Source organism: Ruegeria sp. HKCCA6837 (assembly GCF_013034475.1).
GTDB lineage: Bacteria > Pseudomonadota > Alphaproteobacteria > Rhodobacterales > Rhodobacteraceae > Ruegeria.
Genome location: NZ_WQGD01000002.1, coordinates 1 through 114,777, shown reverse-complemented (window position 1 = coordinate 114,777; position 114,777 = coordinate 1). Strand labels below are relative to the sequence as shown.

The 114,777-nt window shown below is 55.5% G+C and carries 104 protein-coding genes, 4 tRNA genes and 3 rRNA genes (1 of these 111 only partly in view); 51 read left to right on the top strand and 60 right to left on the bottom strand.

The window, feature by feature from the left end:
- Positions 1-512, bottom strand: the 5' end (the start) of a protein-coding gene (locus tag GOV91_RS04865) for a PP2C family protein-serine/threonine phosphatase (RefSeq protein ID WP_171234650.1). It extends 763 nt beyond the left edge of the window; the window shows 512 of its 1,275 coding nt (coding positions 1-512); it begins with the start codon at positions 510-512; its stop codon lies beyond the left edge, outside the window.
- A 163-nt stretch (positions 513-675) separates the two neighbouring features.
- On the opposite strand from GOV91_RS04865, the gene GOV91_RS04860 reads away from it, so the two are divergent.
- Positions 676-1,005, top strand: coding sequence for an Hpt domain-containing protein (locus GOV91_RS04860; protein WP_171234649.1), 330 nt, complete (start codon positions 676-678; stop codon positions 1,003-1,005).
- Here GOV91_RS04860 and ilvA read toward each other — a convergent pair.
- Positions 1,002-2,228 carry a threonine ammonia-lyase IlvA gene (gene ilvA / locus GOV91_RS04855; RefSeq protein ID WP_171234648.1) on the bottom strand — a complete coding sequence of 409 codons (1,227 nt, stop codon included), beginning with the start codon at positions 2,226-2,228 and terminating at the stop codon, positions 1,002-1,004. The genes GOV91_RS04860 and ilvA overlap by 4 nt on opposite strands.
- Before the next feature lie 57 nt (positions 2,229-2,285).
- Entirely contained in the window at positions 2,286-3,053 is a 768-nt protein-coding gene (locus GOV91_RS04850) for a hypothetical protein (protein WP_171234647.1), read from the bottom strand.
- A gap of 141 nt (positions 3,054-3,194) precedes the next feature.
- On the opposite strand from GOV91_RS04850, the gene GOV91_RS04845 reads away from it, so the two are divergent.
- The 3 genes from GOV91_RS04845 (at position 3,195) to GOV91_RS04835 (ending at position 5,219) form a co-directional block, all read left to right on the top strand.
- Positions 3,195-4,421 (top strand): argininosuccinate synthase, encoded by a 1,227-nt coding sequence (locus GOV91_RS04845; protein WP_171178636.1) that lies wholly within the window; start codon positions 3,195-3,197, stop codon positions 4,419-4,421.
- A 32-nt stretch (positions 4,422-4,453) separates the two neighbouring features.
- Positions 4,454-4,858: a DUF1810 domain-containing protein gene (locus GOV91_RS04840; RefSeq protein ID WP_171178866.1), complete on the top strand. Its 405-nt coding sequence runs from the start codon at positions 4,454-4,456 to the stop codon at positions 4,856-4,858.
- A gap of 79 nt (positions 4,859-4,937) precedes the next feature.
- Positions 4,938-5,219 carry an SCP2 sterol-binding domain-containing protein gene (locus tag GOV91_RS04835; protein WP_171178639.1) on the top strand — a complete coding sequence of 94 codons (282 nt, stop codon included), beginning with the start codon at positions 4,938-4,940 and terminating at the stop codon, positions 5,217-5,219.
- A gap of 2 nt (positions 5,220-5,221) precedes the next feature.
- Here GOV91_RS04835 and GOV91_RS04830 read toward each other — a convergent pair whose 3' ends face one another.
- The 8 genes from GOV91_RS04830 to GOV91_RS04795 all read right to left on the bottom strand — a co-directional run bounded on the left by GOV91_RS04830 (position 5,222) and on the right by GOV91_RS04795 (position 13,864).
- The gene (locus tag GOV91_RS04830) at positions 5,222-6,148 is read right to left on the bottom strand and encodes a 3-hydroxyacyl-CoA dehydrogenase NAD-binding domain-containing protein (RefSeq protein WP_171178641.1); all 927 of its coding nucleotides are present in this window, start codon (positions 6,146-6,148) and stop codon (positions 5,222-5,224) included.
- Positions 6,148-6,888, bottom strand: a complete 741-nt coding sequence (locus GOV91_RS04825) for an SDR family NAD(P)-dependent oxidoreductase (protein WP_171234646.1) — start codon at positions 6,886-6,888, stop codon at positions 6,148-6,150. Before GOV91_RS04825 ends, GOV91_RS04830 begins: the two co-directional genes overlap by 1 nt.
- Positions 6,888-8,306 carry a gamma-aminobutyraldehyde dehydrogenase gene (locus GOV91_RS04820; RefSeq protein ID WP_171234645.1) on the bottom strand — a complete coding sequence of 473 codons (1,419 nt, stop codon included), beginning with the start codon at positions 8,304-8,306 and terminating at the stop codon, positions 6,888-6,890. Before GOV91_RS04820 ends, GOV91_RS04825 begins: the two co-directional genes overlap by 1 nt.
- A gap of 12 nt (positions 8,307-8,318) precedes the next feature.
- Entirely contained in the window at positions 8,319-9,248 is a 930-nt protein-coding gene (locus GOV91_RS04815) for a 3-keto-5-aminohexanoate cleavage protein (RefSeq protein ID WP_171234644.1), read from the bottom strand.
- The gene (locus tag GOV91_RS04810; protein WP_171234643.1) at positions 9,245-10,039 is read right to left on the bottom strand and encodes an SDR family NAD(P)-dependent oxidoreductase; all 795 of its coding nucleotides are present in this window, start codon (positions 10,037-10,039) and stop codon (positions 9,245-9,247) included. The genes GOV91_RS04815 and GOV91_RS04810 overlap by 4 nt, the downstream gene beginning before the upstream one ends.
- The gene (gene betC, locus GOV91_RS04805) at positions 10,036-11,571 is read right to left on the bottom strand and encodes a choline-sulfatase (protein ID WP_171234642.1); all 1,536 of its coding nucleotides are present in this window, start codon (positions 11,569-11,571) and stop codon (positions 10,036-10,038) included. The genes GOV91_RS04810 and betC overlap by 4 nt, the downstream gene beginning before the upstream one ends.
- Entirely contained in the window at positions 11,568-12,707 is a 1,140-nt protein-coding gene (locus GOV91_RS04800; protein WP_171234641.1) for an SRPBCC family protein, read from the bottom strand. The genes betC and GOV91_RS04800 overlap by 4 nt, the downstream gene beginning before the upstream one ends.
- A 140-nt stretch (positions 12,708-12,847) precedes the next feature.
- Positions 12,848-13,864: a GlxA family transcriptional regulator gene (locus tag GOV91_RS04795; protein ID WP_217352014.1), complete on the bottom strand. Its 1,017-nt coding sequence runs from the start codon at positions 13,862-13,864 to the stop codon at positions 12,848-12,850.
- 181 nt (positions 13,865-14,045) lie between these two features.
- On the opposite strand from GOV91_RS04795, the gene msrA (GOV91_RS04790) reads away from it, so the two are divergent.
- Positions 14,046-14,717: a peptide-methionine (S)-S-oxide reductase MsrA gene (gene msrA, locus GOV91_RS04790; RefSeq protein WP_171234640.1), complete on the top strand. Its 672-nt coding sequence runs from the start codon at positions 14,046-14,048 to the stop codon at positions 14,715-14,717.
- On the opposite strand, the gene GOV91_RS04785 is transcribed toward msrA (GOV91_RS04790), so the two are convergent.
- Together GOV91_RS04785 and GOV91_RS04780 are read right to left on the bottom strand one after the other, a co-directional pair.
- Complete coding sequence (locus GOV91_RS04785; RefSeq protein ID WP_171178668.1) at positions 14,714-15,586, bottom strand: ribokinase; 873 nt, start codon at positions 15,584-15,586, stop codon at positions 14,714-14,716. The two genes, msrA (GOV91_RS04790) and GOV91_RS04785, sit on opposite strands and share 4 nt — an antisense overlap.
- 3 nt (positions 15,587-15,589) lie before the next feature.
- Positions 15,590-17,845: an NADP-dependent malic enzyme gene (locus GOV91_RS04780; protein ID WP_171178670.1), complete on the bottom strand. Its 2,256-nt coding sequence runs from the start codon at positions 17,843-17,845 to the stop codon at positions 15,590-15,592.
- A gap of 163 nt (positions 17,846-18,008) precedes the next feature.
- Here GOV91_RS04780 and mutS point away from each other — a divergent pair, with 163 nt between their 5' ends.
- Complete coding sequence (mutS, locus tag GOV91_RS04775; RefSeq protein ID WP_171234835.1) at positions 18,009-20,624, top strand: DNA mismatch repair protein MutS; 2,616 nt, start codon at positions 18,009-18,011, stop codon at positions 20,622-20,624.
- A 59-nt stretch (positions 20,625-20,683) separates the two neighbouring features.
- On the opposite strand, the gene GOV91_RS04770 is transcribed toward mutS, so the two are convergent.
- Both GOV91_RS04770 and hrcA read right to left on the bottom strand, forming a co-directional pair.
- Positions 20,684-21,247, bottom strand: a complete 564-nt coding sequence (locus GOV91_RS04770; RefSeq protein WP_171178672.1) for a nucleotide exchange factor GrpE — start codon at positions 21,245-21,247, stop codon at positions 20,684-20,686.
- Positions 21,248-21,257: 10 nt separating this feature from the next.
- Positions 21,258-22,322, bottom strand: a complete 1,065-nt coding sequence (hrcA, locus tag GOV91_RS04765; protein WP_171234639.1) for a heat-inducible transcriptional repressor HrcA — start codon at positions 22,320-22,322, stop codon at positions 21,258-21,260.
- Positions 22,323-22,434: 112 nt separating this feature from the next.
- Between hrcA and rph the strand changes: the two genes are divergently transcribed.
- The 4 genes from rph to GOV91_RS04745 are packed head-to-tail and all read left to right on the top strand — an operon-like array spanning position 22,435 to position 25,259.
- The gene (rph, locus tag GOV91_RS04760) at positions 22,435-23,148 is read left to right on the top strand and encodes a ribonuclease PH (protein ID WP_171234638.1); all 714 of its coding nucleotides are present in this window, start codon (positions 22,435-22,437) and stop codon (positions 23,146-23,148) included.
- Positions 23,145-23,759 carry an RdgB/HAM1 family non-canonical purine NTP pyrophosphatase gene (gene rdgB / locus GOV91_RS04755; RefSeq protein WP_171234637.1) on the top strand — a complete coding sequence of 205 codons (615 nt, stop codon included), beginning with the start codon at positions 23,145-23,147 and terminating at the stop codon, positions 23,757-23,759. Before rph ends, rdgB begins: the two co-directional genes overlap by 4 nt.
- Complete coding sequence (gene hemW, locus GOV91_RS04750) at positions 23,749-24,903, top strand: radical SAM family heme chaperone HemW (RefSeq protein ID WP_171234636.1); 1,155 nt, start codon at positions 23,749-23,751, stop codon at positions 24,901-24,903. The genes rdgB and hemW overlap by 11 nt, the downstream gene beginning before the upstream one ends.
- A 2-nt stretch (positions 24,904-24,905) precedes the next feature.
- The gene (locus GOV91_RS04745) at positions 24,906-25,259 is read left to right on the top strand and encodes a YbaN family protein (protein WP_171178680.1); all 354 of its coding nucleotides are present in this window, start codon (positions 24,906-24,908) and stop codon (positions 25,257-25,259) included.
- Here the strand turns inward: GOV91_RS04745 and GOV91_RS04740 are convergent.
- The 7 genes from GOV91_RS04740 to GOV91_RS04710 form a co-directional block, all read right to left on the bottom strand.
- Entirely contained in the window at positions 25,249-26,145 is an 897-nt protein-coding gene (locus GOV91_RS04740; protein ID WP_171178682.1) for a ParB/RepB/Spo0J family partition protein, read from the bottom strand. The genes GOV91_RS04745 and GOV91_RS04740 overlap by 11 nt on opposite strands.
- A gap of 20 nt (positions 26,146-26,165) precedes the next feature.
- Complete coding sequence (locus GOV91_RS04735; RefSeq protein WP_171234635.1) at positions 26,166-26,969, bottom strand: AAA family ATPase; 804 nt, start codon at positions 26,967-26,969, stop codon at positions 26,166-26,168.
- Complete coding sequence (gene rsmG / locus GOV91_RS04730) at positions 26,962-27,582, bottom strand: 16S rRNA (guanine(527)-N(7))-methyltransferase RsmG (protein WP_171234634.1); 621 nt, start codon at positions 27,580-27,582, stop codon at positions 26,962-26,964. The genes GOV91_RS04735 and rsmG overlap by 8 nt, the downstream gene beginning before the upstream one ends.
- Entirely contained in the window at positions 27,579-29,447 is a 1,869-nt protein-coding gene (gene mnmG, locus GOV91_RS04725) for a tRNA uridine-5-carboxymethylaminomethyl(34) synthesis enzyme MnmG (protein ID WP_171234633.1), read from the bottom strand. The genes rsmG and mnmG overlap by 4 nt, the downstream gene beginning before the upstream one ends.
- Before the next feature lie 12 nt (positions 29,448-29,459).
- Entirely contained in the window at positions 29,460-30,746 is a 1,287-nt protein-coding gene (mnmE, locus tag GOV91_RS04720) for a tRNA uridine-5-carboxymethylaminomethyl(34) synthesis GTPase MnmE (RefSeq protein WP_171234632.1), read from the bottom strand.
- 31 nt (positions 30,747-30,777) lie between these two features.
- Positions 30,778-32,049 carry a transcription termination factor Rho gene (rho, locus tag GOV91_RS04715; protein WP_171178692.1) on the bottom strand — a complete coding sequence of 424 codons (1,272 nt, stop codon included), beginning with the start codon at positions 32,047-32,049 and terminating at the stop codon, positions 30,778-30,780.
- A gap of 122 nt (positions 32,050-32,171) precedes the next feature.
- Complete coding sequence (locus tag GOV91_RS04710) at positions 32,172-32,621, bottom strand: CopD family protein (protein WP_171178694.1); 450 nt, start codon at positions 32,619-32,621, stop codon at positions 32,172-32,174.
- A 405-nt stretch (positions 32,622-33,026) separates the two neighbouring features.
- Here GOV91_RS04710 and GOV91_RS04705 point away from each other — a divergent pair, with 405 nt between their 5' ends.
- The 4 genes from GOV91_RS04705 to dnaQ are packed head-to-tail and all read left to right on the top strand — an operon-like array spanning position 33,027 to position 35,761.
- Complete coding sequence (locus GOV91_RS04705; protein WP_171234631.1) at positions 33,027-33,626, top strand: nucleoside triphosphate pyrophosphatase; 600 nt, start codon at positions 33,027-33,029, stop codon at positions 33,624-33,626.
- Positions 33,623-34,456 (top strand): shikimate dehydrogenase, encoded by an 834-nt coding sequence (locus GOV91_RS04700; RefSeq protein WP_171234630.1) that lies wholly within the window; start codon positions 33,623-33,625, stop codon positions 34,454-34,456. The genes GOV91_RS04705 and GOV91_RS04700 overlap by 4 nt, the downstream gene beginning before the upstream one ends.
- Positions 34,453-35,046 carry a dephospho-CoA kinase gene (gene coaE, locus GOV91_RS04695; RefSeq protein ID WP_171234629.1) on the top strand — a complete coding sequence of 198 codons (594 nt, stop codon included), beginning with the start codon at positions 34,453-34,455 and terminating at the stop codon, positions 35,044-35,046. The genes GOV91_RS04700 and coaE overlap by 4 nt, the downstream gene beginning before the upstream one ends.
- On the top strand, positions 35,039-35,761 hold the full coding sequence (gene dnaQ, locus GOV91_RS04690; RefSeq protein WP_171234628.1) for a DNA polymerase III subunit epsilon: 723 nt from the start codon (positions 35,039-35,041) through the stop codon (positions 35,759-35,761). Before coaE ends, dnaQ begins: the two co-directional genes overlap by 8 nt.
- Positions 35,762-35,785: 24 nt before the next feature.
- Here dnaQ and secB read toward each other — a convergent pair whose 3' ends face one another.
- Both secB and GOV91_RS04680 read right to left on the bottom strand, forming a co-directional pair.
- Positions 35,786-36,286 (bottom strand): protein-export chaperone SecB, encoded by a 501-nt coding sequence (gene secB / locus GOV91_RS04685; RefSeq protein WP_171092779.1) that lies wholly within the window; start codon positions 36,284-36,286, stop codon positions 35,786-35,788.
- 54 nt (positions 36,287-36,340) lie between these two features.
- Positions 36,341-36,841: an FxsA family protein gene (locus tag GOV91_RS04680; RefSeq protein ID WP_171234627.1), complete on the bottom strand. Its 501-nt coding sequence runs from the start codon at positions 36,839-36,841 to the stop codon at positions 36,341-36,343.
- Between the two features lie 108 nt (positions 36,842-36,949).
- Between GOV91_RS04680 and GOV91_RS04675 the strand changes: the two genes are divergently transcribed.
- Genes GOV91_RS04675 through GOV91_RS04665 form a run of 3 tightly spaced genes read left to right on the top strand, consistent with a single transcriptional unit; the run spans position 36,950 to position 39,230 of the window.
- Positions 36,950-37,609, top strand: a complete 660-nt coding sequence (locus tag GOV91_RS04675; protein ID WP_171178706.1) for a Tim44/TimA family putative adaptor protein — start codon at positions 36,950-36,952, stop codon at positions 37,607-37,609.
- A complete protein-coding gene (locus tag GOV91_RS04670) occupies positions 37,606-38,643 on the top strand; it encodes a murein transglycosylase A (protein WP_171178708.1) in 1,038 nt (345 codons plus the stop codon). The genes GOV91_RS04675 and GOV91_RS04670 overlap by 4 nt, the downstream gene beginning before the upstream one ends.
- The gene (locus tag GOV91_RS04665) at positions 38,643-39,230 is read left to right on the top strand and encodes a Smr/MutS family protein (protein ID WP_171234626.1); all 588 of its coding nucleotides are present in this window, start codon (positions 38,643-38,645) and stop codon (positions 39,228-39,230) included. The genes GOV91_RS04670 and GOV91_RS04665 overlap by 1 nt, the downstream gene beginning before the upstream one ends.
- Here the strand turns inward: GOV91_RS04665 and GOV91_RS04660 are convergent.
- From GOV91_RS04660 to hslU, 3 genes are all read right to left on the bottom strand, one after another.
- Positions 39,227-40,447, bottom strand: coding sequence for an MFS transporter (locus GOV91_RS04660; protein WP_171234625.1), 1,221 nt, complete (start codon positions 40,445-40,447; stop codon positions 39,227-39,229). The genes GOV91_RS04665 and GOV91_RS04660 overlap by 4 nt on opposite strands.
- Complete coding sequence (locus tag GOV91_RS04655; protein ID WP_171234624.1) at positions 40,444-41,544, bottom strand: alpha/beta fold hydrolase; 1,101 nt, start codon at positions 41,542-41,544, stop codon at positions 40,444-40,446. The genes GOV91_RS04660 and GOV91_RS04655 overlap by 4 nt, the downstream gene beginning before the upstream one ends.
- A gap of 98 nt (positions 41,545-41,642) precedes the next feature.
- Entirely contained in the window at positions 41,643-42,950 is a 1,308-nt protein-coding gene (gene hslU / locus GOV91_RS04650) for an ATP-dependent protease ATPase subunit HslU (RefSeq protein ID WP_171234623.1), read from the bottom strand.
- A 198-nt stretch (positions 42,951-43,148) separates the two neighbouring features.
- On the opposite strand from hslU, the gene GOV91_RS04645 reads away from it, so the two are divergent.
- Together GOV91_RS04645 and GOV91_RS04640 are read left to right on the top strand one after the other, a co-directional pair.
- Positions 43,149-43,550, top strand: a complete 402-nt coding sequence (locus GOV91_RS04645) for a DM13 domain-containing protein (RefSeq protein WP_171178718.1) — start codon at positions 43,149-43,151, stop codon at positions 43,548-43,550.
- A gap of 105 nt (positions 43,551-43,655) precedes the next feature.
- Positions 43,656-44,897, top strand: coding sequence for an MFS transporter (locus GOV91_RS04640; protein ID WP_171234622.1), 1,242 nt, complete (start codon positions 43,656-43,658; stop codon positions 44,895-44,897).
- 37 nt (positions 44,898-44,934) lie between these two features.
- Here the strand turns inward: GOV91_RS04640 and GOV91_RS04635 are convergent, their stop codons facing one another.
- Both GOV91_RS04635 and hslV read right to left on the bottom strand, forming a co-directional pair.
- A complete protein-coding gene (locus GOV91_RS04635) occupies positions 44,935-45,288 on the bottom strand; it encodes a hypothetical protein (RefSeq protein ID WP_171234621.1) in 354 nt (117 codons plus the stop codon).
- The gene (hslV, locus tag GOV91_RS04630) at positions 45,285-45,842 is read right to left on the bottom strand and encodes an ATP-dependent protease subunit HslV (RefSeq protein WP_171234620.1); all 558 of its coding nucleotides are present in this window, start codon (positions 45,840-45,842) and stop codon (positions 45,285-45,287) included. Before hslV ends, GOV91_RS04635 begins: the two co-directional genes overlap by 4 nt.
- 197 nt (positions 45,843-46,039) lie before the next feature.
- Between hslV and GOV91_RS04625 the strand changes: the two genes are divergently transcribed.
- On the top strand, positions 46,040-46,234 hold the full coding sequence (locus tag GOV91_RS04625; protein WP_171234619.1) for a DUF1127 domain-containing protein: 195 nt from the start codon (positions 46,040-46,042) through the stop codon (positions 46,232-46,234).
- A 61-nt stretch (positions 46,235-46,295) separates the two neighbouring features.
- Here GOV91_RS04625 and GOV91_RS04620 read toward each other — a convergent pair whose 3' ends face one another.
- The 10 genes from GOV91_RS04620 to regB all read right to left on the bottom strand — a co-directional run bounded on the left by GOV91_RS04620 (position 46,296) and on the right by regB (position 58,899).
- Positions 46,296-46,658 carry a Lin0512 family protein gene (locus GOV91_RS04620; RefSeq protein ID WP_171234618.1) on the bottom strand — a complete coding sequence of 121 codons (363 nt, stop codon included), beginning with the start codon at positions 46,656-46,658 and terminating at the stop codon, positions 46,296-46,298.
- Positions 46,655-47,005, bottom strand: coding sequence for a Lin0512 family protein (locus GOV91_RS04615; RefSeq protein ID WP_171234617.1), 351 nt, complete (start codon positions 47,003-47,005; stop codon positions 46,655-46,657). Before GOV91_RS04615 ends, GOV91_RS04620 begins: the two co-directional genes overlap by 4 nt.
- A 74-nt stretch (positions 47,006-47,079) precedes the next feature.
- Positions 47,080-47,400, bottom strand: coding sequence for a thioredoxin (gene trxA, locus GOV91_RS04610; RefSeq protein ID WP_171234616.1), 321 nt, complete (start codon positions 47,398-47,400; stop codon positions 47,080-47,082).
- 60 nt (positions 47,401-47,460) lie between these two features.
- Positions 47,461-50,817, bottom strand: a complete 3,357-nt coding sequence (gene addA / locus GOV91_RS04605) for a double-strand break repair helicase AddA (RefSeq protein ID WP_171234615.1) — start codon at positions 50,815-50,817, stop codon at positions 47,461-47,463.
- Complete coding sequence (addB, locus tag GOV91_RS04600; RefSeq protein WP_171234614.1) at positions 50,814-53,738, bottom strand: double-strand break repair protein AddB; 2,925 nt, start codon at positions 53,736-53,738, stop codon at positions 50,814-50,816. The genes addA and addB overlap by 4 nt, the downstream gene beginning before the upstream one ends.
- On the bottom strand, positions 53,731-54,417 hold the full coding sequence (locus tag GOV91_RS04595) for a nucleotidyltransferase family protein (RefSeq protein WP_171234613.1): 687 nt from the start codon (positions 54,415-54,417) through the stop codon (positions 53,731-53,733). Before GOV91_RS04595 ends, addB begins: the two co-directional genes overlap by 8 nt.
- Positions 54,414-55,418 (bottom strand): aminoglycoside phosphotransferase family protein, encoded by a 1,005-nt coding sequence (locus GOV91_RS04590; RefSeq protein ID WP_171234612.1) that lies wholly within the window; start codon positions 55,416-55,418, stop codon positions 54,414-54,416. Before GOV91_RS04590 ends, GOV91_RS04595 begins: the two co-directional genes overlap by 4 nt.
- Positions 55,415-55,888: a tRNA (adenosine(37)-N6)-threonylcarbamoyltransferase complex ATPase subunit type 1 TsaE gene (gene tsaE / locus GOV91_RS04585; RefSeq protein WP_171234611.1), complete on the bottom strand. Its 474-nt coding sequence runs from the start codon at positions 55,886-55,888 to the stop codon at positions 55,415-55,417. The genes GOV91_RS04590 and tsaE overlap by 4 nt, the downstream gene beginning before the upstream one ends.
- A gap of 41 nt (positions 55,889-55,929) precedes the next feature.
- Complete coding sequence (locus GOV91_RS04580) at positions 55,930-57,435, bottom strand: PAS-domain containing protein (protein WP_171234610.1); 1,506 nt, start codon at positions 57,433-57,435, stop codon at positions 55,930-55,932.
- Between the two features lie 66 nt (positions 57,436-57,501).
- On the bottom strand, positions 57,502-58,899 hold the full coding sequence (gene regB, locus GOV91_RS04575; protein WP_171178767.1) for a sensor histidine kinase RegB: 1,398 nt from the start codon (positions 58,897-58,899) through the stop codon (positions 57,502-57,504).
- 90 nt (positions 58,900-58,989) lie between these two features.
- Between regB and GOV91_RS04570 the strand changes: the two genes are divergently transcribed.
- Entirely contained in the window at positions 58,990-59,616 is a 627-nt protein-coding gene (locus GOV91_RS04570; protein WP_171234609.1) for an SCO family protein, read from the top strand.
- Between the two features lie 80 nt (positions 59,617-59,696).
- Complete coding sequence (locus GOV91_RS04565; protein ID WP_050604676.1) at positions 59,697-60,251, top strand: ActR/PrrA/RegA family redox response regulator transcription factor; 555 nt, start codon at positions 59,697-59,699, stop codon at positions 60,249-60,251.
- A 120-nt stretch (positions 60,252-60,371) separates the two neighbouring features.
- On the opposite strand, the gene GOV91_RS04560 is transcribed toward GOV91_RS04565, so the two are convergent.
- Positions 60,372-60,965: an HD domain-containing protein gene (locus GOV91_RS04560; RefSeq protein ID WP_171178772.1), complete on the bottom strand. Its 594-nt coding sequence runs from the start codon at positions 60,963-60,965 to the stop codon at positions 60,372-60,374.
- Positions 60,966-61,170: 205 nt separating this feature from the next.
- Between GOV91_RS04560 and GOV91_RS04555 the strand changes: the two genes are divergently transcribed.
- The 4 genes from GOV91_RS04555 to GOV91_RS04540 all read left to right on the top strand — a co-directional run bounded on the left by GOV91_RS04555 (position 61,171) and on the right by GOV91_RS04540 (position 64,221).
- Positions 61,171-61,485 (top strand): hypothetical protein, encoded by a 315-nt coding sequence (locus GOV91_RS04555; RefSeq protein ID WP_171234608.1) that lies wholly within the window; start codon positions 61,171-61,173, stop codon positions 61,483-61,485.
- 102 nt (positions 61,486-61,587) lie between these two features.
- On the top strand, positions 61,588-62,976 hold the full coding sequence (gene ahcY / locus GOV91_RS04550; protein ID WP_171234607.1) for an adenosylhomocysteinase: 1,389 nt from the start codon (positions 61,588-61,590) through the stop codon (positions 62,974-62,976).
- Positions 62,977-62,989: 13 nt separating this feature from the next.
- A complete protein-coding gene (locus GOV91_RS04545; RefSeq protein ID WP_171234606.1) occupies positions 62,990-63,739 on the top strand; it encodes an extensin family protein in 750 nt (249 codons plus the stop codon).
- A gap of 140 nt (positions 63,740-63,879) precedes the next feature.
- A complete protein-coding gene (locus GOV91_RS04540; protein WP_171178779.1) occupies positions 63,880-64,221 on the top strand; it encodes a DUF2853 family protein in 342 nt (113 codons plus the stop codon).
- A 148-nt stretch (positions 64,222-64,369) separates the two neighbouring features.
- Here GOV91_RS04540 and GOV91_RS04535 read toward each other — a convergent pair whose 3' ends face one another.
- The 5 genes from GOV91_RS04535 to tsaD all read right to left on the bottom strand — a co-directional run bounded on the left by GOV91_RS04535 (position 64,370) and on the right by tsaD (position 68,455).
- Positions 64,370-65,545 (bottom strand): hypothetical protein, encoded by a 1,176-nt coding sequence (locus GOV91_RS04535; RefSeq protein WP_171234605.1) that lies wholly within the window; start codon positions 65,543-65,545, stop codon positions 64,370-64,372.
- Positions 65,546-65,705: 160 nt separating this feature from the next.
- The gene (locus GOV91_RS04530; RefSeq protein ID WP_171234834.1) at positions 65,706-66,128 is read right to left on the bottom strand and encodes an EVE domain-containing protein; all 423 of its coding nucleotides are present in this window, start codon (positions 66,126-66,128) and stop codon (positions 65,706-65,708) included.
- The gene (locus GOV91_RS04525; protein WP_171178793.1) at positions 66,128-66,397 is read right to left on the bottom strand and encodes a YciI family protein; all 270 of its coding nucleotides are present in this window, start codon (positions 66,395-66,397) and stop codon (positions 66,128-66,130) included. Before GOV91_RS04525 ends, GOV91_RS04530 begins: the two co-directional genes overlap by 1 nt.
- A gap of 1 nt (position 66,398) precedes the next feature.
- The gene (locus GOV91_RS04520; RefSeq protein ID WP_171234604.1) at positions 66,399-67,361 is read right to left on the bottom strand and encodes an NAD(P)H-dependent glycerol-3-phosphate dehydrogenase; all 963 of its coding nucleotides are present in this window, start codon (positions 67,359-67,361) and stop codon (positions 66,399-66,401) included.
- Positions 67,358-68,455 carry a tRNA (adenosine(37)-N6)-threonylcarbamoyltransferase complex transferase subunit TsaD gene (gene tsaD, locus GOV91_RS04515; RefSeq protein WP_171234603.1) on the bottom strand — a complete coding sequence of 366 codons (1,098 nt, stop codon included), beginning with the start codon at positions 68,453-68,455 and terminating at the stop codon, positions 67,358-67,360. The genes GOV91_RS04520 and tsaD overlap by 4 nt, the downstream gene beginning before the upstream one ends.
- Positions 68,456-68,554: 99 nt before the next feature.
- Between tsaD and GOV91_RS04510 the strand changes: the two genes are divergently transcribed.
- The 3 genes from GOV91_RS04510 to GOV91_RS04500 are packed head-to-tail and all read left to right on the top strand — an operon-like array spanning position 68,555 to position 72,041.
- Entirely contained in the window at positions 68,555-69,268 is a 714-nt protein-coding gene (locus tag GOV91_RS04510) for a uroporphyrinogen-III synthase (RefSeq protein ID WP_171178799.1), read from the top strand.
- Between the two features lie 54 nt (positions 69,269-69,322).
- On the top strand, positions 69,323-70,537 hold the full coding sequence (locus GOV91_RS04505) for a hypothetical protein (protein ID WP_171234602.1): 1,215 nt from the start codon (positions 69,323-69,325) through the stop codon (positions 70,535-70,537).
- 10 nt (positions 70,538-70,547) lie between these two features.
- On the top strand, positions 70,548-72,041 hold the full coding sequence (locus GOV91_RS04500) for a heme biosynthesis protein HemY (RefSeq protein WP_171234601.1): 1,494 nt from the start codon (positions 70,548-70,550) through the stop codon (positions 72,039-72,041).
- A 308-nt stretch (positions 72,042-72,349) separates the two neighbouring features.
- Here GOV91_RS04500 and GOV91_RS04495 read toward each other — a convergent pair whose 3' ends face one another.
- From GOV91_RS04495 to GOV91_RS04480, 4 genes are all read right to left on the bottom strand, one after another.
- Complete coding sequence (locus GOV91_RS04495; RefSeq protein WP_217352012.1) at positions 72,350-72,565, bottom strand: type I restriction enzyme endonuclease domain-containing protein; 216 nt, start codon at positions 72,563-72,565, stop codon at positions 72,350-72,352.
- 382 nt (positions 72,566-72,947) lie between these two features.
- On the bottom strand, positions 72,948-73,739 hold the full coding sequence (locus tag GOV91_RS04490) for a class I SAM-dependent methyltransferase (protein ID WP_171208531.1): 792 nt from the start codon (positions 73,737-73,739) through the stop codon (positions 72,948-72,950).
- A gap of 627 nt (positions 73,740-74,366) precedes the next feature.
- Positions 74,367-76,928: an ATP-binding protein gene (locus GOV91_RS04485; RefSeq protein ID WP_171234600.1), complete on the bottom strand. Its 2,562-nt coding sequence runs from the start codon at positions 76,926-76,928 to the stop codon at positions 74,367-74,369.
- A 46-nt stretch (positions 76,929-76,974) separates the two neighbouring features.
- Positions 76,975-77,454: an oxidoreductase gene (locus GOV91_RS04480; protein WP_170388914.1), complete on the bottom strand. Its 480-nt coding sequence runs from the start codon at positions 77,452-77,454 to the stop codon at positions 76,975-76,977.
- Positions 77,455-77,590: 136 nt separating this feature from the next.
- Here GOV91_RS04480 and GOV91_RS04475 point away from each other — a divergent pair, with 136 nt between their 5' ends.
- Together GOV91_RS04475 and GOV91_RS04470 are read left to right on the top strand one after the other, a co-directional pair.
- Entirely contained in the window at positions 77,591-78,205 is a 615-nt protein-coding gene (locus GOV91_RS04475) for a response regulator transcription factor (protein WP_170388913.1), read from the top strand.
- Between the two features lie 672 nt (positions 78,206-78,877).
- Positions 78,878-79,531, top strand: a complete 654-nt coding sequence (locus GOV91_RS04470) for a hypothetical protein (protein WP_174836524.1) — start codon at positions 78,878-78,880, stop codon at positions 79,529-79,531.
- Positions 79,532-80,025: 494 nt separating this feature from the next.
- On the opposite strand, the gene GOV91_RS04465 is transcribed toward GOV91_RS04470, so the two are convergent.
- A tRNA-Leu gene (locus GOV91_RS04465) sits at positions 80,026-80,112 on the bottom strand.
- A 201-nt stretch (positions 80,113-80,313) separates the two neighbouring features.
- Between GOV91_RS04465 and GOV91_RS04460 the strand changes: the two genes are divergently transcribed.
- Positions 80,314-81,297, top strand: a complete 984-nt coding sequence (locus tag GOV91_RS04460; RefSeq protein ID WP_171234599.1) for a complex I NDUFA9 subunit family protein — start codon at positions 80,314-80,316, stop codon at positions 81,295-81,297.
- On the opposite strand, the gene GOV91_RS04455 is transcribed toward GOV91_RS04460, so the two are convergent.
- A complete protein-coding gene (locus GOV91_RS04455; RefSeq protein WP_171234598.1) occupies positions 81,298-82,101 on the bottom strand; it encodes an undecaprenyl-diphosphate phosphatase in 804 nt (267 codons plus the stop codon).
- 230 nt (positions 82,102-82,331) lie between these two features.
- Here GOV91_RS04455 and GOV91_RS04450 point away from each other — a divergent pair, with 230 nt between their 5' ends.
- The 7 genes from GOV91_RS04450 to GOV91_RS04420 all read left to right on the top strand — a co-directional run bounded on the left by GOV91_RS04450 (position 82,332) and on the right by GOV91_RS04420 (position 94,154).
- Positions 82,332-83,765, top strand: coding sequence for an NAD(P)-dependent oxidoreductase (locus GOV91_RS04450; RefSeq protein ID WP_171234597.1), 1,434 nt, complete (start codon positions 82,332-82,334; stop codon positions 83,763-83,765).
- A gap of 57 nt (positions 83,766-83,822) precedes the next feature.
- Complete coding sequence (gene gltB / locus GOV91_RS04445) at positions 83,823-88,355, top strand: glutamate synthase large subunit (RefSeq protein ID WP_171234596.1); 4,533 nt, start codon at positions 83,823-83,825, stop codon at positions 88,353-88,355.
- A gap of 200 nt (positions 88,356-88,555) precedes the next feature.
- Positions 88,556-89,470, top strand: coding sequence for a Hint domain-containing protein (locus GOV91_RS04440; protein WP_171234595.1), 915 nt, complete (start codon positions 88,556-88,558; stop codon positions 89,468-89,470).
- A 39-nt stretch (positions 89,471-89,509) separates the two neighbouring features.
- Positions 89,510-90,244, top strand: coding sequence for a monofunctional biosynthetic peptidoglycan transglycosylase (mtgA, locus tag GOV91_RS04435; protein ID WP_171234594.1), 735 nt, complete (start codon positions 89,510-89,512; stop codon positions 90,242-90,244).
- Between the two features lie 58 nt (positions 90,245-90,302).
- Entirely contained in the window at positions 90,303-90,968 is a 666-nt protein-coding gene (locus GOV91_RS04430) for a glutathione S-transferase family protein (RefSeq protein WP_171234593.1), read from the top strand.
- Between the two features lie 72 nt (positions 90,969-91,040).
- The gene (gene queG, locus GOV91_RS04425) at positions 91,041-92,078 is read left to right on the top strand and encodes a tRNA epoxyqueuosine(34) reductase QueG (protein WP_171234592.1); all 1,038 of its coding nucleotides are present in this window, start codon (positions 91,041-91,043) and stop codon (positions 92,076-92,078) included.
- A 72-nt stretch (positions 92,079-92,150) separates the two neighbouring features.
- Positions 92,151-94,154, top strand: a complete 2,004-nt coding sequence (locus GOV91_RS04420; protein WP_171234591.1) for a hydantoinase/oxoprolinase family protein — start codon at positions 92,151-92,153, stop codon at positions 94,152-94,154.
- 38 nt (positions 94,155-94,192) lie between these two features.
- Here GOV91_RS04420 and msrA (GOV91_RS04415) read toward each other — a convergent pair whose 3' ends face one another.
- Positions 94,193-94,705, bottom strand: coding sequence for a peptide-methionine (S)-S-oxide reductase MsrA (msrA, locus tag GOV91_RS04415; RefSeq protein WP_171234590.1), 513 nt, complete (start codon positions 94,703-94,705; stop codon positions 94,193-94,195).
- On the bottom strand, positions 94,705-95,151 hold the full coding sequence (gene msrB / locus GOV91_RS04410) for a peptide-methionine (R)-S-oxide reductase MsrB (protein ID WP_171234589.1): 447 nt from the start codon (positions 95,149-95,151) through the stop codon (positions 94,705-94,707). The genes msrA (GOV91_RS04415) and msrB overlap by 1 nt, the downstream gene beginning before the upstream one ends.
- A 146-nt stretch (positions 95,152-95,297) precedes the next feature.
- On the opposite strand from msrB, the gene GOV91_RS04405 reads away from it, so the two are divergent.
- Positions 95,298-95,819, top strand: a complete 522-nt coding sequence (locus GOV91_RS04405) for a glutathione peroxidase (RefSeq protein ID WP_171234588.1) — start codon at positions 95,298-95,300, stop codon at positions 95,817-95,819.
- Here GOV91_RS04405 and GOV91_RS04400 read toward each other — a convergent pair.
- Positions 95,795-96,682 carry a DMT family transporter gene (locus GOV91_RS04400; protein ID WP_171234587.1) on the bottom strand — a complete coding sequence of 296 codons (888 nt, stop codon included), beginning with the start codon at positions 96,680-96,682 and terminating at the stop codon, positions 95,795-95,797. The two genes, GOV91_RS04405 and GOV91_RS04400, sit on opposite strands and share 25 nt — an antisense overlap.
- A gap of 182 nt (positions 96,683-96,864) precedes the next feature.
- Between GOV91_RS04400 and GOV91_RS04395 the strand changes: the two genes are divergently transcribed.
- Positions 96,865-98,061 (top strand): BCCT family transporter, encoded by a 1,197-nt coding sequence (locus tag GOV91_RS04395; RefSeq protein WP_171234833.1) that lies wholly within the window; start codon positions 96,865-96,867, stop codon positions 98,059-98,061.
- A gap of 115 nt (positions 98,062-98,176) precedes the next feature.
- Positions 98,177-98,410 (top strand): hypothetical protein, encoded by a 234-nt coding sequence (locus tag GOV91_RS04390; RefSeq protein WP_171234586.1) that lies wholly within the window; start codon positions 98,177-98,179, stop codon positions 98,408-98,410.
- 71 nt (positions 98,411-98,481) lie between these two features.
- On the opposite strand, the gene GOV91_RS04385 is transcribed toward GOV91_RS04390, so the two are convergent.
- The 4 genes from GOV91_RS04385 to GOV91_RS04370 all read right to left on the bottom strand — a co-directional run bounded on the left by GOV91_RS04385 (position 98,482) and on the right by GOV91_RS04370 (position 103,196).
- Positions 98,482-98,769, bottom strand: a complete 288-nt coding sequence (locus GOV91_RS04385; RefSeq protein ID WP_050605937.1) for an HU family DNA-binding protein — start codon at positions 98,767-98,769, stop codon at positions 98,482-98,484.
- Positions 98,770-98,899: 130 nt separating this feature from the next.
- Positions 98,900-100,363: an AMP nucleosidase gene (locus tag GOV91_RS04380; protein ID WP_171178831.1), complete on the bottom strand. Its 1,464-nt coding sequence runs from the start codon at positions 100,361-100,363 to the stop codon at positions 98,900-98,902.
- Positions 100,360-102,162, bottom strand: coding sequence for an adenine deaminase (gene ade, locus GOV91_RS04375; protein WP_171234585.1), 1,803 nt, complete (start codon positions 102,160-102,162; stop codon positions 100,360-100,362). Before ade ends, GOV91_RS04380 begins: the two co-directional genes overlap by 4 nt.
- 164 nt (positions 102,163-102,326) lie before the next feature.
- Entirely contained in the window at positions 102,327-103,196 is an 870-nt protein-coding gene (locus GOV91_RS04370; protein WP_171178835.1) for a LysR family transcriptional regulator, read from the bottom strand.
- Between the two features lie 114 nt (positions 103,197-103,310).
- Here GOV91_RS04370 and GOV91_RS04365 point away from each other — a divergent pair, with 114 nt between their 5' ends.
- The gene (locus GOV91_RS04365) at positions 103,311-104,066 is read left to right on the top strand and encodes a class II aldolase and adducin N-terminal domain-containing protein (protein ID WP_171178837.1); all 756 of its coding nucleotides are present in this window, start codon (positions 103,311-103,313) and stop codon (positions 104,064-104,066) included.
- A gap of 23 nt (positions 104,067-104,089) precedes the next feature.
- Positions 104,090-105,079 (top strand): sterol desaturase family protein, encoded by a 990-nt coding sequence (locus GOV91_RS04360; protein ID WP_171234584.1) that lies wholly within the window; start codon positions 104,090-104,092, stop codon positions 105,077-105,079.
- Positions 105,080-105,103: 24 nt separating this feature from the next.
- Here the strand turns inward: GOV91_RS04360 and GOV91_RS04355 are convergent, their stop codons facing one another.
- Complete coding sequence (locus GOV91_RS04355) at positions 105,104-105,736, bottom strand: class I SAM-dependent methyltransferase (protein WP_171178841.1); 633 nt, start codon at positions 105,734-105,736, stop codon at positions 105,104-105,106.
- Between the two features lie 88 nt (positions 105,737-105,824).
- On the opposite strand from GOV91_RS04355, the gene GOV91_RS04350 reads away from it, so the two are divergent.
- Entirely contained in the window at positions 105,825-106,670 is an 846-nt protein-coding gene (locus GOV91_RS04350) for an SDR family oxidoreductase (protein WP_171178843.1), read from the top strand.
- 4 nt (positions 106,671-106,674) lie between these two features.
- On the opposite strand, the gene GOV91_RS04345 is transcribed toward GOV91_RS04350, so the two are convergent.
- Positions 106,675-108,294 carry a GMC family oxidoreductase gene (locus GOV91_RS04345; protein WP_171234832.1) on the bottom strand — a complete coding sequence of 540 codons (1,620 nt, stop codon included), beginning with the start codon at positions 108,292-108,294 and terminating at the stop codon, positions 106,675-106,677.
- 812 nt (positions 108,295-109,106) lie between these two features.
- Between GOV91_RS04345 and GOV91_RS04340 the strand changes: the two genes are divergently transcribed.
- The 6 genes from GOV91_RS04340 (at position 109,107) to GOV91_RS04315 (ending at position 114,777) form a co-directional block, all read left to right on the top strand.
- Positions 109,107-110,566: ribosomal RNA gene (locus GOV91_RS04340) — 16S ribosomal RNA — on the top strand.
- Between the two features lie 152 nt (positions 110,567-110,718).
- A tRNA-Ala gene (locus GOV91_RS04335) sits at positions 110,719-110,794 on the top strand.
- Positions 110,795-110,884: 90 nt separating this feature from the next.
- Positions 110,885-110,961, top strand: a tRNA-Ile gene (locus tag GOV91_RS04330).
- 487 nt (positions 110,962-111,448) lie between these two features.
- A 23S ribosomal RNA gene (locus GOV91_RS04325) occupies positions 111,449-114,334 on the top strand.
- A gap of 166 nt (positions 114,335-114,500) precedes the next feature.
- Positions 114,501-114,615 (top strand): 5S ribosomal RNA (rrf, locus tag GOV91_RS04320).
- Together the 16S, 23S and 5S rRNA genes with 3 tRNA genes alongside form the textbook arrangement of a ribosomal RNA operon.
- A gap of 85 nt (positions 114,616-114,700) precedes the next feature.
- Positions 114,701-114,777, top strand: a tRNA-Met gene (locus GOV91_RS04315).

The window sequence follows — 114,777 nt, the reverse complement described above, 5'->3', positions numbered from 1 at the left end:
AAATCCTTGTCGATAGCGTCATGCGCCAGCTTCAGCTCTTCCAGCGCGGATTCAATCAGCCTGTTTTTCTGCGAAAGTTCGCGCTGCATATCTAAAATACGCGCTCCGGCAGAGATACGCGCGCGCAGTTCATCCGCCTCCAAAGGTTTGATGAGGAAATCATCAGCCCCGGCATCCAGACCTCGGGCGACTTCTTGCTTTTCGCTCTTGGACGTCAGCAGAATGAAATAGCTGTATTGGTCCGAATTCAGCGCGCGGAACGCGCAGCAGAACTCCAGACCACTCATCCCCGGCATAACCCAGTCGCTAAGAACAAGATCGGGCGGGTCTGTCTGGCAAAGCTCCAACGCGGCCTCGCCGGTATCGGCCTCGACCACATCAAACCCCCATTTCCTGAGAGAGGCCACCAGGATGCGCCGCTGCAAACGGCTGTCATCCACAACCAGCACCTTGCGGATCGCGCCGAAGTCCAGATCTGATCTGGTGTCCTCAAGACTCGCCCTTGGTACCATTTACACTCAGCTCTTACAAAATTGACCGGTCAAAGAGACCCTAGCGTCTGCGGGCTTAACATCCGGTGAAGACCCGACTCACGTTCAAATGGTGCCCTTAACCTGGTTTTTACCAGCCGTGGTTTAACCAGAACCTTGAAGGTTAAATGGCAGGTATCTCACAATGATCCACTGGGACAGAGTCAGGCAATTGCGGGACGAAGTTGGCCCAGATGAATTTGACGAGGTGGTCGAGATTTTTCTGGAAGAGGTGCAAGAGGTTATCGCGCGTCTGCATCACGATACCAACCGAATCGAATTGGAACAGAACCTGCATTTCCTGAAAGGCAGCGCTCTCAGCCTTGGGTTCGATCAATTCTCGAAACTCTGCCAGGATGGCGAACGGCAGGCCGCGGCAGGTCAAGGCGTAGAAGTTGATCTGCCGGCCCTGCTGGCGCTTTTTTACAGCTCGAAACTCAAGTTCGAAGCAGAGTTGCAACAGAATCTCTGCTAGATCACAAACTGCGCCAGGGTCTCGTCCTCGGTGATGTCTGTATAGGTGAACCCGGCCTCATCCAGATGCGCAAACAGGCGCATGAAGTTTTCAGGTTTGCGGGTTTCAATCCCGATCAGGACCGAGCCGAAATTGCGCGCTGATTTTTTCATGTATTCAAAGCGGGCGATGTCGTCTTCGGGGCCAAGAATACCAAGGAACTCTTTCAGCGCACCCGGGCGCTGCGGCAGGCGCAGGATAAAGTACTTTTTCACCCCCGAGTAACGCTGCGCGCGTTCTTTGACCTCGGGCAAACGTTCGAAATCGAAATTACCGCCGGACGTCACGCAGACTACGGTCTTGCCGCGCACAAAGCTTTGGACGTCACCCACCGCCTCAATCGCCAAAGCCCCAGCCGGTTCAAGCACGATGCCTTCGACATTCAACATTTCAATCATGGTGGCGCAGATACGGTCTTCGGACAGAACCAACACATCCGACAGGTGGCGCGATTTCAGCAAATCGAACGGTTTCTCACCAATTCGTCCGACCGCCGCGCCATCCACGAAGGTATCCACATGATCCAGCGCAACGGGATGCCCTGCCGCCAATGCAGCACGCAGACATGCGCCCCCAGCGGGCTCGACAAACAAGCAATGACTGCGATCCCCGAACCACGTCGCCACGCCCGAGGACATGCCGCCACCGCCCACCGGCAACACGACATGATCTGGCACCCCGCCCAGTTGCTCTTCGATCTCAACCGCCAATGAGGCCTGACCTTCGATCACATCCGCGTCGTCGAACGGTGACAGGAAATGCCCGCCCTGCTGCGTGCACCACGCTTGGGCAGCGGCCAGCGTGTCATCGAAATAGTCTCCGGTCAGGTGAATCTCGATATTTTCGCCGCCAAAGATACGAGTCTTTTGGATTTTCTGCTGTGGCGTCGTGACCGGCATGAAGATCACGCCCTTGACCCCCAGATGCTTGCACATGAAGGCCACACCCTGTGCGTGATTGCCCGCGCTGGCACAGACAAATAGGTCCTGCCCCTGCTGCTTGCGCATCGCGTTGAACGCGCCGCGAATCTTATACGACCGCACCGGGCTCAGGTCTTCACGTTTGAGCCAAATGTCCGCGCCATAACGGTCGGACAGATGGGCATTCCGCTGCAAAGGCGTTGCAGGAAACACAGAGCGCATCGCTTGTTCTGCGGCGCGGGCGCGGGTCATGAAATCAGTCATGTCCGCCTCACTGCCGTATCACCGCGATAAGGGCAAGGAATACATATGTGTACGGGCTCAGGACAGCTGGCGCTTTTCGAAAAAGACACCGTACATGGTGGTAAAGATGCTGACATTGATCATCGGAAGGATGAGCGTGCCGAAAAACACGGTCAGCAACACTCCCACAACCGGAATAATCGCCAGAGCGGTGAAAACCAATTGCACCAGAACCTGGAACAGGAACGCAACAACCAGCAACACCAAAATAGAAGGGCCGACGCCAGTTGTGTTGCTCCAAGCGTCTTTTAGTGAGATCGGGCTTCCAATTGCAGCCGCCGGAAGAATTATGGAAAGGCGGAAGAAGCAAATGACCAGAAAAACCGTGTAGGAAATCAAAACAATAAGGGAAAGCAACGCAAGGCTTTCGCCCAGAACCGCAACAACCAAGCTCATGGGGATAAATGCGATTGCCATTAGAATTCCCAGCATGAGAAAACGACCGAAGTAGGCTAGAATCCTGTCGAAACGGAATGTTGGAAGCACTCCCGTAGGATACTCTTCTAAAAGGATGAAGCGGTGCCATGACACGGCAATCCAGAACATGGTGCCCAACAACACTACCAGCAGGACGAACATAAAGATCAAGATTGACCCGGCAGTCGTGCCCGGAGGTAATTCGCCAGCATTTTCGTCAAGCGCCTCAAGCGGAATACCAAGGGCCAGAAACAAAGCCACAATTGCGATAGTCGCAATCACCGCAGGCCCAACCGTGATTTGCAGGACCTGTTTCAGGTTACCAAACACCATCCGCACTGAATGAACGAAAATTTGCCATCCCAACATCCGAAAACTGCCCCTTCAACCAAACATTGTTTTAATTGCGTATGTTTCACCCCAATTCCCGCTCTGCGTCAATCCACACAGCTTGCCCCCGAGTTCAAAACCCGTTAGGGGCCAATCGTTCTACGCATAAAGGGAAGTCAGATGTCCGCGCCCAAGAAAGTTGTTCTGGCCTATTCCGGTGGCCTTGATACCTCGATCATTCTGAAATGGCTGCAGACCGAGTATGGTTGTGAGGTCGTGACCTTCACCGCCGATCTGGGTCAGGGTGAGGAGTTGGAGCCCGCCCGCCAAAAGGCTGAACTGCTGGGGATCAAGCCCGAGAACATCTATATCGAGGACATCCGCGAAGAGTTCGTGCGCGACTTTGTCTTCCCGATGTTCCGCGCCAATGCGGTCTATGAAGGGCTGTATCTATTGGGCACGTCGATCGCGCGCCCTCTGATCTCGAAACGCCTGGTTGAGATCGCCGAGGCCACCGGTGCCGATGCTGTTGCGCACGGCGCGACCGGCAAGGGCAACGATCAGGTTCGCTTTGAACTGGCAGCTTACGCCCTGAATCCCGAGATCAAGGTGATTGCGCCCTGGCGTGAATGGGACCTGACCAGCCGCACCAAACTGCTGGAGTTTGCGGAACAGAACCAGATCCCGATTGCCAAGGACAAGCGCGGCGAGGCTCCGTTCTCGGTCGATGCGAACCTGCTGCACACCTCGTCCGAGGGCAAGGTTCTGGAAGACCCTGCCGACATGGCGCCTGACTACGTCTATCAGCGCACCGTCCATCCCGAGGATGCGCCAAACGAGCCCGAGTTCATCGAGATCGGCTTTGAAAAAGGTGACGCGGTCAGCATCAATGGCGAAGCGATGAGCCCGGCCACCATCCTCACCAAGCTGAACGAATATGGCGGAAAGCACGGCATTGGCCGTCTGGATCTGGTCGAAGGCCGCTTCGTGGGCATGAAGTCGCGCGGCATCTATGAAACACCCGGCGGCACCATCCTGCTGGAAGCGCATCGCGGGATCGAATCCATCACCATGGACCGCGGCGCGATGCACCTGAAAGACCAGCTGATGCCGCAATATGCCGAGCTGATCTATAATGGCTTCTGGTATTCGCCCGAGCGTGAGATGCTGCAAGCCGCCATCGACAAATCGCAAGAGCATGTCACCGGCACCGTTCGTGTGAAACTGTACAAGGGTCTGGCCTCGACCGTAGGCCGCTGGTCGGATCACTCGCTGTACTCCGAGGCGCACGTGACCTTTGAGGAAGACGCTGGTGCATACGATCAGACAGACGCAGCCGGTTTCATCCAGCTGAACGCACTACGCCTGAAACTTCTGGCCGCACGCGACAAGCGTTTGTCCAAGTGATCGACGAAGACGATAACGACGACGAACTCGATATGTTCATTGAGGCGCAGGACACGGTTTGGGCCGATGTCCTGCGTGAATTGGAACAGGGGCAGAAAACCAGCCACTGGATGTGGTTTGTGTTTCCGCAACTGGCCGAGCTGGGCCAATCTCATATGGCGCAGCTTTACGGCATAGAAGATCTGGACGAGGCAACGAGCTATCTGAACCACCCTGAACTGCGCCGTCGGCTGACGGAAGCAGCGTCGCTGATGCTGTCGCACAAAGGGCGAGATGCGGCTGACATTCTGGGTGGGGTTGATGCAAAGAAGCTTCGATCTTCGATGACGCTGTTTTCTTCTGTCGCGGATGCTCCGGTCGAATTTCAGGCTGTTCTCGACGCCTTTTACGATGGTCAGGCCTGCGATCGCACAACGCAGATGCTTGGTGCGTCATAAAGCCAAGCTCCCGTTGGGTCAGCCTTGCCTGCGCGCCGTCTGACCCTTTACGCATTCGGAAACTGCGAAAGGAACCCGGATGCTTGAAGACATCGCTGATGGAATTCAAAAGGGCCTGAACGGCAAAACCTTTGATGGCTCGTTGAAATTCGACTGTGGCGCAGACGGGGTGATTGTTCTGGCCGACAATCAGGCCACGACGCAGGATCAGGACACGGATTGCACCATCCGTATCTCACAAGACAACCTGACCAAGCTGCTGACAGGGAAACTGAACCCGATGACGGGTGTCGCTATGGGCAAGCTCAAGATTTCGGGCAATATGGGCGTCGCGATGAAGCTGGGTCAGCTGCTCGGCTAAACTCAGCGCAATTCTGCAATGGATTTCTGCATTGCCAGAATCAACGCGTCCCGTTGCTCGGACAGCTCGGCTTGGGTTTTCCCTGCGGCCTCAGCCATCACACCTTCTGTAAGCTGCTGGGCGACATCATCAGTCAAATAGACCTGACCCAAATCATCCCACCATCCATTGAACGTATCGGTGAAATGGTCGCAAAAGGCTTTCAACCCACCCTTGCCAGCGCCGAGGTTGAATAACATGGTCGGCCCCATCGCCGCCCACCTTACACCCGGTCCTGCCCAGACGGCTTTGTCCACATCTTCGACCGACGCAACACCCGACACCACAAGATGAATGGCTTCACGCCACAAAGCAGCTTGTAACCGGTTTGCTACATGGCCGGGCACCTCTTTGTTGACCCGGATCGTGGTCTTACCCACGCTTTCATAAAACGCCTGTGCCGCATCAACCACACCATCGGAAGTTTTCTCATTCCCCATCACCTCAACCAGCGGGATTAGGTGCGGTGGGTTGAAGGGATGCCCCAAAACAAAATGCGACGGGTCAGACCATCCAGGCTGCATTTGGCCAAGTGTTAGACCCGATGCAGAGCTGGCGACGATTGCGCCCTTGGACAAAGCAGGCTCAATCTCGGCAAAGGTTGCATGTTTTATCTGCAAACGCTCAGGCACATTTTCCTGAACAAATCCCGCATCAGCCACTGCGGCAGCAGCGCTGGAATGAAACGTGATGGCGTCCGGGTTTCCATTCTCCGTCAAGCCCAGCGCACCAAGGGTCGACCATGCATTCTCTACATACTGGCATACTTTCCTTTCGACGTTCGGGTCAGGATCAAAGAGGGCAACAGAACGCCCGGATGCCAGAAAAAGAGCTGCCCAACTAGCGCCAATGACGCCTCCGCCCAAGCAGGCCGTGTGCTGTATTTCCATCAGAACAATCCCGGGTTCAAAGGTGAAGCTGCTGTCATACCACCATCCACGGTGAAAAGCTGACCTGTGGCAAAGCTTGCCTCATCCGAAGCCAGCCAGACCGCCATGCTCGCAATATCCTCGGGTTTCCCAAAACGACCTGCAGCATGGCGGGCAATCGCATCCTTGTGCGCGGCATCAGGGTCATTGGCCAACTCGAACGCGGCGTCCAGCATTCCTGTTTCAATCCATCCGGGGCAAATCGCGTTGCAGCGGATCTTTGGCCCGTGATCGACCGCAATAGAACGGGTCAAGCCATGCACAAATGCCTTGGACGCGTTGTAAAGCGCCATGGACGGATCAGCGGTATTCCCTGAAATAGAGCCTATATTAATGATCGCAGCGCCCTCATCCATCCGCGGTATGTAAGCCCGGCACATATTGAAGACGCCCTTGCAATTGGTGCCAATCACAGCGTCCCAATCCGCGTCCGAACTGTCTGGAACAGTCTTTTCGACCTGCACACCAGCATTATTCACCAGAATGTCGATGCCGCCTGCGGCCTCGGCCAACGCTTCGACAGCGTCCGTGTCCGTGACATCCAGCGGATACCAGATGATGTCGTCAGCCAACCCATCAGGCCGCGCCCCGCGTCCACATGTCGTCACTGTCGCGCCTTCACGGCGAAAGGCTTCGACTATTCCTCGGCCGATTCCTTGCCGCCCACCTGTTACAAGCGCTCTTTTCCCAGCCAACCGCATCAGTGTGCCACCATCACATGGCGCACGGACGTGTAAGCATCCAGCGCATAAACCGACATGTCACAACCCGTGCCTGACCCTTTCATCGCTGCCCAGGGCATTTCCGCTGCCGGCATTCCGTGCGTATTCACCCAGGTCATGCCGTACCGCAGCTGCGCCGCCATCTTCATCGCGGTCGAGACATCCTTGGTCCAGACAGACGACGCCAACCCGTACCGCCCCGCGTTTGCAATCCGAAGGGCGTCGTCCGCCTCGGTAAATCGCGACAGAGTCACGACCGGGCCGAACACCTCGCTGCACGCGATCTCAGCGTTATTATCCACATTTGCGACAACGGTCGGCTGATAGAAGAACCCTTCCCCTTCACCAACCTTGCCGCCTACGGCGATTTCAGCGCTGCTGCGGGCGCGATCGACGAACCCGGCGACCCGGTCGCGTTGGGCGGCTGATACGATAGGCCCCATTTCTGTACCATCTGCCTTTGGCGCACCGATCCTGATCTGAGCAACCTGATCGGCGACAGCAGCAACCACTTTGTCATATACATCATCCTGCACCATCACCCGACAGGGCTGAGCACAATCCTGACCTGCGTTGAAGAACGAACCGTATCGGATCGTCTCGGCCACGGCGTCGATATCAGCATCATTGAACACGATGACCGGTGCCTTGCCCCCAAGTTCCAGATGCACATGGCGGATCTGGTTGGATGCCGCCCGCATCGCGGCCATTCCGGTCGCAGGAGAGCCGGTGATTGAAATCCCTTCAATCCGTGGGTCATTGATCAGGCTGTCACCAACCGACATGCCCCGACCATGGACCACGTTCAACACACCTTTGGGCAGTACATCTGCCAGCAACTCTGCCAGCCGCAGCGTGGCCAGCGGTGTGACTTCGGACGGTTTCATTACTATGGTGCAGCCCGCCGCCAGGGGCGCAGCGATCTTCCATGCTGCCATCATAAGCGGATAGTTCCACGGTGCGATGGACGCCACAGGGCCAATAGGATCCTTGCGGATCATCGATGTGTGGCCCGCCGCGTATTCTCCGGCCACTGACCCGCTTATCGCGCGTGAGGCACCGGCCATGAAGCGGAAAGTGTCGATGGTCAGAGGCATCTCTTCATCGCGGGCCATCGGCCACGGCTTGCCGACGTCCAGTGTCTCTAACTCGGACAATTCATCTGTATTTTCTTCCATTACATCCGCAATCGTATGCAGATATCCCGACCGCTCGGCGGGCGTGACAAGCCGATAGGTGTCAAAGGCTTCATGGGCAGCACGTGTTGCGGCTTCGATCTGCTCGGGCGTTGCCTCGGGCACATGGGTTACTGTCTCGCCGGTGGATGGATCCAGAACGGGCAGAGCATCGCCCTGACCCTCAACCATCTCTCCGTTAATAAGCATCTTCGTCTGCATATCTTTCCCCCGTCAAAAAGCGGTCTGGTCGTTGCCCTTCAGGCCCAAACGTTGGCGGGCCTCGTCCGGTGTAGCGACCGTCAGGCCAAGATTTTCGATGATTGAGCGAATCTTGCGGACCTGATCAGCGTTGGACTTCGCCTTTTCGCCGGGCCCGATGTAAAGGCTGTCTTCCAGCCCAACCCGCACATTGCCACCAAGAATCGCGGCCTGTGTCGTGAAGGCCATCTGGTGGCGACCTGCGGCCAGCACCGACCATTCATAGCTATTTCCAAACAACTTTTCGGCAATTGTGTGCATGTGCATCAAGTTATCGGGGTCGGCACCAACACCGCCCAGAATCCCAAAAACCATCTGGATGAAAAATGGCGGCTTTACCCAACCCTGATCCACCACCCAAGCCAGGTTGTAGAGATGTCCCAAATCGTAGCATTCGAATTCGAATTTCGTGCCGTGACCTTCGCCCAATTCCTTCATCGCATATTCGATATCAGCAAACGTGTTGCGGAAAATGAAGTCGCGGGTCATGTCCAGAAACTCGGGTTCCCAGTCATGTTTCCAGCCTGAATATTTCTGCATCATAGGGAAGATGCCGAAGTTCATCGAGCCCATGTTCATGCTGGCCATTTCGGGGCTGGCCCGTAATGCCGCACGCAGGCGTTCTTCGCGGGTCATGCCCAACCCGCCACCGGTTGAGACATTCATCACAGCACCGGTTGCTTGTTTGATGCGGGGCAGGAACTGCATGAAAAGGTCAGGGTCCGGATCTGGTCGACCGTTTTCCGAATTGCGGGCATGAAGATGGATGATCGCAGCCCCGGCCTCGACGGCACCAATACTGGCCTCGGTGATTTCGTTTGGCGTGATGGGCAAGTGTTCTGACATGGTCGGCGTATGAATCCCGCCAGTCGGAGCACATGTAATGATGACCGGTTTGCTCATAGCTTCATCTGCTGGACTTGTGCGCTCAGCCCTCCGTCCAGAACCCAAAGTTGACCGCTGGCATATCGAGCCTCGTCCGAAGCCAGCCAATTCACCAGATTCGCGATGTCGTCGGGCGTGCCATATGTGCGCATCGGGTGCACATCGCGCACGGCCTGCTGCAACTGGTCGATGGTCTTGCCGCCACCGCCCGAGCCATCGCCGGTGAAAAAGCTCTGCAACATGGGTGTGTCGACATAGCCGGGGCATATGGCATTCACACGAATACCTTCCGGTCCATGATCACACGCCATTGCACGCGTCAGTGCATGAACAGCACCTTTGGTCGCGCAATAGGCGGCAAGGCCGGGGTCCGCAATGAACCCATCGTAACTCCCGAAATTGATGATCGAGGCTGACGTTCCCGACGTGGCCCCTTTGCGCAACAGTGGCAACGCGTGTTTTGAGGTCAAAAACGTGCCGTTGACATTCACAGCGAAGGACTGGTTCCATTCCTCCAACGTGGTCTGTTCGATAGTTTTCTCGATCTCAATACCAGCGGCGTTGACCAGAATGTCCAATTGGCCAGCTTCCGCACCAACCTGTTCCATCGCGGCAATCGCATCAGCTTCTTGCGTGACGTCCAGTTTCACAAAGATGCTGCCGTCGTCATCATGGGCTGACAAGGATCCTTCTGGCGTCAAATCAGCCGCATAGACCCGCGCGCCTTCGCGCAGAAAACGTGCCACGATCGCGCGCCCGATTCCGCCGCGCCCACCGGTTACAAGCGCTGTTTTGCCGTCCAGCATCATTCTTTGGTCTCCTTCAATGGCGGATAGCGATAGCGAGTCGCTGCAACCGTCCAATCCATGTGATTGCGTACATATTCCTGCGTGGCGTCTCGTGGCGGGGTGTAGTCCCAGGCCTCTCCGGCACCCGCCTCCATCGCGGCGTGCAAGGCGCGCCGGGACTTTTGCGTTGCAATGACGTCCGCACGCAGGCTTTCGCTGTTCCAACGTCGCGCCACGTCTTCAGCAAACTTTGCGGAATGTTCAGCGTAAGCCGGGTCATCGACCACATTCACCTTTTCCAACGGATCCTTGGACAGGTCGTAAAGCTGAGGTGGGTCCGGGTCGCAGTGAATATACTTCAACGGCCCGCGTCGGATCATGAATACCGGATAAGGCGTCATCTCGGCGCAATATTCGCCGATGGCTTCATCCACAGGGTCAGCTTCTCCGCGCACAAGCGGCATCAAGGATCGGCCATCAATCGGCTCCCCGAAGATCGCGTCAGAACCGCTGGCGATGTCCACAAATGTCGGCAACAGGTCGAGCAGGGAACAGGCGTTGGCAGCACAGCCTTTGGCAACACCGGGACCCGCCATGATCAGCGGCACACGGGCCGAGTGTTCAAAGAAATTCATCTTGTACCACAACCCACGCTCACCCAGCATATCGCCGTGGTCTGCGGTGACGATGACGATGGTATTGTCTAACGCGCCGATGTCTTTCAAAGCTTTGACCATCGCGCCGACCTTGCTGTCAAAGTAACTGACATTGGCCAGATAAGCGCGACGCGCGCGGCGGATTTCTTCCTCGTTCAGAGGGACATAGCTTGCCTCGATCCCATCCATCACGCGACGTGAGAACGGGTCTTGCTCTTCGGGCGTCAGTGTAAATTCCGGCATCGGGACGTCTGCGTCGGAATACAGGTTCCACCACTCGGGCTTGGCGACATAGGGGTCATGCGGATGGATAAAGCTGGCCACCATACAGAACGGAGCATTGTCCCCAGCCGCCCGATCGCGGCCCCTGTCGATCAACCAGCGACGCGCGGCAAATTCGACCTCGTCGTCATAATCCGTCTGGAAGGTGGCGACCGCCTCACCGCTTTCCTTGACGGTTTGCATGTTGTGATACCACTTGTCGATCCGCTCGTCCGGGGCTTCCCAGTCCGGGGTCCAGGCAAAATCGGCGGGGTAAATGTCGGTTGTCACACGGTCCTGAAACCCGTGTTTCTGGTCTGGCCCAACGAAATGCATCTTGCCCGACAGGCAGGTCCGGTAGCCCAGCGCCTTGAGGTAATGCGCAAAGGTCGGGACCGAGGCACGAAACTCGCTGGCGTTGTCATATGCCGCGATGCGACTGATCAGCTGCCCGGCCATGAACGCAAATCGCGACGGCGCGCAAAGAGGTGAGTTGCAATAGGCCGCGTCAAATCGCATCCCGCGTGCGGCAAGCGCGTCGATGTTTGGGGTCTTGACCGTTGGATGGCCGTAAGCGCCGCAAAAATGCGGCGCCAGTTGATCGGCCATGATCACAACGATGTTGGGCTGTGTCACGGCGCAGCCTTTGCATATGCATCCAGTACAAGCCCATGGAAATGATGCACCGCATGTTCCGATTTGCCCGAGCCATTGGGATCATGCACGATCCGGCCTTGCGTAAAGGCCGGAGTGCTCATACCGCGCTGTACGCTTTCGACAATGTCGATGTCTTCGCGTTGCAGAACCTCATCAAGATAGCGGATGGCTTCCAGTTCGGCTTCGTCTGGTTCCGGGGTTTCAAGGAAGAAATCATAAGTCTCGAGCGTCCGGTCAGGACCAATCGGGATAATATTCAGCACGATCATCGAAGACCGCCCCGGATAGCGCATCAAACATGTCGTGGGCCACAACCACCAAACTGCATGGGTTCGTACTGTGGCATTGGACACGTCATAAGCGGTGTTAGCACCCTTACCCGCCTCGGCCATATGGCTGGAGTAGATGCCGTATGTGGTCACCTTGTAGGTGTCCATATCGACCAAATCACAGAAATCCTTGTGCGCTGTCGGGCAGTGGTAGCATTCAAGGAAGTTGTCGACGACGTTCTTCCAGTTCGACTTGATGTCATAGGTCAGGCGATGACCAAATGTCAGCTGCTCGATATCCGGTGCCCAATGGCGGATTTCGGTTTCCAGATTCCCGGAAACTTCGCGCAAAGTTGCTGCGTTAGGGTCTAAGTTGACGTATATGAACCCCGCAAACTCTTCGACCTGTACTTGGTCCAGGCAGATATCCGATGTTTTGAAATTAGCCAGGTTCTCGGTCTCGGGCGCGCGCACCAACTGGCCGTCCAGTTTATAGACCCAAGCGTGATACGGGCACATTATACGCGTGGTTTCGCCCTCGCCCGACAACAGATGATGTGCGCGGTGTTTGCAGACATTATAGAACGCACGCAATGTGCCCTCGCGGTCGCGCACGACAGCAATCGGACGTCCGGCGATTTCGACGGTTGTGTATGACCCCGGAACGCGCAGCTTTTCAACGTGGCACACCCATTGCCAGGTCTTGGTTAGCACTTCGTTTTGATCGACTTGATACCAGGACGGATCGACATAGGCTTCGGCCTTCAGGGAACTGGTATTGAAGGGATCGGTGCTAAAACCATCGGAAATCCGCTCGAACTGGGTTTTGGACGGCAGCTGGCTCATGGGTGGCTCCACAGCTCAGGGGCAGGCTTTGCCCCAATGATTGACGTGTGGCGCGTATGATCCTCTGAGTCTTGGTTCGTCTCTTAACTTTTTACGCCTTATTATTTTCCGTTTTGGCCAACTTGATGATCCCGATGGCGTCAGTCTTTGGGCTTGCGATGCATCGGCCAAGCGCGGAACTCGAATGGAACTCTGCCCTCGACCCTGTCGCGCGTGGGGGGCAGGCCAAATCTTTCTTTATAAGCCCGGCTGAAATGCACCGGGCTGGAAAAGCCCGACGCCAGAGCGACCTCTGCAATGGGAAGCTCGGTCTGCGTGACCAGGCCACGTGCCCGATCCAAGCGAATGTCACGATAGTAAAGCGCGGGCGTTTTCTTGATGTAGGTCGCGAACAGCCGATCCAGTTGGCGATGAGAGATTCCCGCGCGTTTGCAAATCTGGGGAACGGGGATGGGCTCCTCAAGATTGGCTTCCATCACCTGAATCGCCGTTTTAAGCTTGGCGGGCACTGTCGTTCCCAAAGGCTCGGTTCCTTGGGGTTGCTGTTGTTCCGTGGGGCCGCGCAAACGATCGTGAAAAACGTATCTGGCCGCTGCATTGGCAAGGGCGCTGCCATGTATCCCCTGAAGAATCTGCAGGCCAAAGTCAGTTGCTGCAGAGCCACCGCAACAGGTAAGCCGATTGCCGTCCATAACATAAAGATTCTCAACGACCTCGACTTCCGGATAAAGCTCCTGCAAGGCATCGATATGCTCGTAATGAACGGTGGCGCGCCGTCCGTTCAATAACCCGGCCTGCGCCAAAATAAAGGCGCCGGTATCCAATGCGCCCAAAGTCGCGCCGCTGCGCGCAAGTTTACGCAAAGCTGTTCCCAGTTTGGATGTCAGGTGCCGTTCTGGTGTCCAACTGGAAGAGACAATGGCAATATCAGCCTCGGTGAACGAAAGCGCGTCAAGCGGTTGAGTTTCGATGCCAGCACCGTTGCTGGACACACAGAAACCGCCTGCTTCTGATACGAAGTCCCATTTGAAATAAGGCTTTCCATCCAGATAGTTGGCGGCGCGAAAAGGATCTATGAACGCCATGGTGGCCGCCATATTGAAGCTGGGCGCAACTATGACCAGCACGCGCGTCGAAACCTGCATATCCTGTGTCATCGATCCTGAATCCAAGCTTGCATCACCACATCTCAGAAAAGGTCTTTTGACTGCGATACACAAGGTTTCTTCGGACTTGGCTGAAGTTGATAAACTCGCCTCACCAGCGCGTGACATGGGATGTCAGGCAATTGCATGTTGATCCAAGTCGGGTCACCTTGGTCGTGAAAGGAGACCTGACATGACACGGACTGCTTACCTCGACACGCTTAAACCAGCCCTTCTGTTCACGCTGATCGCACTGGCGGCGATGCTGCGCGCTTTGCCTGCGCCCGCGGCGGGAACAGAAACTCTGACAGTAGCCGGAGGATGTTTCTGGTGCGTTGAATCTGATTTTGAGTCTGTCCCCGGCGTCATCGAGGCCGTTTCAGGCTATACCGGCGGCAAGTCAGCTAATCCCACTTATGATCAGGTCTCAAAAGGAGGAACCGGCCATTATGAAGCGGTTCAGATCACGTTCAATCCAGTTCAAATCTCACGGGAAACGCTTCTGAACATGTTCTTCCGCTCGGTCGACCCCACAGATGCCGGAGGTCAGTTCTGCGATCGCGGTGATAGCTATCGCACTGCGATTTTCGTCTCTAACACAGGGGAAAAAGCTTTGGCCGAGAAAGCAAAAGCAGATGCGCAGCGGGCCCTGGGCCAGACAGTGGTAACGCCGATCCTGAGCGAAGGAACTTTTTACCCAGCCGAGGCGTATCATCAGGATTACTACAAGGGGAACAAACTGATTTTGACCCGCTTCGGGCCGAAGCGACAGCACAGCGCATACAAAGCTTACCGCAAAGCCTGCGGCCGTGACGCGCGCGTCAAACAGCTTTGGGGTACTGACGCGCCGTTTGTTGGATCTTAGTCAAAGGACGCGTCGCGCACCTCTTTCAAATCGGGGATAACATCAGCCGTTCCGTGCCGCGTGACCATCAGGGCCGCGGCGCGGTTTGCTTGCAGAATAGCCTGTTCCATCGGCATTCCACGATCCATTCCTGCCAGTACATAGCCGGTGAAGGTATCGCCTGCCCCTGTTGTATCCACCGCTTGCACCTTATGTGCCGCAAACTCGACCGGTTCGCTGCCCTGCTGTAAATACCGCGCGCCCTTTGAGCCCAGCGTGACGATGACGTGCCGCACTGGCAAATCAGCGGCGCTTAAGCCGGTTTCTTGGCGCAATTGTTCAGCTTCGACCTCGTTGAGGATCAGGAAATCCAGATAGGGAAGAACCGCCTTCACAGCCTCTGCCTGAAACGGCGCTGCGGCGTAACACACGGTTAGCCCCAGCCGGTGCCCCAGTTGCGCAGCTTCCACTTGTGCGTTGGTTTCATTCTGAAGGATCAGCAGATCGCCCGTGTTTGCTGAGGATAGCGCTTGTCCCAGATCGCTGACCTCTAACGCATGATTGGCACCGGGATACAGGATGATCAGATTCTCGCCCTCAGCATCCACCGCAATGATCGCGTGTCCGGTTGGCAAATCGACCTCTGAGATAAAGCGTGTATCCACGCCATATTCCGTCAATCGATCCTTCGCCCAGCGCCCATCCTGGCCAACAGCACCGATATGGCTGACGCGCGATCCGGCCCGAGCCGCAGCCACCGACATGTTGGCCCCCTTGCCGCCCAGAAACCGATCCAGTCCAAGGGCGGCCAGAGTTTCCCCCGGCGCAGGCAGATGCGGCAGGTCATAGACCATATCCGCGTTGATCGAGCCGAGGTTCCAGATTGTCATGTCTTATCCGATGTCGCACGAGGCCAGAATGGCCATGTTTAGAATGTCATTGGCGGTCGCAACGGTCGAACAGATTTGAATCGGTTTGTCGATGCCTGACAGAATCGGACCAATTACAGTTGCACCACCCATTTCTTGCATCAATTTGGTCGAGATGGAGGCCGAGTGCCGCGCCGGAACAATCAGAATGTTCGCCGGACCGGTCAGACGCTGGAAGGGATAGGTAGCCTGCTGATCAACGTTCAACGCCACATCCACGGTCATCTCGCCTTCGTATTCAAAGTCAACACCGCGCTGGTCCAGCACCGTCGGAGCCACGTGCATCTTTTCGGCCCGTTCGGACACCGGGTAACCAAAAGTCGAGAAGCTGACGAAGGCCACCCGGGGCTCCAGGCCCATGTGACGCGCAACCGCAGCCGATCGTTCAGCAATGTTTGCCAGGTCATTCTCATCCGGCCATTCATGAACCAGCGTATCGCCAATCAGAACAATCCGGCCCTTGTGCAAAAGGGCGGTCACACCAGCGGCCCCACGCGCTGCATCGGCATCAAACACGTGGTTGATCCGATCCATCACATGCGCCGATTTGCGCGTCGCACCCGTAACCAGCCCATCCCCATGGCCGTGGGCCAGCATCAATGATGAAAACACGTGCCGATCCCGCGCGGCGAGGCGGTGAATGTCCTTTCGGTCGAAACCCTTGCGCTGCAAACGGTCGTAGAGGAAATTCGAATAGCTCTCGAGATGCGTTGTGTTGGCGGCATTCACAACCTCCAGCTCACGCACAGCGTCACCCAAGCCCGCTTCTTCCAGCTTGGCCCTGACCTCATCGGCGCGACCGACCACCAGCGCCTTTCCGAAGCCGGATCGTTGGTACATGACCGCAGCGCGCAGCACCCTTGGATCATCACCTTCGGCAAAGATCATCCGGCTTTGTGCCTGACGCGCACGGGCGTTCAAACCGCGCAGGATGCTTGCGGTCGGATCCATGCGGGATTTCAGGCTCAGCTCATAGGCGTCCATGTCGATGATCGGGCGCCGCGCCGCACCGGTGTCCATCCCGGCCTTGGCAACGGCTGGCGGGATACGGTGGATCAGACGTGGGTCGAACGGTGTCGGGATGATATAATCGCGCCCAAAGGTCAGCGATTTGCCATAGGCCATAGCAACCTCGTCCGGCACATCCTCGCGCGCCAGATTAGCCAACGCATGGGCGCAGGCAATTTTCATTTCGTCATTGATAGCGCGCGCATGGATGTCCAATGCGCCCCGGAACAGATAGGGGAAACCAAGTACGTTATTGACCTGATTGGGATAATCGCTGCGCCCGGTGGCGACGATGGCATCAACGCGGACTTCGTGTGCTTCTTCCGGAGTGATCTCGGGGTCAGGGTTCGCCATCGCAAAGATCACTGGGTTGTCCGCCATGCTGGCGACCATCTCTTGCGTGACCGCACCCTTGACCGACACGCCCAGGAACACATCCGCGCCCTTCATCGCATCTTCCAGCGTACGCAAATCTGTAGAGATGGCATGCGCGGACTTCCATTGGTTCATACCCTCTGTACGGCCCTGATAGATCACGCCTTTGGTGTCGCACACGATGCAGTTCTCGTGCCGCGCGCCCATCGCCTTGAGCAACTCGATACAGGCGATCCCTGCCGCACCCGCACCGTTCAGGACAATCTTTACATCCTCGATCTTCTTACCCGAGATTCGCAGTGCGTTCAGCAAACCCGCCGCGCAGATCACCGCCGTTCCATGTTGGTCATCGTGGAAGACGGGGATATCCATCTCTTCCTTCAAGCGCTGCTCGATGATGAAGCATTCAGGTGCTTTGATGTCTTCCAGGTTGATCCCGCCAAAGGTGGGGCCCATCAGGCGTACCGCACGGCAGAACTCATCCGGGTCTTCGGTGTCCAGTTCGATATCGATCGAGTTCACATCAGCGAACCGCTTGAACAGGACGGATTTCCCCTCCATCACCGGTTTCGAGCCCAGCGCGCCAAGATTGCCCAGGCCCAATACGGCGGTACCGTTCGAGATCACGGCGACCAGATTACCTTTGTTGGTATAGTCATACGCGGTTTCGGGCGCTTCGGCGATGGCTTCACATGGAACAGCAACGCCGGGGCTATAGGCCAGCGACAGATCACGCTGCGTGGTCATGGGCACTGTGGCTTGCACCTCCCACTTGCCGGGGGTCGGGTCCAGGTGAAAGGCCAGTGCTTCTTCTTTGGTGATCTTCGCTTTGGGCATGGAATTGGTCGTTTCTTTACAACTGCGGGACTTTCGCCTCATAGCGCAGGCAACGGCGCGCCTCAACGAGAATACGTTTTCACCTTTCGCAGCAGATGGGGGATTTGTAAGGTCGCGCCCGGAATACGCCAAAAGGGGGCCGCCTTTGTCCACAGTCACGCCGATGATGGCGCAATATCTCGAGATCAAAGAGGCCCACGCCGATGCCCTGCTGTTTTATCGCATGGGCGATTTCTACGAGATGTTCTTTGAAGATGCCGTCAATGCCGCCGAAGCGCTGGACATCGCCCTAACCAAACGCGGCAAGCACAATGGAAATGATATTCCAATGTGCGGCGTGCCAGTGCACGCAGCCGAAGGGTATTTGCTTACACTGATCCGCAAAGGCTTTCGTGTCGCTGTCTGCGAACAGATGGAAAGCCCTGCGGAAGCGAAGAAAAGAGGCTCTAAATCAGTCGTAAAGCGGGACGTCGTGCGTCTAGTGACGCCCGGCACACTGACCGAAGACGCCCTGCTGGAAGCCCGCCGCCACAACTTTCTGGCTGCCTATGCCGAGGTTCGGGATGAGGCCGCCTTGGCCTGGGCCGATATCTCGACCGGCGCGTTTCACGTGATGCCTCTGACCTCGATTCGGCTCAGCCCGGAACTGGCGCGGCTGGCCCCGTCCGAGTTGATCGTGGCCGACGGTGTTCAAGACAAGCTTAGTGAGCCGGTTCGGGATCTGGGGATTTCTCTGACGCCTGTGGGACGTGCCAGTTTTGACAGCACAGCAGCGGAAAAGCGCATATGCGGCTTGTTTCACGTCGGTGCGCTGGATGCGTTCGGGACTTTCGGTCGCGCCGAAGTTTCGGCGATGGGCGCACTGATCGATTACCTTGAGATCACGCAAAAGGGCAAATTACCCCTGCTGCAAACCCCTCTCAAAGAATCAGAAGACCGCGTCGTCCAAATTGACGCCGCAACACGCCGCAATCTGGAACTGACACGGTCGCTCGCTGGTGGGCGCGCCGGGTCTTTGTTGTCCGTGGTCGATCGCACCGTCACACCCGGCGGCGCGCGGTTGCTGGAACAGCGCCTGTCCAGCCCGTCCCGAAATCTGGACGTGATCCATGTGCGCCTAGATGCGGTAAGCTTCGCAACTGAGGACAGCCTGATTGCGTCAGACCTGCGTGAAGCGCTACGCAAAACACCGGATCTGGACCGCGCCTTGTCTCGCTTGTCGTTGGACCGAGGTGGTCCGCGCGATCTGGCTGCCATCCGCAACGGGTTGGCGCAAGCGGCCACGATTGCCAGTTTGTGCAGTGTCCAAGAGTTGCCAGTACTGTTGTCGACCGCCGTCCAAAACCTGACTGGGTTTGACGATCTCTTGACCCTTCTGGACGAAGCGCTTGTTGCGGAACCACCTCTGCTGGCACGTGACGGCGGCTTCATCGCCCCCGGTTTCGAAGTTGAACTGGACGAAGCCCGTACCCTGCGCGACGAAGGCCGCTCGGTTATCGCCGGCTTTCAACAGAAATACGCGGAACACACGGGTATCGCCTCGCTTAAGATAAAGCACAACAATGTGCTGGGGTACTTCATCGAAACCACAGCGACCCATGCCGAGAAAATGCTGAACCCGCCGTTCAGCGAAACCTATATCCACCGTCAGACCACCGCCAATCAGGTGCGTTTCACCACCGTCGAACTGTCAGAGATCGAATCCCGTATCCTGAACGCAGGGAATCTGGCGCTTGAGATTGAAAAGCGGCTCTATCAAAGGCTTTCTGATGAGGTTTTGGCCCTTGCAGCACAGCTTAATCAAGCTGCCCGCGGGCTGGCAGAGCTGGATTTAACCACTGCACTCGCCGATCTGGCACGCGGGGAAAACTGGTGTCGCCCACATGTGGACACATCACGCGCGTTCAACGTGCACGGCGGTCGACATCCGGTCGTTGAGCACGCCTTACGGCAGCAAAGCGGCGATGCCTTTGTCGCCAACGACTGCGATCTAAGCGCGGATGACGGTGCGGCCATATGGTTACTGACCGGCCCCAACATGGCTGGTAAATCAACCTTCCTGCGCCAAAACGCCCTGATCGCCCTGCTTGCCCAAATGGGCAGCTACGTGCCTGCTGAACAGGCCCATATCGGCGTTGTCAGTCAATTGTTCAGCCGGGTCGGCGCATCCGATGACCTGGCCCGGGGTCGCTCAACCTTTATGGTGGAAATGGTCGAAACCGCTGCAATTCTAAATCAGGCCGATGATCGCGCACTGGTCATTCTCGATGAAATTGGCCGCGGCACCGCCACTTATGACGGCCTCTCGATCGCGTGGGCTACGCTTGAACATCTACATGCATCCAACAAATGCCGCGCTCTGTTCGCAACTCATTACCACGAACTCACCGCTTTGGCCGGTAAACTGGAAGGCGTGGATAACGCAACCGTTGCGGTCAAAGAATGGGAAGGCGAAGTGATCTTCCTGCACGAGGTCCACAAGGGCGCCGCCGACCGCTCCTATGGTGTGCAAGTTGCCCAGCTTGCCGGATTGCCTGCATCAGTCGTCGAACGCGCTCGCGTGGTACTGGATCAATTGGAAAAAACCGAACGGGAAGGCGGTAAACAAAAGGCTCTGATCGACGATCTGCCTTTGTTTTCTGCAGCATCACCGCCACCGCCGCCCTCAACCAAAGCATCTCCTGTCACAGATATGTTGAGCGACGTCCTGCCCGACGAACTCACCCCACGCGAAGCGCTCGACCTGATTTACAAACTGAAAGAGGCGGCCAATTCCTGACCGCCCCTTCTTCTTGTTGATAAATACGGCCGCCAGAGGCTTGGCCTCTTCGAGGCCAACTAGTTCGAAGGTGTTGACGACACCCCAACCTGCGCCGGACGCAGCAAACGGTCGTGCAACATGAAACCTTCGGCAGACACCTGAATGATGTCGCCGGCTTTTGTGCCGGGCACCGGTGCTTCAAACATCGCCTCATGCACATTAGGATCAAAGCGGTCGCCAACCTCAGGTGTGATCACCTCAATCCCGTGCTTCTGGAACACATCCTTCAGCGCGCGCATGGTCAATTCAACGCCTTCCAGCAGGCCAGCAGCAACTTCTTTCTGCTCATCCGTCGCTGCCTCAAGCGCGCGCTTCATGTTGTCGTAAACCGGCAGCATGTCCCGTGCCAGCTTCGACCCGCCGTACTGTTCCGCATCGCGACGCGCCTTGTCGCCACGCTTGCGTGCATTCTCGGCATCTGCCAGCGCGCGCATGAACTTGTCTTTATAGTCGTCCCGCTCAGCGCGTAACTCATCCAATTCCAGCGCTTCGTCGCTGATCTCTGCAAACTCCTCGGCCAGCTCTTCCGCTTCCGCAGACATGATATCGTCCAGAAAATCTTCGTTCTTCGGCTCTGCCATCTCTTACCCTCTAGCTCCGGTCGGATATCAGCTTGCCGACCAGTTGCGCCGTATAATCCACGATCGGTACGATCCGTCCATAATTCAGACGCGTTGGCCCGATGATCCCGACCGCACCGATTATCTTACGATCAGCGTTCATATATGGAGACACCACCAAAGAGGAACCCGAAAGTGAGAAAAGTTTGTTCTCAGACCCAATAAAAATGCGCACACCTTCGCCATCTTCGGTCAATTCAAGGAATTCAGCGATGTCCCGCTTACGCTCCAGATCATCAAACAGGGTCCGAATCCGATCAAGTTCTTCGGCGCGACCCGGTTCGTTCAAAAGATTCGCCCGTCCACGCACGATCAAACGGGCCGAGTCGCTGCCATCTCCATCCCAGACGGCCATTCCACTTTCCACCATCTCACGCGCCAGAACGTCGATCTCTTGCTTGCGTGCATCAATCTGCGTCTGCATCTGCCGACGCACTTCGCTGAGTGTCCGCCCCTCGATGAGCGCATTTAGAAAGTTTGCCGCCTCGCGCATTGAGCTGGGGGTTTGCCCGGGCGGCGGGGTGAACAGGCGGTTTTCCACATGACCATCCGAGAAAACCAGCACTACCAAAGCCCGATCATGACCCAGTGATACGAATTCAATATGTTTGATTTCCGATTCATGCTTGGGCGTTAAAACTAGCGAGGCGCCTTGTGTCACGTGCGACAAAGCAGAGCCGACACGGTCGAGCATCCCGCCAACATCGCCTGTGTTAGAGCCTAAAGTTTGTTCTAATTTCTCGCGATCATCCGCGCCCAAGTCTCCGACTTCAAGCAATCCGTCCACAAACATCCGCAGACCTTGCTGCGTTGGAATTCGACCAGCGCTGATGTGGGGGCTGTCCAGAAGACCCAGAAACTCCAGATCTTGCATCACATTGCGAACGGTCGCTGCGCTCACCTTTTCGGACAAGGTGCGCGTTAAAGTGCGACTGCCGACGGGCTCACCGCTTTCCAGATAGCTCTCGACAATCAAACGGAACACTTCGCGTGACCGGTCGTTCATCTCATCCAGAATCTTGCTTGCTTCGCTCATGCGTCTTCCCTTGCTCGTTCGTCATTAAATAGCAGGCAAATGAAAGGTCAATCGGGGTTGCATCGTAACGCTGCGGGGCGTTATCCCCAACCCAGCAAACAAAGGAATTCCGATGCGACCCTCTGGAAGAGATTTAAGCGAAATGCGCACCGTTTCAATCGAGACGGGGTTCACCAAACATGCCGAAGGTTCCTGCCTGATCAAAATGGGCGACACGCACGTTTTGTGCACTGCAACGATCGAAGATCGCGTGCCGCCCTTTATCAAAGGCTCGGGCCTGGGCTGGGTCACGGCAGAATACGGTATGCTGCCCCGCGCCACCAACATCCGGATGCGGCGTGAAGCTGCCAGCGGCAAGCAAGGCGGTCGCACAGTGGAAATTCAGCGCCTGATCGGCCGCGCCTTGCGTGCTGGTGTGGATCGGGTCGCGCTGGGTGAACGTCAGATCACCGTGGACTGCGACGTGATCCAAGCCGATGGCGGCACCCGATGCGCGTCGATCACTGGCGGTTGGGTGGCCCTGCGGCTGGCTGTGAACAAGCTGATGAAAGCGGGCGACGTCATCTCTGATCCCTTGGTTGATCCAGTTGCGGCTGTGTCCTGCGGTATTTATGCCGGTCAGCCAGTTCTGGATCTGGATTACCCGGAAGACAGCGAAGCGGGAGTTGATGGCAACTTCATCATGACCGGATCCGGCAAGCTGATCGAAGTGCAGATGAGCGCCGAAGGCTCGGTCTTTAGCCGCGCGCAAATGGATCAGCTTATGGATCTGGCCGAAAAAGGCGTCGGCGAATTGGCTGCCGCGCAAAAGGCCGCAACCGCATGACCCGCAAGTTCGATGGGGACAGGCTGCTGGTTGCCACCCACAACATAGGCAAGCTTGAAGAGATGGCGCATCTCCTCGAACCTTTTGGCGTCACTGTTGTGGGCGCGGGCGAGATGAACCTGCCCGAGCCGGAAGAGACCGAAGACACATTTGTCGGCAACGCGCGGATCAAAGCCCACGCTGCCGCCAAAGCCACCGGCCTGCCTGCCCTGTCGGACGATTCCGGGATCACCATCGACGCGCTGGATGGCGCGCCGGGGGTTTACACTGCTGACTGGGCGGAAACGGCAAATGGTCGTGATTTCCTAATGGCCATGACCCGCGCACATAATGAGCTGGAGGCTAAAAACGCCCCTCACCCGCGCACTGCGCAATTCCGTTGTACATTGGTTCTGGCCTGGCCCGACGGACATGATGAAGTATTCGAAGGCATCGCTGCCGGCCACCTGGTCTGGCCGATCCGTGGCAAGGACGGATTCGGCTATGACCCAATGTTTGTTCCGGACGGGCACGACGTTACCTTTGCCGAAATGGATCGCTGGGAAAAGAACAAGATCAGCCACCGCGGCCGCGCGGTTGAGATGTTCGTGAAAGGCTGTTTTGGCGGATGATTGGCGCAACGGGGGCTTTGGCCTGTACGTGCATTGGCCTTTTTGCGAGGCCAAATGCCCCTATTGCGACTTCAACAGCCATGTCTCGAAGAATATTGACCAAGAAAGATGGCTTGTAGCTTATCTGAGTGAGCTGCGCCGCTCTGCCTCTGAAACGCCGGGTCGGGTACTGAACACGATTTTCTTTGGGGGCGGCACCCCGTCTCTGATGGACCCGGAAACCGTTTCTTCCGTGATTGATGAGGCGCGCGCACTTTGGCACCCGTCCAACAACATGGAAATCACCCTCGAGGCCAACCCCGGCTCGGTTGAGGCAGGTCGGTTTGCAGCTTATCGGGATGCCGGCGTAAACCGAATTTCTATGGGCGTTCAGGCGCTGCATGACGAAGATCTACGTCGTCTGGGCCGCATTCATACTGTTGCCGAGGCCCAAACCGCCTTTGATATCGCACGGACCTGCTTTGATCGTGTCAGTTTTGACCTGATCTATGCCAGACAGCACCAAACACCTGAAGCCTGGCGCGCGGAACTGAGCGAAGCCCTGTCGATGGCCGTGGACCACCTGTCGCTGTACCAATTGACGATTGAAGACGGAACTGCCTTTGGCGATCGCTATGCCGTTGGAAAACTGCGTGGCTTGCCCGAAGATGACAGCGCCGCCGACATGTATCTGATCACGCAGGACATTTGCGAAGCGCACGGTTTGCCCGCTTATGAAGTGTCCAATCACGCGCGCACGGGGGCTGAGTCGCAACACAATCTGATCTACTGGCGATACGGTGATTATATTGGCATTGGTCCCGGCGCCCATGGGAGGCTTACGCTTAACGAAGAAAAATACGCAACCGAGACCTATCTGAATCCACAGCGCTGGCTTGACGCTGCAGAGCGTGGGGGTGGAGAGAAAGGACGAACAACACTGTCCCTTGAAGACCAGGCGAGCGAATACCTTATGATGGGGATGCGAATTTCGGAAGGACTAGATATTGATCGGTGGGAGCGCTTAGCAGGCCGAAAACTCTCGGAAGACACGGTTGATCATCTGATCGGGATCAAAATGATTGAACATGAAAACGGCAGACTTCGGGCAACATCAGATGGTCGCGCTGTACTGAACGCCGTCATTCGGGAGCTTTTGAGCTAGCCATGCATTACCTTTGGGCCGGACTGGGATTGTTATGTGTTGCGCTGGCAATGGTTGGGGTTGTCCTACCCCTTTTGCCAACCGTCCCATTTCTGCTATTGGCTGCGTTTTTCTTTGCCCGATCTTCTTCGCGTTTGCACACTTGGTTGTTGACCCATCAACTGTTCGGACCGCTGATACAAGATTGGCAAAGCTCAGGCGCAATCCGCCCTAGTGCAAAAAGGGCGGCAACTGTTTCAGTCGCCGCCGTTTTTGGAATCTCAATTTGGATGTCCGCCCCGGTTTTCGTTTTGGCCATTCAAGCTGTCGTTCTGGGGGGTGTTTTGATTTTTATCTGGACGCGACCTAACGGCTGAGCTTAGCGCACAGATCATCAAGCTGATCCAAGTTCTCATATGTTAGGACAACCTGACCCGTCTCTGTTCCAGCCTTGTGATTGATCGAGACTTTCATCGCCAGAATTGCAGATAGATCTTTTTCCAAAGCGCGCGTATCGGCATCCTTGCCCGCATCCAGATTTCTGGACCGCGGTGCAGCGCGTTCGGCGTCACCTTGTTGCTGCTTCTTGACCAAAGCTTCGGTTGCGCGCACCGAAAGCCCCTCTTTGACGATCTGCTTCGCCAATTCCGATGGGTTTTCGGCCGTGATCAGGGCTCTTGCATGTCCTGCAGATATTTTTCCTTCAATAACAAGGGCTTGAACATCCATTGGCAAGGACAAAAGACGCAGAAGGTTTGCAATGTGGCTGCGGCTTTTACCCAAAGCTTCAGCCAGCTTTTCCTGCGTATGGCCGAAACGATCCATCAGTTGCTTGTACCCAGCGGCCTCTTCCACCGCGTTCAGGTCCGCGCGCTGGATGTTTTCGATTATCGCAACTTCCAGAACTTCGGTGTCGTCAAAATCCCGCACGATGACAGGGATATCATGCAGCTGCGCCATTTGCGCTGCCCGCCAACGACGCTCCCCTGCAACGATTTCGTATTCATCAGCTCCGGTCGACCGGACAATCAGAGGCTGGATAATACCCTTTTCCTTGACCGAGGCGGCCAATTCGTCCAGCTGTTCGGGCAGGAATGTGCGGCGCGGCTGATTGGGATTGGCCTTTAGCTTCTCAATTGGAACCTTAAGATCGGGCCGACGCACTTCGGACTGTGCCCGCCCTTCCGTTTCGGTATTTACGTCCGCCATAAGAGCGGACAGCCCGCGCCCCAACCCTCTGGATTTTGTTTTTTTGGCGCTCATGTCGCCCTCCTCATTTCCGCCTACGCAGCGGTTTTATTGTTCTTGTGCATGATCTCGCGGGCCAGATGCCGATAAGCCATCGCGCCAAGCGAACCCGAATCATATTGCAACACTGGCAGCGCATATGACGGAGCCTCGCTGACTCGCACATTTCTGGGTATCTTTGTCTTAAAGACCATCTCACCCAAATTGTCACGCGCATCCTTTTCAACCTGACGGGACAAGTTGTTGCGGTTGTCATACATGGTCAACACAACACCTTCGATTCTCAGATCAGGATTTGCTGTTTGCCGAACCTCTCGGATCGTCAGCATCAGTTGAGAAAGACCTTCTAAAGCAAAGAATTCACTTTGCAGCGGCACAAGGACTGAATGCGCCGCCACCATTGCATTGACGGTCAACAGGTTCAAAGACGGCGGGCAATCGATAAGGATGAAATCAAGGTTGAAAGCATCAACCGCAGTCTGCCTCAATGCATCGTGCAACAAATAACTGCGCTTTTCATTGGATATCAATTCAATGTCGGCAGAACTCAGATCAACGGTTGCCGGAACAACCATAAGGTTGTCTATTTCCGTCTCTTGAACAACGGCCTCTAACGGAGCGTCGTCAAGGATGAGGTCATAGGTTGTCCAATCCCGATCCTCTACACCCAATCCGGTGGACGCATTCCCTTGAGGATCAAGATCAACCACCAAAACCCGGCAACCGGATTCCGCAAGCCCTGCTGCAAGATTGATTGCCGTCGTTGTTTTCCCCACTCCGCCCTTCTGATTGGCGACCGCAATAATCCGAGGTCCTGAAGGTCGGGACAGATCAACCACGTGATACTCCTTTGATTTTAAGGATAACGGCCTGAGGTTCAGTTAAACTTGTAATCGGCTCGACGTCGAAATTCCATTCTTCTTGCGCCTCTGACAGTTCTTTTTTCCAGGTTGCGCCTTTGGGCAACAAAGCTGTTCCCGTTTTACTTAAATGCCTGTCGCAAAAGGACAATAATACCCGCAACTCTGCCAGGGCACGAGCCGAAAGGACATCTGCATCCAAAGGATCAACACTTTCGATTCGCTTCGAAATCACCTTGCATTTGATTTCACATTCCCGCGCTACATTGCGTAAGAAGGCAGACTTCCTTTGATCACTTTCAACGAAAGTAAATCGTGAGTCTGGTGAATGATCAGCCGCGATCAAGGCGCATACCATTCCCGGAAATCCGCCTCCACTGCCTATATCCACCCAGCTTTTGTATTGACCAGCACATCTATAAACTTGCACGGAGTCGAGGATATGGCGATCCCAGATGTGTTCCAGACTACTTCGGGACACTAGATTGATTTTAGGATTCCAGCGATTTACGAGATCAACGTAGGTTTCCAAACGCTTGAATGTTTCACGTGAAACATTTAGCCGCTCAAATGCCGAATAACCAGCGCTCATGCCCGTCGCGCCCTGTCTTCGCGGCGTAGCTTCGCAAGTACAAGTGTCAACGCGGCAGGTGTTACCCCCTCGACTCGACTTGCTTGGGCTATATTCGAAGGCTTCGCCTGCGATAGCTTATGCTTCATCTCGGAAGATAAGCCATCTAAAGAGGAATAGTCGAAGTCGCGAGGGATAGCATAAGATTCATCCCGCTTCATCGCCTCCACATCTCGCTTCTGGCGCGCAATGTAGTTTGCATAAAGCGCGTCACGCTCAATCTGAAGTCGGATTTTTTGATCCACATCTTGTAGATCCGGGATCAATGGTAACAGATTGTCGAAAGATACGTCCGGAAATGCCAAGATCGCCATCCCGTCGCGGCGATTGCCATCTTGGTTGACGTTAATTCCGGCCGACAGCACCTGTTTCGGTGTGTATGTACGCTCTGCCAGCTTAGCCTTTACCGCATCGAGCTGGTCCATTTTGTCTTTGAAGTGCGCCTCACGATCGGACCCAACGCATCCAATATCCATGCCAATCGGCGTCAAGCGCTGGTCTGCATTATCAGCACGTAAGGAAAGCCGGAACTCCGCACGTGATGTAAACATCCGATAAGGTTCAGCCACACCGCGTGTTGTAAGGTCATCTACCATGACCCCGATATAGCTGTCAGATCTTGTGAAGTGCACAGGATCACGGCCTTGCACTTCAAGCGCTGCATTGAGCCCGGCAACCATACCCTGCGCGGCGGCCTCTTCGTATCCTGTGGTTCCATTGATCTGACCAGCCAAGTACAACCCCGGAATTTCTGGCAGCGACAGTGTCGCGGTTAGAACACGAGGATCTACGTAGTCATACTCAATGGCATATCCTGGTTGCAGAATCTCTGCTTTTTCAAGGCCTTTGATGGATCGTACATACTGCAGTTGGACGTCCTGAGGAAGTGAGGTTGAAATACCGTTAGGATAGATCGTGTGATCATTCACTCCTTCGGGTTCCAGGAAGATCTGATGGGATTCCTTGTCTGCAAATCTTACAATCTTATCCTCAATAGACGGGCAATACCGAGGGCCTATACCATCAATATGGCCACCGTACATCGCTGACTTTGAAAGATTGGCCTCAATGATCTCATGTGTTTGTGCGTTGGTATGCGTTATTCCACAGGAGATCTGCGGTGCGACCACGTCTGTCGACAGAAATGAGAATAGTGTTGGCTCTTCGTCCCCGTCTTGACGCTCTAGATCGGACCAGTCAATTGTCCGCCCATCCAAACGAGGCGGCGTACCTGTCTTCAAGCGTCCCAGCGGCAAATCATAACTATCCAAACGTTCGGCAAGCTTGATAGAAGGGCGATCTCCCATCCGCCCACCAGGTCGTGAGACGTCACCGATATGAATGACTCCGCGCAGAAATGTCCCAGATGTCAGTATGACTGCCTGCCCGGAAATCTCTGATCCATCCGCAAGCAAAACGCCGGAAACACGCGGCCCGTTCATAAGAAAGTCGACAACTTCACCGACGACAACGGACAGATTATTCTGGTTTTGCGTTTCTTTTTGCATCGCTGCCCGGTAAAGGGCTCGATCCGCCTGTGTTCTGGGGCCCTGTACTGCAGGTCCTTTACGACGATTCAACAAACGAAACTGAATGCCGGCTTGATCCGCGACACGCCCCATAACGCCGTCAAGAGCATCAATCTCGCGAACCAAGTGGCCTTTCCCCAAGCCGCCAATTGCCGGATTACAGGACATTACACCAATGTCCGATGCGGACAGGGTTACCAAAGCAGTATTGGCACCCATCCTTGCAGAGGCGTGAGCAGCCTCTGTCCCGGCGTGCCCAGCACCAATAACGATGACATCAAACTTCGAATGTTTCACGTGAAACACTCCTTACTTTCCCAAACAGAAGCTAGAGAAGATTTCATCCAGCAGTGTTTCGACATCTATTCTGCCCACCAGCGATTCAAGTGCCCTTATGGCGGTTCGTAATTCTTCCGCGGCGATATCATACATGTCTGGACCTGATTCCAGAACCGGGATTGCCGATTGGAGAGAAGTCAGTGCCCCATTGATTGCAACCCGATGTCGTTCCCGCGTTGCAATACCATGGGTGGTAGTTCTTTCACAAAGGACATACGAAATCTGGTTTACAAGCGCGTCAATCCCCTGCCCTGTTTTACCAGAAACGCCGAGACTATTTTCACTTCGAAGATCAGCTTTCGGCAAAACATGAATATCACCTGCCTGCATCCCAACCCCTAGGTCTTCGGGTGTATCTGACAGGAAAACACGCAGGTCGGCGGCCTCCGCTCTGCTGCGCGCCAGCTCAATACCCAGGTTTTCAACATGATCCTCAGTTTCACGCAACCCGGCCGTATCCAGCAAAGTCACAGGCAAACCAGCCAGATCCATCCGAACTTCGATCACGTCCCGCGTGGTTCCAGCGTATTCCGAAGTGATGGCGGCGTCTCGACCTGCCAGTGCGTTCAGAAGAGTGGACTTACCCGCATTCGGAAGCCCCACAATTGCAACTTCAAACCCCGTGCGTATACGTTCAGCGATTTTTACTCCTTCTGCCTCACGGCGAAGGTCTGACATGACACCAGTGATCAATTCGCGAACTTCAGGCGTTACATCCGTTGGAACCTCTTCATCGGCAAAGTCGATGACAGCTTCCAGCAAAGACGCGGCGCGGATCAAATCCCGGCGCCACCGTTCTGCCAGTATGCCCAGCTCACCAGCCAGAATTGTTTGCGCTTGTTTGCGTTGCGCCTCGGTTTCGGCATCAATCAAATCGGCCAGGCCTTCGACCTGCGTCAGATCCATCTTGCCATTCTCAAGCGCCCGGCGTGTGAACTCGCCCGGCTCCGCGATGCGCAGCCCTTCAGTATCCGACAAACATTGCAATACCGCGTTGACGGATGCTGTACTGCCATGAATCTGAAGCTCTGCCACATCCTCTCCGGTGAAACTGGCCGGGGCCTGGAACGTAAGAACCAAGCCATCGTCAAGACGCGCACCACCCTGATCCCGCAATGTCCGCAGAACCATGCCACGTTCAGGCAGCGTGCCACCTGTCAGCCGCGCCGCCGCAGAATGCGAGTCGGGCCCTGAGAGGCGGATGACCGCCACCCCAGCTTTGCCTTGCGCGCTGGCCAGGGCAAATATCGTATCCATGAATAGCCCCCGCGTCAGTACCGGTTCGGCGTCAGGTGTTCATTGAATCGAAGAATTCCGAGTTCGTCTTGGTCTGCTTCAACTTGGATAGCAGGAACTCGATTGCATCGGTCGTGCCCATCGGGTTGAGGATGCGGCGAAGAACAAAGGTTTTAGCCAGATCGCCCTTGTCGACCAACAGATCCTCTTTCCGTGTACCAGATTTAAGGATGTCGATGGCCGGGAACACGCGTTTATCAGCGATCTTGCGATCCAGAACGATTTCCGAGTTACCCGTGCCCTTGAATTCTTCAAAGATCACCTCGTCCATCCGGCTGCCAGTATCGATCAGCGCGGTAGCGATGATGGTCAGCGAGCCACCCTCTTCGATGTTCCGCGCCGCACCAAAGAAGCGTTTCGGGCGTTGCAGCGCGTTCGCATCCACACCACCGGTCAGAACTTTACCCGAGGATGGGACCACAGTGTTAAAGGCCCTACCAAGTCTTGTGATCGAGTCGAGAAGAATAACAACATCTCGTTTATGTTCGACCAAACGCTTGGCCTTTTCGATCACCATCTCGGACACGGCCACGTGGCGTGTTGCGGGCTCGTCAAAGGTCGAGGACACAACCTCACCCTTCACCGAGCGCTGCATGTCGGTCACCTCTTCCGGGCGTTCATCGATCAGCAGAACGATCAGGTAACACTCTGGATGGTTCTGTTCGATCGAATGCGCGATGTTCTGCAGGATAACCGTTTTACCGGTCCGCGGCGGTGCCACGATCAGCGAGCGCTGGCCTTTACCGATCGGCGACACAAGGTCGATCACACGGGCCGACTTGTCTTTGATGGTCGGATCCTCGATCTCCATCTTCAGACGCTCATCTGGGTACAGAGGCGTCAGGTTGTCGAACAGGATCTTGTGCTTGGCCTTTTCAGGATCTTCAAAGTTGATCTTGGTGACCTTGGTCAGCGCAAAGTAACGCTCATTATCATCAGGTGCCTTAATCTCACCCTCAACAGTATCTCCGGTGCGCAGCGAGTGTTGACGGATCATATCGGGCGAGACATAGATATCGTCGGGACCTGGCAGATAGTTCGCCTCGGGCGAGCGCAGGAAACCGAAACCGTCCTGCAGCACCTCAAGCACACCATCACCGCCAACGGTCCAGCCCTCATCCGCGCGTTCGCGCAGAATCTGGAACATCATCTCGCCTTTCCGCATGGTCGAGGCGTTTTCGATCTCCAGTTCTTCGGCCATCGCCAGAAGGTCTTTGGGGCTTTTGGCCTTCAGGTCGGCCAGATTCAGGGCGTCAGTTGTCATGATATATACCTTCACCGCGATCAGCGCGGCACGAAGTGAAATTTCAGTACGGAAGATACGCCGCCCGGACGGGCGAGTTGTCCCCTACATAAGCGCGACTGCTTTCGGAGTCAAACAGCCCGTCAGAACTTCAGAATGACCGCCAGAACGATGATAACCATCAAAACGGTCGGAACTTCGTTCATCATACGATACTGCCGCCCAGTGAGCTTATTTCGGCCTTCCAGGAAATCCTTGCGACGCGCCATCAACCAGTGATGGAACCAGGTCATACCGATCACGGCTGCACCTTTGATCCAAGGCCACGACCAATCCCATCCAACAATACCCGGTGTGAACACCATGATCAGGCCGCACACCCAAGCCACGATCATCGCAGGGCGCATGATCACACGCAGCAGCTTTTCTTCCATTTCAAAGAAGATTTCTTGCGCCCCGTCGACAGCCTGAGCTTTTTCAACGTGATAGACGAACAAGCGTGGTAGATAGAACAGACCCGCCATCCATGAGATCACGGCCATGATATGGAGTGACTTCACCCACGGGTACAGCGTGAAAAGAAGATCAGTCATCTTGGCTCCGAGCGTTGTTCGGAACTCTCCCTAATAAAAAAATAAAGAAAGAGAAAGGAAGATGGTTTTGTAGGGATAACAATTTCCGTGGATTACTTTTTTACCCATGCGTTTTCCCCAGGTGGACAGAACTTTTTGATTTTCTAGTGATTCTGTTGAAACTTAATTTATAATAATAAAAACAGATACTTAAGTCTGTTACACCCAGATAGCGTTTGGGGATAACTCTTTGGGTATCATGGGACAATCAGATTATCCCGGTATTCCAAGTTATCCTTGTCCTGGCTGGATTGGATTAGAGCGACTCGAGGATCTTTCACGCGAATTTCCCGGGGTTGCGTGTCAACCGTAAAACCATACAAAGCACCCCAGAGCTCTCATCGACTTTCACACGGGGTTTTCCACATGTCTGTCCCCATTCTTCTGGCATCGGGATCTGCGATACGGGCGCAGCTGCTTGAGAATGCAGCTGTACCATTCACCGTTCAAACCGCGCGCGTGGATGAAGAGACCGCCAAGCGCGCCTTGCTGGCTGAAAGCGCATCACCACGAGATATTGCCGACACGCTTGCGGAAATGAAAGCCCGCAAAGTCAGCGACAAGAATCCTGGCGCTATGGTGCTGGGGTGTGATCAGGTTCTGGATTTTGACGGTCAGCTGCTGTCAAAACCTGAAAACCCGGAACAGGCAGTGGCTCAGCTAAAAGCGATGCGCGGCAAACGGCACATGCTTTTGTCAGCGGCCGTGATCTATCAGGACGGAGAGCCGATTTGGCGGCACGTAGGACAGGTACGATTGCGGATGCGGGCCAGCTCTGATGCCTATCTGAAAGACTATGTCTCACGGAACTGGGACAGTATCCGCCATGCCGTCGGAGCATATAAGCTGGAAGAAGAAGGCGTCCGGCTGTTCGCCACCATTGACGGCGACTATTTTAACGTTTTGGGTATGCCATTGTTGGAGCTTCTCAATTTTCTGGCTGTCAAAGGGGTGATCGATCAATGACGGACTACCGGGTTCCTCTGGCCGGGGTGATCGGATATCCCATTGGGCATTCACGTTCCCCGAAACTGCATGGCCATTGGCTGAAGACGTATGGCCTTGCCGGGCATTACATCCCAATGGATGTCGCCCCAGCCGATCTGGAAACCGTGCTACGTACGCTGCCCAAAGCCGGGTTTGTCGGGGCCAACGTGACTGTTCCACACAAGGAAGCAGCGTTGAAGATTGCGGATCACGTATCCGACCGCGCAACGGTGATCGGCGCTGCAAATACACTGGTGTTCCGCGAAGATGGCTCCATCCACGCAGATAACACTGATGGGTACGGGTTCATGGAAAACCTGCGCAGTGGTGCCCCCGACTGGAATGCCAAAGACGGCCCGGCCGTAGTGTTTGGTGCCGGCGGCGCGGCGCGTGCGGTTCTGCAAGCCTTATCCGATGCTGGCGTGCCGGAAATCCTGTTGACCAATCGGACGCGCGCCCGTGCGGATCATCTGAAAGAGGAATTCGGTCAACGAATCCGCGTTGTAGATTGGGTTCAGGCCGGAAACGTCATCGAAAACGCGGAACTGGTGGTCAATACAACCTCATTGGGGATGCAGGGCCAGCCGGAATTGCGGGTTCCTCTGGATGGATTGCAGCCCGGTGCCGTGGTCACGGATCTGGTCTATGCTCCGTTGAAAACAAACTTTCTGAAAACCGCGGAAGAGGCAGGATGCACCACAGTCGACGGATTGGGCATGTTGCTGCACCAGGCGGTTCCTGGATTTGAACGGTGGTTCGGTGTGCGCCCTGAGGTGGACGCGGATACGCGCACGGCTGCTTTGGCATGAGTTTTGCGCTGGGTCTGACTGGTTCCATTGGTATGGGGAAAAGCACCACGGCGCAGATGTTTGTCGAAGAAGGCTGCGCCCTATGGGACGCGGATGCTGCAGTGCATCGGTTATACGCGTCCGGAGGTGCTGCAATTAAACCGATGCGCGCATCCTTCCCTGCCGCGATTGTTGACGGAGCTGTAAGCCGGGACGCGTTAAGGCAGATCATTGCGGCCGATCCCGAAGCGTTGAAAGCAATCGAAGCGATTGTGCATCCTCTGGTCGCGAAAGATCGCGCTGTATTTCGCGAAAACACAACAAGCGACATTCTGGTGTTCGACATACCCCTTCTTTTCGAAACAGGTGGAGACGTAGCCATGGACGCCGTCGCCTGCGTTTCGATCCCGGCGGATGAACAAAAGCGCCGTGTAATGGAACGGGGAACCATGTCTGAGGCGCAGTTCGAACAGATCCGCGCCAAGCAGATGCCGAATGCAGAGAAATGCGCGCGATCGGATTTTGTTATCGTAACAGACACGCTGGACCATGCCAGACAGCAGGTGCAGGATGTGGTCAGGCAGATACGGGCGGGGATGAAAGATGCGTGAGATCGTACTTGATACCGAAACCACCGGGTTCGATCCCGAAAGCGGCGACCGGATTGTTGAGATTGGTGCCGTAGAGCTGTGGAACCACGTCGCGACGGGTGAAACGTATCACGTCTATATCAACCCGGAACGCGGTATGCCGGATGAGGCGTTTGGCGTGCATGGCATCGGCCCAGACCTGTTGGACAACCCGCGTCCACCGGAAAAGGGTGAGGTGACGCTGAAAGACAAACCGGTGTTTGCCAAGGTGGGTCACGGGTTTCGTGAGTTTGTTGGGGATGCGCGGTTGGTGATCCACAACGCATCGTTCGACATGAAGTTCCTGAACGCTGAACTGAAATGGATGGGCGCGCCGTTGATCCCGATGGAACAAGCACTGGATACGCTGGCAATCGCCCGCAAACGGTTTCCCGGGTCCCCAGCGTCTTTGGATGCGCTTTGCCGTCGTTTCAATATCGACAACTCGAACCGTGTACTGCACGGCGCTTTGCTCGACTCTGAAATTCTGGCCGAGGTTTATCTTGAGCTGATCGGTGGGCGACAGCCTGATTTTGGCCTGTCCACGTCCGCATCCTCCGCATCCGGCGGCGGCGAAGACTGGCGGCCAATGCCGCGCGGCACACCGTTGCCTTCCCGGATCACCGAGGATGAGCGCGCAGCGCATGAGGCATTTGTAGAAAAGCTGGGCGAAAGCGCCCTGTGGACCCGCGCCTGATCCGATCAGGCACGGGTCAATGCCTTAGGCGTCGGTCTTTTCGGCCTGAGCGGCCTGACGACGCATCAATTCGTTGCGATACAGCGCCACGAAATCGATATTGTCCAGGTTCACCGGCGGGAAGCCGCCATCACGGGTGATGTCGCTGACAATGCGGCGCAGGAACGGGAACAGCATCCGCGGGCATTCGATCATCAGGAACGGGTGCATCTGATCTTCTGGCACGCCTTCCACGTGGAACAGCCCGCAATAGTCCAGTTCGCACAGGAACAGCACATCATCCATGCCTTTGGCCTTGGATGTCAGGTTCAGCTTGATGGACACTTCGAACTGATGTTCAGCGCTGCGCTTTTTCGCGTCCAGGTTCACCTGAACAGCGATTTCCGGCTGCACGTCGCCTGACACACCCTTTTGCGCCATCACGTTTTCAAAAGACATGTCACGGATGAACTGCCCCAGAACCCGCATTTGAACCTGCGGGGCGGCTTGGGCCGCAGTGTTTTCTGCAGCGTTTTCTTCGGCCATGGATCTACTCCAAAATTAAATTTCGCCACTGCTTAGCAAGTTGGGCGCGGCACCTCAATGCTGGTGGGGCCCTTCCACCCATTTCGACGGCTTAGAAGGGTCTTTTTTCGGGCGAACTTCGCTGAATTCACCGTCAATGATGTCCCCTTGCTCGAAAGGGTTTTGTCGTGACTGAAATCCAGTGCCCGTTCCCATCTGAAAATGTGCCACGGTGACTTTCGATTTCAGATAGCGGAACACAGCGACACGAACGCCAGGTACCAGCAAGGCAAATCCTATGGCATCGGTGAAAAAACCCGGTGTCAGCAGCAGTGCGCCTGACAAAAGGATCATCGCACCATGGGCCAAAGGCTCGGTCGGGTCATCCAGCTCAGCAAAGGAACGCTGCAGATTTCCCAGTGCCATGCGACCTTGTGTCCGCACCAAAACCGTACCCAAAACCGCGGTCAGCACAACAATGGCAAGGGTTGGCCAAAGGCCGATCAGACCACCAACCTGAATAAACAGCGCAATCTCGATGATGGGCACCAACAAAAATGCCAAGAACAGATACATTTGCGTTATCCTTTCCCTAAGGCCGGGCTGTGGACTTGCCACCCACGCTCACCTACATAGTAGCATGAGGCCGCGTATACAAAGTCGCGGTTCTGAAAAGAGGATGAAATGAACGAACCCATGATCCAGCTACTGGTCCTGGCCGGAATTGCCGTTTTCCTGATCCTGCGCCTTAAAAGCGTGTTGGGTACGCGTGAAGGTTTTGAAAAACCACCTTTGCAGCAACAGCCTGAAGCGCACAAATCGCGTCGCGATTTCGAGGTGATCGAAGGCGGCCCGGATCATGACATCACTGACCATGTCGCTGAAGACAGCGAACAGGCGCAAACCCTGGCCGCCATGAAACGGGTTGAGCCCGGCTTTTCGGTCAGTGAATTTGTTCACGGCGCGCGTGGCGCTTATGAAATGATCGTGATGGGGTTCGAAAAGGGAAACCTAGACGAAATCCAGCCGTTCCTGTCGGAAGAGGTATTTGAGTCTTTCGTTGCGGGTGTTGCCGCACGCGAAGATCAAGGCCTGACCATCGAAGCCGAATTCATCGGCGTCCGAGAGACCGCCCTGTCGGATGTTAAATTCGATAAGGATACCAATGAAGCCGAGATCACCATGAAATTCGTGGGTGAACTGACATCGGTTGTGCGGGATCGCGGCGGTGATATTGTCGAAGGCAACCCCAACACCGTGAAACGCCAAAAGGACAGCTGGACCTTTGCTCGTGTGATGGGCAAGGATGATCCGAACTGGCTGCTTGTTGCCACGGACGCATGATTGCAACGCTCCGGTCGCTTTTTCTGGTGGGTGTAATGACCGCTGCCAGCGCTGCCGGAGCCGAGGCAACGCGATCCATTCTGTCGTTTGACGATCTGCAGGGCTGGGCCGATGATGACCACGGTGCAGCCCTTTCCGTTTTTCTGAACACCTGCGGCGATCTGAAGGACCCGGACTGGCGCGCGTTATGCGCTGTGGCAGAGACGTATGACACGGATGCAGCAAAGGCATTTTTTGAGCTCTTCTTCCGCCCAGTTTTGGTCGAGGATGGCGAAGAAGCCTTGTTCACGGGGTATTTTGAACCCGAACTCGATGGTGCGCGCCGCCGAACTGATCGCTTCAAATATCCTATTTACAAGATGCCGCCCGAAGCGCGAGATGGGCCATGGCTCAGCCGTCGGGAAATCCTGACTGGTGATGTGATGCAGGGGCGCGGTCTTGAGATTGCCTGGGTGGACGATCCAGTTGAGTTGTTTTTCTTGCAGATTCAAGGGTCTGGACGTGTCCGGCTGCCCGATGGCGGTGCTTTGCGCGTTGGCTATGGCGGTGCGAATGGTCATCCCTACAGATCTATAGGAGTTGAGTTGGTGCGGCGCGGGGTCTTGGGCGCGCATGAAGTTAGCGCCCAGATGATCCGAGCATGGGTGCGCAAGAACCCAGAATCTGGTGCCGAGCTGCTGTTCCACAACCCATCCTATGTGTTCTTCCGCGAAGTTTCGCGCGTTGCGCCCGAACTTGGGCCGCTGGGCGCGATGAACCGGTCAATTACCACGATGCGCAGCATAGCTGCAGATCCGACCTATACCCCGTTGGGGGCTCCGGTCTGGGTTGAGAAAGACGGCAAAAACCCAATGCGTCGCCTGATGATCGCGCAGGACACAGGTGCCGCGATCAAGGGCGCCCAGCGGGCAGATATCTTTTTCGGAACGGGTGACGAGGCCGGGCAAGCCGCCGGCAGGTTAAAAGATCCGGGTCGGATGGTCGTACTGTTACCAATACAGCGGGCCTATGCTCTATTGCCGGATGAGTTCTGATGACCCGGCGCAAACTGACGACAGAAGAGATCGAGCTGTGGCGCAAGGTCGCCAAACAGGCCGAGCGGATGCATCCGGAAATACCGCAGACGGCTCATCCGACCTCTTTGCCGAAACCCAAGCCCAAGAAAACGCCGAAACCCCGGTTTGAAGCGTTTGAACTTGGTCAGGCCCACCAGGCAAAGCCCAAGCCGAACGATTTGAAGCCGTCGGTCACAGATGCGCTGCGCAAAGTGCCGGTTCAGATGGACAACAAGGCTTTCGGTCGGATGAAACGAGGTAAACTGAAACCCGAAGGCAAGCTTGATTTGCATGGTATGCGGGTCGACACCGCGCATCCCGCTCTGATCCGTTTTGTCTTGACCGCGCAGGCACAGGGAAAGCGGCTTGTTCTGGTCGTGACCGGGAAAGGCAAAGACCGGGACGAACCTGGCCCGATCCCAACACCGCGCGGCGTTCTGCGGAACCAGGTACCTCATTGGCTGTCCATCCCACCATTGGCACAAGCGGTGATGCAGGTCACGCCTGCTCATATCAGCCACGGCGGCGATGGGGCGTATTACGTTTACTTGCGGCGTATTCGCTAAAGGGTACGTACCGCGCTGGTGACACCTATGTGGACCAGTGCGCAGACCAAAAGGAAAAAGATGCCAATCCAAAGGAATTGAGTGTCCAGCGAAACGCCCCAATCGATCAGCACTCCGGTCAAGCCCGGTCCGATGGCTGATCCAAGGACCATAACGGCCGTTGCCATCGCCTTGATCGCGCCGATGTGTCGGGTGCCATAGAACTCGGCCCAGAAGGCGCTGGGCAAGGTGCTGTTGGCCCCGACGGTCAGGGCCAACAGGATCAGCCCGATCGTAGCACCCATGACCGAGGTCGACAGGCCCAGAACGACAAAACCAAGAGCTAGAGGCAGCTGGTAGTAGGGCATCATCCGCGCCGTGCCCCATTTATCCAAGGCCCATCCGGCGGAAAACATCGAAAGCAGCGACACCCCGGTATAGACCGGGAACAGGGCGACCAGTTGGATATGGGCCCATCCTTTCACCTCGGCCAAATGCACTTGGTGAAAGAAGAATGCCGTAATAAAAGCCGATGGACCCAGAACAGCTGGCGTCATGAACCAGAACAATGGGTGGCTTAGCGCATCGCGCCGTGTCCAGTGACGGCCGTGCATCCCGGTGGCTGAGTACGCACTGGCCAGGCTCTGCGGTGTGCGTTCTTCCCGAAGCAGGCGCGTCAAAACAGGGATGCCCAGCAGAGTGATGACGGCAGCGACCCCCCACAGCAATCGCCAGTCCAGAAATACCATGGCGGTGACAAAGATCAGTGGCAGTAAGGCTTCGCCGAGCGCATAGCCGATGGACGCAATAGAAAGCGCTTTGCCTCGTGTCGCGATAAACCATCGCGCCATCGCGACCATCGCGAGATGGGTGCTCATACCTTGTCCAAACAGGCGCAGAAGGAAGATTGCCGCCGGCAACAACACAACCCAGCTGTTCAATGCCATGGCCAATGCTGCCAGTGCCAATCCAAGCAGGACAACAGGCCCCAACACGCGGACACGAAATACATCTGTCAGTCCGCCTGCCCAGATCATTACTACCGCTGACACGAGCGTACCCAAAGAATACAACCCACCCCACGCGCCGTGGCTAAGCCCGAACGCGGCGCGGATTTCGCCTGCAAAAACCGAGATAAAGAACGTTTGACCAAAGCTGGACAGGAAGGTCAGCAATACACCCGCGCCCAACCACGCCGCGTTGTCGATGAGAAAGCGGCGCAGGCTAAACTGCGTCACGGAGTGTTCACCTGTGCCTGTCCTGTTTCAGTTAGCACAATTTCCGTTGCGCCATCGGGGTTACGCTCGCTGGGCGGCACCAGAATATCGATTGCTGGGCGGTCCTCGCGTCCAAAGGTATTGTTGACGCGCCTCAATGAGTTGAGGATCGAAAGCAATGCCGGAGACGTCGCCGCAACGAAGTGCGATGATGTCGCATCTCTGTTAAACGCGGTTGTATCAATCACGCTGATCGGGAACTCCTCGAGCGTCTCAACCGAGCTGATGTTTCCAAGCCTTTCGCCCTCATCCGTGCCGCGCAGTCGGGCCGAGATGTTCAGGATTTTGTCTTTCTGGGAAACCATCACAAGGAATGGATCGGGTGGATTGTCGATCCGTTTCATTTGCGAACGGAACAGATCAAGATCCAGATCGGGTGAGATCAACACTACGCCCTCGATGTTTCGATTGGCCCATCCGGGTTCCTGCAGTTCAGCTTGCCGCATCATTTCCATCGACAAAGCCCCGCCCATGGAATGCGCAACCAGAATAACGCGCTTCACACCCATGGATTTCAGCTCGCGGATGGTCTGTTCCAACCCGTCGCGCGCAAACAACATGCTGTCCAGATCATAGGCGTATCCATAGCCGGTGGCGCGGCTTGGCCATGAATACACCAGCGTCGATCCCGGAAGACCAATGTCATGCGTCAGCTGGGCGGCACGAAAGATCGTTTCAGTCTGGGTCGAGTTGTAGCCGTGCACAAAAATCGTGACGTCGTCCTGCCCGCGCAGGTGTTCGCGCAACCCTTTTGGCCCGTCCAACTCTGTCACATCCGCCAAAACAAATTCTTTCTGCGGATTCGGGTTTGCATATGAAAATTTGAGCGTGCCCGGGGTATGCGTTGGCGGAATCGAAACCGTGGTTTCCAGAAACTTGAGCGCCTCGCCACGACGAAACCCATAAGAGCCGTCGGCTTCACGTGCACGGGTCGTGCTGGCGAAGATGGTTTCAGGTGTGCCGATATTCACCGCATTAGGCACAATCTCGGACACCGTCCGGTCAACGCAGGCGCTGAGTGAAAGGGATACGAGTAAAATGATGAAATAGCGCAGCACGGGCCAGCCCTCGGGGTGAATCGAGCATACGCTAGCGGATTCTCGACCAACGTCCAGCGGGGCCGACCGAAAACAGCGGCAAAAACCGGCCTGTACCGTTACAAAACGTAACGGCTGAGGTCGGTTGATTTGGTCAATTCACCTAGATTGTCGCTGACAAACTGGTTATCCACAGTAATTTCTGTGCCAGCCTTGTCCGGTGCCGCGAAAGACAGGTCCTCAAAAACCCGCTCCATCACCGTATAAAGCCGCCGTGCGCCAATGTTTTCAACGCTTTGGTTTACATCCGCAGCAATCTTAGCCAGTGCTGAAATTCCGTCATCGGTAAAGCTGACCGTGACTTCTTCGGTCCCCATCAGGGCGGTGTATTGCCGGGTCAGCGCGTTGTCGGTTTCGGTCAGGATGCGCACAAAGTCTTCTTCTGTCAGGGCGCGCAGCTCCACACGGATCGGCAGACGTCCTTGCAATTCCGGCAGCAGATCCGAAGGTTTGGCGATGTGGAATGCACCAGACGCAATGAACAGGATATGGTCGGTTTTCACCGGACCGTGCTTGGTGCTGACGGTGGTACCTTCGATCAGAGGCAGCAGGTCACGTTGTACGCCCTCGCGGCTGACATCGCCGCCGCGTGCGTCCGAGCGGGCGCAGACCTTGTCGATTTCATCCAGAAACACGATGCCATTCTGTTCGACCGATTCCAGAGCGATCCGATTGACGGTTTCGTCATCCAGTAGCTTGTCGGCCTCTTCCCCGATCAAAGCATCATAGCTTTCGGCGACGGTCATGCGTTTTTTGACAGTGCGCCCGCCAAACGCCTTGCCGAAAATGTCACCCAGATTCATCATGCCCATCTGACCGCCCGGCTGCCCTGGAATGTCAAACATAGGCATCGGGTTTGAGGTATCTGATAATTCCAGCTCGATCACTGTGTCGTCCAGCTCCCCGGCTTTCAGTTTCTTGCGGAACATCTCACGCGTGCCTTCGCGGGCGTCTTCGCCCGCAATCGCGGCAATCACGCGATCTTCGGCGGCCTGATGCGCGCGCGCCTTGACGTCTTCACGCATGTATTCGCGGGTTTGGACAATCGCTGCATCTGCCAGATCGCGCACGATCTGTTCTACGTCGCGACCAACATACCCTACCTCGGTGAACTTTGTGGCCTCGACCTTGATAAAGGGCGCACGGGCCAGTTTGGCCAGACGACGGCTGATCTCGGTCTTGCCAACGCCGGTGGGGCCAATCATCAGGATATTCTTGGGGTAGACCTCGTCCCGGATGTCATCGGCCAGCTGCTTACGCCGCCACCGGTTGCGCAGGGCAACGGCCACCGCTCGTTTGGCATCCTTCTGGCCGATAATGAAGCGGTCCAGTTCCGAGACGATCTCGCGCGGGGTCAGGTCGGTCATGTGTATTCAATCCGGTTGTTTCGAGACGGAACCTAATCATAAGACACGAAAACACAAGCTGATCACGGAAAACTCACGCCAACTCACAGGTGCCACACGGAAATTCGTGACGATGTGAATCGCCAGAGGCGTTTCGCGTGCTGCATAGTTATTGCGACGGGCAATTCAGCCTGGATATATCAGTGGAGATACCAAATCATGATGACTCGTCGTTCGCTTTTTGTGAAAGCTGCTGCCACGGGCGCGGCCCTGACACTGGCCGGCACCACCGCTGCTGTGGCTGGCGGTGCCAAAAAGAAAGGATCGTTCGAAGGCCGATCGAACCACATCACAACCGGTTCCGTGAAGCTGGTCAAAGACGGTGATCGGTACATCGTCGAACTGGGTGACGACTTCTCGCTGGACAACGGCCCTGATCCTCGCGTCGCTTTTGGTAAAGACGGAACTTATGCCCCGGACAGCAAACTGGGTGCGCTACTGCACCTGACCGGCAAGCAATCCTATGCCGTGCCGCCCACAATGGATGTGTCTGGCTACAACGAAGTGTACATCTGGTGCGAGGTCGCCGGTGTGCCGCTGGGCGTCGCGTCACTGAAGTAGCTACATCGATCAGAGGCCGACCCCTCCGGCCTCTGACACATCGTTAGGTAACAGAGCAACTGTCTGTTACAATCGCCCCAAGCCATTGGAACCGGGGGCGTTTTTATGACCAAGATTGCCAAGATCACCTTGTTGTTCGTGGTTTTTGTCGACCTGATCGGTCAAGGCTTGGTTTTTCCTATCATCAACTCGCTCATCATGGAGACGAAATCAGGCTTCCTGCCGGATGGCACGCCCGTGGGGCGGCGCCATTTCTACTATGGTCTGGTGATCGGGTGCTTCTTTCTGTCCTGGTTTTTGGGGGTCGTTTATGTTTCGAAGGTCTCGGACTCCATCGGACGCAAGAATGCACTTCTTGTTTGTCTGGGCGGAGCGTTGGTCGGTTACGCACTAACCATCGCGGCGCTGTACATGAACAGCCTGCTGCTGCTGATCGTCGGGCGGTCGGTCACCGGCTTCACTGCCGGAAACCAGCCCATCGCTCAGGCAGCTATGATTGACGGAAGCACCGATGCGGCCGACCGCGACCGCAACATGGGTTATATCGTGACTGGCGTCAGCTTTGGCCTTGTGGGCGGCCCGATCATCGGGGCGGTTCTGTCCGACGCCGCTCTGCTGGGCAGCTACGCGACACTTAAGACCCCGTTCTATGGCGCATTTGTTCTGGTGCTGATTGCGATATTTCTTGTGATGACCTTTTTCAAAGACACCCGGACAGAGCGTGAGCCCTTTATTTTTCGCCCACGTGACATCACCGACAGCCTAATTGCTGTGCGTGGCCATCCGATGGTTCTTAAAATCCTGCCGGTATACGCATTCTTCATGATCGCCAACGTGACGTTCTATGTCTTTGTCGACAACTTCCTGACCAGTGCTTTCGGCTATGGTGTGATTGGCGGCAGTATGGCGATGGTGGTGATTGGCTTTGCGCTGGCGTTCTCAAGCACCTTCCTCGTCAAACCCGCGCAAGAGCGATTCAGCAAACACCAGATCATCTACACGTCTCTCATAGTAATGGTGATCTGTGGACTGGCCTTTGCATTCAGTCCTAATGGTGTGCTCAGCTATGTGCCGGTCTTCTTCTTCTACTTCCTGTTCGGCGTTGCCTACCCGACAATGCTGGGCTTGTTTTCCTCCAGCGTTAGTGAGACGGACCAAGGCTGGGTCATGGGTGTAACCACCGCCGTCTTCTGTCTGGCCGGAGGCATCATGTCCCTGATCGGCGGCGGGTTGATGAGCATCGACATCCGTGTGCCTTACTACATCGTTGTCATTGCCGCGATTTTCGGGCTGATCGGAATGCACCGTCGCTGGAAAGGGAAAGAGATCAAGGCGCTGTTAACCTGACAGGCGACCCGCGGCTGAGTTAAAGCGAAGAAAGCTATTACTCTTGATCTTCCTCGATCTCTTCTTCGTCCAGTTTGCGTTGGCTCTCTGGTAACGGCGCTCTTTCGATCAGCGCCCAACCTTCTTTCTTTGATTTCCTCAAAACGGTGCCCCGAGCACCCAGCTCAATCAACAACGAGCGTGTTTCATCCTCGGTGCAGCCAATCGTCCTGCTGAGCCTTTCCAAAGATTTGAACTTGTACTTCGAGTCCTTCAACATGGATTTCAGGAGCTCTTTGCGAGGCTCTTTCCATTCCTTGTTGTGCTTCCTGCTCCGATATTCCTCTAGGACAATTGGCCCGATAATACCCCCGATTAGGCCGCCGAATATGGCTGCGAGAACCGCACTCATGAAGCTATCGTCTCGACCGTCAGGTTACCATTTGTATAGACGCAGATATCGGCGGCAATCGCCATCGCTTCACGCGCCACTTGCTCGGCGTCTTTGTCGCCGTCCATCATCGCGCGGGCCGCGGCGAGTGCGAAGTTGCCACCCGACCCGATGGCTGCCACGTTGTGCTCAGGCTCTAGCACGTCCCCTGCCCCGGTGATCACCAGTAAGTCCTTGCCGTCGGTGACGATCAGCATCGCTTCGAGCTTTTGCAGGTATTTGTCAGTGCGCCAGTCCTTGGCCAGTTCGACCGAGGCGCGGGCCAGTTGGCCCGGTGTTGCCTCGAGCTTGGCTTCCAGCCGCTCTAAAAGCGTGAAGGCATCTGCGGTCGAGCCAGCAAAGCCAGCCACAACCTCGAACCCGCCGGGGGACAAGCGGCGCACCTTGCGGGCTGTTCCCTTAATCACGGTCTGGCCCAGGCTGACCTGACCGTCTCCGGCAATGACGACCTGCCCGCCTTTTTTAACGCCGATGATCGTTGTACCATGCCATCCGGGGAAATCGCTGTCTGCCATGAATGCCTCCGTTCCTGTCGGCGTTATATATGGGCCGGGCGCGGGATTGGCGCAACCCGTTCTAAAATTGCCCAAAAGATATGCAAGAATTGCAAATCGGGACTGCCAAACCAGCAATTGTGAGTCCAGGTGCGCGGGACTACATGATGCGTACAACCGACAACGGGTCGGCTGTTTCACATATAAGGACTGCGCAAATGGCAACCACTGCAAACATTCATGCGCCGCTCGGAGCAGCTACCATCCTGCACGTAGTGGACGCTCTCTCAAACGTCGTAAAATCTTTTGCGAAATGGAACGACGCACGTAAAACACGGAACCTTCTGTCGGAGCTCAGCGACGCACAGCTGGAAGACATCGGTCTGACTCGCGAAAGCATCACACAAATCTGACCTCTTGTCTGGATTGCCGAATTGGAACAGCCGCCCGGAACCCCGAGCGGCTTTTTCTTTTTCAGCTTTGTACGTATGTCCCTGACAGGTCGGGTAGAAACGCTTCGATCGCGGCAGTTGCAACCACGTGTTTGCTGCCAGCCTCTTTATCCACCACGTCCAGACCGCCTTTGACCGCGCGCACTTCGGTGCGGCCCCGCGGCAGATCGGCAGCAACCAGATCACAATCCACCTGATCGGGCTCTTGGACGCCGATGGTCACGCCGACCCGCATCTGGGAATGATCAATGCCCAGCTTGGAAAACAATGTAATTGATGAATGATGCAACGCATCCTGCACCGCGCGACGCGCCGCTTTGGTATAGTCCTGACCATACAGGTCGTTGCCTGTTCCCATTTCCAGAATAATGCGTTTTTCGGTCATTGTGCGGGCTCCATATCAAAAGAAACAATCAGTGCGGCATTTGCGATGACCGTATGTCCGTCGCTATGGGGTTTCTCTATATCTAGCCCGCCTTTTGTGACGGTGATGTTCGGCTGGCCATATGGAAAGACCACCTTCAGCGCATCAGTGTCCACCTGATCCGGTTGCTGCACCCCGATTTCGGCATCGATGATCATTGCCTCTTTTGGAAACCCGAACAGTTCGGCCATGTTGACCGAGTTGTGCCACAGCGCATCCTTGATCGCCCGCAACGACGCCTCTGTATAGTCCATTCGGCGCAGGGATGTACCCATGCCGAATTCTACAAGCACCCGCGTTTTTGCCATTGGTTTCTCCGATGTTTGCAACAAAAAAGGCGCCCCGGTCCGAGGCGCCTTTGGAACGTTCTGCTAGGACCAGATCAGATGGATTCCTCGATCCAGCTTTGCAGTGCAGCCTTAGGGGCCGCACCTGCGCGGTTTGAAACAACCTGGCCATCCTTAAAGATGAACAGCGCCGGAATACCGCGCACGCCCATTGCGGCGGCAGAGTTCGGGTTGCTGTCCACATCGACCTTGGCGATTTTCACCTTGTCACCATACTCGGCGGCCAGTTCTTCCAGCGCTGGGCCAATTTGCTTACAAGGACCGCACCATTCGGCCCAGAAGTCCACGACCACGGGAACGGTCGAGTTTTTGACTTCGGCGTCAAAGGTGTCGTCAGTAACGGCTACGGTCGACATATTCTGTCTCCTGAATGGGGTAAACTCGGAAACAGAACGTAGGTGTCGCGCCGGGTAAGGTCAAGGTATCCGGGTTCGGGTCAGTGCATCCGTCACAAGATCGTGTGGCAACCACATGAGGTTTGCTGTCCGGGTCCACAAAATAGCGGTTCGGATGTTCCGGCCGGGGTAGATCTGAGCAAGCGCCTGCGCATAAGCCCCCATTTGACGTAACAGGCCCTCAGGGCAGTCTTCAACGCGAATTGGAACAGTTACATTTGTTTTGAAGTCAATCACTTGTACGTCCGTATCCGAAACGATGAGCCGGTCGATGACCCCATGCATACGCTGCCCATTCAAATCTGCGGTTACTGGAACTTCGGCCAGAGTTTCAGGTGCAAAAATATTCCTTAGCGATTCTGCCGTCAGAACCTGGGTGGCTTCGGCCAAAAGCTCTTGCCGGTCTGTGTCTTGCATATCCGGTAGAAGCCGTGCGCAAAGTTCGGGCCAAATCTCCGGTTCAGCTATCGGCAAGTGCTCCAGCAACAGGTGAATACGTGTTCCACGCAGTTTCGCAGCGTCTTCATCCAAACCAGCTTCACCGGGTAGCGCTTTGACCCCCCCCAGATCCGAAGGGCTGAGCGTGCTTGTGGGTTCAATGGGGTCAGGTGCCGGATGCAGAAATATGTCTGGTAACTCGGATCGTTCAGTCGTCATTTGCGGTTGATCGACCAAAGGCAGCGCATCCCAATCCCCATGAGACAGTCGGCGAATGTCGGAACCCGGCAGCTGCGCGGCTCCGGCCCTCTCCATCGCGGCCTCGACCATTTGATACCAGCTGTTGCCGTCTTTCCCCAATTCGCCGGCTGCGGCCACGATCAACCGCTTTTCGGCCCGTGTTAGAGCCACATATAGCAGCCGGAGCCGTTCATCTTCCTCACGCGTACGCGCCTGTTCCCGCGCCTGTGCGATCAGTTTGGGCGATGCATCTGCCGACACTTTCCACAGCGGAATGCCTTCGGTCACCATGATCTCGGCATCGCGCGGTGCTTGGCGTTTGGCGGTATCCGGCAGGATCACGATTGGAGCCTCAAGTCCTTTTGAGCCATGCACGGTCATCACCCGGATCATGTTGCCCACACCGCTCATCTGCCGTTTGATTTCCAGATCGTCGGTCTGCATCCAGACCAAAAACCCAGTCAAGCTGGGGATATCGGTGCGCTCATAGGCCAACGCCTGGGACAACAAGGCGTTGATGCCGTCTTCAGCTTCGGCTCCCAGACGGCCTAGCAATTTGCGCCGCCCGTCATGGCGGGTCAGAATGCGCTCGATCAGGTCATAGGGGCGCAAAAAGTCGATCTGACTGCGCAAATCGTTCAAAATGGCAAGCGTTTCGGGAAACTCCTCAGCCCGGTTGCGCAGCGCGGCCCAGAGGAATTGCTCCTTTCGCCGGTGCGCCAGATCGAAAAGCTGTTGTTCAGACCATCCGAACAAAGGGGATTTCAGAACCGTTGCCAGAGACAGGCTGTCTTCGGGCGTGGCCAGAAAGCTCAGCAACGCGGCGAGGTCTTTGACCGCCAGTTCAGCACCCACCTTAAGCCGGTCGGCCCCGGCGATGGGCAGACCGGCGGATTTGCAGGCGCGGATGATTTCGGCAAAAAGATCCGAGCGGCGCTGTACGAGGATCAGGAAATCCCCCGGCTTCACCTTTCGCCTTTCGAACTTGCCGTTCTTGCCATCTTCAGGGATCGTTTCACCCCGTTCGATCATGGCCTTGATCGACTGTGCAACCTGTTCGGCCAGAATGACAGTATGGTGCCGCGCGCCAGGGCGATCCACCGGATCGGTCCAGTCGCCCTCCTCGGCCTCTTCGACCTTCTCCACAACTGGCCAAAGATCAACCCGGCCCGGCAGGTCAGCTTTGAAAGCACGGTGCTGGCTGTCCTTGTGAAACCCTGCCTCGATCCGGTTTTCAAATAGAATATCGACCAAGGACAGGATCGCGCTGGAGGAGCGGAACGAATATTCCAGCGTCATATCCCACAGTTTAGAGTCTGATTCAGCCAGTTTCCGGCCAAACTCTTCCTGCATTCTGTCAAACGCCTGCGGGTCTGCGCCCTGAAAGGAATAGATCGACTGTTTCTTGTCGCCCACGACAAAAATCGTGCGTTCAACCCCGGATCGGGCCCCTTCCCCACTGGTGAATTCCTGAGCCAGTTTTTCGACCACGTCCCATTGGTCTGGGCTGGTGTCTTGTGCTTCGTCCACCAGAATATGGTCGATGCCGCCGTCCAAGCGATACAGAACCCATTCGGCCACCGCCGGGTCATTCAGCACTTTCCGCGCGCGCAGGATGAGGTCATCGAAATCCAGCCAGCCCCGCAACTGCTTGCGCCGTTCGTACTCTGGCAGGTAGGCTGCGGCAAAGCGGTGCAGGACAGCGGTTTTTTGGGCCGCGACCAAGGCTAGACGCTGTTCGCGCGCGGCCTCGACCCGCAGCATGAAGGATTCCAATTGCGGCATCCGGTCGGCCAGTTCGCCCTCACGCAGGGGTTTGGTCGGAAACCCATTGATCTTGGCGGTGAAAGGCTCTTTTGCGCCTTTTCCGGTCAGCAACACGCCTTCCAGAATAGGCAGATATGCCAATCGGGCCTCAGTGAACCCGGCTAGCTTCGCCGCTGCCTTGCCATCGTTGACGCCGCTTTCTGTCAATGCGGGCAGCATGGACTGGATCAACTCGACTTCGCCGCCCAGAAACACCCGCTCGGCCAGGGCCGTTTCGTCAAAGCCTTCCGGCAGATCGAACCGTTTCAACAGATCGGACCAGCCCAATGGCTGGGCAAACAGACTGCGCCTGTGCGTGATCGCAGCTGTCAATTTGTCAAAGCCCGTATCGGTCACGAACCGCGCCACATCTTCAATCAGCCCGGCTTGCGGACCTTCTGCGAAATCCTCGACGATCTCTTCCCGCAACAGGGCGGCTGCACGGTCTTCCATTTCGGAGAACTGAGGGCTGACCCCGGCTTCCAGCGGGAAGCGCCGCAGCAACGAAGCGCAGAACGAGTGAATGGTCTGGATTTTCAAACCGCCCGGCGTTTCGATGGCGCGGGCAAACAATGTGCGCGCTTGCGCCAATCTGTCCGAGTCGATGTCGCCAGGCACGCCTAGATCGGTCAGTTGCTCCAAAAGAGCAGCGTTTTCCAGCATTGCCCACTCACCAAGGCGCTTGAACAATCTGTTCTGCATCTCGCTTGCTGCCGCCTTGGTATAGGTCAGGCACAAGATGTGTTGAGGTTGAACCCCACCCAACAGCAACCGCGCCACGCGGTCGGTCAGAACCCGCGTTTTGCCGGACCCCGCGTTGGCCGCTAGCCAGGTCGAGGCGTCGGGGCGCGCGGCCTGCACTTGCCGTTCGGTTGCATCGTTGCGCGGGCTCATTTCAGGTCCTCGGGGCAGGTTTCAGCAGTACGGTCCCATTCGCCAAACCGCGCCAGATGATCATAGTCGCCGATATCTGTGTCTTTGTGCAGCATCCGACGGGATGAAAACCCCTGATTAGGCTCTAAATAAGCTGAAATTAGCTCTTTCAGCTCAGCAATAACTTTATCGGTCGGCTCTTTGACCAAGGGTGCGGAGACCTCTTTGTAACTGCCGCCCATGCTGATGAAGATGGCTTCGGCTACATCAATTGGGTCAATGCCTTCAATCCCGCCCTGCTCAGCCATGGCCGCCTCGATCAACAGTTGTTTGTCGAATTTGGATTGCTGACTTTCCGTGGGCGGCGCGCCGGTTTTGTAATCGATGATCCGCAACGCGCCCCGGCCATTGTGATCGATCCGGTCCGCACGTCCGACTATGGTAAAATCCACTGGATCCAGCACCAGCTTCATGGCCGCCTCAAACGCAATTGGCCCGCCGTCACCTCGGCGCGTTAGTTCAGCGCCTAGGAAGTCATCCGCGATCCGTTCCAACCGAGCCAGCCAGAGTTTGCGGGCGGTAGGCCAGGCTACATGCTGTTCCAGAAGGCTGTGCGCCCGCTTCAGGAAATTCTCACGCGTGAGCAAAGCGCTGTCGAGAACGCTGTCTTTGATAAAGTGTTCAAGGATTTCATGGATCACGATCCCACGCAGCAAGGCGTCAGGGGCCTGTACAAGCGGATCGAGTGGTTTCAGGCGCAGCACGTGTTTGGCATAGATCGCGTATGGATCGCGGATCAGCCGCTTGATTTCGGTCACAGACAGGCGACGCGGGCGCGCGGCGGCGGGTGGCCGTGGCGAGGGGCGAGACGCGGGTTCAATGCGCGGCGCTTCTTCCAAAGCTTCCGACCAGTTCAGCCAGTGCTGACCACGCGCACGCATTCCTTCCAGAGCGTTGCGACCACCCTGCTCCGGCAACCCTTGCAACAGGTTTGTCAGCCGGTTCAACCACCGTGACGGCACCGTTTCCGCGTCATCCGAGCGGATCGCGCGGGTCAGCCAGACCTCGGGCGCGGCGATGGCTTGTTGGAAATCATGCGCCGACAGACCGATCCGGCGTTCAGGCAGCAGCAATCCGGCCTTGTCGCGCATCTGACGGTTGAGCCACGGATCTGGCGTCGGGGCCTCAGGCCAGCTTCCTTCATTCAGCCCGCCCAGAATCAGCAGGTCGGCACCCTGCACCCGCGCCTCAAGCGTACCCCAGATCATGATATGCGGGTGCGGGGCATCGCGATCACGAACCTCTTCGCTGGCCAAAAGCGCGCCCAGAAGATCGGCAAAATCATGGGCCGTCATCGGGCCACCATGCTGCGCTTCATCTTTGAGAGAGTTCACAACCGCCAGCGCCTTTTGACCTGCGTTTTTGTCCCAAAGCGTGCCGGTTACACCTGTACTACCAGCCGAGATCGCTTCGGCCAGTGTTGTCAGTCGGTCTACCCAGTCGGACAGATGCAGCTCGCCGCTGATGTGCTGGTCGCAAAAGTGATGTACGACCCATTTGACCCAGCTTTCCGGCGCTTCTTTGCGGATCGCAAACGCCGTCAGGCTGATACTGTCGGGGAATGGCGGGCCATGGCGGCGCAGGTCCAGTTCCAGATCACGGGTATGCAATAGATGAGCGCCGCGCTCACCCCCGTCATGGCACAGCGGGTGTTTCAGCAGCGTCAGCAACGCCTCGCCTTCAAGGCGGCGCGTGAACAGGTTGGCCATATGGCGCAGAAAACGACCGGGCGGTGAGAGTTGCAGAGGCAAGCCCGCACTGTCATCCGGCAAGATATTCCACCGATCCAGTGCGGCGCTGACCTGACGGGTCAACATGCGATCCGGCGTGATCAAAGCGGCGGTTTGTCCGGTTTCAGCAGCTTGTCGCAAGCGCAAGGCGATGGCCAAAGCCTCGGCTCTGGGCGATTGCGCCTCGACCAGGGTCAGGTCCTTGGTTGCGGCCCCCAAATCGGTAAGTTTTGGCCCTTCGGTCATCCAGGCGTCTGTTACCGGCGCTGGGCGCAAAGCAAGTGAAACCAAACGGTTGCGAGCAGGAGAGGGGGAGGACAGATCAGTCCAAACTGCAATTTGATCAGGCGCTAGTTCCAACGCGCGCATAAGTTTGCGAAACCGGTATTGTGGGTGATCTTCCGACGTCAGCGCGTCGTCCAGCCCCTGCCATACACTATCGGGTTGGTCGAAATCATAGCCCGGCAGAACCAGCGCCCCTTGTGGCAGACGCGCGATGGCCTCCATCAACATAAGCGTTGTTCCACGCGACCCGGTGGAGCCCGCCAGAATGACCGGATGGTGCGGAGGATTCTCCTGCCAACGCGCGATCAGGTTTTCGACAATGCGGCGCTGGCGAGCTTGCGCATCCATCGCCTCTGCACTGGTGTCAATGAAGTGATCCGCAATGCTGATGAAAGCCTGCGCTCGTGCCCAATGCCCCGACATGTCGCTGACATCCAACTGCCGAATGGCCTCGGGCGACACACCTTCACCCTGCATTTCATCAATGAGCGCCGCCAAACTGTCAGAGAGGTCGAAGACCGAAGAGCGCGCCGCTAAATCCGGTTGCTGTTCCAGCAGTTTGGCCACCAATTGCGTCAGTTCCAGACGTCGTCGAAGCGGTGGAATGGCAGGGGGAATCTTTGCCAAATCAACGCTTTCCCCCAAATCGGTGACCAGCGACAGACGTGGCAGCAGGCACGGTGGACCTTGATTGAACAAATCGCGGATGCGCCGTTCCATACGCCGCGTATTCAGCACCAGTTCCACCCGCGCCAAGGCTTCCGGCGGACCAGCGCAGCGTCGCCGCAGACCATCGACCAGTGCCTTTGGGAAATCCGTGCCTGGTGGCACAGCAAAGACTCGGGGCAGGGCGCTGGGTTCAAACATCAGCCAAGAGACCTTCGGCCAGGGCGATACCCTCGGGTCGTCCAACATCACACCAACGCCCCGGATACTCGGCTGCAAACAGGCGGCCTTGATCTTGCATCTGGTTCCAAAGCAGGTTCAGCGAAAAAGCGGGTTGCGCAAACCTTTGTAATCCATCCGTTTTGACAATTTGCGCCCCCCCATAGACCAAACCGGGACCGCGTGTGATGCGACCGTCCGCGTCGGCCGAGAAATCTCCGTCTCCCGTGTGACCAATGGTTTGGGCGATTGGAATACACATCAAAAGCGCATCCATACGGGTCGGATCCCACGCTTTTTGCAACAGGGCCAGAGGGTTAGGGCCCGACCAAATGGCATCGGTGTTCAGCGTGAAAACCGGGTCGGTGCCCAACAAGGGTAGGGCGGCCCTTAATCCGCCGCCGGTTTCCAGAATCTCCGGTTCTTCGCGTGAGATCATTACCCCTTTGGGGTTGAGATGCGCATACAGCTGATCGGCGTGGTAATGCACGTTCGCCACGATGCGCACAGGGTTAAGTTCGTGCGCAAGATCCAGCGCGTGATCAATCAGAGGGCGCCCAGATACGTTAATCAACGGCTTGGGACGGTCCTTGGTCAAAGCGCCCATGCGCGTGCCAAACCCTGCTGCAAACAGCATCACGCCAAAGGGTGAACCGGTCATTGCGCCCTCAGCTTGTTCAGGTTTTCAGGGGATGGGCTGGGCAAAGCCTCGTGCAGCAACGGTGCGATCGACACCAGGGCCGGATGATCCAGATCGCGCATCAGATGATCCCAGACCGCTGGTATCATGTCCACGTAGTGCGGTTTACCAAAATCCGTGGCAAGGCGTGCGAACACACCTAAAATGCGCAGGTTCCGTTGTGCGCCCAGCACACTGTAGGCCGTGCGAAAATCGTGATCGTCCATGCCAGAGGCCGCAATATACCGATTGATCATCTGCATTTCGACCCCGGGAGAGACCTTGCGGCGAATGTCCTGCAGCAGTGAGACCAGATCGTAGGCGGGATGGGCCAGAACGGCTGATTGGAAGTCCAGCAGGCCAACGCGTTTTAGCCCGTCGCGATCCGGGAGCCAAATCAGATTTTCCGCGTGATAGTCCCTGAGCGCGACCACTTTCGCACCTGATGTTTCGCGGTGCAGAACATCCGCGAAACGGTGTTCAAACCGGCTTAGTGCACGTGCGTCGTAAGACCCCAATATTCCGGCCGCGTAACTTGTAAAGGCCAGCGTGCACAGTTCGGTCATCAGCGGCGGGTCAAAGGATGTCAAAGACAAAGACGGCGCTTGATGCAGGTGCAGCAAAACGTCTGTTGCCGCTTCATACAAAACACGTTCCTTCGAAGGATCCTTTGCTAGCACCCGGCTAAAAAGATCGTCACCCAGATCTTCCAGCAACAGAAAGCCGTATTGCGCATCTTCTGCGTAGATCCCAGGTGCGCTCAGGCCAACCGAACGCAGGTAATTCCCGATGCGCACAAAGTCCTCGACATCCTCGCATTTTTCAGGTGGTGCATCCATCAAAACAGCCGTGTGCCCACTGGCCTGGTCGGTCAGCCGTTCGTAGCGGCGGTCCGAAGCGTCGCCCGCCAGCGGTGCACGGGTGGCGTTGGCCCACTGGGTTTGAGCAATCAGGGCTTCGGCGAGGACCGTCCTGTTTGTCATCCAAAGGTCTCCAGTTTTTTCGTCCATTTCGGATCATTCCATGACAGGGTCAAATGGCGCAAATCTTCAGTGTTAGGGTCTGTTTTGAAGGTCAGCTTCAAAGCGGCACCTGGGGTAAGTGGACCAAGTTTGTCAGGCCACTCGACAAGGCAGATAGCAGTTTTGAAAGCGTCAATCAGGCCCAGTTCCTCAACCTCGTCTACTGCACTCAAACGATAGAGGTCGCTGTGCCAGATTTCGCCAATCGGCGTATCGTAGACCTGCACCAAGGTAAACGTGGGCGAAGGGACATCTTCGGGCTCGGACATGAGCGACTGAATAAGCGCGCGCGCAAAATGGGTCTTTCCGCTGCCGATCTCACCTTCCAACAACACAACATCGCCCGATCGCAAGTTTGCACCAAGATGCACGGCGAAATTGGCTGTTTCTTCGGGGGACTGGAACGTTAGGGATCGGGGCAGCTTCGTCATGGCGCCACAATGACCTTGCGCCCGACAGGCTGCAACCCGGTTCAGGCGCTGATCTGCTCGATCAGAGGGATTTTTGCCGGGGTTTTAGTAGCCGAAAACCGCACGATTGTCGCGCCATTGTGAACCGGAATGATTGTGCATTCCACAAGGATGCCGGATTTTAATTGAATGTCAGCTGACCATTCAGCCCGGTCGTCGCGTGTTTCGACAAAATCCCGGATTTCACCCAAGATCGGGGTCGCGTAACACTGATCCTGCCAGCGCCGCATTACGTCTGTGGCTGTGTCCGTCTGAAACCCGGTCTCTTCCGTGCCACCCCAAAGCCTTTGATAAGCATAATTTGTAAAAGCGAGGGTACCGTCGTCGGCAAAAACGGCAATTGCATCTGCAAGCTTGTCGAAAATGGATTGCATAAGATCCATTTCAGACCGAAAGCGGCGCGTCAGGGTGATTTCGGCGGTAATATCCTCGAACAAAAACGCCACTGCTCCATCCGGGTGGGGTCGACCGCTGACGGAATAAACCGATCCCGATGGAAGTGACCATGTCTCGTGATAGTTTCCGTCTTCTGCCGCTTCGAGAAGATCATTCATCTGTCGCCGCCAACTGCGATAGTTTTTGGGTTCCGGCATCATATGTTGATCCCGCAGGCGGTCAAAAAAGCTGCTTAAGCTAGGACGGCAGCTCAGGAAATCGGGTGGAAGAGTGGTCAGGTCGATCAAAGCGGGATTAAAAAGTGCAAGCTGCCGATTGCGATCAAAGATGGCCAAACCGATCGAAAGTTGAGCAAAGGTCTTGGTCATGGTCTGAACGAATTTACGCTGTGCGGTTTCCGCTTCGACTATTGCGTTAATGTCTACGGCATAACAAAGGTGGCCGGGCTCCTGCTCAATCTGGGTCAGGTCGAACCAAAGCTTGTTGCTGCTGCCTGAAACACCGACCGAAACTCTGGTTCTTCCGACGGATCGTTCTTCAGGGGCAGAGGGAAACAGGGGGACGGTCAGATCGGTGTCCTGATCTCGCGTTTTTCGGACAAGCGAAACATAGGCGGCGTTGCACCATTGCACCCGATTGTTTTGATCCAACAGCCACACAGGGTATGGGGCTTGATCCATGGCCAGCCGGGTCGGGTTGTTCAGAGCACCTGACACTTCGGGCTTTTTCTCGGTAGATTCACGTAGCCGAACGCGGACAATTCCGTCAATCCACTCGCACAGAACATCACGTTCAACCGTGCAGTCGATTGGAGAGACCACAACATACCCACTGTCGCGCACGGTATCCGGAGATTCCGGAAAAGTCGGGAAATCCCTTTGCAGCAATCGGCGCAAATCTGGCCAGTTTCTCACGTGTTCGAAACCCGCAAGCGCAATGTCGGAATGGCTGATCAGCCGTTCTCCGTCGAACAGAAACACCGCATCGAACAGAGAGGTAGTCGAAAACAGCCCATACGACTGATCCCTGTACGCCCGGCGCGGCACAAGCCACAGAACGGCAAAACAGCCCGAGACGATGCTGATTGCGGCCAGAATGATCCAATCGGCCATCATTATCCCCAAAGCAGATTCCAACCCGGTCTGACTATGGGTGTGTTTGGTTAACGGTCTCTTAACTTACACCTGGATACGTTCGTTCAAACCCGAAGGGACGGGTGTGTCACCTTTTTGCGCGTCGATCAGTTTGCGGGGCCACGACACTTTGACAATAGCCCCCTTGCGCGCCGGGTCGTCAGTCAGGTTTTGATAAGGGTCCGCGCCGTTGGCGAATTCCAACTCGGCACCGCTGCGCTCCAATAAGGTTTTGGCGATGAACAGGCCAAGGCCCATGCCTTCGTATTCAGGCCGGGCTTTCTTGTCGGCGTCAGCGCGCCTGCGCCGCATAAAAGGATCACCGATGCGTCCGATCATGTGTGACGGATACCCTCGACCGTCGTCCATGATGCTGACTGTGATCACTGTGTCGGTCCACTCGGCCTCGACCCAGACATTGGCTCGGGCAAAATCCACTGCATTCTGGATCAGGTTGCGCAACCCGTGAATGATTTCGGGTTTTCGCAGGATTGACGGCTGCTGCACATCGCCGTCCAACGCCGGCCCTTCCGAGAAATGAACCTCTTTTCCGCGCCCCACATGTGGCTCGGCCGCCTCGTTCACCACGGTTGACAGTGGCGCCTGTCGCAAATGAAGGTCGTCTTTGCCGGCTCGGCCCATATCCCGCAGAATATCGCGGCACCGATCGGCCTGCTCGCGGATCAATGCGGCGTCTTCCTTCAAGTCCGGGTGATCGTCCAGTTCCTCGATCAGTTCCGCGCTGGTCAGTTTGATTGTTGCCAGAGGTGTCCCCAGCTCATGCGCGGCAGCCGCAACAACGCCACCCAGATCGGTCAGCTTCTGTTCGCGCGCCAATGCCATATGCGTTGCGGCCAATGCCTCGGACATGGATTGAACTTCCGAGCTGACGCGGTGGGAATAGGCGCCGATAAACACAATAGCGATGACAATCGCGGCCCAGTTTCCGAACAGCAGAATATCCGGGATATCCAGAACAAGTCCCAGACTGGTGCGTAGAGGCAGGTGGAACTCGGCCAGCAGGGTTGTCAGAACAATCGCCACGGCCCCAACGATCAGGGTCGATCGGGTGCTCATAACATTGGCGGAAATTGTAACCGGCCCTAACAGAAGCAGTGCAAACGGGTTGTTCAACCCCCCCGTCAGATACAGCAATATCGACAGTTGCAGCAGGTCGAAAAGAACCATTAAGAAGTTTTCGAACTCGGTCAGGCGCTTGTTTTGTGGGAACAACAGGATGGCTGTCAGGTTGCCCATGACGGAAATGCCAATGGCCAGATAACACAGGCCCAGTTGCAGTTGCACATCATAATATTGCTGGGCAACGGTGATGGCTGTGAACTGGCCAATGATGGCCACCCATCGCAACAGGATAAGGGTGCGCAGGCGAATCCAGCTGCTGCGTTCCTGGCCGCGCCAAAAGGTCTGGTTGGATTCTGCCATTGGTTCCTTATGTCCTGTTGCATAGGCTGATCATCTTGATAGGTGTCCCGGCCGAAACGTTCAACAACCCCTTGCGACCGGAAAACTGAAATGACCCGTCTATACGCAATTCTTGCAACTGTTGTGTTGGCAATTGGCCTTGGGGCCATGTGGCTTCTGACGCGTGGTAGCGGTTCTGATGACCAGTTCGCGCAATGCCGGTCCAGTCAGATCGCCGGAGGCGCGGCGGCCATCGGCGGGCCCTTTGAGCTGGTTAATGGCAAGGGTGAGACTGTCACTGACGCAGATGTGATCACCGAACCTACGCTGGTTTATTTTGGCTATACGTTCTGCCCGGATGTCTGCCCCTTCGACATGTCGCGCAATGCAGAGGCCGTGGATATTCTGGCCGAACGGGGTTATTCCGCAACGCCGCTGTTCATTTCAATCGACCCCGAACGCGACACGCCAGAGGTTGTGGATGACTATGCCTTTAATCTGGGCGGCAAGACCATCGCGCTTACCGGCTCGCCCGAGCAAGTGAAGGCGGCCAGCAAGGCCTACAAGACCTATTACAAGGCGCATGACAAAAGCGATGAGTATTATCTGGTCGATCACTCCACTTTTACCTATCTGGTCACGCCCGAACATGGTTTTCTTGAGTTTTTCAAGCGCGATAACACGGCCGAGCAGATGGCGGACAAAGTTGGGTGCTTTCTGGATCAGGCCGCATCGTAACAAGGTTGTTTGACCTTTGTTCGCGCGCTGCTATTACTCATACCCAAGCCAAAGGCATGAAATAGCAGAAAGACCCAAATATGGCAGACAGTTCTCAGCTTGATATCGGCCCTGACAAATCCCTGCTTCTTGTAGATGATGACGAGCCGTTTCTGAGACGTTTGGCCAAGGCCATGGAAAAGCGTGGCTTTGAGGTCGAAACCGCGGGTTCCGTTGCAGCAGGCCGCGCTATTTCAACCGCGCGTCCTCCGGCTTATGCCGTTGTTGATCTTCGGCTCGAGGATGGCAACGGGCTGGATGTGGTCGAAGTGCTGCGCGAAAAGCGCCCCGATAGCCGGGTTGTGGTCCTGACCGGGTATGGCGCCATCGCCACCGCCGTGGCCGCTGTGAAAATCGGCGCGACGGACTACCTTTCAAAACCTGCCGACGCGACTGACATCACAAACGCGCTGCTGGCCAAGGGCGACGAACTGCCTCCGCCCCCTGAAAACCCCATGAGCGCGGATCGCGTGCGGTGGGAACATATCCAGCGGGTCTACGAGTTGTGCGACCGGAATGTCTCGGAAACCGCTCGGCGGTTGAACATGCACCGTAGAACGTTGCAGCGGATTTTGGCGAAACGTAGCCCGCGGTAAGATATTCTGGTATTGCAACAAAGATCGCGACCCAAACTAAAAGAAAGACAGTCCAGCCACGGCTAATTTGACTGGCATTAAACTGCCTGCACCATTACTTTTCGTCGTTCGGATTGCTGATTATAGCTGCGCAAGCAGATCTTCATGCCGCGCGGTATAGGCTTGCCGCACCTCAATCGGAGGTCTCAGCGTAATCTGCAACCCCTCCATCACCGCCCGATCCGGACGGCCAAAGAACTTCGTTGCCTCAGCCTCGGAAAAACCCGCGATCTGGGTTGCCTCCATCCAGGCGCTGATCTTGTCGGCCTTCTTGATTTGACGTTTTACGGTCTTCGGCACCTCGGCGGGCAGACCGAACCGGATATGAATGGCGGCCGCCAACCGATCATCCAGCGCGCCATAGTCGGGGCCAACAGCGGATTTGACGGGTGAAATCATGTCGCCGATCACATATTCCGGTGCGTCATGTAACAGCGCCGCCAGCCGCCATTTTATCGGTGCATTTGGGGCAATCCGGCCAAAAATTTCTTCGACCAGCAGGGAATGTTCGGCCACGGAATAGGCAAAGTCGCCGTTTGTCTGGCCGTTCCAACGGGCGACAAAGGCCAATCCATGCGCAATATCTTCGATCTCGATATCTACCGGGGTTGGGTCCAAAAGGTCCAGCCTGCGGCCTGACAGCATCCTCTGCCATGCTCGGGGTTGTGTTGCCATTTTGCCATGCCTTGTGAAGTCGGACACATAAAAATCGTATTTTATGGTATGATTTACCTGTCAGGATCACTTGCTGCCAACGTTTTCTTGAGCATTCGTGCTTTGAAACAACATCATTCGATCCCGACATAAAAACCGAGGGGGGCACACGCTTCTCCCGGTGTGCTCCTCTCACAAGCGAAACGCGAAACGAAAGGAGTTTGCCATGTTCAAGCGTTTGTTCGCCCTTGCACTGACTTTTGGAATGGCTGCAACAGCCCCGCCGGCCTTTGCCAAGAATTGCGCTGAGCGCGACGATATTATCTCCAAATTGCAGGAAAACTACGCCGAGGAATTGGCCTTTGGTGGTCTGCAAAAGACACGCGGGGCGCATTCGGTGATGGAGGTTTGGACCTCTAAGGAAACTGGTAGCTATACCGTTTTGGTCACCAATGCGAATGGAATCAGTTGCATTGTTGCCGTTGGCACTGATTTTTTTGAAGCGATACCAAAGATAAAAATTGAAGGAATCCCAAGCTGACAAAGACTTACATCTTTTGGTTGGAAGTCGTCTACATTGCCTCCCGCCCCAAGGAATGCTAGGGCAGCCGGGACTAAGATTAACCGGAAAATGGAGCGCCTGATGGCCGGGGACTATATCGTTAAGGACATTTCACTGGCCGGGTTCGGCCGTAAGGAATTGGACATTGCCGAAACCGAAATGCCGGGCCTGATGTCCCTGCGCGCGGAATACGGTGAAAGCAAGCCGCTCAAAGGTGCGCGCATCGTTGGATCGCTGCACATGACCATCCAGACGGGTGTACTGATCGAAACACTGGTCGCACTGGGTGCGGATGTGCGCTGGGCGTCATGCAATATTTTCTCAACCCAAGACCACGCAGCGGCAGCGATTGCCGAAGCCGGTGTTCCGGTCTTCGCCATCAAGGGTCAGACGCTGGAAGAGCATTGGGATTATCTGGACAAGTCCTTCCTGTTCGGAGACGGCCCGAACATGATCCTGGACGATGGCGGCGACGCGACGCTGTATATCCTGCTGGGCGCTCGCGCCGAAGCGGGTGAGGACATCATCCCGGTCCCAGGCTCGGAAGAGGAAGAAGTGATCAAGAAGCAGATCGCTAAACGCATGGAAGCATCGCCGGGTTGGTTCACCAAGATGCGCGACCAAATTCAGGGTGTGTCCGAGGAAACCACGACTGGTGTGAACCGCCTGTATCAGCTGGTGAAAGACGGCCACCTGCCGTTCCCGGCGATCAACGTGAACGACTCGGTCACCAAGTCGAAATTTGACAACAAATACGGCTGTAAGGAATCGCTGGTCGATGGCATTCGCCGCGCCACCGACACCATGATGGCCGGTAAGGTTGCCGTGGTTTGTGGCTATGGCGACGTGGGTAAAGGCTCGGCCGCTTCGCTGCGCGGCGCAGGTGCCCGTGTGAAAGTGACCGAAGTTGACCCGATCTGCGCCTTGCAAGCGGCGATGGACGGTTTCGAAGTCACCCTGTTGGAAGACGAAGTTGCCAGCGCGGATATCTTTATCACCACCACCGGCAACAAGGACGTTATCCGTATCGAGCATATGCGCGCGATGAAGGACATGGCCATCGTTGGCAACATTGGTCACTTCGACAACGAAATCCAGGTCGCCAGCCTGAAGAACCACAAATGGACCAACATCAAGGAACAGGTGGATATGATCGAGATGCCCTCGGGCAACCGCATCATCCTGCTGTCCGAAGGCCGTCTGCTGAACCTCGGCAACGCCACCGGGCACCCCTCGTTCGTGATGTCGGCATCCTTCACCAACCAGGTTCTGGCGCAGATCGAGCTGTTCACCAAAGGCGACCAGTACCAAAACGAGGTCTACATCCTGCCCAAGCATCTGGATGAGAAAGTGGCTCGCCTGCACCTCGACCGCATCGGCGTGAAGCTGACCCAGATGGACGCCGATCAGGCCGCCTATATCGGCGTGAAGCCGGAAGGTCCCTACAAGCCGGAACACTACCGCTACTAAGTGCTGTCTGACGATGACGCAGACTTCTGGACGCCGCCGGTTTTTGTACTCGACGGCGTCTTTCTTTTTCAGGCTGGCGGTCGTAGTGATCCTGCTGGGCGGTGGGGGATGGTGGCTATTGACGCATCCCAATACGCCGGTGCCTTCTTACTGGAATCCGTTGCGCGATCTGAAAATCAGCGCGCCGGTGACGCCGGTCACAAAATGGCAGTTGAACCGCGCGCTGGCAAATGAGGCGCAGTGCAGGGCTGCTTTGGCAGAGGCAGGTGTGCAATTCCCAGCAATGCAGGACCTGATTGTCGATCAGAATTGCGGCATCAGCGGGCGTGGTTTGCTGTCGCAACTGGTGACGGCTCGGATGGAGCCTGTGGAAACGAGTTGCACCACCACGTTGCGTCTGGCCATGTGGGAAAACCACGTTGTGCAACCCGCCGCGCAGGATCTGCTTGGGACCGAAATTACCCGATTGCGCCACATCGGTAGTTACAATTGCCGTCGTATGCGCACAGCGCAGGGCGAAAACAGCGGGTGGAGCAGCCACGCGCGCGCAGACTCGATTGATGTTATCGGGCTGGATACTGCCGATGGTCGGACGCTGACCTTACTGGCTGACTGGCAACGTAATGAACCAGAGGCAGCGTTTCTGAGACAAATCTGGCGTGGCGCCTGCGAATGGTTCCGGGTAGTTCTTGGCCCTGATTTCAATCGTTTGCATGCCGATCACTTTCACTTGCAAGGACCGGGTTGGGGATACTGTCGTTAGATTGTTTAGAAGCCTTCATCCCAAATTTGACCAAGGGGGAGAAATCGCGAATTTTTTTCCTTTTGGAATACACACGGGCGCGGCTAGTCTTCCGGCCATCGGTGATAAGGGCCGAATTAACGCATTAAGGAGATTGGGATATGGGCAAGCGCGACGAATTGATCGCCAAATACGCAGAAGACTTGAAGGACAAGTGTGGGATGGATCCCGATATGGACCTTTTAACCAAGGTTACGATCGGTTGTGGTCCGGCGATCTATGACGCAGATGCGGCAACTGTTGCAGCCAGCCAAGAGTCCGAACTGGAAACCGTCAAGAACAACTTCCTGATCAAAAAGCTGGGTCTGGCCGATGGGCCTGAATTGATGGAAGGGATCAATAAAGCCATGGAAACCTATGGCATGTCCGAGCGTAACAAATACCGCGCTGTGGTCTATTACATGCTGACCAAGCATTTCCGTAAAGAGTCTGTTTACAGCTGATCATCGCGCAAAGTCATTCTGCGCCCGTCGATTACTGGCGGGCGTTTTGTTTTTGAATTGAAGTTTAGGGACTTGGTATTTGAAACCATGGTCATGGTTGGGCTAAGTTTAAACCGTGACCAGGACGGTCAGAACCTTCCCTTATTTGTTATCTAAGCTCATTCAGAATGCGTTCTATAAAGTTGTCGATACTGTTGGGTTGATTGTCTGAAGTGCGGTTTGCACCTCCGCCTGCGCCAGCAAGATAGACCTCAATGCGCCCAGGGCGTGTTTTGCTGCCAGAACCTGTGAAGTCCCGCGCAATACCACCCAAAGCCTTGGCAGCAAGGTCGGCGTTTTCAGCGTCTGCAGGGTGATAATACCGCACCTGAGTTTCTCTGATCCGATAGCCTACACGCGCCGTCGCAACCACATTCGCTTGGCTTTCGTTCAAAAGTTCGAATGCCCGGTCGCTGGTGTCTTGTGATACCCGTGACGGAACGAACAGTGACACTTCAAGGTCGATCGAAGGTTTAGGGGGTTGAAGTGGTTTTACCTCAGAGTAATTCGGAGTCGCTGATTGCGTGATCTCTTTAGGCAATGGGTCGAAGACTGCCTGTGTCGGCTGTAAAGAACTACGCTTGTTCAGCAGGCCGGAAGCGGGATTTTGCGGCGCAACGGGAACTGAAAATGATACTGGTTTGGCAAGCGTTTCCGGAGCCTCCAAAACAGGTTCAAGTAAGGAGGGAAGAAACACAATCGGCGGGGCAAGTGATGCTTCGGTTTCTTGCGGTGGTGTTTCATCAATATCAATGGAGGGGGGAACTGGCTTTTTCTCAAGAATCGGAGCTTGGATTTCTTCCTCAAGCGCGGGTGGGGCCGGATCCTCAGGAATTTGCTCGATCGCTGCAGATGTAGGCGAAAGTGTTTCGTCCAATGCAGGTTCGTCGATAGGATCATTCGATTGCACAACAGAGTTTTCTGGCGTGGACTGTCGTGTTTCAATCACCTTTGTTCCGGCCCAATGCAGCAAAGCCCCACAAAACAGAGCCGCCAAAATTATAGGGATTCGGCTTTTCGAAGGCGGTTTGCTAACAGGTTCGTTCAGGTGGAGTGAGCGTACCCGTTCGGACACGATCTCGTCGACCTCAGTGTCATCTGTTGGCGGTAGCAGGTCTGTCTCAGTTGGTTTCAAGCGCGGTGGTTCGCGCGCTTCGACCTTTCCATCAGCCAGCGCGTTTGTACGCTTTTCGCGCGCCTCTTTCAGGCGCGCTTCCCAGGTTTTTGTGTTCTTCGCAGCGACGGCGTCTTCGAGAATCCCACTGCCGCCTTTAACGTCAGACATGGGGTCACACTTTCAAGAAAGACCGAATTTTATTCGAACACCACCAAGCGTCTGCGGTTGTAAAAACCGCAGATGGCAAGCCCCCACCCGGCGAAGCCCAGAGAAACATAGCATTTTGTCGAGCGCTTGAGAAGTTTTACGCCAGACACAGGTTTACACGTCAATCAGGCTGCGTATCGCCCAGTGCGCAAATCACCTTCCATTCGTATTCAGTCACCGGCTGCACCGACAAGCGCGAGTTCTTGACCAGCACCATTTCAGCCAGACGTTCGTCCGCCTTGATCTGGTCCAGCGTCGCCGGTTTGGCAAAGGGCCGAACTGCCTTGATATCCACGCATTCCCACCGTTCATCGTCAGTGGTGCTGTCGGCATGCGCCTCAGCGCAAACCTCGACGATTCCCACCACCGATTTGTCCTTTTGCGAATGGTAGAAGAACCCCCAATCTCCGATGGCCATCTGCCGCATAAAATTGCGCGCCTGATAGTTGCGCACGCCATCCCACTCTTCGCCTGCGTCCCCCTTGGCGACTTGTTGGTCCCAGCTCCAGGTTGAGGGTTCGGACTTGAACAGCCAATATGCCATCAGCCAATCACTTTTTTCCATGGAATCAGGTCAACGGATTGGAACAACCCTGCTTTGGCGTAAGGGTCGTTGTCGGCCCATGTTTGTGCAGCAGCCAAATCTTTGACATCCAGAATGACCAGTGAGCCGATCATGGCATCGCCATCCAGCAGAGGGCCAGCCTGCGCCACAACACCTGTTTCCTCGATGTACGCCAGATGCGCGCTGCGATTGTCCAGCCGAGTTTGCAGGGCACCGGGTTTGTCTTTGGCGATGAGAGCGATCAGCATGTTATTCCTCCTTAAGGGGTCGATTGAGTAGGGTTTGAATGGCCTCAGGTACACTGTAAGCACCGCGACTCAGGTCCGCCACAGTGGTACTGATGGGCATGTCCAAGCCTTCTTTGCTTGCGATGTCGGACAAGGCGCAGGCAGTCGCGACACCTTCGACTGTCGTCTGGCTGTCAAAGCGCTGATTTAGACCCAAACTAAGGCCAAAACGATAATTTCGGGACAGATCGGATGAGCAGGTCAGCACCAGATCACCCAGCCCGGACAGGCCCATCAGCGTATCTGGTCGCGCCCCGCGCGCTGTGGCGAAACGCTGCATTTCGACAAATCCGCGTGTCAGCAAAGCCGCCCGCGCACTGTCACCCAACCCGGCACCCATCGTTGCGCCACATGCGATGGCCATGACATTCTTCAATGCCCCGCCCAGCTCGGCCCCAACCGTGTCGGTCGTGCGATAAAGACGAAGATTTGTCGTTGTTAGCTCGGCTTGCAGCGATTTGCCGATCTGGGCATCTGCACATGCCAGTGTCAGCGCTGTTGGCAGGCCGCGTGCGATGTCGTCTGCAAAGCTGGGCCCGGTCAGCAGTGCGACGTCTGCAGTCGGCACAACACTTTCAATCACGGCTATCGGACCGAGGCCCGAGGACAGTTCAATCCCTTTGCAGCAGGCGACCAGCGTTTTGCCCTGCAACAAGGGCGCATGAGACGTCAAAGCCTGTCGCAGTTTCTGCATTGGAACAGCCAGAAGAAGCGTATCTGCTGTGCAAGCTTCCTTGATGTCTGCCGTAGCGGCAATGCTTGGCGGCAGGGTTACACCGGGCAGGCGGGTCTCGTTTCTTCGCGACATTTGCATTTGTTGCGCCTGCTCCGCATCCCGCGCCCACAACGTCACCGGCCCGTTGCCCGCCAGCGAGATCGCCAGCGCGGTTCCGAATGCGCCAGAGCCCAGAACAGAAATACTCATGCCTTGGCTCCCTTCTTACCGCTGCCCAGCATTGCAGGGCTGCGCTGATCCAGTGGCCACCGGGGACGTGCGGTCAGGTCTAGGCCGTCGCGTGAGCCGGCGCGAAACCGTTCGAGCCCCGCATAGGCGATCATCGCGGCGTTGTCCGTACACAGCGGAAGCGGGGGGGCCGTGAATCTCGTACCCTTTTCGGCGCAAACAGTCTCTAACGCAGCACGAATGGCTGAATTTGCCGCCACGCCCCCGGCAACGGCGATGACGGGTTCGGAAGGATTGAGGACCAGATACTGGTCCATCGCGCGTCGGGTTTTCTCGGCCAAGGTGTCCACAATCGCCTGTTGGAATCCGGCGCACAAATCCGCGCGGTCCTGACGGGTCAGCCCGCCCTTTTCCGCGACGATTTGGTCACGCATCCGCATCAAAGCCGTTTTCAACCCCGAGAAAGAGAGATCACAGCCGGTCCTGTCCAGCAGCGGCCGGGGAAAGCGAAAGCGTTTCGGGTCACCGGAACGGGCTTCGGCCTCGACCGACGGGCCGCCCGGTTGCGGCAGGCCCAGCAAACGCGCGGTTTTGTCAAAGGCTTCGCCGGGGGCGTCGTCTATCGTCCCGCCAAGACGGGTGAACTGTTCGGGCCCGTGTGCGACCAGGTACTGGCAATGGCCGCCCGAGACCAGAAGTATCAAATAGGGAAAGCTGATCCCGTCTGTCAGGCGCGGTGTCAGCGCGTGCCCGGCAAGGTGATTGACGCCGATCAGGGGCAGGCCGGTGGCGGCGCTCAGCCCCTTGGCACACATGACGCCGGACATGACGCCACCGATCAGGCCAGGGCCGGCAGTGACGGCGATGGCGTCCATGTCACGCAGACCAAGGTTGGCGGCCGCTAGCGCTTGTTTAACGCAGATGTCCAGCTTTTCCGCGTGTGCCCGCGCAGCGATTTCGGGCACAACACCACCATAAGTACTGTGCAACTCGGTTTGGCCATGCACCACCGATGACAGGATTTCAGCGTCCTCACCTTCGGTTTGGCGCACAACAGCAGCAGCCGTGTCGTCACAGCTGCTTTCCAATCCCAGCACGGTAAGTGTTTGCACCATCACCCTGATCCGTTGCATCATGTTACCAACGGCGGGGTATCACCCTGCGCGGATGCAAACAATCCTCAAGGGCCAAGGCGCCAAACGTTGTATTTGTTGATGACCCGCCCGCGCGCAGCCTCGAAACGGTTTGTCGCGCAGTTGCCGACCCGCACCAGGTCCCGGGTTCAGGTCATCTATTCCCCGATTCTCGAAATTCGCCCACTGCCCGCTGCGGTTGATACCGTAGGTTTGCAGGGTGTGATCTTTACCTCGGCCAATGCGGTGAACGCGGCGGCTTCAATGGGTGTCGACCGCGATTTGCCCGCCTATTGCGTTGGCCCCGCGACGACCGGGACAGCCAAGGGCTATGGCTGGCAGGCCGAGATGGCAGGCACCACAGCCGAAGAGCTTGTGGGGCATCTGTTGAAACATCGACCCCAAAGCCCTTTGTTGCATTTGCGTGGCGAACATACACGAGGCAACATCGCGGGGCGGCTCACCGAATCCGGCCTGACGGTACGCGAACAGCCGGTTTATCAACAGATTCTGTTGCCGCTAACATCTGAGGCGACCCAAGCCGCGAACGACGATTTGCCGATAATCGCCCCACTTTTTTCGCCTCGAACGGCGCGACATTTTGCCGATATTTGGTCGGGCTCGGCTCCGCTTTGGCTGGCCGCAATCAGCCGCGCGACGGCTGATCCCCTTTATTCCTTGGACTATACGCACCTGAAGATCGCCAAAGCGCCGACACCCAAGAAAATGCGTAAGGCGGTTAAAAAGCTTGTAAAACATGTGTTGCGGGTTGAGAGAGACGAGGTCCCCGATTAACTTAGCTTGGGCTGTTATTCATCTGAATTTGGATTCGATAAGGGGAATATTGCGGTGGCTGGTAAGAAGAAATCCGACGAAAAGCCGGTGGAAGACCCCAAGGCGGACGACGTTGTCGAATCCGAGCCGCAACAGGAGGAGACGCCTGTTGACCCAAGCGAACCCTTAGCTGAGGACCTTTCCGAAGCCGAAGCCGAAGCCGAAGCCGAAGCCGAAGCCGAAGCCGAAGCCGAAGCCGAAGCTCCGACGGAGGAGATCGCTCCGGTTGCGGAAAAGACGGTTGAGCGCGTGGTCGAAAAACGCGGTGGCTTTGTGCCTGCTTTGCTGGGCGGTGCCGTTGCTGCCGTGGTCGGATTTGCGCTGGGCAATGGCGGGCTGCTGCCGGGTGGTGCTGACAATTCTGACGCGCTGGCGGCGATGGAATCGAAACTTGCGGATCAGTCGGATCAAATCGCCAAACTGTCACAAGGGCTGACAAACGGCCCGGATACGTCTGGTTTGACGGATCAGATCAAAGCGCTGTCGGATAAATTGACCCCGGTCGAAGGTGACCTGAGCGCGGTCAAATCCTCGGTTGAAGCGCTGTCCGGTCAGGTCGCGCCTTTGGCGGATCGGATCACAGCGCTTGAGAAAGCTCCAATCGAATCCAATACCTCACCTGAAGCCACAGCCGCCGTTGAGGCTGAACTGAAAAAGCTCCAGGATTCGCTGGCGGCGCAACGGGCCGAGGTTGAAAAAATGGTGTCGGATGCGCAGGCGCTTGAGGCGAAAGCATCCGCCGACGCACAAGCTGCGACGAACGCCGCGGTTCTGTCTCGTCTGCGCGGGCAGCTGGATGCAGGACAACCTTATTCCGAACTGGTTGCTGAACTGAAGTCGGGCGGTGTGGATGTACCGGATGCTTTGACAGGGCCAGCTGAGGAAGGCGTGGAAACCTTGTCATCCTTGCGGGAGATTTTTGACCCTGCTGCCCGAACTGCACTGGCAGACGCGCGCGATGCGGATAAGGGTACGGGTCTGATCGCTTTCCTACAACGGCAGACAGGAGCACGTTCAGTTACGCCGCAGGAAGGCGACGGGCCTGACGCAGTCCTGTCGCGCGCGCAGGCCGCATTGGCGGATGGAGACCTGTCCAAAGCGTTAAGCGAACTGAAATCACTTCCCGAAGCGGCGCAGACCGCGATGGCCGATTGGGAGCAGGCGGCCCAGACACGGGTTGCTGCTGTTGATGCGGCGAACTCATTGGCTTCCAGCCTGAACTCGAACTGAAGGACCTGCCATGCTGTGGTCACTGTTTAAGATCCTTGTCTTTGTTGCGATTATCGGCCTGCTGGCGCTTGGCGGTCACTTCCTGATGCAAACCAGTGGCGGGGTGCAGATCACCGTCGCGGGTACGGAATTTACACTGGGGCCGCTGCAATCCGTGATTGCGCTGGGCGTGCTGGTGTTTGCGGTCTGGTTGTTCTTCAAACTGCTTAGCCTTTTGGTGGCGACGCTGAAGTTCCTGAATGGCGATGAAACGGCCCTGTCGCGGTATTTCGACCGTAGCCGTGAACAGCGCGGGTATCAGGCTCTGGCAGATGGATTGATGGCTTTGGCTTCGGGGGAAGGGCGTGCGGCCATGACCAAGGCTAACAAGGCCGAGAAGCTGCTCAACAAGCCGGAACTGACCAATCTATTGGTGGCGCAGGCGGCCGAGATGACGGGCGACACCAAGAAAGCGGCCGACACCTACAAGAAACTCGTGACCAATAACGCGACTCGATTTGTCGGCGTGCGCGGGATCATGAAGCAGAAGCTGGCCGAAGGTGATGACGAAACCGCTCGCAAGCTGGCCGAAAAGGCGTTGGCAATCAAACCGCGCCATGAAGAAACGCAAGATGTTCTGCTGAACCTTCAAACCAAGGCGCAGGACTGGGCCGGCGCGCGCTCGACTTTGTCGTCCAAACTGAAGGCTGGTTACCTGCCGCGCGATGTGTTCAAGCGCCGTGATGCGGTTTTGGCTTTGTCTGAAGCCAAGGACATTCTGGACGAAGACGCCAGCCTGGAACAGCAGGAACATGCAATCGAAGCCAATCGACTGTCGCCAGATCTGGTGCCTGCGGCGGCGATGGCCGCACGTGCGTATATTGCCAAAGGTAAAGCCCGCCCCGCGACCAAGATCCTGAAAAAAGCATGGGAGGCGCAGCCGCATCCTGACCTGGCCCACGCTTTCGCCGAGATTGCACCGGATGAGACGCCCGCGCAAAGGATCAAGCGCTTTACCGCACTTACGCGTATTCACCCCGAAAATATGGAGACCCGTCTGATTCTGGCCGAGTTAAACATCGTGGCCGAAGACTTCCCCGAAGCCCGCCGCGCGCTGGGGGATGTGGTTGAAAAACAAGGCGATGCGCGGGCGTACACTCTGATGGCGGCGATCGAACGGGGCGAGGGCGCTTCGGACGCTGTTGTACAAGGTTGGTTGGCCAAGGCGCTCAACGCGCCGCGTGGTCCGCAGTGGGTCTGTGACAACTGCCACGACATCCAACCAGAATGGGCCCCGGTGTGCCAGAATTGCGGCAGCTTCGATACGCTCAGCTGGCAAACGCCGCAAACCCCCGAGATCGCCAGCGCAACCGGTGTTCACATGCTGCCACTCATTGTCGGTGCGCTTGAGGACAAATCGGACGAACCTGAAGAGGTGGAACCATTGGACGAAACCGACACAGTTGATGTGACGGCAGAGCCTGCTGAGTCTGCGGACGAGGCAGGAGTGCAGAAACAAGCCTGAGGGCATCAATGACCATTGGTGTGGCGGCGTCACATCCGCTTGTTTGTTGTCGTCAGGCGCGGGCTGGTTGTTTTTTAAGCTTCCGGCTTACCGCGACTGGGATTGCCAATGAAATGGTGACCAGGCGCACTGCAAGCGAATAAGGTGGTCAGCCTGGAAGATTGGCGAAGCCTTTCGGAATGGGAACGCGACGGCCCAAATGGCAGGGTGTGGAACGGTCTGGCTCGGCAGTGGGAAACCATAACGTGAGCGCCAAAAACAACGAGGTGGTAAAGCTAGGTTACTTTCACGGATTCGAAACTACATCTCTACGTCCATCGTAACAGCGTTTCCGCCTGACTTAGGACCGTGTTGATCGCAACTGGAGCAAGATCAGGTGGATATCCGTATTTTTTTAAGATGCGTCGAACCAGCACCCGCAACTTGGCCCGAGCGCTTTCTTTGAGGTGCCAGTCGACGGTGACGTTCTTTTGAAGCTGTTCAACCAGCACATAAGCGATCTTTCGCAGCTCTTCGTTACCCAACCTTTACAAACCTTAACATGTCAGATGTCCTTGAAGGCACTTTAGTGTGACCGCAAGACAAACCGATTCAGTGGGTCATATGCGACCCATACTTGAATAGTGCACCCGGACATCGTGGGCCTTTACGAATGACATGGATGATGCCGTTAGGAACGGGTAGCGGTCATTGTTCGTGGTCATTCCTAGAAATTTTGCCTGAAGGTCTGAATTGAACGGCAGCGGACGTTCGCTGAAATCTGCTGAACGGCAGAATTGCGGACAAAGCGTACTTTCGCCACAGCTGCGCCAACGTCTGCTTTCAGCGCCAGACGCAGCAAGTTTGCGATTGGATATCAACCTAACTGGGTTGTGGCTTCACACAGGAATGAGCGACGCGGGGATGCTATTTTCGTCCTGTTACGACATTCACCGCGTCAGGATAGACAAGTCTATCTCCTACAACATATGCGTCGAGCTTTTCCGCGACCTCCTGGATCAAGGCATTTTGCGCCTCTTCTCCGAGTGCGAGAAACGCGCCTGCAATTGGCATAGACGCCAGATGCATGGGCACAAATTCGGGCGCAAGCGGAACATCGATCATCAGTTCTTGCCGGTGAACGGCCACATCCGAAAACCCTTGATCCGCGACCTGCTGTTTTAATTTTTCCGCTGTTGGCGTCTGCCGTTGAGCCCTTTGCTTTTCTGCAATCTCGGGGGAGATGTGGTGGGCAACAGCAGAGCATAGGGCTTCAGTGTAAGCGCTATGCCCATCCCAGATTGAGAAGGCCAGGCGCCCACCTGGAACCAGAAGCCGCAAGAACTCACTTAGAGCTTTGGGCTTTTCCGGAAAGTAATGGTAGCCATGCTGCGAAAGAATGACATCGTAAGACCCTGAAGGCAGTCCGCTCCCGCATACATCGCTCTCAATCCATCGAATATCGAGATCAACAGCTAATTCTTGTGCCTTGGTGAGCATTGGCGCGTTGATGTCCAAACCATCGACCTGGCCGCTAGTTCCAACCTTTGACTTCGCCAGTCGGGTCGTCACACCTGTTCCGCAAGCAACATCTAAGACACGTTCCGAAGAACCTAGTGAAGCCTGTTCAACAAGCGCTTCAGCCCACCGGCCAAACCAAAGGGGCACCATGACTTCTTCGTAAATTTTGGGTCCGTTACCTGCCAATTGAAATGTCATGAAAAAACCTTTGTCGCTTTTTTTGTCGACGACAGCGTATGCGCGTCCCGTTTCTCAGGTCAAACCGCCTTTAATTGTGTAGTGTTCAGGCTTGTCGCTTAATCCGGACATTCATGCGCCGTGCAGCATCCGTCAAAATGGGCTCAGTTCGGACGTTCGCCCGAATGTCGCGAGCGACCGCAATGCGGACAAAGCTGCCGTTTCTTCAGAGCGGCGTATGAAGGTGATCTGAACTACCCTTTTACGACAAAAGTTACATGACTTACTTCGATGCCACGCTCGTGTGTGAGGTTTTTTACATTTCGAAGCGAAGAGAGAACCACACATTCAGCTTCACAGCCGGACGAATGATCACGGGTCTTGTTTTTCAAGTACTTGGATGTCTACCTTGTTTTGTTGATTGGAAGCTACGACAGCTTCTTGCCCGCCTCGACCCAAGTTTTTTCGACAAGACCAACAAAAACACCCGCCGAACAACGTCGGCGGGCTAAGAACGATAGTTTGTTCCGGTGAGTGAGTACCGTTCTTTTGTTTTTGATCTCCGCATTATTTGCTGCCGATAAATTTTATCAACCTACCAATTAGAATAGCTCGGCAAGACAGAACTCGCCAAAAGTAGACAAAAAACTAGCTAATGTACGGGCGCGAACCGTCAGTTTTCTTAAAGAATTCTAGTTTTTCCATTCTCCGGCGAGTCTCTTCGGTCTCTTGCTTTAAGCGGCTTAAAGCGATTTCTAGTGAGTTTGTATCTGCCACGACAGCTTGCTTACGGGTGTGCTCAACAACTTTCGTCAACGAGCGAAAACCGAACAAAGCGGCTGCACCGCTGAGTTTATGTAGGTGGGATGCTAGTTCCCCTCTCTCATTCAAATCAGAAAGCATCTCGTGTTCCACACAGAAATTGAACATCTCTTCGAAGAATTCCCGCAGAGCATTCTCCATTTGCGCTTGACCTAGTGTGTCGCCAAGTTCTTGCAGTATTTTTGTATCAATTAAAGATGCATCTCCCCTCACAGGGCCCGAATCCAACGGTTCTCCCAGCAATACCTTTTGGAGATCCCGGAGGCGAATTGGTTTGGTTGAATAACCGTCCATGCCAGATTTCAGAGCATTTTCGAGATATTCCCCTTCATCGTAAGCAGAAAGCCCGTGAATCCGACTGGTTTTGTTCGGGCCACCCGACATTCTGATCCTCTCAGTCAGTTTACACCCATCAGTGTCAGGTAAACCAATGTCCATAAGAATGACATCATGCTTTGTGCTTATTGCCAATTCCCATCCTTCGTCCCCTGAGAGCGCACTTTGAACGTTGTGACCCAAGCTTGATAGCATTTCACAAAGAACCGAGTTGTTGACGGCGTTATCTTCAACGACGAGAACAGAAAGTTTCTGCACACTCGGGGCGGATCTTACTGAGTTTAAGCGATCGACCTTAGGTCCATTTCGCAGAGAGTCGGACGCTTTTTTCATGGGTATAGTTAGGGTAAAATGACTTCCGCGTCCCAACTGGGAGCAAACAGTAATGTCTCCCCCCATCATCCTCGCAATTTTTCTTGAAATTGGTAGTCCAAGACCATCTCCCCTAGGCAGTCGACCTTTGTCTAGTGTAAGCGTCACATAGTCTTCGAAAACTTTTTCAAATTGGTTTTCTGGTATCCCGTCTCCCGTGTCTGAGACAGTCAAAATTAAGTTAGTGATCTGCTGCGAGATGTTGCCGTGCAACTGGACATTGACACTTCCAACGGAAGTAAACTTGATAGCATTTCCAACCAGGTTCGTGACGATTTGGCCGACACGCACTTCGTCAGCAATGAAGTAGCCGTACAAGTCAGGATCAAGGTCGGTTTTCAGTTTCAATCCTTTTGCCATCGCCAATGGTTCAAGAATTGCAATGACTTGCGATATTTTATTGTGTGGGTTGAACTTAGCAGGTGACAGAACCAGAGAACCAGACTCTATTCGCGCAATATCAAGGGCTTCGTTTACTTGCTTCAGCAGAATTTCTCCAGACGCGATGGCCACCTCCAAGAAGTGGCTTTGTTTCTCCGTAAGGTCTGTGGTCTTGAGGAGGTCCAAAACTCCTAGAATGCCAGTGATAGGAGTTCGCATTTCATGGCTCATTATCTCCAAGAACCGCGATTTTGCCCTATCAGTTCGCTCTGCTTTCTCCTTGGCCTCCAATAGCGCTCGCTCATTGCGCTTTCTTTCACTTATGTCCCTCAGGTAAACGGCAACCAAGGGGCTACCGGCCTTTGAAGCCCTTATGACATTGACTTCAGCCGGGAATTCCTCCCCGTTTCGCCTAGTTCCCAAAATCTCAACTCGCTTATTTTCAGAAAACCCAGAAAGAAGATTGGGAAGTTCGATATTATCGGCCTCATTACCTTCTTGGGAAGGTACAGCAGGCAGAATCGTGCCTTCAATTTTCCTACCTAAAACTTCCTTCTTCTTCGAGCCAAAAACATGTTCAGCAGCTTGATTAAATTCTACAATTTCTCCCTTCTCATTTCCAATCACTATAGCATCAAGCGAAGCTGAAACTGTCGACTCTAACCGGGCTGTCGTTTCGCGAAGTGCGAGGTCGCGCTTCCTTGATATCCGCAGCATTCTGTACAAAAACAGAAGCACAGCAGCCAATAAAATGACGACTGAAGTTGCGATCACACCGGCATTTCTAAGAGTTGATGAAAACTCTTGTCGGCGAGCTTCAGTTCTTTCGGCACCGATAGACACTCCCAGCAACGACAATTCTCTTGCCACTGGCTTGTAAAGTGTCGTCAAGTCGAAAAGTTCATCAACAACAGCGGGTAGGCTGTCGCTTTGAGTAAGTTTGGTAGCTTCTTCGGCGAATTGATGGAGTTGTTGCAACAGCTCCGTAGCACGGTTATCGCTCTCGATTATTTCTCGAGCGACTCCCTCACTAACGAGGTCTATTCGGCTCAAGGCGATTTGGGTCTGTATGTCGATCCTTGCACTGTCGGGGCTGAGACTTGAAGATTCCTCAAGCAAAACAGAACGCAAATTAGCAAACTCAGTGTCCAGCTGCAAAATTGTCCACTGGGCATTTTCGTTACCAGCAGTGGACAAAGCGCGCTGTTCAAGCCAAAGATTCCGCCCCAAGGCAACCACGAGCGCAACAAGAAATATCACGGATGCCGGAATAAGAATCCTGGCCAGTTTATCTTGCATCACAACTCCCCGAGACTCTGCCTTTTAGATTAGAGTCGCTTACAACTCATTCGAGAAGAACAATTCGTTGCAACTGCCAGATTGAGCGAGCGAAAGTCGACTCTGTCTGATAGTCAGGACTGTCGTCAAACGGAAACATTATCCAGTAAGGTCCTTTTTCACGAACCGATATTGTGGCGCCGTCAATACGGGTCGCGATTATCGGCACTTCCGCCTCCAACTCTGCAACGGGCATTTCTATTGAATAGTCGTTTAAAGCGAATAGTTTAAGCAGACTACCTTCGGCGTTGAGGTACCCAAGCAGTCCGGAAACCGGCACGCCGCTGAATTGTCGGACTCCTTCAGTCCAAATTGTAGAAGTAGAAAAGGAAACCTGTTCCAACGAATCCAAGTCCTCCAATGAGAGTTCTATTTGCTCTCCCCCAACAAGTACTACCGTCAATTGGATTGAATTTTGTGCGTTAGCTGATGAAAAACACATCGCGACAAGTGCTAAAACGATGCTCAGAACACTTTTTGATATCATAGAGTTGGCCTCCCCAAATGCATGGTGTTACAGTGATGTTATCATTTAATTGGGCAGCGAACACACTGTGAGGAAAGCCGAGCCAATCGCCGCTTGGTGGAAAATAGCTCTTTTTTCGGAGGCAACCTAGTTGTCGATGCATACCATTTTACTAGCCGATGATCACCAACTGGTTCGCGACACCTTGGCCGCCTATCTGACTGAAAAAGCTGGGTTTGAAGTAAAGGTAGCTTCAAGCGCTGAAGAAGCATACGTATCGCTTTCAGCTTTCAGAAACATCGATCTCGCCATTATTGACTATCAGATGCCAGGAATGGACGGGTTAGAGGGTCTAGTGAGACTCAGATCGCGGTTTCCAAACCAAAAAACAGTGATAATTTCCGGAGTGGCCTCTCCTGAAGTTGCGGATAAAGCCATTGAACTTGGGGCGCTGGCCTATTTTCCAAAGTCTATGCCTGTGGATTTGATGCTAGCTAGTATCAACGAACTGATTGCGAATAATCCTGTTGATCACTCAAGTGACAATTCTCTGGAACAATCTGAAGATAGACTGAAAATCTATGGCTTAACAGCTCGGGAGAGGCAGATCCTCCAGATGCTGGCATCAGGTCAATCCAACAAATCGATAGCGCAAGATTTAAGTTTAAAAGAAGTGACCGTGAAGTTTCATATAACGAATATTCTCGGAAAACTGCGGGTGAGTAATAGAACGCAAGCCGCTTTGCTAGCAAATTCGAACTCTCCGCTGTAGTTAGGACCTTTTGAACACTCGCCCGATCTATGTGAAGTATCCGTTTTGCTCAGTTAACGTTGCTTTTGTGGACCCACCCCTATCCTAGACTTTAGTCTCGGCCGCGAATTCTAGAACGGTCAGGAGTAAACTCTGCGTTATGCTCGAGCGCAGCAAAAAAATTCAGTGAACTTGGAAAGCGGCAGCATTTACCGAACTTATTTTAGCGGAAGACAAAAGAATCATTCAAACAATCGGATCAAGAAGCTGGTTCAAACGCTTTTCGTCAAGCATCGTTAAAAAAATTTGTCGCTCCGCCCGCAAATGGGAGGAGCGACCAGAATCGATAAAATGAAACAACCACTCACTGATTGCTACTTTAGTATAGGAAATCTGTATGCTGGAATCGAGAAAAAACATCGGCGTGACGTGATTAAGTTAAACTCGTAGCTGTTCAGCCTTTCGTCAAATTCTTTTCAGCGACAGTTTTGATGCAACGCAAACCTTATAAGCAAAGAGCCTTTGAGCTATCAGAAATTGCTCGCTCTGGGCTCGAAGCGGTCATTCACTGGAGAGAGTGTGGACGTCCGCTTTGACTGCGTTATACATCTACCGGCATAAGAACATAGAAAGAACATCTCTTTCTTTGCGGAAGCTTCTCACTTATGATTTCGATAAAATCAGGAGAAGCAAATGGGCGGTATTGGAAGTGGTCGGCACTGGCATTGGGGAGCAAAGAACACGACTTCCGATTATCGCAGCATCGATGTCCGGCGCTGGGCGCGTGAGGGCTTTCTGATGCCTGGACGGCGCTTTTCTTGGCAATGGTCTATCGAAGGCAAAAAAGTCGCCAACATCGACGTACTGGCCGAGCATGGGTGTGTGCGACTCATCTATCGCAGCCGGGACCACGGCGACGAATGGGAAAGCCACGACTATCCAGTGCGCCTTCTTGCGCAGCCATGTCACTACGGCGGAAATCGACAGTGGTTCGCCTGCCCAGCACGCGGGTGTGGTAGGCGCGTCGCTAAACTTTATGGCGGACGAATCTTTGCATGCCGACTATGCCATCAACTCGCCTACCCGTCCCAGCGAGAAGCCGCTTTTCAAAGGAACCAAAGGCGTGCAGATAAAATACGTGAACGCCTGGGTTGTTTGGACGATCCGGATCTTATGGAAGAAACGAAGCCGAAGGGGATGCACTGGCGCACGTATTATCGCCTTGCTGCGGAGTTGGAGCATTGGGAGGAAACGTCCAACAGGTCGCTAATACAATACTTGGACAGGCTGGCAACTAACTTCGAGGTTACGGGAATTCAGAACCCATCGCTAAATGACTGCAATTAGTTGAATGGCAGCTCCTGCAAAACCTGCCACCGCAGCGGCACTTGCCAGAACAATACAAAAAAACTCTAGCCCGCTGAGCTTCATTTTCCTAAACCCTCAAAACGCGATTTTTGTCTTAGAGTATTTGCGATGGGCCGCAAATAGGCGGGTTTTTGCACGGCTAAATCTTGCCATTTAAGCGGCGCGTATTCGCTCAGGGAAATACCCGTACTTAGATTGACGATTGATGTGAAGGCGACTTTTACTGCGCGATATGAACCGCATGGTGCGAAACGAACTGGCTATAGCTTTAGGCTACGGGGAAACCCCAATTTCCCGCTCCCCCGCGTTTGTCCATTTCAACATTTATTAACACCAACAGTTACTAACCTTCGGAATCCCTCAGTATCCTCGGAAAACGCAGACACGGTGTTATTAAGGGTGGATATCGGGGTGGATAAAAAGGGGAGAAAAACCGATAATATAAGTTAAATCAAATACTTATTTCTGAGATATGGTGCCCAGGAGAGGACTCGAACCTCCACGTCCATACGGACACTAGCACCTGAAGCTAGCGCGTCTACCAATTCCGCCACCTGGGCAGGTGTCGTGAGGGGGCGTTTAAGCCCAGTGGCAGAGGGCGTCAACCAGATTCGCGGAGATTTTTGAAAGTTTTTTGAATTTGGGCTTTGCCCCCCGATTTGTGCCTTTGAATTTCACCATCCTCGCGGCGAATTAGCGCCTTGTTTGGAAGGGCTGCGGGCGTTAGGTCTAGGGCGCAATTTCTCAGCAGGAGCCCTCTCATGTCGAAACTTGTGACGATTTATGGCGGATCTGGATTTGTCGGCCGCTACATCGCGCGGCGCATGGCGAGTGAGGGATGGCGCGTTCGTGTGGCGGTGCGCCGCCCGAACGAGGCGATGTTCGTGAAACCTTATGGTGTCGTCGGTCAGGTTGAGCCGGTGTTGTGCAATATCCGCGATGACGCGTCGGTTGCCCAGGCCATGCACAGTGCGGATGTCGTGGTAAACTGCGTCGGCGTCCTGAACGAGCTGGGCAAAAACGACTTTGGCGCCGTGCAGGCCGAAGGGGCGGAGCGGATCGCGCGTTTGGCGGCAGAGCAGGGGATTGAGCGGATGGTTCATGTCTCGGCCATTGGTGCCGATGCAAATTCTGCCAGCGAATATTCTCAGACCAAGGCGCAGGGTGAGGCCGGTGTGCTGAAGCATATGCCAGATGCCGTGATCCTGCGGCCTTCTGTTATTTTTGGTACCGAAGATCAGTTCTTTAACCGCTTTGCCGGAATGACACGCATGGGGCCGTTCCTGCCGTTGGTTGGTGCCGAAACCAAATTTCAGCCGGTTTATGTGGATGATGTGGCCCAGGCCGCAGTTAAGGGCGTTCTGGGACAGGCTGAGCCTGGCGTGTACGAGTTGGGCGGACCCGAGGTGAAGACATTCCGCGCTTTGATGCAGCAAATGCTGGATGTGATTCACCGTCGCCGCGTCATCATTGGTATGCCTTTTTTTGCAGCACGGATCATGGCGGGTGTTCTGGACATCATTAAGTTTGTCAGCTTCCAGTTGTTCCCGAACAATATTCTGTCCCGAGATCAGTTGAAGAATCTGCGGAATGACAATGTGGTTGCCGATGAGGCTAAGTCTTTTGCCGATCTTGGGATCACACCGACCACCTTGGAATCGGTGCTGCCCGAGTACCTGTGGAAGTTCCGTCCGTCGGGCCAGTATGACGACATTCAGAACTCGGCCAAAAACCTGCGTATCTGATCAGCTATAGGCCATGATCAGCAGGATAGCGCCAAGAATGACTCGGTAGATGACGTAGGGCGTGAAACTGACGCTGCGCAGCAAACGCATCATCAGGCTGAGCGCCAGAAGGGCCGCGATAAACGCAAAGACAGCGGCAATGGCGCCGTCACGTGCCAGTTGCGCGTCAGCGTCGCGCATCACGTCCACAGCCAACAAAGCGCCAGACGCCAGAATCGTCGGGATTGACATCAGCATGGCTATCTTCGCCCCGTCCTCGCGGGTATAGCCCAATTTGCGCGCCCCGGTGATTGTGATCCCCGAGCGCGACGTGCCGGGAATCAGTGCAAGAACTTGCCACAGCCCCATGATGAACGCATCACGGACGCCCCACGCACTGCTCTCTTTGGTTTCCGGACTGCTCTGATCGACCCAATACAGAACCAGGCCAAAACCAAGCATAGCCCAGCCGATTACGGCGATCGAGCGCATGGCATCGCTTAACCCGGTCAGATGTAGAATCAGACCTGCAATCACCGTTGGAATCGTCGCTAGGATGAGGCCCAGTGCCAGTCGCGTCTGTGGCGTATCTGCCCGGCCAAGCAAGGCCCCAGGCAACCCCGCAAGGGCTTGTTTTACATCCGACCAGAAATACAGAACAACCGCGCCCAGCGTTCCAACATGCACTGCAACATCAATGGCTTGACCTTGATCCTGAAGACCAGTGAGGTTTGGAAGCAGGATCAGATGACCTGATGATGATATGGGCAAAAACTCAGTGATTCCCTGAACAATTGCTACGAGAATCAGGTGAAAAAGACTCATCTGCCCTGCCAATTTGCGGTCACGTAATGCTTGCGAATTATGGGTATAAGGGTGGTGGGGAAAAGGAAAGCGCACATATAGGTCCGATACGGAGCTAAAAATAGTGAACTTTTCAAGAATATTAGCGCCACACAGTAAACTTTCTTTATTTAGGTCAGTATGATTGACTTTTAATCCCCTGCGGTATCTCTTAGAGAAACCGGACCAAGCCAATTCATGGAGTCTGACCCGTGGCCAAGCAACCGATGCTGAAATTTGTGCAGATCGACCGAGTCATGCCGGAAAAGCGTGCTGCAAGTGACCGCAAGGAAGACTTTGACGAAATCTATGCCGAATACGCCGCCGAAAAAGCTGCCGAACAGGCCAGCCGCTGCAGCCAATGTGGTGTGCCGTATTGCCAGTCACATTGCCCATTGCACAACAATATTCCGGATTGGCTGCATCTGACCGCCACTGGCCGACTGGAAGAAGCCTATGAGACAAGTCAGGCGACCAATACTTTCCCCGAAATCTGCGGGCGAATCTGCCCACAGGATCGCTTGTGTGAAGGCAACTGCGTCATCGAGCAATCGGGTCACGGCACAGTTACCATCGGCACCATTGAGAAATACATCACGGACACCGCCTGGGATAACGGCTGGGTGAAACCGGCCACCCCATCTGCGGAGCGCAGCGAGAGTGTGGGCATTATCGGCGGTGGCCCCGGTGGATTGGCTGCAGCGGATATGCTGCGCCGCGCAGGTATTCAGGTGACAGTATATGATCGCTACGACCGTGCGGGTGGCCTGTTGATGTATGGCATTCCGGGCTTCAAGCTTGAAAAGGACATCGTGCAAAGGCGCAATGACCTTTTGGCCGATGGCGGTGTCCGGTTCGAACTGAACTGTGATGTTGACGCCACCAAGTTTGAAGAAATTCGTGCCCGGCATGACGCAGTGATTATTGCCACCGGCGTTTATAAATCCCGCGACCTGTCCATGCCGGGAAGCGGGCTGGGTGGAATTGAAAAGGCGATCGACTTCCTGACCGCCTCGAACCGCAAAAGTTTTGGTGATGCCGTCGAAGATTTTGACAATGGCCGCCTGAATGCCGAAGGAAAAAAGGTCGTTGTAATTGGCGGCGGCGACACCGCCATGGATTGCGTGCGTACTTCGATCCGTCAGGGAGCGACCTCGGTCAAATGTCTTTATCGTCGCGACCGAGCCAATATGCCAGGCTCGCAGCGTGAAACGCAAAACGCCGAGGAAGAAGGCGTTGTTTTTGAATGGCTGAGCGCGCCCAAAGGCTTCACCGGTGACGATAAGGTCACGGGCGTGATGGTTCAAAAGATGCGTCTGGGGCAGCCTGATGCGTCGGGTCGCCAGGCCCCCGAAGTCATCGAAGGTGCGGATTACGTGGAGGAGGCCGATCTGGTGATCAAGGCGCTGGGCTTTGAACCCGAAGACCTGCCCACCCTGTTCGGCCAGCCGGACCTGCCTGTGACACGCTGGGGCACCGTAAAGGCCGCGTTCCAGACCGGAGAAACTGAAATGGACGGTGTTTACGCCATTGGTGACATCGTGCGTGGTGCTTCACTAGTGGTCTGGGCGATCCGCGACGGCCGCGACTGCGCCGACGCGATCATCGACCGGTTCAATGCCAAAGCGGCCATCGCAGCCGAGTAAGCCCAAGGATTAAGAGGGTTCGTCGCCAAACGTTCCCTTGAAAGAAGGAAATAGCCAATGACCAAATATGATGCCGATTGGGTGCGGGCCGAGGAAGCCAAGCGCAAGTGGATGGCGGAAAACGGTCTCTATTCCGAGGAAGAAGAGCATTCTTCCTGCGGTGTGGGTCTTGTAGTATCCGTCGACGGCAAACCGTCGCGCAAGGTGGTAGACGCAGGGATCGATGCGCTTAAGGCGATTTGGCATCGCGGTGCAGTTGATGCCGACGGTAAAACCGGTGACGGTGCGGGTATTCACGTGCAGATCCCGGTTCCATTTTTCTATGACCAGATTCGCCGCACCGGCCACGAACCCAAGTTGGATGAGCTGATCGCAGTAGGTCAGGTTTTTCTGCCCCGCACCGATTTTGGCGCGCAGGAACAGTGCCGGACCATTGTGGAAACCGAAGTGCTGCGCTTGGGCTATTACATCTACGGCTGGCGTCACGTACCGGTTGATGTGACGTGCCTGGGTGAAAAAGCCAATGCGACCCGGCCCGAGATCGAACAGATTCTGATCTCGAATTCCAAGGGCGTGGATGAAGAGACCTTTGAGCGTGAGTTGTACGTAATCCGCCGCCGCATCGAAAAGGCTGCAGCGGCTGCTGGGATTTCCGGGCTCTATCTTGCCTCTCTGTCCTGTCGTTCGATCATCTACAAAGGTATGATGTTGGCCGAGCAGGTAGCGGTTTTCTATCCCGACCTCATGGATGAGCGTTTTGAATCAGCTTTTGCGATTTACCACCAACGCTATTCGACCAACACTTTCCCGCAATGGTGGCTTGCGCAACCGTTCCGCATGTTGGCGCATAACGGTGAGATCAACACCCTGAAGGGCAATATCAACTGGATGAAAAGCCACGAGATCCGGATGACTTCGGACAGCTTTGGCGATTATGCGGAAGACATCAAACCGATCATCGCGGGGGGATCATCAGATTCGGCCGCATTAGACTCGGTTTTCGAGGTTTTGGTGCGCGCAGGCCGTTCCGCACCCATGGCGAAGACCATGCTGGTGCCGGAAAGCTGGTCTAAACAGGCGGTTGAGTTGCCGCAGGCGTGGCGCGACATGTATTCCTACTGCAACTCAGTGATGGAGCCATGGGACGGCCCCGCCGCGCTGGCGATGACCGATGGTCGCTGGGTCTGTGCCGGTTTGGACCGGAACGGACTGCGCCCGATGCGGTATGTCGTGACAGGTGACGGGCTTGTTATCGCGGGCTCTGAGGCCGGTATGGTTCCGATTGACGAGGCTAGCGTAACCGAAAAGGGGGCTCTTGGCCCGGGTCAGATGCTGGCCGTGGATATGAAAAAGGGCAAGCTGTACCGCGATACGCAGATCAAGGACAAGCTGGCCGCTGCGTTGCCATTCGGTGAGTGGGTCGGCAAGATCAACGATCTTGACGGCACGCTGGCGGGTGTCAGCGAAGCCCCGATCTTTTCCGGCGAAGAGCTGCGCAAGCGTCAGATCGCGGCAGGGTATTCGGTTGAGGAGTTGGAGCAAATCCTCGCTCCGATGGCAGAAGACGGTAAAGAGGCGCTTGCGTCGATGGGTGACGATACCCCTTCGGCGGTATTGTCGAAACAGTACCGGCCACTTAGCCATTTCTTCCGTCAGAACTTTAGCCAGGTGACCAACCCACCGATCGACAGTTTGCGTGAATACCGGGTGATGTCGCTGAAAACGCGCTTTGCCAACCTAAAGAACGTGTTGGACGAGGACAGCAGCCAGACCGAAATCATCGTCCTGGAAAGCCCCTTCGTCGGCAATGCGCAATGGGACAATTTGGTCGAGAATTTTGATGCACCGTTGGTCGAGGTTGATTGTAGCTTTGAACCGGGTCGCGGCGCGCTGAGCGCAGGTTTGGCCCGTGTTAGAGCCGAATCTGAAGAGGCGGTACGCTCGGGCGCTGGGCATATCGTGTTGTCCGACATGAACACAGGCGAGGGTCGGGTTGCGATGCCAATGATCCTGGCGACCAGCGCGATACATTCTCATCTGACCCGGCAAGGGTTGCGGACATTCTGCTCGTTGAACGTGCGTTCTGCCGAATGTATCGATCCTCATTACTTTGCCGTTCTGATCGGTTGCGGGGCGACGGTTGTGAATGCATATTTGGCCGAAGATTCTCTGGCTGACCGCATTGACCGCGGCCTGCTGGACGGAACTTTGACCGAGAATGTTGCGCGGTATCGCGAAGCCATCGACCAGGGCCTTCTGAAGATCATGGCCAAGATGGGCATTTCAGTGATCTCATCCTATCGTGGCGGGCTGAATTTTGAGGCCGTGGGCCTTAGCCGCGCTATGGTTGCCGAGTATTTCCCGGGCATGACCAGCCGGATCTCGGGTATTGGCGTGACCGGTATCCAGACCAAGCTTGAGGAAATCCACGCAAAGGCCTGGGACAGTGGTCTGGACGTGCTGCCTATCGGGGGATTCTACAAGGCGCGGAAATCGGGTGAGACCCATGCGTGGGAAGCCACATCGATGCACATGATGCAAATGGCATGTAATCGCGCTTCCTATGAGCTGTGGAAGCAGTATTCCGCCAAGATGCAATCGAATCCGCCGATCCATCTGCGTGATCTGATGGACTTCAAACCCAAGGGCAAAGCGATTCCGATCGAAGAGGTCGAATCGATCACCTCGATCCGCAAGCGGTTTGTCACCCCGGGCATGTCGCTGGGCGCGCTTTCGCCAGAGGCACATAAGACGCTGAACGTGGCGATGAACCGGATCGGTGCTAAGTCTGATTCAGGCGAAGGTGGTGAAGATCCGGCGCATTTTGTGCCAGAGCCCAATGGCGATAATCCATCGGCCAAGATCAAACAGGTTGCCTCGGGTCGGTTCGGTGTCACCGCTGAATACCTGAACCAGTGTGAAGAACTTGAAATCAAGGTTGCCCAGGGTGCGAAACCCGGTGAGGGTGGTCAGTTGCCGGGCATGAAGGTTACGGACCTGATCGCGCGTTTGCGGCACTCAACCAAGGGCGTGACGCTGATCTCTCCGCCGCCGCACCACGATATCTACTCGATCGAGGATCTGGCGCAGTTGATCTACGATCTCAAGCAGATCAACCCGCGTTGCAAGGTGACGGTCAAGCTTGTTGCATCTTCGGGCGTGGGCACGATTGCGGCCGGTGTAGCCAAGGCGAAAGCAGATATTATCCTTATTTCGGGTCACAATGGTGGCACTGGTGCGTCTCCGGCGACCTCAATCAAATATGCCGGTCTTCCTTGGGAGATGGGCCTGACCGAAGCGCATCAGGTGCTGGCGATGAACAACCTGCGCGACCGCGTAACTTTGCGGACCGATGGTGGCCTGCGCACTGGACGTGACATCGTTATGGCCGCGATGATGGGGGCCGAGGAATACGGCATTGGTACTGCCGCCCTGATCGCGATGGGCTGCATCATGGTGCGTCAGTGTCAGTCGAACACCTGCCCGGTCGGCGTGTGTACGCAGGACGAAAGCCTGCGCGCCAAGTTCACCGGCAATGCAGACAAGGTGGTGAACCTGATCACCTTCTACGCGCAAGAAGTGCGCGAGTTGCTGGCCAGCCTCGGCGCGCGTTCGATGGATGAGATCATTGGCCGGGCGGATCTGCTGGCGCAGGTCAGCCGTGGGTCTGCGCATTTGGACGATCTGGACCTGAACCCGCTGCTGATCACCGTCGATGGTGCACAAGACATCGTTTATAACCGGGACAAGGACCGTAACGCAGTTCCGGATACACTTGACGCCGAAATCGTGCGTGATGCTGCACGGTTCCTGAAAGATGGCGAAAAAATGCAGCTGTCTTACGCCATTCAGAACACGCATCGGACGGTAGGTACGCGTGTGTCCAGTCACATTGTGCAGAATTTCGGGATGCGGAACACGTTCCAGGATGACCATCTGCATGTGAAACTACAGGGCTCGGCCGGTCAGTCTTTGGGTGCGTTTGCCGCGCCGGGACTGAAGCTCGAGGTTTCGGGCGATGCCAACGACTATGTGGGTAAAGGTCTGTCTGGTGGCACGATTGTTGTGCGCCCGCCGCAGGTCAGCCCTTTGAAGGCGGATGACAACACGATTATCGGCAACACGGTCCTTTACGGGGCCACCGACGGTCATCTGTTCGCCGCTGGTCGTGCAGGTGAACGGTTTGCTGTGCGGAACTCAGGTGCCAAGGTGGTCATCGAGGGCTGCGGCTCGAACGGATGTGAGTACATGACCGGCGGTGTTGCAGTGATCTTGGGCGATATCGGAGCCAACTTTGGCGCTGGTATGACAGGCGGCATGGCTTATCTGTATGATCCCGAAGGCAGGGCCCAAGCGCTGATGAACATGGAGACGCTTGTCACCTGTCCGGTTTCTGTCGCACATTGGGAAGAGCAGTTGAAGGCTCTTATTACGCGGCACGCTGAAGAGTCCGATAGCCGGAAAGCCGTTGATATTCTGCAACATTGGGACATGGAAAAAGGCAACTTTTTGCAGGTGTGCCCCAAGGAAATGCTGAACAAACTGAGCCATCCGCTGAGTATCGAAGCCACCGCAGTTCCTGCTGAATGAAGCCTGATGTAACAATCTAAGGCTGAACAGTATTAAAAGTCGGGCCTCGCGTGTCATTTGCACCACGCGAGGCCCGGTTTGTTTACGCTGTCTTAGTAGGTTTCTTGCCTAATCACAGGAATTTCGCCAGTCTTTGTAGAATTTGAACGAAAACCACGGATGATTTTGGAAATCCTGTGGCGCAAATCGGGGGCAGAAGTATGCCAACAACGTATCGCGACCAGTTCTATACCTTCGATCCGGCGAACCCGCCGCCGGTGGGAACAGCTGTTGCGGTCGTCAGTCTTGATTTCACGGATGTGGATGATGACAACGAAATCGATGCGCCTAGCGGTGATACCGTCAATGGCCAGGACGTTTCAAACTCCTGGCCAGGGGACACGGTGACGATCAACGTGACGGGCGTCGGCAATGTAACGTATGTCGGAACCACGTTTTATCTTGCCGATGGCTCTCGGGTTTTTACGCCGACGGACGGTCAGGTGCTACAACCCGGCACGTTGGTTTCGACCACATTTGTCACCACGCAAGGGCCATTGGATGTCGGTACCCTGGGTCCGCCCTGTTTTACACCTGGCACGATGATCGCAACCCCCGAAGGAGACCGCGCAGTGGAAGATCTGAAAGCCGGTGATCTGGTCACAACGCTGGATCATGGCCCACAACCATTGATCTGGGTGGGGCGTACGGTGGTCGAGGCCAAGGGTAAATTAGCTCCGATCCGCTTTGAGACAGGCGTTTTTGATCTTGATCGTCCACTTCTTGTCTCGCCGCAGCATAGAATGCTGATCGAAGATTGGCGTGCATCCTACTTTTTTGGACATGCTGAGGCGCTGGTTGCAGCCCATGTTCTGGTCAATGGCGATACCGTCACACGTGTCGAAGGTGGTGAAGTGGAATATATCCACCTGTTGTTCAGGCAGCATCAGATTATCATCGCCAATGGGGCAAAGAGCGAAAGTTATTATCCGGGTCATGCCTTATCAGCGTCAGACCGGGAAACCCAAAGCGAAGTGTTGCATTTGTTTCCCGAACTGGCCGGGACGGATCCGATGTTTCTGGAAACTGCGCGGCCGGTGGTTCACCCGCGCGAGGCGCGCGCATTCGCGATTTAGGTCGTTTCAAACCCAGGCGGTGCGTCGTATAGCTGAGACATGGCGAAGAAAGCAGCCCGCAAATCAAGCGGTAAGAATAAGAAGGCATCCAGCAAGAAAACACCAGTGGCGCAACAACTTCGCCGTTGGGTGATGCGAGTCGCATTGGCGGCTGTCGCGTTGGTTGTCGCGTTGGTCTTGCTGTATTCGGTTGTGAACCCTCCTGTAACCCACACGATCTGGTCGGAATGGCGGCGGTTGGGCAAGGTTGAACGCGAATGGGTCTCGATTGAAGAAATCTCTCCTATCATGGCGCGATCCGTCGTTGCGGCCGAGGATGCAAATTTTTGCCTGCACTGGGGATTCGATGTCGAGGCCATTCGTAACGCGATTGAGGGCGGCGGCAATCGCGGTGCGTCGACCATCACACAACAGGTGGTGAAGAACGTATTCCTGTGGCAGGGGCGCAGTTGGGTCAGGAAAGCGATGGAAACCTCGATCACCCCGGTGGTCGAAGTTTTCTGGAGCAAGCAACGCATTCTGGAAGTTTATCTGAACGTCGCAGAAACCGGGAACGGAGTGTTTGGCGTTGAAGCAGCGGCACAGCGTTATTTCAACAGAAGTGCAGCGCAGTTGAGCTCGGTTCAGGCGGCCCGGATTGCTGCCATCCTGCCATCTCCGCGCAATCGTTCGGTCACAGATCCAAGCGTGCGCACGCGTCGGCGTGCGGCTGCGATTCTGGATGGGGCGGCCACCATCCGCGCAGATGGTCGCGCAGATTGTTTCGAGGATTGAAACCCGCCTCCCTCAAGGGCTAAATCAGTCAGGAATTCACTGGTTCGATTGGAAGCCCATGGCGCGTCTGTTTCATGTTCCCCTATCTCCGTATTGCCGCAAGGTCCGATTGTCTTTGGCAGAGAAGAAGATCGAAGTTGAATTGGTCGAGGAGCGATACTGGGAACAGGATCCGGATTTTCTGCGCCGCAACCCGGCAGGTAAAGTACCAGTGCTGCGTCTGGATGGGCAAATCATGTCTGAAAGCGCAGCAATCTGCGAATACATCGAAGAAACCCGCCCCGAACCGCCGTTGATGCCGAAAAACCCCGAAGCCCGGCTTGAGGTCCGGCGCCTAGTGGGCTGGTTCGATGACAAGTTCCATCACGAAGTGACGTCCAAGCTGCTGTACGAGCGGGTGAACAAGAAAGTGACCTGTCAGGGATACCCGGACAGCAAGAATGTCAAACAGGGTGCCAAGGCGATCAAGTATCATCTGGACTACATGGCATGGCTACTGGATCACCGCCGTTGGCTGGCCGGAGATCAGATGACATTGGCTGATTTCGCGGCGGCGGCGCATTTGTCGGCGCTGGACTATATCTCGGATGTGGATTGGAACCGCAGCCAGGTGGTCAAGGATTGGTACGCGAAGATCAAGTCGCGCCCGGCGTTTCGGTCTATTCTGGCGGATCAGGTGCCAGGGTTTCGACCGCCGCCTCATTACGCCGATCTGGATTTCTGATAGGGTTCAGCAGGGGGCTGTCTGCCCCCATCGCGCCGGAGGCGCGATTCCCCCGAAGGTATTTTTGGCCAGATGAAGAGCGGATCAGATCTGAAGAAAAAGCTGGTACAACAGGCCCAGGCAGAGGGGTTTGTGGCGTGTCGAGTATGCCGCCCATGGGATGTTCCGCAGGTGCCAGAGCGCCTTGGGGCATTTTTGGATGCCGGGTATCACGGACAGATGGGGTGGATGGCCGAGCGGGTGCATTGGCGCGGTGATCCTGGTGCTTTGTGGCCCGAGGCACGGTCGGTGATCATGTTGGCCGAAAGTTACACGCCAGAACATGACCCGACGGAGGTTCTGAATTATCCAGACCGGGGCGCGATTTCGGTTTATGCGCAAAACAAGGATTACCATGATCTGGTAAAGAAACGGCTGAAGCGATTGGCGCGGTGGCTGATTTCTGAAGCCGGAGGTGAGGTGAAGGTGTTTGTCGACACCGCACCCGTCCCGGAAAAGGCATTGGGGCATGCGGCTGGACTAGGGTGGCAGGGAAAACATACCAACTTAGTGAGTCGGGAATGGGGTAATTGGGCCTTTATAGGCTCTGTCTTTGCAACAATTGAACTACCGACGGACGAGCCGGAGGTAGATCACTGCGGTTCATGTCGCGCTTGCTTGGACAGCTGCCCGACCGACGCATTTCCAACCCCGTATCAGTTAGATGCGCGGCGGTGCATTTCATATCTGACCATTGAACATAGAGGTCCGGTGGAGATCGAGTTGCGTAGCAAGTTGGGTAATCGAATCTATGGATGCGATGATTGTCTGGCGGCTTGCCCATGGAACAAGTTTGCTGTTGCCGCGAGCGACATACGTTATGCCGCCCGGGACGATCTGAAAGCGCCTGTACTGAGCGAATTGGCCGCGTTGGATGATGCGGGTTTTCGCACGAAATTTTCCGGATCACCTATCAAGCGCATCGGGCGAGATCGGTTCGTGCGAAATGTGCTTTATGCGATTGGAAACTCGGGACAGCCGTGTTTGAGAGCTGTCGCTCGGGCGCTCACAGAAGATCCGGATCCAGCCGTGGCTGATGCGGCGCGCTGGGCGGTGGAACAGTTGTCATAAATGCCGTAAACAGGCTGGACGCGTCGCGCATAACCGCTACACCCATCCGCAGCAAACAGTAAGGAGGATCCGATGACGCTGTCATTGGGGGTAGATACAGGCGGCACCTATACCGACGCGGTGTTGATCCGGGACGAGAAAGAGGTGATTGCTTCGGCCAAGTCCCTGACCACGCGCGCGGATCTGGCGATTGGCGTGGGCAATGCGATTTCGTGTGTTTTGGAAGAGGCGCAGGTTGCGCCGGATCAGATCGCGATGGCGTCTTTGTCGACAACACTGGCCACAAACGCTCTGGTCGAGGGGCAGGGTGGACGTGTGGCCCTGATCTATATCGGGTTCAAGCACAGCGATCTGCAAAAACATGGCTTGAAGGACGCACTAAAGGACGATCCGGCCCTTGTGATTGCGGGTGGGCACACACATTCGGGCGGCGAGGCCGCGCCGCTTGATGTCGCCGCCTTGGAGGCGTTTTTAGACACTCATAAAGGGGTTTCGGGCTTTGCCATTGCATCTCAGTTTGCGACCCGCAACCCGGCGCATGAGCTGGAAGCAGCGCGGGTTGTGTTGCAAAAGACCGGTGCGCCGGTGACATGCTCGCACCACCTGTCTGCCAAGCTGAACGGCCCTAAGCGCGCTGTGACGGCGGTTCTGAATGCACGATTGATCGGCATGATCGACCGTCTGATCGGGCGCGCGCAAGATCAGTTGCGCGCATTGGGGATCACGGCCCCGATGATGGTGGTGCGTGGCGATGGCGCATTGATGAGCGCCGAACAGGCGCGGGAACGCCCGATTGAAACGATTCTCAGCGGCCCAGCGGCCTCGATCGTCGGGGCGCGCTGGCTGACCGGGACGGAAAATGCGCTGGTGTCCGACATTGGTGGCACCACAACGGATGTGGCGTTGATCCGGGATGGAAAGCCCGCGATTGATCCTGCCGGTGCGCAAGTGGGTGGGTTTCGAACCATGGTCGAGGCTGTGGCGATGCGTACCCATGGTCTGGGCGGCGACAGCCAGGTGCACGTAGTGACCGAAGGATTGCAGAGCGGTGTGTTTCTGGGGCCACGGCGTGTTCTACCTGTGTCTTTGATCGCAGCAGAGGCGCCAGATGTTGTGCATGGCATTCTGGATACACAGTTGCGAGCCACAACGGTCGGAGAACATGACACTCGATTTGTGCGACGCGTGCCGGGGGTCCATGCTGACGGCGTGGGCGTACGGGAAGAGATTTTGTTGGAGCGTCTGGGCGATCAGGTCCTCCCCCTTGGCGCGTTGCTGCGGTCACGGATGGAGAATGGCGCACTGAACCGCTTGGTCGACCGCGGGATCGTTCAGGTCTCGGGTGTGACACCCTCGGATGCCAGTCACGTACTTGGGCGCGTCAATGCCTGGGACGCCGAAGCAGCGCGCAAGGCCTTGGAGCTGGTGGCCCGCAAACGGGTCGGATCTGGGGACATGCTGGCAAATTCGCCAGAGGCGTTGGCGCAGATGATCGTGGATCAATTGACGGAACAGACCAGTTTGACCTTGTTAGAGGCTGCTTTTGACGAAGAGCAGGATGGTTTCGGCTTGTCACCACAAGAGTTGGCGCGACATGTGTTGACGCAGCGTGGGTTGGCGCAACATCGTGGGTTGCTGTCGTTGAATGCCGCGTTGAATGTGGATGTGGTGGGTCTTGGTGCGTCAGCCCCCAGCTATTACCCGGCTGTGGGCGAGCGGTTGCATTGTCGCATGATCTTGCCCGAGCACGCAGGTGTAGCGAATGCGATCGGTGCTGTTGTTGGCCGGCTGACCATGCGGCGGTCAGGTACGGTCACGTCACCGACCGAAGGGCGGTATCGTGTGCATCTGGAGGATGGGCCACAGGATTTCGCGGTGTCCGAAGAAGCTCTGGATTTGTTGGAACGTGTTCTCAAGTCAGAGGCTGAGGGCGCTGTAAGAGAAGCTGGTGCGGAAGATATCCGGGTGATTGTGGATCGCGATATCAAAACGGCGCGGGTCGAGGCCAAGGATGTGTTTGTCGAAGCCATGATTACGGTTGAGGCAAGCGGGCGACCAAGGGTGGCGACAGGCTAGCCCCCTGAAAGGTTCAGAGAGGCCGGGCAGGTGGTGCTTTATTCTGCGGCGCTGGCGCGTTTGGGCAAGACCCAGTCCGGGCGCGGGAAGTGGCAGGTATAGCCGTTCGGAATGCGCTCCAGATAATCCTGGTGCTCTGGCTCGGCCTCCCAGAAATCTCCGACAGGTTCGACTTCGGTCACGACCTTGCCGGGCCACAAGCCACTGGCGTTCACGTCAGCGATGGTATCGAACGCGACTTGTTTTTGCGCGTCGTCCAAATAGTAGATCGCCGAGCGATAGCTCATGCCGCGATCGTTGCCCTGACGGTTAATCGTGGTCGGGTCGTGGATTTGGAAAAAGAACTCCAGCAGGTCGCGATAGCTGATCTGCGACGGGTCAAACCAGATCTCGATCCCTTCGGCGTGGGTACCGTGGTTGCGATAGGTCGCGTTGGGCACATCGCCGCCGGTGTAACCGACGCGGGTGCGTGAAACGCCCGGCAATTTGCGGATCAGGTCCTGCATGCCCCAAAAGCATCCCCCGGCCAGTACAGCGCGTTGTTCAGTCATCAGATGTCCTCCACATGAATCAGATATTCGCCATATCCTTCGGCTTCCATGTCATCGCGATGGACGAACCGAAGAGAGGCGGAATTGATGCAATAACGTAGCCCGCCGTGTTCTCGCGGACCATCGGGGAAGACATGCCCCAGATGGCTGTCGCCGTGTTTCGAGCGGACCTCGGTCCGGATCATACCATGGGTCGTGTCGCGAAACTCTTCCACATGTTCATGGATGATCGGCTTGGTAAAGCTGGGCCAGCCACATCCGGATTCGTATTTGTGGGTAGAGGCAAAAAGAGGCTCACCCGATACGATGTCCACATAGATACCCGGTTCCTTGTTCTTCAGGTATTTTCCAGTGCCCGGACGTTCGGTGCCGCTGCGTTGAGTGACGTGAAACTCTTCGGGCGAAAGCGCAGCGATGGCCGTGGGGTCTTTGGTATAGCGAGTCATGGATCCTCCGGCAGAATTTTTTATTGCGCCATTATCTGGGGGCTGCAGGGTGGAAAGCAAAGCGATATTTCAAACCGCTCTCGCAGTCGTGCAAGTAATCTGGAGTGTGCCTTTCTGCGTATCAAATTAAAAAGGGAGGGCAAGACATGTTCAGATTGCTGCTTTTGACTGCCTTGATCTTGTTGGGTCGCGCCGTTCAGGCTGCGCCGGTGACCGGTGAGTTCGCCTCGATCGACGGGGGCACATTGGCCATTGAAGATTGGCGTGGCCAACCCGTGCTGGTGGTCAATACCGCATCACACTGTGGGTTCACCGGGCAATATAAGGCTCTACAAAGGGTGCATGAGGCCTATTCCGGCAAAGGGCTGGTCGTGCTTGCGGTTCCCTCAGATTCGTTCAATCAGGAACTTGGGTCGGCAGAAGAGGTAAAACAGTTCTGCGAGATCAACTATGGGCTGACGTTGCCGATGACAGATATTACGCCGGTCAAGGGAGAAGACGCTCATCCGTTTTACAAAGCCGTTGCCGCCCAGACTGGGTTCACACCGAAATGGAACTTTAACAAGATCCTGATCGACCCAGCGGGCGAAGTGGTTGCGACCTATGGTTCAAACGTCAAACCCGATTCCCGCAAGCTGTTGTCTCAGGTCGAAGCCTTGCTGCCCTGAGCGGGCTGACGCGAGAGCTGGACTGCAAGAATTCCAAGGGTTGTGACAGTGACACCAACCGCGTCCAGCGCGCCTAGTTTTTCACCTAGCAAGATCGCTGCGATTGTGACCCCGAATACGGGGTTCAGGAAGTGGAAGGTCGCTGCCCGGACGGCACCGATGCGGTCCAGCAGCAGGAACCAAATCAGCGTCGCGAGCAGCCCGGGGAACAAAGTTGTATAAGTGAACGCCAGTGCCAGTGGCAGAGTCGGGTGGATATAAATGGTTTCAAAGATAGGTGCTGCGACAAACAAGACGGCCGAGCCAACCAGCATTTGAAGCCCTACCACCATCATGAAATTCCCGCCAGACGTCGCGCCGCGAACAGCTAGTGTGGCGAATGTCAAAGCAAGCGCCCCGATCCCGCAAAGCGCGACACCGAACATGTCAACACCAGCGCTTATCCTGCTGCTCATGATCAGAGCAACACCTGCGAAACCGGCAAAGAGACCCAGAATGCCCAGCGGACGTAGCTTTTCACCAAAGATCAGCCATCCTGCAAGTGCAACCAACAAAGGCATTGTAGATGCAATAATGGCCGCAACCGAAGCCTCAACAGTTTGCATTGCGTAGAAATTCAGACCCAAATAAAGGGCATTTTGACAAATCCCGAACAGGATCGTCGCGCGCCACTGGTTTTGGGTGAGGTGCCAGCTTTGGCCCATTGCCCTTGCAATTATCACGCCCAGAACACCAGAAATCAGGAACCGCAACGCCAGCGAGAACAAAGGTGAGGCATCTGCAACGATGATCCGCGCCGAGGTAAAGGCAGATGACCAGATCAGAGCAAATGTAAGCCCCATGGCTATGGCGCGCAGATCCATGGAGACCCCCTGTCATATTCGGCGGACTGTTCCCGATTTTCCAGCTCGCTGCAAGTTGCCTGCGCCAAAAAAGACACGCAGGTAACATGCGGTGTGATTTGTGCATGTTTTTATTGATTGATCAGCCAATAAACTATAACGGCGTGACGATCTGACCAAACAAGGGAGGTTTGTCAGTGCTTCTGGAGTACATTCTATCTTTTGGCGTCCTGCTGGCATTGGGTCTGGTCGCTTTCTTCGTCGTGAAATGGTGGAACCTGCGTTGCGTTGGTGTGACACCGGTTCATCTGTTCACTTTCATCGCGATCCTGTTCACATCCGGTCTGGATGTCGGCCTGATCATGTTCCCACTGACAGAATTCGGTGGCTATGCCGAGGACCCTGCTTATGCATTTGCCAACCCGCTGGCGATCGAGTTTGGGTTCTGGGGCTTCCTGATCTGGGCGTTCTACTTCCTGACAGCCTTCTATTTCTGCGTAATCGAACCGCGCGTGAAGTTCTTTGAGATTCCGCTGGTCAAGCTAATCAATAACGTGGTCATCATCGGCACCTGCGCCTTCACCGCCAGCCTGTTCCTGATCTATCTGCCCGGCTACCTGCCCGAAGTCGGAGACGGAGAGTCCGTTGTAACAACGTTCTACATAATCGTTTTTGTCGTCATTCTGGCAGCAGCCTACTCGTCGACTGACCTGAAATATGTGCGAATCCTGTCGGTGGGTTCGACCTTTCTGTTCCTCGCGCTGATCATCGGAATGTGGGCTGCGGCAGGCATGGGCGTGACTGGCTTTGTGGAAACCGGCAGCAATATCGGCGCTTATTTCGCCAACCTCCACAAGTTTGTCCTGCCGCTGACCGACTATCACGCCTTCTATCTGTTCTGGTGGTTCGCTTGGTCGATCATGATTGGTCAGTTTACCTCGCGATTTGTGGGCGGTCTGACCACGTGGCAATTGCTGGCGGCGCTGCTGATCTTCCCATCCATCCCGCTGGGGATCTGGTTCACCGTTCTCTACTATTACCATTTGAACGGCATCAGCACCGCAGGAATCACCAATATCGCGATGGTGATCGTTGGTGTGACCTTCGTGATCAACTCGCTCGACTCGTTGATCCGCTTGTATACCGACAACCTGAATATGACGGTCGAACGGTTCGGTAAGGCCACTTATGTGGCTGGCAACGTTGCGCTGTTGTTTGTTCTGACCCTGTTATTCCAAAGCCAGTGGCTGCAAATCCAGTGGATCGGAGCGGTGGTTGTCGGCCTGTATCTGGCCTGCATGGTCTATATCCTGATCACAAAGCGCAAAGAGGTGTTGAGCATCGATGCGATGCCAGAAGACCGCGATCTGGACTTCCATAAGGTTGAGACGGTTCACTAATTATCCGTCTCAAGAATGTTCCAAGGGGCGCCGCTTGTGGTGCCCCTTTTTCGTCTTATCTTGGCGACTGTAGGTTTTGCCCTATGTTTCAAAGGGCATTTGAAAGGGTCGGAACGTGTTGGAAGAAAAACGCAAAGATCTGGACTCGGAGAAGCAGAAGAAAATTCTGCTGCGCCTTGTGGATGCGCTCAGCCAGCTTGATCCCGATCTATATTATCGGCCGACCAGCGACATCGCTTTGTATCTGGAAAAGTACATCCGCAGCGATGCAAAGCTCACATCCGACGAACGGTCGCTGATGGAGCGACTAAGCCGGCGCGATCTTGAGGTTTTGCTCAGTCTGCACTGAGGCCAAAGAAACCGAGGCCAAAGAAAAAGGGCCCCCAATTGGCGGCCCTTGATCATGTCGAAAAACGGAACTTAGCCGTTCACGCTGTCCTTCAGCGCTTTCGCGATGGTCATTTTCACAACCTTGTCGGCTTCTTTGGTGAAGGTCTCACCAGTGGCCGGGTTGCGAACCTGACGCTCGGGGCGCTCGCGGCAGTAGATTTTGCCAACGCCGGGCAGGGTGACTGCGCCACCGGCAGAAACTTCGCGTGTGATCAGGCCGGTCACGGCCTCAAGCGCGGCGTTCGCCGATTTCTTGTCGGTTCCCATTTCCTCAGCGAGAGCAGCAACCAGCTGAGTCTTAGTCATAGGCTTTGCCATTTCTTGGTCTCCTTAACGTGCCCGATCTATAGGGCCTCACCGCGTAACTGTAACGGGATATTGTGGCCAAACACAACGAATAGTAGCGCTGAAACCCCTAAAAATATGGGGAAAACGTTGCTTTTTTGCGTCAGAGGAAGGCTGTTTCGTCAAACGAACGCAATTTCCGGCTGTGTAACCGCTCCAGCGGCATGCCGCGCAAGTGTTCCATCGCTTTTATTCCGATAGCCAGATGACGGCTGACCTGCGTGGTATAAAAGGATGAGGCCATACCTGGCAGCTTCAATTCGCCATGTAGCGGTTTGTCCGAAACGCACAGCAACGTGCCGTAGGGAACACGGAAGCGGTAGCCATTTGCAGCGATGGTGGCGCTTTCCATATCCAGCGCAATCGCCCGCGATTGGCTGAGGCGCTGGACCGGACCGGATTGATCGCGCAATTCCCAGTTGCGATTATCGACCGAGGCTACAGTGCCCGTCCGCATGATCCGCTTCAGTTCGTACCCTTCCAACTCTGTCACTTCGGCCACGGCGCGTTCCAGCGCTACCTGGATCTCGGCCAAGGGTGGGATTGGAACCCAGACCGGCAGATCGTCATCCAGAACCTTGTCGTCGCGCAGATAGGCATGGGCAAGGACGAAATCCCCCAACGCCTGCGTGTTGCGCAGCCCGGCACAATGGCCGACCATTAACCAGGCGTGTGGGCGCAGCACCGCAATGTGGTCCGTTGCGGTTTTTGCATTCGACGGACCAACACCGATATTCACCAACGTGATCCCCGAACCGTCTTCCCGCTTGAGGTGATAGGTCGGCATCTGCGGCAGTTTCAGCGGCTGTTCAATCGCTGCCTCTGGGTCCGTGATCTCGGCGTTTCCGGTCGAAACAAAGCTGGTATAGCCGCTGGCGGGATCTGCCAATTGCTCGCGGGCGTAGTTTTCGAATTCCGAGACATAGAACTGATAGTTCGTGAACAGCACGTGGTTCTGGAAATGGCTTGCATCGGTCGCTGTGTAATGCGCCAGACGAGCCAGCGAATAATCCACGCGCTGGGCGGTAAACAGCGACAGGGGTCCAACGACATCCTCGTGATCATGCACACCGTTGACGATGTCGTCGTTGGTTGTGCTCAGATCTGGTACATCAAACACGTCACGCAGGGTGAACGCGGCCGCTCCCTGATGAGGCACAACCAGATCAGAATTGTTCGCCACAGCAAAATGCACCGGGATGGGCGTTTCTGACGCCGCAATTGTCACCGGCTGGCCGTGGTTCTTGATCAACAAAGCAATCTGTTGTGTCAGGTAAGACCGGAAAAGATCGGGCCGTGTCACCGTGGTGGCATGGACGCCGGGCTCTGAGACGTGACCAAAGCTCAGGCGGCTGTCGACCTGCGCGTAAGTGGACGTTTGAATGCGAATTTCCGGGTAATAGGCTCTGTATCGTGCGGACGGAGCACCTTCTTGCATCGCCTTGGAAAAGCTGTCGCACAGGAATTCCGTGGCTTGTGTGTAAAGCTCTTCCAAACGGGCAACGGCGGCTGCTGGATCGGTGAATTGCTCTGGCGCTTGTGAGTCAGGGGTCAGAAGTGTCGTCATGCCAAAGGTTCCAAAAGGTCGATTTTTTCGAAAGTGCGCACGTCTACCAACCCCAGATCCGATATTCTGAGTTCAGGGATCACGACCAGCGCCAGCAGAGAGTGCTGCATATACGCGTTGTTCAGATGACAGCCGCAGTCCTGCATGGCTTGCACCATCTCATCGGCTTTGGCTGCGACCTCGGCGGCGGGGCTGTCGGACATCAGGCCAGCAATGGGCAATTCGACCAGCGCCAGTTCCTGCCCGTCGCGGAAAATGGTAATGCCGCCACCCACTTCGGCCAGTCGGTTGGCTGCCAGTGCCATCTGTTCCTTATCCGTGCCTACGACAATCATATGATGACTGTCATGCGCCACGGTCGAGGCCATGGCCATCTTGCCCTGATATCCAAAGCCCGAGACAAACGCATTGGTCACTCCACCCGTCGCCCGATGCCGTTCGACCAGAGCGATTTGGCAAACATCACCTTCGCCCTCGACCAGCCCGCCAATGATTGGCAGTTCGGCCTTCAGCGCCTTTGTCGGGGCTTGGTTTTCAACTACGCCGATGACATTGGCCCGTACCCGGTTCGCACCGGCCGGTGCCTTGATCTCAAAATCGGCCGAGCTTAGCGCATGGCCCAAATGAACAGTGTTGCGCGCTTTTTGGGGCCAGTTCAAATGCGGACAATCGACCTGAATTACTCCGTTTTCCGCGACCACTTTCCCTCGTGCAATCACTATCTCGATCGGCAGGCTCGTCAGGTCCGAGCTGAGAATGATATCCGCCCTCCGTCCTGGCGTGACGGATCCGATTTCGCGTTCCAGCCCGAAATGCGTGGCTGTGTTGATTGTCGCCATTTGCAAGGCGATCAGAGGCTCACATCCACAAGCAATCGCATGGCGCACTACGCGGTTCATATGTCCGTCATTCACCAACGTGCCCGAGTGGCAGTCATCGGTACACAGAATGAAGTTGCGCGGGTCCAGCCCTTTCTCGGTCACGGCGGTGATTTGGCTTTCGACATCATACCAGGCCGAGCCCAAGCGCATCATCGACCGCATTCCTTGGCGAACCCGAGCAATGGCGTCGGCTTCGCAGGTGCCTTCGTGATCGTCCGCTGGCCCACCGGCCACATAAGCTGCAAAATTAGATCCTAAATCAAGCGAAGCGTAATGTCCGCCCACAGTTTTGCCTGCTCGCTGTGTGGCTGCAATCTCGGCCAACATCTTGGGATCGCCGTGGATTACGCCCGGAAAATTCATCATCTCACCCAGCCCGATGATGCCTGGCCAACTCATGGCTTCTGTCACATCTTCGGGCGTGATTTCATAACCCGTGGTTTCCAGCCCCGGCGCAGATGGCGCACAAGATGGCATTTGGGTGAAGATATTGACCGGTTGCATCATCGCTTCGTCATGCATCATGCGCACACCTTCAAGACCAAGCACATTGGCGATCTCATGCGGGTCGGTGAACATGCTGGTCGTACCGTGCGGGATGACCGCACGGGCGAATTCGGTCGGGGTGAGCATGCCAGATTCGATATGCATATGCGCATCGCACAGGCCGGGCAAAATATAGCGCTCGCGCGCGTCTATGATCTGTGTGTTCGGTCCGATGCAATGCGAGGCGTCAGGTCCCACAAAAGCAATCCGTCCTTCTGCAATCGCAACGGAATGATCCGGCAGTAACTCGCGGCTGTGTACGTTTACCCAAACACCGCCCTGAATGATCGTGTCTGCAGGCGCGCGTCCGGCCGCGACTTCGATCAACTTGGGGGCGACATCGGGCCAACTTGGGAAAGGTGTGTATTCCATGGCTCAACTTTCACGAATGCGCGAGCGGGTGCAACCCCGGTTCTGCGTCGTCACAAATAGATCATAGATTCCTGTTTGGCCTCCATCCACTTGCAGCCAACTCGTGCTGCCCGACCATCGGACAGGTGCGCAATGGCCTTGGGCAACGGCGGGAGCTTACCGGATTACGTTGTTGACCCAATTTCGCGCCGAATCCAATTCGCAAAAGCCACTGCACCGGGCGTGTCCTCGGCCTGCGGGGATAGCAGCAAATAATATGCCTCGGGCATTGGTGCGCGATGTTCGAATGGCGCGACAAGCTGCCCGCGTTCGATCAGGTGTTGTGCAATGGCGTCGTGCGCCAGGCACAGGCCCCCGCCTGCCGTGACTGCAGAAAGGCAAACCAGATAGGTTGTTGCATAGGTAATCGATGGATTGCCCCATGTTAGACCCTGCTCCTCTGCCCAGCTTGACCAATTGGACAGCAGATTGGAGCAATCAAACAATGGCTTCTCCTGAAGATCGTCCAGACTCACCTGATACCCCGGGGCACAGACCGGATAATAGTGTTCAGTGCGCAGCATTTCAGTCCGGGTGGTGTCCGACGGGCGCAACGAAAAGCGAATCTCAACCGCGGCGCCTTCGGCCATCTCTCGCGGTTCCCAGAGTTCGGTGAAGATATTTAATTGTACATCGGGATGCTCGGCCTGAAACATCGGCAGGCGCGGGGCCAGCCAATTGACGGCAAAGCTGATGTTGCACTGCACCTGAACGGCGTTTGGTTGCGCACCGGTGACAGCCTGTGTGCCGCGCATCAGAGTTCGAAACGCTTCTCGGACCACTGGCAAATAGGTGATTCCGGCCTCGGTCAGTTCTAACGCCTTGGGGCGGCGCAGGAATAGGGGCTGACCCAGATGGCCTTCCAGCGATTTGATCTGTTGGCTGACGGCGCTTTGGGTCATGTTTAGGTCCCGAGCCGCGCCAGTGAATGACAAATGACGCGCTGCGGCCTCAAACGTACGCAGCCAGCCCAGCGGAGGCAGCTTATTCTGCATCGACATAATCCCGGCATTAGTTTTGCTAATGGGATAGTGTTGTTTTTTTCGTTGGTCAAACGGGCAGACCAAATGCAGGCTTTACAAAAGGTCAGCCGCAATAGGAGCCCACGCATGAGTGTTACCAACCTTCGCCCCAATATCGACCACTGGTCCGAACGCGTGGATATGGCTGCCGCGTTCCGCTGGACTGCGCGGTTGAATATGCATGAGGCTGTCGCCAATCATTTCAGCCTTGCTGTGAACGATGACGGCACGCAGTTCCTGATGAACCCCAACCAGGCGCATTTCTCGCGCATCCGCGCGTCGGACTTGCTGCTGTTGGATGCCAATGACCCCGAGGTGATGTCTCAACCTGGCGCGCCGGATCCCACGGCATGGGGATTGCATGGGTCAATCCATCGCCACTGTCCGCACGCGCGTTGCGTCATGCACGTGCATTCGATCTTTGCGACAGTTCTGGCCTCGTTGGCCGACAGCACTTTGCCACCGATCGATCAGAACACCGCAACGTTCTACAATCGCTATGTGATTGACCAAGAGTTTGGTGGGCTGGCCTTCGAAAATGAAGGTGAACGCTGTGCTGGAATGCTGACGGACCCAAAGAAAAAGGTCATGATCATGGGCAACCATGGCGTTTTGATCATCGGTAGTGACCCCGCAGATACCTTCAACAGGTTGTACTACTTCGAACGCGCCGCCGAGACGTATATTCGCGCGTTGCAAACGGGCCTGCCCCTGCGTGTGTTGTCGGATGAGATTGCCGAGAAAACCGCAAAGGAGCTGGACGACTACCCCGATCAGGCCGAAGCCCATCTGCGTGAGATAAAGGCGATTCTCGACACAGAGGGCTCGGACTACGCATCCTAACCGCCAATTCTTCAGATAGCCTCATGACAGATATCGCCCCGGATCCCGAAACCGCCCGCTGGCACTATCATCCCGAAGGCCCCGTAGGTCTGAACCCTCTGTTCAGCTGGCCACCGCGCCCTGCGGCTGTGCTGAAATGGTACAGTGGCGCGTGGTTACAGATCACGTCCCTGACCTTGTGCATGGTCCTGGCGGTAACGGCCTATGCCTTCTTTTTCCCCGAATTAGAGACGATGAAGAGCTTCGCGCCCGGTTGGATGTTTCGGATCTGGCTGTTGAACATGGTGCCGCAAATCCTGGTCGCCGGTGCGCTACACTGGTGGCTTTACATGCGCAAAGGGCAGGGCATGTATAAAAAGTTCGACCGCCGGGATCTGACGCGGAACAACGGCGTGTTTACCTTCCGCAATCAGGTTTGGGACAATATCTGGTGGACGCTGGGCAGCGCCATGACAGTGGCAACCGTTTACCAGTGGATCATCTACTGGGCGATGGCCAATGGTTGGGCACCAACGATCACCTGGGCTGAAGCTGCGGTTTGGTTTGTCGTCTGGATAATGTTCATCCCCATGTGGTCTGGCTTGCACTTTTACTGGATACACCGGTTGGAGCATCACCCAAAGCTCTACAAACACGTCCACGCCGTTCATCACCGTAATGTAAACGTTGGACCATGGTCTGGCATTTCGAACCACTGGTATGAAAACCTGCTGTATTTCACCACCTACTTCATCCACCTGATTGTGCCGTCTCATCCGCTGCATCTGTTGTTTCACAGCTCTTTCCAACAGATCAGCCCGGTTCTGTCGCATTCAGGGTTCGAAAAACTGAAGGCAGGAGAGACCGACGCCGCGCGGGCCGGGGATTTCTTCCACCAGCTTCATCACCGGTATTTCGAGTGCAACTACGGCACGTCCGAAATCCCGTTTGATAAGTGGTTCGGCACCTACCACGATGGATCGGCTGAGGCGACGACACGTACGCGCGCTTATAAAAAGCAGATGTATACTTGATAGGGCCGATTTAATCGCCTTGGGTCAAACCCGTTCGAACAAGGCAACAAATGCCCTATCGTCCTTGTTCGGACCGGCGGCAAGATCGCCATAAATACGAACCTCGGGCAGGGTCAGATTTCGAATCTGACCTTGTTCCAATTGGCGCAGCATGTCTGCGAAACCCAGCTTTTCGAAATGACGGGCATTGATCGAAATGGCAAACTGCGCGCCGGGCCGTGCGATACGCAACAGCGCGGGAAAGACCTCGGGGCCAAGATGACCATGGGTGAAGGTCCCGGATGAGACGACGCCGGAATAGTTTTCGCGCGGTACCGGGATACCTTGGGTCACGTCTGCTTCGATCGCGTCGCGGTAGATATCCTTGCGCATGGCCTGATCCAGCATTTCCGTGCTCATATCAGTTGCGTCTATCGGCCCGACGCCCAGCCCGGACAACACAGCGCCGCAAAGGCCTGTGCCTGCGCCGACGTCCAGAACCGGGCCTTGACCGCCGGCACGCACAAATGCCCGCGCCGTGTGGGTGTGCAGCAAGTAGTCTTCGCGCGCGGCGAAGCTGTCATCATAATCCCCAGCCCATTCCGCATAGAGGCGTTTGTGTTCATCAGGTGAGTTCAGCGTATAGGCCGAATGCAAATCGGGTTTCTTGTCGCTCATACCCAACAGAAAGCCGCATCCAAAGATTCGATTCAAGTGCGTCCATGCAGCGCTTGCATCCCGGATCACTGAGGCCCATCAAAGGGGCATGACTCAGACGCTTTTTTCATTTGGCCATGGTTATTCCGCACAGGCCCTGTCCCGACATATTGCTCCGAAAGGCTGGCGCATTCTTGGCACCACACGTGACAGCGAGGGTATGGAAGCCATCCGTGACTCGGGTGCAGAGCCGTTGGTCTGGCCAGGACAGGAACCGAACCTGGATGGGGTGACGCATCTGCTGATTTCGACCGCCCCGAATGCAGAGGGTGATCCGGTCTTGGCGGCGCTGGGTGATGAAATCGCCCGCCGCGCGGCTCAATTCACATGGGTTGGATATTTGTCGACAACTGCCGTCTATGGCGATCATCAGGGTGGATGGGTTGACGAAGATACGCCTCTGGCACCAACGGCCAAACGCGGCAAATGGCGCATGCTGGCCGAGCAGCAATGGTCGTCCATTCCCGACCTACCCATCCATATCTTCCGGCTGGCGGGAATCTATGGGCCGGGCCGGGGTCCATTTTCCAAGCTCAAACGCGGCGGGTTGCGGCGTATCATCAAGCCGGGGCAGGTGTTTTCGCGCATTCACGTGGAGGACATCGCGCAAATCCTCGACGCCTCGATGACCAACTCCAACCCGGGTCGCGTCTACAATGTATGTGACGATGAACCCGTCCCGCCACAGGACGTCATTGGTTACGCTGCTGAGCTACAAGGTCTTCCCCTTCCGCCGGCGGTATCCTATGAAGAGGCCGACCTGACGCCAATGGCGCGCAGCTTCTATAATGAAAACAAGCGTGTGCGTAACAGTCGGATCAAGGACGAGCTAGGCGTGACTTTGATCTATCCCAATTACAGGGTCGGGTTAGACGCCTTGATGAAAGGCCAGTAGCACCTTAACCCGCTGCTGACCTGATCATGTCCGCTGCTTTTTCCGCAATCATGATGGTCGGCGCATTTGTATTTCCGGATACCAGCTTTGGCATGATTGACGCATCGATAACACGAAGCCCCTCCAACCCGTGAACACGCAGTTGGGGATCCACAACTGCCATCGGATCGCGCCCCATTTTGCAGGTGCCGACCGGGTGATAGATCGTATCGGCGCGGGCGCGGATGTGTTTTTCCCAATCGGCATCGGTCTGGGCGGTGTCCGTTCCGAACATCTCTTTGTGTCGGTATTTTGCCAAAGCAGGCGCTTCAAGGATATCCCGAGTCATCCGCGCCCCTTTGATCATAGTTTCAAGATCCCGCGTGTCGGATAGAAAAGCGGGATCAATGGCCGGTGTGTCCATTGGGTCGGCGCTGCGCAGCCCAACTGCCCCCCGGCTGTCCGGGCGCAATTTGCAGACATGACAACCATACCCGTATCCGTAGTGCAGTTTGCGTGCATGATCATCGACCATTGCGATTGTGAAATGTAGCTGGATATCGGGGCGTTCCAGATCAGGGCTGGTTTTCAGAAAGGCTGCCCCTTCGGCAAAGGGTGTGGCGGCCATGGAAGCGCCGGTCTTGTACCATCGCTGGATATGCCCAAGAAGCCGAACAGCCCCAACCGGACCAATACCAAATGTGTTTGTGTCTTTGGTGCGGTATGTCAGGGTGAAATCCAAATGGTCTTGAAGGTTTTGCCCAACACCAGGCAATTCATGACGTATGGCTATTCCATGGGGGTTCAGATCTGAGCCAGCACCTATGCCAGAAAGTTGCAAAAGTTGCGGCGATTTTAGCGCGCCCGCGCACAGCAGAACTTCGCGTGTGGCCTTTACGCTGATGTCAGCACCTTTGCCCTTGGTCCGGTAGGTTACACCACTGGCGCGTTTTCCTTCAAATGTCAGCTCTTTGACAACGGCCAGTGTGATGACGGTCAGGTTTGGACGGTCCATTGCCGGAATCAAGAATGCCGACGCGGCAGAGCAACGCTCACCATTCTTTGCTGGGCCGTGGAACTGCGTGACCTGATACAGACCAACACCTTCATTATCGCCCCGATTGAAATCGCTTGTTCTGCGGTGTTGCAGTTGTTCAGCGGCTTCGACAAAGGCGCGAGTGATCGGGCGGGGATCTTTCTGATGAGACACGTGCAGCGGTCCGCAGCCGCCATGCATATCATCTGCGCCCTGCTCATTGTTCTCGGAACGCTTGAAGTATGGAAGAACATCGTTCCAGGCCCATCCTTCGCAGCCCATATCGGCCCAATCATCGTAATCCTGCCGCTGACCCCTGACATAAAGCATCGCATTGATGGCGCTGGAACCTCCCAACGTTTTTCCACGCGGTTGATAACCTTTGCGCCCATTCAAACCTGTCTGGGGAACAGTCTCAAAGGCCCAGTTGTGGATGCGTGGTCGACCTGGCAAAGCTGCAACAGCCGCTGATGGCATCCGCACGACCACATCGTCGCCGCTGCCACCAGCCTCCAGCAAGCACACGCGAGTTGCAGGGTCTTCGCTCAGGCGGTTTGCAAGAACGCAGCCCGCCGAACCTCCGCCAACGATGACATAGTCGAATTGCATGTTGAGCTCCACGCCTTGTGCCGCCGTGACCAGCTTGTTTTCGAAACTCTGCTGCATTTAAGTTAAAATTCAATTGTGACCTCAAGTCAGGGCACGCGGTAAATGAAGGGCGGGGTGAAAAGCTGGCCTGTCGCGCATGACGTTCAGGTAATTTGGTATGCTCTTCCCTGAGTCCTTGGCCACGATTCCGTCTTCTGACTGCGCCTTGCCCCAATTGGATAGGCAGACAGTGTCCTCAAAGCAGTAGTAAAAGCCGCACGTCAACACATAGCGCTTTGTTATTATTACGTTTTTGTAGAAAAATTCGTGAATCGTGAAGTTTTTTCAAAATGGGGGTTGCAGGTCCCAGACCTAATCCGTAAATACCCCTTCACCGGCGCTGCTGAGGCGCTGGGACGCTGCGAAAGCGGCGGTGACACATCGGAGAGACGGTGGGCATCTGAGGTTAGGGTTTAGGCGGTTGCGCTAAGGGATTGGCGTTGCGGTCTGGTTTTTGGCTCTGGGTGTTATGTTCTTTGACATTGATGGATAACTGAAGAGATATGTGGGCGGTTTGGTTCGTTTCGACGGATTGAATGTCTGTATATCGCGCTCTTAGGGGTTCGCCTCGATGATAGAGTGTCAGCTTCACTGTTTGAGTGGTTCACTGATTTCTTAGGAGATCTGTGTACATCAAACAGATGACTTTTGGTGCGTTCTCTGGCCTAGCCGGGTTGGAGGAAGCTTATTCGCGCTCAAGTAGCCGAATAGGTGGTAGCGCACTAAAGATGTGCAGAGGTTCGAACGTCAAGGATATGATGGCAACATCATTTCAACTTGAGAGTTTGATCCTGGCTCAGAACGAACGCTGGCGGCAGGCCTAACACATGCAAGTCGAGCGCCCTTTCGGGGGAGCGGCGGACGGGTTAGTAACGCGTGGGAATATGCCCAGATCTAAGGAATAGCCACTGGAAACGGTGAGTAATACCTTATACGCCCTTCGGGGGAAAGATTTATCGGATTTGGATTAGCCCGCGTTAGATTAGGTAGTTGGTGGGGTAATGGCCTACCAAGCCTACGATCTATAGCTGGTTTTAGAGGATGATCAGCAACACTGGGACTGAGACACGGCCCAGACTCCTACGGGAGGCAGCAGTGGGGAATCTTGGACAATGGGGGCAACCCTGATCCAGCCATGCCGCGTGAGTGATGAAGGCCTTAGGGTCGTAAAGCTCTTTCGCCTGTGAAGATAATGACGGTAGCAGGTAAAGAAACCCCGGCTAACTCCGTGCCAGCAGCCGCGGTAATACGGAGGGGGTTAGCGTTGTTCGGAATTACTGGGCGTAAAGCGCACGTAGGCGGATCGGAAAGTTGGGGGTGAAATCCCGGGGCTCAACCCCGGAACTGCCTCCAAAACTATCGGTCTAGAGTTCGAGAGAGGTGAGTGGAATTCCGAGTGTAGAGGTGAAATTCGTAGATATTCGGAGGAACACCAGTGGCGAAGGCGGCTCACTGGCTCGATACTGACGCTGAGGTGCGAAAGTGTGGGGAGCAAACAGGATTAGATACCCTGGTAGTCCACACCGTAAACGATGAATGCCAGTCGTCGGATAGCATGCTATTCGGTGACACACCTAACGGATTAAGCATTCCGCCTGGGGAGTACGGTCGCAAGATTAAAACTCAAAGGAATTGACGGGGGCCCGCACAAGCGGTGGAGCATGTGGTTTAATTCGAAGCAACGCGCAGAACCTTACCAACCCTTGACATCCTAGGACCGTTCCAGAGATGGATCTTTCACTTCGGTGACCTAGTGACAGGTGCTGCATGGCTGTCGTCAGCTCGTGTCGTGAGATGTTCGGTTAAGTCCGGCAACGAGCGCAACCCACATCCTTAGTTGCCAGCAGTTCGGCTGGGCACTCTAGGGAAACTGCCCGTGATAAGCGGGAGGAAGGTGTGGATGACGTCAAGTCCTCATGGCCCTTACGGGTTGGGCTACACACGTGCTACAATGGTGGTGACAGTGGGTTAATCCCCAAAAACCATCTCAGTTCGGATTGGGGTCTGCAACTCGACCCCATGAAGTCGGAATCGCTAGTAATCGCGTAACAGCATGACGCGGTGAATACGTTCCCGGGCCTTGTACACACCGCCCGTCACACCATGGGAGTTGGTTCTACCCGACGGCCGTGCGCTAACCTTTTGGAGGCAGCGGACCACGGTAGGATCAGCGACTGGGGTGAAGTCGTAACAAGGTAGCCGTAGGGGAACCTGCGGCTGGATCACCTCCTTTCTAAGGATGTTCCTAGCATCACAGGGCTTGCCCTTGATCGTGGAGCACTTAGCAGAAGATCAACAAACAAAGTTGGTCAAACTCATGGACCGAGCCGTCCTCATATCTCTTCAGAAAATCAGGATCTTGCGAATAGGCGCGAGGTCCGGCAAGGGGCCTTAGCTCAGCTGGGAGAGCGCCTGATTTGCATTCAGGAGGTCAGGAGTTCGATCCTCCTAGGCTCCACCAAGCCTTTTGCAAAGCAAAGGGCGTTGTCGCGGCAGTTGCTTTTGCTTGCAAAAGCAATGAGAGCGACCGGCAAGCGGCCCCGTACAAAGTGGGTCGGTAGCTCAGGTGGTTAGAGCGCACGCCTGATAAGCGTGAGGTCGGAGGTTCAAGTCCTCCTCGACCCACCACTTTCCTTCGATTTGACCGTTAAGCACTGATTTGAGTGTTTAGCCGTCCAATCGGACGTCAATTGACATCGTATAGAGAGAAAATCAATCAACACTGTTTGATTGGCGCCGAGTGTGGCGTTGATCTCAGTCGTTCTCCTCTTCGGAGGGGCGGGTTGTGACACGGGTGTTTCCTCGCCTGTCCACGACTATCGCGGCTGAAACGAACAGAGTTGTCCAAGTCAAGTACACTAACCCGCATAACTTAACGGTTATGCATTGTCTTCTATCCTCTGCGTGGGGCCGACCGACATCGGCAGCGCGGGTTCCAGGATGGAAGGCGGGAAAGTATGCTTTTGGTTCAGAAGAAAGATCATCTTTAGTTACCAGCTGGATGGTCGCGTTGGACATAGTCGAACCGTGAAGGCCGCAGGCCGGAAGGGTTCACGCGCTCAAGTAGCCGAATAGGCGGTAGCGCAAAATGTTATGTCTTTCTTTTTCTGGATCAAATCAAGCGCGAGAAGGGCGTTTGGTGAATGCCTTGGCAGCAAGAGGCGATGAAAGACGTGATACTCTGCGATAAGCCATGGGGAGCTGAGAATAAGCTTTGATCCATGGATTTCTGAATGGGGCAACCCACCTGAAAGCTTCATATTGTTATCCCCTCACAACCTGGTTGTGAGTAGATACTCAATATGGGGTTTAAACAGGTACTTAAGACCTGAATACATAGGGTTTTAAGAGCAAACCCGGGGAACTGAAACATCTAAGTACCCGGAGGAAAGGAAATCAATTGATACTCCCCTAGTAGCGGCGAGCGAACGGGGACCAGCCGAGCCAGATAAGTGACTAGAACACGTTGGGAAGCGTGGCCATAGCGGGTGACAGCCCCGTATAGGAAGCTTTGATGGACGTATTAAGTAGGGCGGAACACGTGAAATTCTGTCTGAAGATCGGAGGACCACCTTCGAAGGCTAAGTACTCCTTGCTGACCGATAGCGAACCAGTACCGTGAGGGAAAGGTGAAAAGCACCCCGACGAGGGGAGTGAAACAGTACCTGAAACCGAACGCCTACAATCAGTCGGAGGATCCTCGAGATCTGACGGCGTACCTTTTGTATAATGGGTCATCGACTTGGTCTCACGAGCAAGCTTAAGCCGTTAGGTGTAGGCGTAGCGAAAGCGAGTCTTAATAGGGCGAATGAGTTCGTGGGATCAGACCCGAAACCGAGTGATCTAGGCATGGCCAGGTTGAAGGTAAGGTAACACTTACTGGAGGACCGAACCCACATCCGTTGAAAAGGATCGGGATGAGCTGTGCCTAGGGGTGAAAGGCCAATCAAACTCGGAGATAGCTGGTTCTCTGCGAAATCTATTTAGGTAGAGCGTCATCCGAATACCCCGGGGGGTAGAGCACTGGATGGGTAATGGGGCCCCACAGGCTTACTGATCCTAACCAAACTCCGAATACCCGGGAGTACTAGATGGCAGACACACTGCGGATGCTAACGTCCGTAGTGGAGAGGGAAACAACCCTGACCTACGACTAAGGCCCCCAATTCATGGCTAAGTGGGAAAGCAGGTGGGACGACCAAAACAACCAGGAGGTTGGCTTAGAAGCAGCCATCCTTTAAAGATAGCGTAACAGCTCACTGGTCTAAATAAGTTGTCCTGCGGCGAAGATGTAACGGGGCTCAAGCCATGAGCCGAAGTCTAGGGATGCGTAAGCATCGGTAGCAGAGCGTAGTGTGACATAGAACCTTGCCTTTTTTACCGCCGGTCATTTGGTGCGCGCAATCGCGCTCAAGTAGCCGAATAGGCGGTAGCGCAGGCATAGGTTCTTTCGATGAAGCGGGCGCGTGAGCGATCCCGTGGAGAGATCACTAGTGAGAATGATGACATGAGTAGCGACAAAGAGTGTGAGAGACACTCTCGCCGAAAGTCCAAGGGTTCCTGCTTAAAGCTAATCTGAGCAGGGTAAGCCGGCCCCTAAGCCGAGGCCGAAAGGCGTAGGCGATGGGAACTAGGTTAATATTCCTAGGCCAGGAGGATGTGACGGATTGCAGGTGTAGTTCAACCTTATCGGATTGGTTGGGCTGCTGAGCAGTTCCTGGAAATAGCCCTCCATCAGACCGTACCCTAAACCGACACAGGTGGACTGGTAGAGCATACCAAGGCGCTTGAGAGAACGATGTTGAAGGAACTCGGCAAAATACCTCCGTAAGTTCGCGAGAAGGAGGCCCGGTTCCTAGGCAACTAGGGGCTGGGGGCACAAACCAGGGGGTGGCGACTGTTTATTAAAAACACAGGGCTCTGCGAAGTCGCAAGACGACGTATAGGGTCTGACGCCTGCCCGGTGCCTGAAGGTTAAAAGGAGAGGTGAGAGCCTTGAATTGAAGCCCAGGTAAACGGCGGCCGTAACTATAACGGTCCTAAGGTAGCGAAATTCCTTGTCGGGTAAGTTCCGACCTGCACGAATGGCGTAACGACTTCCCCGCTGTCTCCAACATCGACTCAGCGAAATTGAATTGCCTGTCAAGATGCAGGCTTCCCGCGGTTAGACGGAAAGACCCCGTGCACCTTTACTACAGCTTCGCACTGGCATCAGGATTGTGATGTGCAGGATAGGTGGTAGGCTTTGAAGCGGAAACGCAAGTATCCGTGGAGCCTCCCTTGAGATACCACCCTTCGCACTCTTGATGTCTAACCGCGGTCCGTTATCCGGATCCGGGACCCTGCGTGGCGGGTAGTTTGACTGGGGCGGTCGCCTCCTAAAGCGTAACGGAGGCGCGCGAAGGTTGGCTCAGAGCGGTCGGAAATCGCTCGTTGAGTGCAATGGCAGAAGCCAGCCTGACTGCAAGACTGACAAGTCGAGCAGAGTCGAAAGACGGCCATAGTGATCCGGTGGTCCCGAGTGGAAGGGCCATCGCTCAACGGATAAAAGGTACGCCGGGGATAACAGGCTGATACTGCCCAAGAGTCCATATCGACGGCAGTGTTTGGCACCTCGATGTCGGCTCATCTCATCCTGGGGCTGGAGCAGGTCCCAAGGGTACGGCTGTTCGCCGTTTAAAGAGGTACGTGAGCTGGGTTTAGAACGTCGTGAGACAGTTCGGTCCCTATCTGCCGTGGGTGTAGGAGACTTGAGAGGAGTTGCCCCTAGTACGAGAGGACCGGGGTGAACGATCCACTGGTGGACCAGTTGTCGTGCCAACGGCAGTGCTGGGTAGCTATGATCGGACAGGATAACCGCTGAAGGCATCTAAGCGGGAAGCCCCCCTCAAAACAAGGTCTCCCTGAGGGCCGTGGAAGACCACCACGTCAATAGGCCGGAGATGTAAGCGCAGTAATGCGTTCAGTTGACCGGTACTAATCGCCCGATAGGCTTGATTTGATCCAGTAATGGAAAGACAAGACCAAAGCATACACCAACCTTGAGTTGGACAACGCTGATTGATTAACACAACCGTGCAGGACCGCGCATTCGCAAGCGAATACGCGGCCTCCTGCATAGTCGCTTTCTTGAACAGCAAGAAAGTCGACCGAGGGCTTTTCCTCGGTTTGGTGGTCATAGCGCAAGTGAAACACCCGGTCCCATACCGAACCCGGAAGTTAAGCACTGCCGCGCCAATGGTACTTGGGCTTAAGCCCCGGGAGAGTAGGTCACCGCCAAACCTAGTAAAAGCCCAAAATCTCTCTAAACGATGAAAATAATACCTGGCCTCAAGTAGCCGAATAGGCAATAGGCACACCAAAGCGTCGCGGGGTGGAGCAGTCCGGTAGCTCGTCAGGCTCATAACCTGAAGGTCAGAGGTTCAAATCCTCTCCCCGCAACCA

Excerpts from the sequence above, each read along its gene's own strand:
- GOV91_RS04860 (WP_171234649.1), top strand. The coding sequence starts at position 676 with ATGATCCACTGGGACAGAGTCAGGCAATTGCGGGACGAAGTTGGCCCA.
- ilvA (WP_171234648.1), bottom strand. The coding sequence starts at position 2,228 with ATGACTGATTTCATGACCCGCGCCCGCGCCGCAGAACAAGCGATGCGC.
- GOV91_RS04850 (WP_171234647.1), bottom strand. The coding sequence starts at position 3,053 with ATGTTGGGATGGCAAATTTTCGTTCATTCAGTGCGGATGGTGTTTGGT.
- GOV91_RS04845 (WP_171178636.1), top strand. The coding sequence starts at position 3,195 with ATGTCCGCGCCCAAGAAAGTTGTTCTGGCCTATTCCGGTGGCCTTGAT.
- GOV91_RS04840 (WP_171178866.1), top strand. The coding sequence starts at position 4,454 with ATGTTCATTGAGGCGCAGGACACGGTTTGGGCCGATGTCCTGCGTGAA.
- GOV91_RS04835 (WP_171178639.1), top strand. The coding sequence starts at position 4,938 with ATGCTTGAAGACATCGCTGATGGAATTCAAAAGGGCCTGAACGGCAAA.
- GOV91_RS04830 (WP_171178641.1), bottom strand. The coding sequence starts at position 6,148 with ATGGAAATACAGCACACGGCCTGCTTGGGCGGAGGCGTCATTGGCGCT.
- GOV91_RS04825 (WP_171234646.1), bottom strand. The coding sequence starts at position 6,888 with ATGCGGTTGGCTGGGAAAAGAGCGCTTGTAACAGGTGGGCGGCAAGGA.
- GOV91_RS04820 (WP_171234645.1), bottom strand. The coding sequence starts at position 8,306 with ATGCAGACGAAGATGCTTATTAACGGAGAGATGGTTGAGGGTCAGGGC.
- GOV91_RS04815 (WP_171234644.1), bottom strand. The coding sequence starts at position 9,248 with ATGAGCAAACCGGTCATCATTACATGTGCTCCGACTGGCGGGATTCAT.
- GOV91_RS04810 (WP_171234643.1), bottom strand. The coding sequence starts at position 10,039 with ATGATGCTGGACGGCAAAACAGCGCTTGTAACCGGTGGGCGCGGCGGA.
- GOV91_RS04800 (WP_171234641.1), bottom strand. The coding sequence starts at position 12,707 with ATGAGCCAGCTGCCGTCCAAAACCCAGTTCGAGCGGATTTCCGATGGT.
- GOV91_RS04795 (WP_217352014.1), bottom strand. The coding sequence starts at position 13,864 with ATGACACAGGATATGCAGGTTTCGACGCGCGTGCTGGTCATAGTTGCG.
- msrA (WP_171234640.1), top strand. The coding sequence starts at position 14,046 with ATGACACGGACTGCTTACCTCGACACGCTTAAACCAGCCCTTCTGTTC.
- GOV91_RS04785 (WP_171178668.1), bottom strand. The coding sequence starts at position 15,586 with ATGACAATCTGGAACCTCGGCTCGATCAACGCGGATATGGTCTATGAC.
- GOV91_RS04780 (WP_171178670.1), bottom strand. The coding sequence starts at position 17,845 with ATGCCCAAAGCGAAGATCACCAAAGAAGAAGCACTGGCCTTTCACCTG.
- mutS (WP_171234835.1), top strand. The coding sequence starts at position 18,009 with ATGATGGCGCAATATCTCGAGATCAAAGAGGCCCACGCCGATGCCCTG.
- GOV91_RS04770 (WP_171178672.1), bottom strand. The coding sequence starts at position 21,247 with ATGGCAGAGCCGAAGAACGAAGATTTTCTGGACGATATCATGTCTGCG.
- hrcA (WP_171234639.1), bottom strand. The coding sequence starts at position 22,322 with ATGAGCGAAGCAAGCAAGATTCTGGATGAGATGAACGACCGGTCACGC.
- rph (WP_171234638.1), top strand. The coding sequence starts at position 22,435 with ATGCGACCCTCTGGAAGAGATTTAAGCGAAATGCGCACCGTTTCAATC.
- rdgB (WP_171234637.1), top strand. The coding sequence starts at position 23,145 with ATGACCCGCAAGTTCGATGGGGACAGGCTGCTGGTTGCCACCCACAAC.
- GOV91_RS04745 (WP_171178680.1), top strand. The coding sequence starts at position 24,906 with ATGCATTACCTTTGGGCCGGACTGGGATTGTTATGTGTTGCGCTGGCA.
- GOV91_RS04740 (WP_171178682.1), bottom strand. The coding sequence starts at position 26,145 with ATGAGCGCCAAAAAAACAAAATCCAGAGGGTTGGGGCGCGGGCTGTCC.
- rsmG (WP_171234634.1), bottom strand. The coding sequence starts at position 27,582 with ATGAGCGCTGGTTATTCGGCATTTGAGCGGCTAAATGTTTCACGTGAA.
- mnmE (WP_171234632.1), bottom strand. The coding sequence starts at position 30,746 with ATGGATACGATATTTGCCCTGGCCAGCGCGCAAGGCAAAGCTGGGGTG.
- rho (WP_171178692.1), bottom strand. The coding sequence starts at position 32,049 with ATGACAACTGACGCCCTGAATCTGGCCGACCTGAAGGCCAAAAGCCCC.
- GOV91_RS04710 (WP_171178694.1), bottom strand. The coding sequence starts at position 32,621 with ATGACTGATCTTCTTTTCACGCTGTACCCGTGGGTGAAGTCACTCCAT.
- GOV91_RS04705 (WP_171234631.1), top strand. The coding sequence starts at position 33,027 with ATGTCTGTCCCCATTCTTCTGGCATCGGGATCTGCGATACGGGCGCAG.
- GOV91_RS04700 (WP_171234630.1), top strand. The coding sequence starts at position 33,623 with ATGACGGACTACCGGGTTCCTCTGGCCGGGGTGATCGGATATCCCATT.
- coaE (WP_171234629.1), top strand. The coding sequence starts at position 34,453 with ATGAGTTTTGCGCTGGGTCTGACTGGTTCCATTGGTATGGGGAAAAGC.
- dnaQ (WP_171234628.1), top strand. The coding sequence starts at position 35,039 with ATGCGTGAGATCGTACTTGATACCGAAACCACCGGGTTCGATCCCGAA.
- secB (WP_171092779.1), bottom strand. The coding sequence starts at position 36,286 with ATGGCCGAAGAAAACGCTGCAGAAAACACTGCGGCCCAAGCCGCCCCG.
- GOV91_RS04680 (WP_171234627.1), bottom strand. The coding sequence starts at position 36,841 with ATGTATCTGTTCTTGGCATTTTTGTTGGTGCCCATCATCGAGATTGCG.
- GOV91_RS04675 (WP_171178706.1), top strand. The coding sequence starts at position 36,950 with ATGAACGAACCCATGATCCAGCTACTGGTCCTGGCCGGAATTGCCGTT.
- GOV91_RS04670 (WP_171178708.1), top strand. The coding sequence starts at position 37,606 with ATGATTGCAACGCTCCGGTCGCTTTTTCTGGTGGGTGTAATGACCGCT.
- GOV91_RS04665 (WP_171234626.1), top strand. The coding sequence starts at position 38,643 with ATGACCCGGCGCAAACTGACGACAGAAGAGATCGAGCTGTGGCGCAAG.
- hslU (WP_171234623.1), bottom strand. The coding sequence starts at position 42,950 with ATGACCGACCTGACCCCGCGCGAGATCGTCTCGGAACTGGACCGCTTC.
- GOV91_RS04645 (WP_171178718.1), top strand. The coding sequence starts at position 43,149 with ATGATGACTCGTCGTTCGCTTTTTGTGAAAGCTGCTGCCACGGGCGCG.
- GOV91_RS04640 (WP_171234622.1), top strand. The coding sequence starts at position 43,656 with ATGACCAAGATTGCCAAGATCACCTTGTTGTTCGTGGTTTTTGTCGAC.
- GOV91_RS04635 (WP_171234621.1), bottom strand. The coding sequence starts at position 45,288 with ATGAGTGCGGTTCTCGCAGCCATATTCGGCGGCCTAATCGGGGGTATT.
- hslV (WP_171234620.1), bottom strand. The coding sequence starts at position 45,842 with ATGGCAGACAGCGATTTCCCCGGATGGCATGGTACAACGATCATCGGC.
- GOV91_RS04625 (WP_171234619.1), top strand. The coding sequence starts at position 46,040 with ATGGCAACCACTGCAAACATTCATGCGCCGCTCGGAGCAGCTACCATC.
- GOV91_RS04620 (WP_171234618.1), bottom strand. The coding sequence starts at position 46,658 with ATGACCGAAAAACGCATTATTCTGGAAATGGGAACAGGCAACGACCTG.
- GOV91_RS04615 (WP_171234617.1), bottom strand. The coding sequence starts at position 47,005 with ATGGCAAAAACGCGGGTGCTTGTAGAATTCGGCATGGGTACATCCCTG.
- trxA (WP_171234616.1), bottom strand. The coding sequence starts at position 47,400 with ATGTCGACCGTAGCCGTTACTGACGACACCTTTGACGCCGAAGTCAAA.
- addA (WP_171234615.1), bottom strand. The coding sequence starts at position 50,817 with ATGAGCCCGCGCAACGATGCAACCGAACGGCAAGTGCAGGCCGCGCGC.
- addB (WP_171234614.1), bottom strand. The coding sequence starts at position 53,738 with ATGTTTGAACCCAGCGCCCTGCCCCGAGTCTTTGCTGTGCCACCAGGC.
- GOV91_RS04595 (WP_171234613.1), bottom strand. The coding sequence starts at position 54,417 with ATGACCGGTTCACCCTTTGGCGTGATGCTGTTTGCAGCAGGGTTTGGC.
- GOV91_RS04590 (WP_171234612.1), bottom strand. The coding sequence starts at position 55,418 with ATGACAAACAGGACGGTCCTCGCCGAAGCCCTGATTGCTCAAACCCAG.
- tsaE (WP_171234611.1), bottom strand. The coding sequence starts at position 55,888 with ATGACGAAGCTGCCCCGATCCCTAACGTTCCAGTCCCCCGAAGAAACA.
- GOV91_RS04580 (WP_171234610.1), bottom strand. The coding sequence starts at position 57,435 with ATGGCCGATTGGATCATTCTGGCCGCAATCAGCATCGTCTCGGGCTGT.
- regB (WP_171178767.1), bottom strand. The coding sequence starts at position 58,899 with ATGGCAGAATCCAACCAGACCTTTTGGCGCGGCCAGGAACGCAGCAGC.
- GOV91_RS04570 (WP_171234609.1), top strand. The coding sequence starts at position 58,990 with ATGACCCGTCTATACGCAATTCTTGCAACTGTTGTGTTGGCAATTGGC.
- GOV91_RS04565 (WP_050604676.1), top strand. The coding sequence starts at position 59,697 with ATGGCAGACAGTTCTCAGCTTGATATCGGCCCTGACAAATCCCTGCTT.
- GOV91_RS04560 (WP_171178772.1), bottom strand. The coding sequence starts at position 60,965 with ATGGCAACACAACCCCGAGCATGGCAGAGGATGCTGTCAGGCCGCAGG.
- GOV91_RS04555 (WP_171234608.1), top strand. The coding sequence starts at position 61,171 with ATGTTCAAGCGTTTGTTCGCCCTTGCACTGACTTTTGGAATGGCTGCA.
- ahcY (WP_171234607.1), top strand. The coding sequence starts at position 61,588 with ATGGCCGGGGACTATATCGTTAAGGACATTTCACTGGCCGGGTTCGGC.
- GOV91_RS04545 (WP_171234606.1), top strand. The coding sequence starts at position 62,990 with ATGACGCAGACTTCTGGACGCCGCCGGTTTTTGTACTCGACGGCGTCT.
- GOV91_RS04540 (WP_171178779.1), top strand. The coding sequence starts at position 63,880 with ATGGGCAAGCGCGACGAATTGATCGCCAAATACGCAGAAGACTTGAAG.
- GOV91_RS04535 (WP_171234605.1), bottom strand. The coding sequence starts at position 65,545 with ATGTCTGACGTTAAAGGCGGCAGTGGGATTCTCGAAGACGCCGTCGCT.
- GOV91_RS04530 (WP_171234834.1), bottom strand. The coding sequence starts at position 66,128 with ATGGCATATTGGCTGTTCAAGTCCGAACCCTCAACCTGGAGCTGGGAC.
- GOV91_RS04525 (WP_171178793.1), bottom strand. The coding sequence starts at position 66,397 with ATGCTGATCGCTCTCATCGCCAAAGACAAACCCGGTGCCCTGCAAACT.
- GOV91_RS04520 (WP_171234604.1), bottom strand. The coding sequence starts at position 67,361 with ATGAGTATTTCTGTTCTGGGCTCTGGCGCATTCGGAACCGCGCTGGCG.
- tsaD (WP_171234603.1), bottom strand. The coding sequence starts at position 68,455 with ATGGTGCAAACACTTACCGTGCTGGGATTGGAAAGCAGCTGTGACGAC.
- GOV91_RS04510 (WP_171178799.1), top strand. The coding sequence starts at position 68,555 with ATGACCCGCCCGCGCGCAGCCTCGAAACGGTTTGTCGCGCAGTTGCCG.
- GOV91_RS04500 (WP_171234601.1), top strand. The coding sequence starts at position 70,548 with ATGCTGTGGTCACTGTTTAAGATCCTTGTCTTTGTTGCGATTATCGGC.
- GOV91_RS04490 (WP_171208531.1), bottom strand. The coding sequence starts at position 73,739 with ATGACATTTCAATTGGCAGGTAACGGACCCAAAATTTACGAAGAAGTC.
- GOV91_RS04485 (WP_171234600.1), bottom strand. The coding sequence starts at position 76,928 with ATGCAAGATAAACTGGCCAGGATTCTTATTCCGGCATCCGTGATATTT.
- GOV91_RS04480 (WP_170388914.1), bottom strand. The coding sequence starts at position 77,454 with ATGATATCAAAAAGTGTTCTGAGCATCGTTTTAGCACTTGTCGCGATG.
- GOV91_RS04475 (WP_170388913.1), top strand. The coding sequence starts at position 77,591 with ATGCATACCATTTTACTAGCCGATGATCACCAACTGGTTCGCGACACC.
- GOV91_RS04470 (WP_174836524.1), top strand. The coding sequence starts at position 78,878 with ATGGGCGGTATTGGAAGTGGTCGGCACTGGCATTGGGGAGCAAAGAAC.
- GOV91_RS04460 (WP_171234599.1), top strand. The coding sequence starts at position 80,314 with ATGTCGAAACTTGTGACGATTTATGGCGGATCTGGATTTGTCGGCCGC.
- GOV91_RS04455 (WP_171234598.1), bottom strand. The coding sequence starts at position 82,101 with ATGAGTCTTTTTCACCTGATTCTCGTAGCAATTGTTCAGGGAATCACT.
- gltB (WP_171234596.1), top strand. The coding sequence starts at position 83,823 with ATGACCAAATATGATGCCGATTGGGTGCGGGCCGAGGAAGCCAAGCGC.
- GOV91_RS04440 (WP_171234595.1), top strand. The coding sequence starts at position 88,556 with ATGCCAACAACGTATCGCGACCAGTTCTATACCTTCGATCCGGCGAAC.
- mtgA (WP_171234594.1), top strand. The coding sequence starts at position 89,510 with ATGGCGAAGAAAGCAGCCCGCAAATCAAGCGGTAAGAATAAGAAGGCA.
- GOV91_RS04430 (WP_171234593.1), top strand. The coding sequence starts at position 90,303 with ATGGCGCGTCTGTTTCATGTTCCCCTATCTCCGTATTGCCGCAAGGTC.
- queG (WP_171234592.1), top strand. The coding sequence starts at position 91,041 with ATGAAGAGCGGATCAGATCTGAAGAAAAAGCTGGTACAACAGGCCCAG.
- GOV91_RS04420 (WP_171234591.1), top strand. The coding sequence starts at position 92,151 with ATGACGCTGTCATTGGGGGTAGATACAGGCGGCACCTATACCGACGCG.
- msrA (WP_171234590.1), bottom strand. The coding sequence starts at position 94,705 with ATGACTGAACAACGCGCTGTACTGGCCGGGGGATGCTTTTGGGGCATG.
- msrB (WP_171234589.1), bottom strand. The coding sequence starts at position 95,151 with ATGACTCGCTATACCAAAGACCCCACGGCCATCGCTGCGCTTTCGCCC.
- GOV91_RS04405 (WP_171234588.1), top strand. The coding sequence starts at position 95,298 with ATGTTCAGATTGCTGCTTTTGACTGCCTTGATCTTGTTGGGTCGCGCC.
- GOV91_RS04400 (WP_171234587.1), bottom strand. The coding sequence starts at position 96,682 with ATGGATCTGCGCGCCATAGCCATGGGGCTTACATTTGCTCTGATCTGG.
- GOV91_RS04385 (WP_050605937.1), bottom strand. The coding sequence starts at position 98,769 with ATGGCAAAGCCTATGACTAAGACTCAGCTGGTTGCTGCTCTCGCTGAG.
- GOV91_RS04380 (WP_171178831.1), bottom strand. The coding sequence starts at position 100,363 with ATGACGACACTTCTGACCCCTGACTCACAAGCGCCAGAGCAATTCACC.
- ade (WP_171234585.1), bottom strand. The coding sequence starts at position 102,162 with ATGGAATACACACCTTTCCCAAGTTGGCCCGATGTCGCCCCCAAGTTG.
- GOV91_RS04370 (WP_171178835.1), bottom strand. The coding sequence starts at position 103,196 with ATGCAGAATAAGCTGCCTCCGCTGGGCTGGCTGCGTACGTTTGAGGCC.
- GOV91_RS04365 (WP_171178837.1), top strand. The coding sequence starts at position 103,311 with ATGAGTGTTACCAACCTTCGCCCCAATATCGACCACTGGTCCGAACGC.
- GOV91_RS04360 (WP_171234584.1), top strand. The coding sequence starts at position 104,090 with ATGACAGATATCGCCCCGGATCCCGAAACCGCCCGCTGGCACTATCAT.
- GOV91_RS04355 (WP_171178841.1), bottom strand. The coding sequence starts at position 105,736 with ATGAGCGACAAGAAACCCGATTTGCATTCGGCCTATACGCTGAACTCA.
- GOV91_RS04350 (WP_171178843.1), top strand. The coding sequence starts at position 105,825 with ATGACTCAGACGCTTTTTTCATTTGGCCATGGTTATTCCGCACAGGCC.
- GOV91_RS04345 (WP_171234832.1), bottom strand. The coding sequence starts at position 108,294 with ATGCAATTCGACTATGTCATCGTTGGCGGAGGTTCGGCGGGCTGCGTT.